Here is a 96,796-nt window from a genome sequence, read left to right on the forward strand (position 1 = left end):
GGCGTCTTCTCCTACGGCGGCAGCTGGGAACTGGTCTCCTCCGCCTTCAGCCCCGACGAGAAGAAGTTCCAGGAAGTCATGTCGCGGCGCAAGGAACTCCCCGTCGACCCGGCCCACCCGCTCCAGTCCGTGGAGCAGGAACAGGCCACCCTCTGGGACACACCCCTCAAGGACCACGTCCGGCAGAACACCCTCCGGTTCATCCTCGGCAAGCGCCCCGTGTCGGAGTGGGACGCCTATCTGACCGAGCTGAAGGCCAAGAACATGGACCGGCTGGTCGACGTCCACAACAAGGCACACGAGCGGTTCAGGAAGGAGCAGGGGTGACCGCTCGCGTCCACGTTCCGGCCGACCCGGCCGGCGCCTTCCCCGACGCCTGGCGCACCTGCGTCGGCACCGGCCGCCTCGACCTCGCCCTGCGCCGCGACCACCAGGACTCCCTCGCCCTGCTCCAGCGCGAGATCGGCTTCCGGTTCATCCGCGGCCACGGCCTGTTCAGCGACGGCATGGCCGTCCACCGCCCCTACACCCACCGGGGCACCCGGTACGTCCACCACTCCTTCACCCACGTAGACCAGGTCGTCGACGCCTGGCTGGCGGCGGGCGTCCGCCCCTTCCTCGAACTCGGCTTCATGCCCGGCGGCCTGGCGAGCGGCGAGCAGACGGTCTTCTGGTGGCGCGGCAACGTCACCCCGCCCCGCGACCTCGCCGAGTGGACCGCTCTCGTCCAGGCGACGCTCGCCCACCTCGTCGACCGCTACGGTCTCGACGAGGTCCGCACCTGGCCCGTCGAGGTCTGGAACGAACCCGACCTGCCCGACTTCTGGCAGCACGCGGACCAGGACGCCTACCACCGCCTGTACGAGGCCACCGCGCACGCCGTGAAGGAGGTGGACGCGGGACTCCAGGTGGGCGGCCCGGCGGTGTCGCCCGGGGCCGGGCCCGACTGGCTGGCGCGGTTCGCCGCGTTCACCGAACGCCGCGACGTCCCCGTCGACTTCGTCTCCCGCCACGCCTACAGCTCCGGGCCCGCCCAGCACGTCCCCTTCGGCGTGCACCAGACGCTCGCCCCGGCCGGCCGGCTGCTCGACCAGTTCGCCGAGCCCCGCCGCACCCTCAAGGGCACCCGGCTCGCGGACACGCCCGTGCACATCAGCGAGTTCAACTCCTCCTACCGGCCCGACAACCACGTCCACGACACCGCCTTCCACGCCGCCTACCTCGCCCCGGTCCTGGCGGGGGGCGGCGACCTCGTCGACTCCTTCTCGTACTGGACGTTCAGCGACGTCTTCGAGGAGACCGGCGTCCCCACAGCCCTGTTCCACGGCGGCTTCGGGCTGCTCACCCTCCGGCAGGTCAAAAAGCCCGCCTTCCACCTGTACGCCTTCCTCGCCCGGATGGGCCCCGACCTGCTGACCCGCGGCGACGACCACCTCGTCACCCGGCACCCGGACGGCCGGGTCACCGTCCTGGCCTGGGCGCCCGTCGACCCGACGGGCGCCACAGCCGGGCCGGAGGCACACGCACTGCGGCTGTCCCTGCCGGTCGGCGCACAGGACGCGATCGCCGGCCGGGGCGAGGCGTTCGTCCGGCGGCTCACCGTCGACGAGGAGCACGGCAACGCGTACACCGCCTGGCGTCGCATGGGCAGCCCCCGCTCGCCCCGCCCCCACCAGCTCGACGTCCTCCACGAGGCCGCCGAACCCGCCCGCACCCATCGGAGCCTGCCGGTCGAGGACGGCCGCGTGGACCTGCCCCTCACCCTCGCCCGGCACGAGGTCGCCTTCGTCGAGCTGAGCCCCGTCGAGGACGAGACCCCCACCTGGTGGGACGAGCGCCGCCTGCTCGGCCGGGCCCCGGAGCATGGCCGGGACCCGGAGAGCGGCCGGGACCCGGAGTGAGCACCGCGCGCACCGCCGGTTTCGGCACCGGCGTCCTCTCCCGCGCCGCCGCCCTGATCCACACCCTGCTCACCGTCGAGGCCCTGCTGCTCCTCGCCTCGGCACCCGGCTTCGCCGGTCTCTTCCTGCTCGCCCCCGACCCCGCCAACCTCCCCCTCGCCGCCCTGTGCCTGCTGCCGCTCGGGCCCGCCCTGTCCGCCGCCGTGTACGCCCTGCACCACCGCAGCGCCGACCTCACCGAACTCCACCCGGCCCGCGCCTACGCACGCGGTTGGCGGCTGGGCGCCCTCCCGGCGCTCCGGCTGTGGGCGCCCCTGCTGGCCTGGCTCACCGTCATCGCCTTCACGCTCACCCACTTCGGCGCCACCGGCCTGCCCGGCTGGTGGGCGGCGCTGCTCGCGCTGGTGGGCGCCGGCTCCCTGGTGTGGGGCGCGCACGCCCTCGTCCTGACCTCCCTGTTCACCTTCCGCACCCGCGACACCGCCCGCCTCGCCGCGTACTTCCTGCTCCGGCACGGCCGCGCCACCCTCGGCGCCGCCTCGCTGCTGCTTCTGACCGCCGCCCTGACCGCCCTGCTGACCGAGGCGCTGCCCGCCCTGCTGGCCGCACCCCTGCTGCTCTCCCTGCTGCACAGCAGCCGACCGGTGATCGAGGAAACGCGGGAGGAGTTCACGGCATGACCGCCAGCTGAGACGGGGAACGAGTGCCGCCGCCGCGCTCCGGCGAGGTCAACTCGTCGTATGAGAACACTCGTGCAGCCTGGTGAGGGAGCATCACCGGCATCGGCCGCTCATGGCCCCACGCCCTCAGTGGATGGTCCGTCCCCGCTCGTCCGGCACCCCCGACTTGCGCAGGAAGTAGCTGTTGACCTGGTCGCGCCACTCGCGGGCGGACCGCACCTGCTCCTCGTACCGCTCCGCCACCCGGGCGTGCCGGGCGGGCTCGACCAGGTCCGCGAGGGACGTCCACACCCGGCGGGCCTCCTCGGCCTCCTCGACGCCCTCGAAGTGGGTGTCGTAGATGTGCTGGATCACGGTCTTCCCGCTGTGCAGCACATGGCCGTAGGGCACGTGGTGGAAGAACAGCAGCAGTTCGTCGGGGCAGGTCCTGGGCGACTCGAACAGCTCCGCCCAGGGACCGGCGTACTGCGCCGCGTACCCGGTGCCGGTTCCCGCGCTGCGGTCCACGCCGACGCCGTCGCGGTCGGCGAAGTGGTAGGTGCCCCACGGGCTGTACTCGTAGCCGTCCACGCTCGGCCCGTAGTGGTGCCCGGGCTGCACCATGAAGCCGACGCCGAGCGGGGCGGTGTACTTCTCGTACGTCGCCCAGGAGTCGTCGAGGACGGCGTGCAGGCCCTCGGACAGGCGTCGCCCGGCTCCCGGATGGGTCAGCGCGATCCACTCGTCGAGGACCGCGCGCGGGTCCGCCGCCGGGTCCCAGGCGAGCCGCCCGAAGGTGTACAGGTTGGCCTGGGCGAGCGGGTGGCCGGTCCAGAACGGGTCGTCGCCCACGTTGGACACCGCCACCAGCCCGTCCGCCAGCCGCCCCACGCCCACCTCGCCGTCCGGCCGGAAGCGGAGCGCCTCGCTCCACATCGGGCCCAGCCAGCACACGTGCCGCTGCTGCCCGGTGTACTCCTGCGTGGCCTGCACCTCCACCGCGAGCCGGGTGCCCGGCATCGTGCCGATCAGCGGCGACACCGGCTCGCGCACCTGGAAGTCCATCGGGCCGTGCTTGACCTGGAGCACCGCGTTCGCGGCGAAGTCGCCGTCCAGCGGCACGAAGTGGTCGTACGCGGCCCGGGCGCGGTCCGTCGACCGGTCCCGCCAGTCCTGGCGGTGGTCGTAGACGAAGGCCCGCCAGTGCACGGTGCCGCCGTACGGGACGAGTGCGGCGGCCAGCAGGTTGGCGCCGTCCGCGTGCGTGCGGCCGTACGCGAACGGGCCGGGCTGCCCCTCCGAGTCGGCCTTCACCACGTACCCGCCGAAGTCCGGGACCGCCTCGTACACCCGCTCCGTCGTCCCGGCCCACCAGTCCCGCACCCGGGCGTCCAGCGGGTCGGCGGTGGACAGCGGGCCGAGGACGACCGGTGCGGCGAAGCTCACCGACAGGTGCGTGCGCACGCCGTAGGGCCTGAGCGCGCCGGCGATCGCGGCGACCTCGCCGATCCGGTCGGTGAGCAGGTGCGCCTCGGTCTCGTGGACGTTGACGTTGTTGACGCAGACCGCGTTGATGCCGCAGGCCGCCAGCAGCCTGCCGTACGCCCGCACCCGGTCCAGGCCGTCGCGGGCCCGCCCGGCGGCCCAGAACAGCGAACCGCCCGCGTAACCCCGCTCGACCTGGCCCATCACCGGGTGCACGGCCACGTTGTCCCAGTGGTCCAGCATCCGCAGCGTGAGGGCCGGGCGGTGCTCCTCGTGGACCGGGTCGCCCAGGAACGCCGCCTCGCCGAGCCGCACGACGTGGAACAGGCCGTACAGCAGCCCGCGCCCGGCGGACGCCGTGACGGTGGTCCGGCCGTCCTCGCGGACGTACCCGAAGCCCTCGTCCCCGAAGTCCCCGGCGCCGTCGGTTCCCCCGTCGGTCAGCTCCAGCACGAGATCGGCGGCGGAGTCCTCGCGCACGAGCGCGCCCCCGAACCGCGCGCAGGCCGCCGCCGTCTCGCCGCGCACGGTGTCCACGAGCGGCCCGGCTCCGCGCACGAGCACGCGCCGGGTGCCGACCGCACTGAAGGCGGAGTCCGGCAGCCAGGCCGGGTCGATGGGGGCGTCCATGCCGTCAGGCGACCGCCCCGCCGGTGCCGCGCGCCGCGGCGATGTAGTCGGACCGGCCCGAGCCGTCGTAGACCGTGATGTCCACGTACGCGCCGTCCGGGATGTCGAAGTTCTTGACCGTCTTGTCCACGGTGGCGGAGGTGCCCGGCGCCGAGAAGGTGCCCAGGTCGTGGTAGGAACCGCCGGACGAGTAGCCGACGGCCACGTAGAACCCGTCGCCGTCGTTCTTGGTGTCGTACACCCAGAGCTTCTCGCCGTCGGGGTGGAACTCGACCTTGCCGATGAACCAGCCCGCGTCGTTCAGCTCCATCTTGACGGCCGTGCCGCCCGCGTCGTGCGCGAAGTAGGTGCCGTCGAACGGGTCGCCGAGCGTGCCGCCGCTGCACGGGCAGCTGTCGGTGTCGCGGTAGTACGTGGAGACGCTGGGGTCCGGGTCGTAGGCCTGGGCCGGGGCGGCGGTCGCGAACAGGGCCCCCGCCGTGAGCAGTGCGCCCGCGACCAGCCCGGTGACCCGTTTGCCGATGGAAGTCCGCATGTGTTCCCCCTGACGATGCGTGACGCGCCCCGGCGGCCGCCGACGGCGCCCGATCATTTTGGTGCATGCGCCGGCGCAGGGGAATGGGGCGGCACAAGACAACGGCGGGTTCCGGCCGAAGCCGGAACCCGCCGCCCGTCCGTCAGCGGTGCGGGTCGCCTACGCCAGCAGTTCCACCTCCGCCAGCGTGTGCGCGCCGTCCAGGACCAGCCGGTACTTGGTGTACGAGCCCGGCGACTTCACCGAGAACGCGCGCGTCTGCCGGTCCCAGGCGAAGGATTCGCCGGAGCGCTCGTCCAGCGTCCGCCAGGTGGTGCCGTCGGCCGAGCCCTGGAGCTTCCAGCCGGTCGGGGCCTTGGTGCGGTCCGCCGAGGAGGTGAGCGTGTACTGGACCGCCTTGGCGCCCTCGCCGGACACGGGCAGGTCCACCGAGGTCACGCTCGCGTCGGTCGCCGAGGTGTTGTCGAACAGCGCGCCCTGACCCGTGATGGCGTCGGTGCGCGGGGTCGGCACCTCGTCGTCCTTGGTGATCGACGGCGGCGCCGCGTTCTCACCCGTGCCCCACGAGGAGGGCTTCGCGCCCATGTCGAACTCCAGGACGCCGCCCTTGGCGATCAGCGAGTGGGGGAGCGAAGTGGAGTTCCAGCGCTTGCCGTTGACCTTCAGGCCCTGCACGTAGACGTTCTTCGTGCTGTTCTTCGGGGCCTTGACGACCAGCTCGCGGCCGTTCTCCAGGTGCACCGTCGCCTTCTTGAACAGCGGGGACCCGATGGCGTACTCGCCGCTGCCCATCACCAGGGGGTAGAAGCCGAGCGAGGAGAAGAGGAACCAGGCCGACTGCTCGCCGTTGTCCTCGTCGCCGTGGTAGCCCTGGCCGATGTCGCTGCCGGTGTACAGCCGCTGGAGCACCTCGCGGATGTTCTTCTGCGTCTTGTACGGCTGCCCGGCCGCGTCGTACATGTACAGGGCGTGGTGGGCGACCTGGTTGGAGTGCCCGTACATGCCCATGCGGACGTCCCGCGCCTCGACCATCTCGTGGATGACCCCGCCGTAGGAGCCCTTGAGGTCCGGGGAGGCCGTCTCGGGGGTGGACAGGTACTCGTCGAGCTTGTCGCCGAGGGCGTCCCGGCCGCCGTACAGGTTGGCCAGGCCCCGGCTGTCCTGCGGGGCGGTGAAGGCGTAGCCCCAGCCGTTGGTCTCCGTGTAGTCGTAGCCCCACACGCGCGGGTCGTACTTCTCGGAGTCGACGCGCCAGTCGCCCTTGTTGTCCTTGCCCTGGAAGAAGCCGGCCTTCGCGTCGAAGAGGTTGACGTAGTCCTGGGCGCGGTTGAGGAAGTACGCGGACTCGTCCTTGTACCGCTTCTCGCCGGTCTCCTTGTAGAGCTTCTCGCCCATCTTCGCGATGCCGTAGTCGTTGAGGTAGCCCTCCAGCGACCACGACAGGCCCTCGTGCGTCTCGGTACCGGCGTAGCCGAGGAACGGCGAGGTCTCCATGCCCTTGCGGCCCACGCCCGAGGACGGCGGCACGACGGTGGCGTTCTTCACCGCCGCGTCGTACGCCGCCTTCGCGTCGAAGTCGACGCCCTTGACGTAGGCGTCGGCGAAGGCCACGTCGGAGGAGGTGCCGGTCATCAGGTCCGCGTAGCCGGGGGAGGACCAGCGCGAGGTCCAGCCGCCGTCCTTGTACTGCTGCACGAAGCCGTCGACCAGCTCACCGGCCTGGGACGGGGTGAGGAACGAGTACGCGGGCCAGGCGGTCCGGTACGTGTCCCAGAAGCCGTTGTTGACGTAGACCTTGCCGTCCACGATCTTGGCGCCGGTCTCGGTCGGCGTGTTCTCCTTGACCGCCTTGGAGAACGGGGAGGCGTACTTGTACTTTCCGTCGACCTTCTCGTGGCCCGCGTTCGGGTACAGGTACAGCCGGTAGAGGCCGGAGTACAGCGTGGTCAGCTGGTCCTGTGTGGCGCCCTCGACCTCGACCTTGCCGAGGATCTTGTCCCACTGCTTCTGGGCGTCGCGCTTGACCTTGTCGAAGGAGGCGCGCTTCGGGATCTCCTGGCGCAGGTTGTCCTTCGCCTGGTCCACGCTGATCAGCGAGGTGGCGATGCGCATCGTCACGGCGTGGTCCCGGCCGGCGTCGAAGCGCAGGTGGCCCTTGACGCCGCTGGAGTCGCCGCCGGTGACCTTGCTGTCGAACTCGCCGTAGACGAAGAGGCGGGTGGCACCGGCGGAGCCGCCGGACTTGACGTCCGAGTAGCCGGTGAAGGTGCCGTTCTCCTTGTCCAGGGTCAGGCCGGCGTTGTCCTCGACGTTGTCGAAGATGACGCTGGCGTCGTCACCGGGGTAGGTGAAGCGCATCATCGCCGCGTGGTCGGTCGGCGTCATCTCGGCCTTGACGCCGTTCTCGAACCGCACCCCGTAGTAGTACGGCCTGGCCGTCTCGTTCTCGTGCCGGAAGGCCAGCTCGCGGGCGTCCCGGCCGGTGTCCGGGGTGCCGGAGGCGGCCGACGGCATCACCTGGAAGGTCTGCCGGTCGCCCATCCAGGGGCTCGGCTCGTGGCTCGCGGAGAACGCCTGCACGGTGGGCAGGTTGTCGTCGTTGTTGCCGCTGGCGTACTCGTAGATCCAGCTGAGCGAACCGGCGTTGGTCACCGGCGTCCAGAAGTTGAAGCCGTGCGGCACGGCGGTCGCGGGGAAGTTGTTGCCGCGCGAGAAGCTGCCGCTGGAGTTGGTGCCGCGGGTGGTGAGCGCGTAGTCGGACAGGTGGGCCTTGGGACGCTCGGGCCCGGCCCGCTCGATCTCCACGTCGTCCAGCCAGCCGCGGAACTTCGCCGGGCCCTTGGGGGAGTCGTACGCGATCAGGATCCGGTCGACGGTCTTGCCGGCCGCGACCGAACCGATCCCGGACTGCACGCTGTTCCACTGGTTCACGTAGAGGATCTTGGCGTCGCCCTGACCGCGCGGCGTCAGCGGGAACCCGTGCTGGTCGGTGGCCTTGAGGTCGCTCAGGTAGGTGCCGTCGGTGAAGGCGAGATCGACGGAGACGTTCGTGGCGTCGTAGTCGAGGTCGCCGTCGGCCATCGACGGGAAGATCTTGTACGACAGCTCGCTGCGCCGGTCGACCTTGACGTTCACGTCGAAGACCTTGTTGTACGAGTAGCCCCGGCCGTCCGCCGTGTGCCGGCCCGCGTAGCGCAGCGCGTGCTTGCCGGTGAACCCGGCGTTCGCCTTCGCGGTCGGCGAGCCCACCGGGCCCTCGTCGACGAAGGAGAGCATGTCCTCGGGAGTGGGGACCTCCGTGTCGCTGGTGGCCAGCTGCACGTCGGCGAGCTGGAGCGCGTCACCCGCCCCGTTGTTCTTGGTGATCTCCAGCCGGAAGTGCTGGAACTCGGCGGTCTCGGCGAGTTCGTAGGTCTTGGTCTGGAACCGCTCGCCGAAGTGCTCCCCGGATCGGGTGTCCAGCGTCTGCCAGGTCTCGCCGTCCGCCGAGCCCTTCAGCGTCCAGTCCAGCGGGTCGCGTTCGTCGTGGTCGTTGGCCGAGGTGAGCGCGTACTTGGCGATCTTCGTCGGTGCGTCGAGGTCGAACTCGACCCAGCCGGTCGGCGCGAAGGTGAGCCACTTGGTGGCCGGCTCGTTGTCGACGAGGTTCTCCTTCACCTCCCGGCCGCCCGTGTTCTCGGCGCTGGCGCGCACGGCGGTGACGTTCTCGGTGACATTGCCGGGTATGCCGGTGCTGTACCCGCCGTCCACACCGGAGGCCCGCTTGCCGCCGTCCGCGCCGGTCTCCACGGTGTCGGTCCAGTCCGGAGCCGGGTCGTCCGCCTCGAAGGACGACGCGAACTCCCGGTCGGCCTTGGCGGGCGCGTCCGGCAGTGCGACCGCCGCCCCCTGGGAACCCACCGCCAAAGCGAAGGCGGTCGTCATGACGACCGCCGGACCCCATCTGTGCCGAACTCTGTACTGCATGTCCTGGCCACCCTCCCTGCGCGTGGGACAACGTTGTCAAATCAACTGCGCAAGGACCAGTAGGGGTCAAGTGGCATGTGATGTCAAGGGTGTTGATGTGGCGTTCGGGGCTTATGGCAGGGATTCCTCCGGCATGCGGTGCACAGGCCACTCATATTTCCGGGAGGTCTCAACTCGGAAAAGACGTACCGTGAACCTTGCATTCGATCTTGCTCCGCCAAGTGAAAGTGGACTATACCTGTCGGCACTCCGGGGCATCTTCACCGCACCCGACCTTGTACGGCCGCATTTCCTGCACGACCCAGCTTGACCCGAACGCGGTGCCGGGGAGGATCCGGTTCACCGCCTGAGTCCTGGAGAAGGCGAGGACTTGAGCATGGGATCCACCACCGGCGTGGGCCATCACGATCTGATCAGGCGGAGCGCGACCGCCGCTCCGGCCCCGGCGACTGTTGTGCCGGCATCGCTCAGCTGATCATCGGCGCCGCACCGCGGCTCCGAGACGACGGCGACAACGCCGCACACGCAGCACACCCGGACAGAACCAACCGATCAGTGAGGATGCAAAGATGACCATTCGTGCCGGCTCTCTTGACAGGCGGACACTCCTGCGCGGGGCCATCGCCACCGCGGCGATGGGCTCGTTCGCGGTCGCGTGCAGCTCTCCCTCCAGCGAGGACAAGGACAGCGGCGGCGGCCCGAAGGGCGAGAAGAGCGCCAACAACCCGTTCGGTGTCGCCGCGAACTCCGCGGTCGAAGCGGCCATCTTCGACGGCGGCTACGGCACCGACTACGTCGACTACACCAACCAGGTGCTCGCCAGCCAGGTCAAGGGACTCAAGGTCCAGGTCAAGCCGGTCGTCGACATCGCCCCCCAGCTCCAGCCCCGCTTCGTCGGCGGCAACCCGCCGGACCTGATCGACAACTCCGGTGAGGACCAGATCGGCTTCCTCGGCATCCTCGACCAGCTGGAGGAGCTCGACGACCTCTTCGAGGCCAACACCTACGAAGGCAAGAAGATCGCCGACATCGTCTACCCCGGCGTCAAGGACCCCGGAACGTACAACGGCAAGTTCGTCGCGCTCCGGTACGTGATGACGGTGTACGGCGTCTGGTACTCGAAGACGCTCTTCGACGAGAACAACTGGACCCCGCCGAAGACCTGGAACGAGGCGCTCGACCTCGGCCAGAAGGCGAAGAAGAAGGGCAAGTACCTCTTCGTCCACGGCAAGGAAGCCGCGACCTACTACCAGACGATGCTGTTCGCCTCAGCGATCAAGGAGGGCGGTGACGAGGTCCGGCTCGCCCTCGGCAATCTCGAGAAGGACGCCTGGTCGCATCCGGCCATCCAGGGCGTCCTCAAGGTCATGGAGACCATGATCAAGGAGAAGATGTTCGTTCCCGGCGGCTCCGGCACCCAGTTCCAGAAGGCGCAGGCGATCTGGAGCAACGACCAGAAGGCGCTGCTCTACCCGTCCGGTGGCTGGATCGAGAACGAGATGGCGAAGGCCACCAAGAAGGACTTCCAGATGACCGGGTTCCCGGAGATGACGCTCACGGACAAGCCGAAGCTGCCCTACGAGTCGCTCCACGCCGCAGCGGGCGAGCCGTTCATCGTGCCCAAGCAGGGCAAGAACCCGGCCGGTGGCAAGGAAGTGCTGCGGGCGATGCTGTCCGAGAAGGCGGCCGCCAACTTCTCCAAGACAAAGCTGGCCCCGACGGTGGTCAAGGGCACCGTGCCCGCCGACGGCTTCGGATCGGCCGCCCTCGTCTCCCAGACGACGATGCTCGAGGCCGCGGGCGACAACATCTACGACATGAGGAGGTTCGTCGAAGCCTACGGCATGAACACCGACCAGTTGGTGCCGTGGAACTCGTTCCTCTCCGGTGACCTCGACCGCAAGGGCCTCACCGCGGCCCTGCAGAAGATCTCCGACAAGGTCCGGGACGACGACTCCATCGACAAGATCAAGATCAGCTAGTACAGGGATGAAAGACAACACCACCACCTCCGACGCCGCGAGCCGCCGGCCCGAGCCGGCCGCTCGCGGCGGGCGGCCACGGCGCCGCAGGCTCACCTTCGACCGGGTGACGTTCTTCCTCGCGTTCCTCGGTGTCCCGCTGGCCATCTTCGTGATCTTCGTTCTGATCCCGTTCGGCCAGGCGATCTTCTGGGGGATGACCGACTGGCGCGGCTTCAGCCCGGACTACAACTTCGTCGGCTTCGACAACTTCACGAAGATGTTCCAGGACGACATCTTCCTGAAGGCGTTGCGCAACGTCGCACTCCTCGCGGCCTTCGTGCCGCTGGTGACGCTGACGCTGGCCCTCGGGGTCGCCGTCGCCATCACCCTGGGCGGGCCCAGCAAGGGCCCCGTCCGAGGGATCCGGGGAGCGTCGTTCTACCGGATCATCTCGTTCTTCCCCTACGTCGTGCCGGCGATCATCGTCGGTCTGATCTGGGCGCAGATGTACGACCCGAACGCCGGCCTGCTCAACGGCGTCCTCACCGGCCTCGGCCTCGACCAGTTCGAGGCGTTCGCGTGGCTGGGCGAGAAGGCGGCCGCGATGCCGGCCGTGATGTTCGTCATCATCTGGGGGCTCGTCGGGTTCTACGCGGTGCTCTTCATCGCCGCGATCAAGGGCGTTCCCGGCGAGCTGTACGAGGCGGCGAAGATCGACGGGGCCGGCCGGTTCCGCACCACGATCTCGATCACCCTGCCGGCGATCCGGGACAGCGTGCAGACCGCGTACATCTACCTGGGCATCGCCGCCCTCGACGCGTTCGTCTACGTCCAGGCGATGGTGCCGAACGGCGGCCCGGACAACTCGACCCTGACGATCAGCCAGCGTCTGTTCAACGTCGCTTTCGCCAAGCAGCAGTTCGGCTACGCCACCGCGATGGGCGTCGTCCTCGCCGCCGTCACCCTGGTGTTCGCGGCGCTGGTGTTCCTCGTCAACCGCCTCACGGGCGGCGGCGAGGGCGAGAGCAAGAGGAAAGCACCTGGGTCCAGGGCTCGGCGTGCCGCTGCCAAGGGAGGTGCCAGGTGAGCGTCATCACCGCCGACCGGAAGCCGGCCAGCGACCCGAAACCGGCGAGCGACCGCAAGCTGACGAGGGCCGCCGCGAGCAGCGACCGCAGATTCGCGGCGATCTCGCACGCCCTGCTGATCCTGTGGTCCGTGATCGTGATCGTGCCCATGCTGTGGGTGCTGATGTCGTCGTTCAAATCGACCGGCGAGATCCTTTCGTCGCCGTTCTCGCTGCCGGATCACTGGCGCTTCGAGAACTACGCGAACGCGTGGACCGACGCGAACATCGGGAAGTACTTCCTGAATTCCGTGATCGTCGTGGTCTCGGCACTGATCCTGGTGATGCTGCTCGGCGCGATGTGCGCCTACGTTCTCGCCCGGTTCGAGTTCCCCGGACGCCGGCTGATCTACTACGTGATGCTCGCCGGCCTGACTTTCCCGGTTTTTCTGGCGATCGTTCCGCTCTTCTTCCAGTTGCAGAACTTCGGGCTGCTGAACACACGTCCCGGACTGATCCTCACCTACGTCGCATTCGCGCTGCCGTTCACGATGTTCTTCCTCTATTCGTTCTTCCGGTCGCTGCCGCACGACGTGTACGAGGCCGCGCTGATCGACGGTGCCGGGGACTGGCGGGCGTTCTTCCAGGTGATGCTGCCGATGGCCCGTCCGGGCATGGCGGCGGTGGCGATCTTCAACTTCTTGGGCCTGTGGAACCAGTTCCTGCTGCCGGTGGCGCTCAACACCGACCAGGACAAGTGGGTCCTCACTCAAGGCATGGCCGCCTACGCGTCCTCGCAGGTCTACGACATCGACTACGGTGCGCTGTTCGCGGCGATCGTGATCACGGTGGTGCCCGTACTGCTCGTGTACTGCGTCTTCCAGCGGCGGATCGCCGGTTCGGTGTCGCAGGGCACCTTCCGCTGACGCCCACCGCCGCCTCACCGTCGTACGCAGGGGTCCGTCCCCGGAGAGACAGCTCTCCGGGGACGGACCCCTGCGGCGTACCACCGGCAGCCGACCGTGGACACGGCCTGGAACCGATTTCTTTCAAGGGCTTGACGCCACTGGGCGATCCAGCGGAGTTTGGGGTTCATAACTTGTACAAGGTCCGCATCGCACCGGGCGACGCGGACCCAGGGGATGAGGGTGAGAGTCAATGGAGACTCCCGGGTCGCAGTCGTCGCTGCACCGCGCCAACCTGGAACGCGTCGTACGGGCGGTACGGCTCGCCGGTTCGCTCACGCAGGCGGAGATCGCGAGGACGACGGGGCTGTCCGCGGCCACGGTCTCGAACATCGTCCGGGAACTGAAGGACGGCGGGACCGTCGAGGTCACGCCCACCTCGGCGGGCGGCCGCCGGGCCCGCAGCGTCTCGCTGAGCGGGGACGCCGGCATCGTCATCGGCGTGGACTTCGGCCACACCCACCTGCGCGTCGCCATCGGCAACCTCGCCCACCAGGTGCTCGCCGAGGAGTCCGAGCCGCTGGACGTCGACGCCTCCTCGGACCAGGGCTTCGACCGGGCGGAACAGCTGGTCAGCCGGCTGATCGCGGCCACCGGCGTGGACCGGGCCAAGATCGCCGGGGTGGGCCTGGGCGTGCCGGGCCCGATCGACGTGGAGTCCGGGACGCTGGGCTCGACCGCCATCCTGCCCGGCTGGGGCGGCACCCGGCCCGCCGAGGAGCTGCGGGGGCGGCTCGGCGTCCCGGTGCACGTGGACAACGACGCCAACCTCGGCGCCCTGGGCGAGCTGGTCTGGGGCAGCGGCCGGGGGGTGCGGGACCTGGCGTACATCAAGGTCGCCAGCGGTGTCGGCGCCGGGCTGGTGATCAACGGGAAAATCTATCGAGGGCCCGGCGGCACAGCGGGTGAAATCGGGCATATCACCCTGGATGAGGCCGGTCCCGTCTGCCGGTGCGGAAACCGGGGTTGCCTGGAGACCTTCGCCGCAGCACGCTATGTGCTTCCGCTCCTCCAGCCCAGCCACGGCACCGATCTGACGATGGAGGGCGTCGTGCGGCTGGCGCGGGACGGTGACCCTGGCTGCCGTCGGGTGATCGCCGACGTCGGCCGCCACATCGGCAGTGGAGTCGCCAACCTCTGCAACCTGCTCAACCCGAGCCGCGTCGTCCTCGGCGGCGATCTCGCCGAGGCCGGCGAGCTGGTGCTCGGGCCGATAAGAGAGTCCGTCGGGCGTTACGCCATCCCCAGCGCGGCGCGGCAACTCTCCGTGCTCCCCGGGGCCCTTGGCGGCCGTGCGGAGGTGCTCGGAGCCCTCGCCCTCGCCCTCAGCGAGATGGGTGATTCGACGCTCTTGGACGGGTCTGCGACCGGCGCTCTGCCGGCGGCCACGCCTGCCTTCACTTAGAGCACGGATGGCACCGTTGTCATCTCGTTAAGGATTTACTTCTTGACGTCGCACGTGCGGCCGAGTTGACTTCCAGCCACCTCGGCCGCAACGACGCGGCCTCGTCAGGGAGGTTTGTGAAGTGAACACGCGTATGCGTCGTGCCGCCGTTGCCGTTGCCACCACCGCGATGGCCGTCTCGCTCGCCGCCTGTGGCAGCGCCAAGGAGTCCGACGGCGGCAGCGACTCGTCCGACTCGGCGGCGAAGAAGGGCGACGACATCAAGGTCGGTCTGCTCCTTCCCGAGAACCAGACCGCGCGGTACGAGAAGTTCGACAAGCCCATGATCGAGAAGAAGGTCAAGGAGCTCACGAACAACAAGGGCGAGGTCGTCTACGCCAACGCCAAGCAGGACGCCAGCCTGCAGAACCAGCAGGTCGACACGATGGTCACCAACAAGGTCGACGTGATGATCATCGACGCGGTGGACTACAAGGCCATCGCGGGCTCGGTGAAGAAGGCCCACGACGCCGGGATCAAGGTCGTCGCCTTCGACCGCCTGGCCGAGGGTCCGATCGACGCCTACACCTCGTTCGACAACGTCACCGTCGGCAAGACGCAGGGCGAGGCGCTCCTGAAGGCGCTGGGCGACAAGGCCAAGGACAGCCAGATCGTCATGATGAACGGGTCCTCCACCGACCCGAACGCCGCCCAGTTCAAGGAGGGCGCCCACTCCGTCCTCGACGGCAAGGTGAAGATCGGCCGCGAGTACGACACCAAGGAGTGGAAGCCGGAGAACGCCAACGCCAACATGGAAGCGGCGATCTCCGCGCTCGGCAAGGACAAGATCGACGGCGTCTACTCCGCCAACGACGGCATGGCGGGCGGTTCCATCACCGCCCTGAAGAGGGCCGGCATCGCGGACATCCCGGTCACCGGCCAGGACGCCGAACTCGCGGGTGTGCAGCGCATCGTCACCGGTGAGCAGTACATGAGCGTCTTCAAGTCCTACCCGAAGGAGGCCGAGACCGCGGCCGAGATGGCCGTCGCGCTGGCGAAGGGCGAGTCGCTCGACTCCATCGCCAACGACAAGGTCGACAGCGCCACCACCAAGGGCGTCCCCGCGGTCATCGTCCCGGTCGTCTCGCTGACCAAGGACAACATCAAGGAGACCGTCATCAAGGACGGCTTCTACACGATCGACGAGATCTGCACGGACAAGTACAAGGCCGCCTGCGACAAGATCGGCCTCAAGTAAGCGGACCCGCGTCCCGAGCCGGCTGAGCCGCCCGGGACCGGCCGCCCCAGCTCCTCCGGCGCCCCGCACTCATCAGCCCCGCAAGCTACGCGGGGCGCCGGACGGAACACCCCCCAATCACTTCTGCACAACCTCCCGCCGGGTCAGGCGGCGAAGGAGATGGTTCACGTGTCCGCTACGCCCGTGCTGGCGTTGCGCGGGGTCTCCAAGCGATTCGGTGCCGTCCAGGCGCTCACCGACGTAGAGCTTGAGGTCCACGCCGGTGAGGTGGTCGCCCTGGTGGGCGACAACGGCGCCGGAAAGTCCACGCTGGTCAAGACGATCGCCGGCGTGCACCCCATCGATGAGGGCGCCATCGAGTGGGACGGCAGGTCCGTCTCGATCAACAGGCCGCACGACGCCCAGAGCCTCGGCATCGCGACCGTCTACCAGGACCTCGCGCTGTGCGACAACATCGACGTCGTCGGCAACCTCTACCTGGGCCGGGAGATCCGCAGGCGCGGCGTCCTGGACGAGGTGGAGATGGAGCGCCGCTCCCGCGAGCTCCTCGACACGCTGTCCATCCGCATACCGAGCGTCCGCATCCCGATCGCCTCGCTCTCCGGCGGTCAGCGCCAGGTGGTGGCGATCGCCCGGTCCATGCTCGGCGAGCCCAAGCTGGTCATCCTCGACGAGCCCACCGCCGCCCTCGGCGTCGAGCAGACCGCGCAGGTCCTCGACCTCGTGGAGCGGCTGCGCGAGCGCGGTCACGCCGTCATCCTCATCAGCCACAACATGGCTGACGTCAAGGCGGTCGCCGACAAGGTCGCCGTCCTGCGCCTCGGGCGCAACAACGGCGTCTTCGAGGTCAAGTCGACCTCGCAGGAAGAGATCATCTCCGCCATCACGGGCGCCACGGAGAACGCCGTGACCCGTCGTGCGGCGCGCACCAATGGGGAGATCAAGAAGTGAGCATCGACAAGACCTCCACCCCCGCCGAGGACCACGCGGTGGAGAACCCCGCCGCGGCCGCCGGCGCCGCCGCCGCGGTCGACCCGCGGCTGCTGGTGCGCGAGCAGGGCTTCGCGGGCTACCTGAGCGAGTTCAAGCGGAAGATGAAGGCCGGTGACCTCGGGTCCATCCCGGTCGTCGTCGGACTGCTGATCATCTGGGCCATCTTCACCAGCCTGAACTCCAACTTCCTCACCGCCGGCAACTTCTCCGACATGTCGGTCGCCATGGTCGGCACCGGCATGATCGCCGTCGGTATCGTCTTCGTCCTGCTGCTCGGCGAGATCGACCTGTCGGTCGGCTCGGTCAGCGGTGTCGCGGGCGCCACCTTCGCGGTGCTGAGCGTCACGCACGGGATGAACGAGTGGCTCGCCCTGCTGCTGTCCGTCCTCACCGGCACCGTGGCCGGTGCCATCCACGGCTTCGTCTTCGCCCGCATCGGCGTGCCGGCCTTCGCCGTGACGCTGGCCGGACTGCTGTTCTGGCAGGGCTTCATGCTGCAGATCCTGGGCAGCAACGGCACGATCAACCTCGACTCCGAGGGCATCGTGGTCAAGATGACCAGCTACTACTTCAGCGACGTGGCCGCCGCCTACGGCCTGGCGGTCGTGGTGACCGCGGGGTACTTCCTCAGCGCGTTCTTCGACAGCCGGCGCCGCGAGGCCGCCGGGGTGCCCTCCCGGCCGCTGAACGAGATCATCGTGCGCACGGTGCTGCTGGCGATCCTGGCGTTCGTCGTGGCGATCGTCTTCAACCAGTACAAGGGCCTGCCGCTGGCCGTGGTGATCTTCCTGGCGTTCCTGCTGCTCACGGACTTCGTCCTGCGCCGCACCGCCTACGGTCGCAAGATCTTCGCCCTCGGTGGCAGCGTCGAGGCGTCCCGCCGCGCCGGCATCAACGTGGAGCTGATCCGGATCTCGGTCTTCGCGATCGCCGGCGGCTTCGCGGCGATCGGCGGCCTCTTCGTGGCCTCGAAGATCGCCGCCGCCAACCAGGGCGCGGGCACCGGTGAGTTCCTGATGAACGTCATCGCCGCGGCCGTGATCGGCGGCACGTCCCTCTTCGGCGGCCGCGGCCGCACCTGGGACGCGCTGCTCGGTGTGATGGTCATCGTCTCGATCCAGTACGGCCTCGCCCTGGAGGGCATCGCCTCGCCGGTCCAGTACATGATCACCGGTGGCGTGCTGCTGGCGACCGTCGTCATCGACGCGATCACCCGCAAGACGCAGAAGACGGCCGGCCGCGCGTAGCAAGCCGCCGCACGGCCGACGACGGTCCGCCCGCCCGCCCAGCTGAGCCCTGGGCCGGCGGGCGGACCGCTGTGTCGTGTCAGTACGCCCCGCTCACGTCAGCAGGCGCCGAGGTCCTGCCAGACGCCCCACTGGCCGGTGGTCCCGGGCTCCTCGCCGGTCGTCCACCACTTGGCCTTCCAGGTGTGCCCCTCGTGGGAGACCTGCTGCCCGCCGGTGTAGACCGCGCCCGAGCTCCACGGGGCGGCCGTGCACTGGCTGCCGTTGCCGCCGGTGACGGTCAGCGCGTACGTGGTGCTGTGGCTGCCGGACGGGCTGGTGCCCGTGACCGTGACGGAGTACGTGCCCGAGACGGCCCGGTCGGTGGTGGCGAGGGTGAGCGTCGACTGTCCGCCCGCCGTGACCGAGGCGGGGCTGAAGGACGCGGTGACGCCCGCCGGTACCCCGCTCGCCCTGAGCTGCACCGTCTCCGCCTGGCCCGACTTCACCGCGGTCTTCACGGTGGTGGTGGCCGAGGCGCCCGCGGTCACCGTGCCGGAGGCCGGGCCGGCGGAGAGGGAGAAGTCGTTCTCCGGGGCGGTGCTGCCGCTGGTGAAGGGCGCGAAGATGTGCGAGAAGTCCCAGGTGTTCTGCTGGATGCCGGAGCAGTTGTCGGCCGCGCCGCCGCCGGCGCAGCTCCCGTTGTCCCGCTGGAGCGCCCAGAAGGAGAGCGTGTTGATGCCCTGGTCCAGGGCCCAGTCGTAGACGGTGCGGGCGTTGTCCAGGGTGAAGGTCTCCGCCGGTCCGAAGTCGTCGACGCCGATCATCTCGATGACGCCGATCATGTGCCACAGCTCGGCGGAGGACTTGTCCGGGTGGAGCCGGGCCAGCACGTCGTGCAGGCCCTGGGTCGCCGTCCGGGTGTCCTGGGCCATGTCGTGGGGCTGGTTGTCGTAGTAGTCGAACGTCATGAGGTTCACGACGTCGACCTCGGTGCCGTTCGCCACGGCGTTCTCGAGCAGGGCGACGCCGTTGCTCGCCAGGCCGCGGGTGGTGGTGGGCAGGGTGTAGGAGATCTCGATGTCGCGGCCGTTGTCGGCGGCCCAGTCCTGGACCAGCTTGATGGCCTTGTTGCGGCGGTCGATGCCCGCGGTGTTGTCCAGCGCGTCGATCTCGATGTCCATGTCGAGCCGGGAGACGTCGTAGGTCGTGATGACCTTCTCGTAGGCCGCGGCGATCTGCTGGACGTCGGTGCAGCTGTCGGCGATCTCGGTGCCGGTGGTGTCGGCCGTGTAGCCGCCGAACGAGGGGATGACGTCGCCCCCGTTCGCCTGGATGGTGTCGAAGTCGGCGCCGAAGGTCGACTGCGCGATCGGCATCGACGTGTCGCCGTTCCAGTACGGCGTGCAGGAACCCGGGGTCGCCGTCTGGAGGAAGGCCATGGTGAGGTGCTTGGCACCCGACTGGGCGGCCAGCGCGGCCGGGCTCTCCCCGGTCCAGGCCTCGAAGTACGGCGCGAAGACCCGGTCCGGCAGCGGGGTCGCCGCCTGGGCCGCGCCGGTGCCGGACAGGGCGAGGCCCACCGCGGCCACGGTGGTGGCGGCCGCGGTGAGCGCCGCCCGGATGGAACGCATGCGTCTCATGTCAGTCCCGGTGTGTGTGGGGTGGAACGTCGATTCCCGTGCTGTGCTGGGGTGTTGCCGGGTACGGGGATATCGCCGGAGCGACGGGGGACGCAATGGTCTGGACCAGAATGGGACTAGACCAATTCGCCGGGCCTGACGTCCCCCGGCCTGCACACCGTGCGCCCCGCGGACTGGACCACCCGGGTAAAGGTGTCCCCAAGGCGGGTCCCGCCGCCCGCAAGGACGCCGGGCCGACGGGGAAACGCGGAGCGCCGGCCGGGAAGACGTAGAACGGCCCGCCCGTGGGTAAGGCCGAACGCGTGACGTACGACGCACCGCCCGGACACGTTCCGCCGGAGCGGAACATTAGACTCGACGAGCCCGGCAACAGCTCTACTGCAAGGAGGCACGGGTGCCGCTGCTGACCCGCATCACGGGACCGCGCGATCTGGACCGGCTCAGCCTGGAAGAGCTGACTCAGCTGGCCGAGGAGATCCGTACCTTCCTCGTCGACGCCGTCTCCAAGACCGGCGGCCACCTCGGCCCCAACCTCGGCGTGGTGGAACTCACCCTCGCCCTGCACCGGGTCTTCGAATCGCCGAAGGACAAGGTGCTCTGGGACACGGGCCACCAGTCCTACGTGCACAAGCTGCTCACCGGCCGCCAGGACTTCTCGAAGCTGAAGATGAAGGGCGGCCTGTCCGGCTACCCCTCGCAGGGCGAGTCCGAGCACGACGTCATCGAGAACAGCCACGCCTCCACGGTGCTCGGCTGGGCCGACGGCATCGCCAAGGCCAACCAGGTCCTTCAGCGCGACGACCACGTCGTCGCCGTCATCGGCGACGGAGCCCTGACCGGCGGCATGGCCTGGGAGGCGCTGAACAACATCGCCGCCGCCAAGGACCGCCCGCTCGTCATCGTCGTCAACGACAACGAGCGCTCCTACGCGCCCACCATCGGCGGCCTCGCCAACCACCTGGCGACCCTGCGCACCACCGACGGCTACGAGCGCTTCCTGGCCCGCACCAAGGAGGTCCTGGAGCGCACCCCGGTCGTCGGCCGCCCGCTCTACGACACCCTGCACGGCGCCAAGAAGGGCCTGAAGGACTTCATCGCCCCGCAGGGCATGTTCGAGGACCTCGGCCTCAAGTACGTCGGCCCCATCGACGGCCACGACCTCGAGGCCCTGGAGTCCGCCCTCACCCGCGCCAAGCGCTTCGGCGGCCCGGTGATCGTGCACTGCCTCACCGAGAAGGGCCGCGGCTACCAGCCCGCCCTCCAGGACGAGGCCGACCGCTTCCACGCCGTCGGTAAGATCCACCCCGACACCGGCCTGCCCATCTCCACCTCCGGCGCCGACTGGACCAGCGTCTTCGGCGACGAGATGCTCGAGCTCGGCAAGGAGCGCGAGGACGTCGTCGCCATCACCGCGGCCATGCTCCAGCCGGTCGGCCTCGACAAGTTCGCCAAGGCCTTCCCCGACCGCGTCTACGACGTCGGCATCGCCGAGCAGCACGGCGCGGTCTCCGCGGCCGGCCTCGCCCACGGCGGCGTCCACCCGGTCTTCGCCGTGTACGCCACCTTCCTCAACCGCGCCTTCGACCAGGTCCTGATGGACGTCGCCCTGCACAAGTGCGGCGTGACCTTCGTGCTGGACCGCGCCGGTGTCACCGGCACCGACGGCGCCTCCCACAACGGCATGTGGGACATGTCGATCCTCCAGGTCGTTCCCGGCCTCAGGCTCGCCGCCCCGCGCGACGCCGACCAGGTCCGCGCCCAGCTGCGCGAGGCCGTCGCGGTGGACGACGCGCCGACCGTGGTCCGCTTCTCCAAGGGCGCCGTCGGCCCCGCCGTCCCCGCCGTCGGCCGGGTCGGCGGCATGGACGTGCTGCGCGCCCCCGGCACCGACACGCCCGACGTGCTCCTGGTCTCGGTCGGCGCCCTCGCGCCGATGTGCCTGGAGATCGCCGACCTGCTGAACAAGCAGGGGATCTCCACCACCGTGGTCGACCCGCGCTGGGTCAAGCCCGTCGACGAGGCCATGGCGCCGCTCGCCGAGCGGCACCGCGTCGTCGTCACCGTCGAGGACAACTCCCGCGTCGGCGGTGTCGGCTCCGCCGTCGCCCAGGCCCTGCGCGACGCCGGCGTCGACGTACCGCTGCGCGACTTCGGCATCCCGCCGCGCTTCCTCGACCACGCCTCCCGCGCCGAGGTGCTGGCCGAGATCGGGCTCACCGCGCCCGACATCGCGCGCCAGGTCACCGGCCTGGTCGCCAAGCTGGACGGCAAGTACGACCGCGCGGGCGCCGAGGTGGACCAGGTGGAGGCCGCGCGCGACTGACACCGCGCACGCGGGAGCTCCGCAACTCCGCACTGGGCCGGATGGGCCGGTGCCGCCACTCGTTGCAGTGGTGGAACCGGCCCATCCGCGTGAAATCGCCCACGCCGGGGCATACGCAGTACGCCCCCTCTCGATCATGTCGAGGACGACAAGCGTGGGAGGTCCCCGTGAGCAACACCCTGTTCAGGACGAAGAAGATCGAGCAGTCCATCCGTGACACGGAGGAACCGGAGCACGCGCTCAGGAAATCCCTGTCGGCGCTGGACCTGACCGTCTTCGGTATCGGCGTCGTCATCGGCACCGGCATCTTCGTACTGACCGGCACCGTCGCCAAGGACAACGCCGGGCCCGCCACGGCCCTGGCGTTCGTCGTCGCCGGCGTCGTCTGCGCGCTCGCCGCGCTGTGCTACGCCGAGTTCGCCTCCACCGTCCCGGTGGCCGGCTCCGCGTACACCTTCTCCTACGCCTCGCTGGGCGAACTGCCCGCCTGGATCATCGGCTGGGACCTGGTCCTGGAGTTCGCGCTCGGCACGGCGGTGGTGGCCGTCGGCTGGTCGGGCTACATCCGCTCACTGATGGACAACGCGGGCTGGCACATGCCGGCGGAGCTGGGCGGGCGGGACGGCGCGGAGGGCTTCGGCTTCGACATCCTCGCCGCGGCCCTGGTGCTGGTGCTCACCGCCATCCTCGTCCTCGGCATGAAGCTGTCGGCGCGGATCACCTCGGTCGTCGTCGCCATCAAGGTGGCGGTCGTCCTCATCGTGATCATCGCGGGCGCCTTCTTCGTCAAGAGCGCCAACTACGACCCCTTCATCCCGAAGTCGCAGCCCGTCGAGGCGGGCGGGGGACTGCACTCGCCGCTGATCCAGCTGATGTTCGGCTGGGCGCCGTCCAACTTCGGGGTGATGGGCATCTTCACGGCCGCCTCGGTCGTCTTCTTCGCCTTCATCGGCTTCGACATCGTCGCCACCGCCGCCGAGGAGACCAGGAACCCGCAGCGCGACATGCCCCGCGGCATCCTCGGCTCCCTGGTCATCTGCACCCTGCTGTACGTCGGAGTCTCGATCGTCGTCACCGGCATGCAGCACTACACCAAGCTCTCCGTGGACGCCCCGCTCGCCGACGCGTTCAAGGCCACGGGCCATCCCTTCTTCTCCGGAGTGATCAGCTTCGGCGCGGCCGTCGGCCTGACCACGGTCTGCATGATCCTGCTCCTCGGCCAGACCCGCGTGTTCTTCGCGATGAGCCGCGACGGACTGCTGCCGCGCTTCTTCTCCCACGTCCACCCGAAGTTCCGCACCCCCTACCGGCCGACCATCCTGCTCGGCGTGATCATCGCGATCGTCGCCGGCTTCACCAGCCTCAGCGAGCTGGCCGAGCTGGTGAACATCGGCACGCTCTTCGCCTTCGTCATCGTCGCGATCAGCGTGATCATCCTGCGCCGGACCCGGCCCGACCTGCCCCGCGCCTTCCGCACCCCGCTGGTCCCGTTGCTGCCCATCGTGTCCGTGGCCGCCTCGCTGTGGCTGATGCTGAACCTGCCCGCGGAGACCTGGGTCCGCTTCGCCGTCTGGATGGCGATCGGCTTCGTCGTGTACTTCCTCTACGGCCGCACCCACAGCCGCCTGGCCCGCGGCGAGGAGTCACCGGCCGACCCGTCCGGCACATAGCCCCACCGCTCCGTCGCGCCGGGGCCCCGCACCGGCTCGGGTGCGGGGCCCCGGCCCGGTACGCGACCGCGTCTCACCCGGGCCGCACCGTCCGGGGCCCCGCCACCTGCGCGCCCAGCGCGGTGACCCGGCGGCGCAGTTCGCGGTCGGCCGTCACGACCAGGACGGGGCGGTCACCCGCCCGCGCCACCAGCTCGACCATGAGGTCGTCCCCGCTGCCGGGCGCGGACTCCACCCGTACGCCGGTCACGGACTCCACCCCGCGGGCCGCGCCCTCGACGACGAGCACGATGTCCAGCGGCCCGGCCCGCCCCGGCACCCCGTCCACCGCCAGCCGGTCCCGCAACCGCTCCGCAGCCCCGCGCCGGTCCCGCCACCAGCCGTCGGGCACCGAGCCGACGACGTTGGCGGCGTCTACGACGACGAGCAGGGGCGCGTGGTCTTCCATGCCGTCAGACTCCCACGCCCGCCCTCGCTCCGCCCTCGCCTCGCCTCCCCTCGCCGTCGACGGCCGTACCCGCTCGCCAAGGAACCGGCGCACCCGCTTAGAGTGAACCGGTGAACGGCGACTGGCTTCTCCTCGGCCGCGACGGCCGCCTCAGTGTGTACTTCCAGGCGGACGACGCCGCCCTGTGGCGTGCCGAGAGCGCACCCGGCGGGCGCTGGGAGACCCCGCGCCGGGCCGGCGGCGACAAGCCCCTGCGTCCGGGCGGCCTCGCGGTCGGGCAGGGCGCGGACGGTTACGCCCACCTGGTCGCCTGGCAGCCCACCGGTGCCGACCGCTCCGTCCTCGTGCACGCCACGCACTACCGGCCGCTGCTCGCACCCCTGGACTGGCAGCCGACCGGCCACCCCAACAAGCAGGGCGACCGCACCGGATCTCCCACCGTCGCGGTCGACGCGCAGGGACGCGCCCACGTCTTCGTCCGCAACGGTGGCGGCGGCATGAGCATGGTGGCCCAGCGGGAGAAGGGCGGCTGGGCTCCGTGGCGGGACCTGACGGGCAGCCGGGTCCAGGAGTCGCCCGTGGCCGTGACGACGCAGACCGGCCTGGTCGAGCTGTACGCGCCCGTGGAGAGCGGCATCCTGCACTGGAGTCAGGAGGGGCCGGGCACCCGTATGGAGCTGGGGGAGCGCCTCCACGCCGCGGTCCGCCCGGGCACCCTGCGCGCCCTGGCGACCTCCGCCGAGCACACCACGGTCTTCTTCACCGACGACGACACCGGTGAGCTGTGCACCTGGCGCCCCGGCGGGAAACCGGCCCCCCTGATGCCCGCCGCCGGCCCCGGCCCCGTGTCCGTCATCCGCACCGTCATAGACGGCTACGACTGCACGGTGGTCGCCCAGGGTGCGGCGGGCAGCGGCCGCGTCGCCTTCGCCGCGTACCCCTCGGAGACGGAAGAGGCCGGCGCGGCCTGGACCGAGTCGGGCCCCGCGCTGCCGGCCGACGCGACCGTGGCCCTGGCCCTGGACGCCGACGGCCGGCTGGTGGCGGCGACCCTGTCCCCGTCGACGGGACAGCTGCTGCTGACCCGGCGGAAGGACGAGGCGGGGCTGGCGCTGGAGGCGTGGGGGGCGTTCTGAGCGGACCGGCGGAACCGACGGGCGGAACCGAGGGACCAGAGCCACCCTCGGTGCGTCAGGAAGTCTTGCCGCCGGCGGGCGCATCCTCCTGACGTCACACGCTGCCGAGCGTCCTGCGCGGGCCCCCGCGGAAAGGCCGGTGCCCGCCACACCCAGAGGCGTAACGGGCACCGGAAGACTTGTTCGCGTTACGCCGGAACCGACGCCACCCCCGCCTCCAGGAACCGCTTCCCATTCACCCGTTCCGAGACGCCCTCGCGGTCCAGGTACGGCGTGATGCCGCCCAGGTGGAAGGGCCAGCCGGCGCCGGTGATCAGGCAGAGGTCGATGTCCTGGGCCTCGGCGACGACGCCCTCGTCGAGCATCAGGCCGATCTCCTGGGCCACCGCGTCGAGCACCCGGGCCCGCACCTGCTCCTCGGACAGGACGGTGTCGCCCTGCTTGAGGAGGGCGGCGACCTCCGGGTCCAGCTCCGGCTTCCCGCTGTCGTAGACGTAGAAGCCGCGCTTGCCCGCCTCGACGACCGCCTTGAGGTTCGGGGAGACCGTGAAGCGCTCGGGGAAGGCCCGGTTGAGGGTCTGAGAGACGTGCAGGCCGATGGCCGGGCCGACCAGTTCCAGGAGGACCAGCGGGGACATCGGCAGGCCGAGGGGCTCCACCGCCTTCTCCGCCACCGGGACCGGCGTGCCCTCGTCGATGACGTTCTGGATCTCGCCCATGAAGCGGGTCAGGATGCGGTTGACCACGAACGCCGGGGCGTCCTTGACCAGGACCGCGGTCTTCTTCAGCTTCTTGGCGACGCCGAACGCCGTGGCCAGCGAGGCCTCGTCGGTCTGCTCGCCGCGGACGATCTCCAGGAGGGGGAGGATCGCGACCGGGTTGAAGAAGTGGAAGCCGACGACCCGCTCGGGGTGCTTCAGCTTCGACGCCATCTCCGAGACGGAGAGCGAGGAGGTGTTCGTGGCCAGGATCGCGTGCGCCGGGGCGACCGCCTCGACCTCCGCGAACACCTTCTGCTTGACGCCCATCTCCTCGAAGACGGCCTCGATGACGAAGTCGGCGTCCGCGAAGCCCTCGGCCTTGTCCAGGACGCCGGTCACCAGGGCCTTGAGGCGGTTCGCCTTGTCCTGGTTGACCCGGCCCTTGCCGAGCAGCTTGTCGATCTCGGCGTGGACGTAGCCCACGCCCTTGTCGACGCGCTCCTGGTCGATGTCGGTGAGGACGACCGGGACCTCCAGGCGGCGCAGGAAGAGCAGCGCGAGCTGGGAGGCCATCAGGCCGGCGCCGACGACGCCCACCTTGGTGACCGGGCGGGCCAGCGACTTGTCCGGGGCACCCGCGGGGCGCTTGCCGCGCTTTTGGACCAGGTTGAAGGCGTAGATGCCGGAGCGCAGTTCGCCGCCCATGATGAGGTCGGCGAGGGCCTGGTCCTCGGCGTCGTAGCCCTGCTGGAGGTCGCCGTTCTTGGCGGCGGCGATGATGTCCAGGGCGCGGTAGGCGGCCGGGGCGGCGCCGTGCACCTTGCCGTCGGCGATGAACCGGCCGCGCGCGACCGCCTGGTCCCAGGCCTCGCCGCGGTCGATCAGCGGACGCTCGACGGTGATCTCGCCCTTGAGGACGGACGCCGTCCACAGCAGCGACTGCTCCAGGAAGTCCGCGCCCTCGAAGATCGCGTCCGCGATGCCGAGTTCGTGGACCTGCGCGCCCTTGAGCTGCTTGTTCTGGTTGAGGCTGTTCTCGATGATCACCGAGACGGCCTTGTCGGCGCCGATCAGGTTCGGCAGCAGCGTGCAGCCGCCCCAGCCGGGGACCAGGCCGAGGAAGACCTCGGGGAGCGAGAAGGCCGGGAGGGCCGCCGACACCGTGCGGTAGGTGCAGTGCAGGCCGATCTCCACGCCGCCGCCCATGGCCGCGCCGTTGTAGTACGCGAACGACGGCACCGCGAGGCTCGCCAGGCGCTTGAGGACGTCGTGGCCGCCCTTGCCGATGGCCAGCGCGTCCTCGTGCCGCTTGAGCAGCTCGACGCCCTTGAGGTCGGCGCCGACCGCGAAGATGAACGGCTTGCCGGTGACGCCGACGCCGACGATGTCGCCGTCCGCGGCCTCCTTCTCGACCTGGTCGAGCGCGGCGTCGATGTTCGCCAGCGACTGCGGGCCGAGCGTGGTCGGCTTGGTGTGGTCGTGGCCGTTGTCCAGGGTGATCAGGGCGAAGCGCCCGGCGCCCAGGGGCAGGTCGAAGTGGCGCACGTGCGCCTGCGTGACGACCTCGCCGGGGAACAGCTCGGCCGCACCCTTCAGCAGCTCTGCGGTGGTGCTCACTTGTCCCCCTCGAAGTGCGGGTTCTCCCAGATGACCGTCGCGCCCATGCCGAAGCCGACGCACATGGTGGTCAGGCCGTAGCGGACGTGCGGCTGCTCCTCGAACTGCCGGGCCAGCTGCGTCATCAGCCGGACGCCGGAGGAGGCCAGCGGGTGACCGAAGGCGATGGCGCCGCCGTACTGGTTGACGCGGGCGTCGTCGTCGGCGATGCCGTAGTGCTCCAGGAAGGCGAGGACCTGGACGGCGAAGGCCTCGTTGATCTCGAACAGGCCGATGTCGGAGATCGACAGGCCCGCCTGCGCGAGTGCCTTCTCCGTGGCCGGGATCGGTCCGTAGCCCATGACCTCCGGCTCGACGCCCGCGAACGAGTACGCGACCAGGCGCATCTTGACCGGCAGGTTGTTCTCGCGGGCGAAGTCCTCGCTCGCGATGAGGGAGGCGGTCGCGCCGTCGTTCAGACCGGCCGCGTTGCCCGCGGTGACCCGGCCGTGCACGCGGAACGGCGTCTTCAGGCCCGCCAGGTTCTCCAGCGTGGTGCCCGGACGCATCGGCTCGTCGGCGGTGACCAGGCCCCAGCCCGTCTCGCCCGCCTCTTCGTTGGTGCGGCGCACCGAGACCGGTACCAGGTCGGCCTGGATCTGGCCGTTGGCGTACGCCTTGGCGGCCTTCTCCTGCGAGCGCACCGCGTACTCGTCGGCGCGCTGCTTGGTGATGCCCGGGTAGCGGTCGTGCAGGTTCTCCGCGGTCATGCCCATGAACAGGGCGGACTCGTCGACCAGCTTCTCGCTGACGAACCGCGGGTTCGGGTCGACGCCCTCGCCCATCGGGTGGCGGCCCATGTGCTCGACGCCGCCCGCGATCGCGACGTCGTACGCGCCGAAGGCGACCGAGCCGGCCACCGAGGTGACGGCGGTCAGGGCGCCCGCGCACATGCGGTCGATCGAGTAGCCCGGGACCGAGGTGGGCAGGCCCGCCAGGATGCCGGCGGTGCGGCCGATGGTGAGGCCCTGGTCACCGATCTGCGTGGTCGCGGCGACGGCGACCTCGTCGATCTTCTTGGGGTCGAGACCCGGGTTGCGGCGCAGCAGCTCCCGGATCGCCTTCACGACCAGGTCGTCGGCGCGGGTCTCGTGGTAGACGCCCTTCGGGCCCGCCTTGCCGAACGGGGTGCGGACGCCGTCGACGAAGACGACGTCCCTGATGGTACGAGGCACGATGGCTCTCCTCCAGGGTGCGGGATGGCACTGCTGCGGCACGCATGCACTGAGCGCGCGCTCAGCCCCCATGCTACTTATGAGTAACGTAGCTGCCCAGTCCCCCCGGCCGGAGCGGCGAAGGTCACACCGCTCGTCACACCGCCGGAGCACCGACCGACCGGTTTGCGTGCCCGGTCACTCATCCCGGGATCTGGCCAAAACCCGCCGTCGACCCGCCGTCGATGAGCCGTCGTCCCCGCTACGCCGCCTCCCGGCCCAGCGCCGCCACCAGCACCGGTGTCACCTGCTCCACCTGCCAGGGCCGGGCCCCGTGTCCGGCCAGCGCCGCGCCCACGGACTCGGCGTCGACGGTCGCGGGCGGCTCCCAGCAGACCCGGCGCACCGTGTCGGGCGTGATCAGGTTCTCCTGGGGCATGCTCAGCCGCTCGGCCAGCGCCGTCACCGCCGCGCGTGCCGCGGTCAGCCGGGCCGCGGCGGCCGGGTCCTTGTCGGCCCAGGCCCGCGGCGGCGGGGGGCCGGTCACCGGCTGGCCGGGCTGCGGCAGCTGCGACTCGGACAGCGCCCTGGCCCGGTCGACCGACAGCTGCCACTGCTCCAGCTGCCGGCGGTTCACCCTGCCGAACCCGTTCAGCGCGGCCAGCGCGTGCGCGTTGGGCGGCAGCGCGAGGGCGGCCTCGACGATGGCCGCGTCCCCGAGCACCTTGCCGGGGGAGACGTCCCGGCGCTGCGCGATCCGGTCCCGGGCCTGCCACAGCTCCCGCACCACGGCGAGCTGGCGGCGCCTGCGTACCTTGTGCATGCCGGACGTACGGCGCCACGGGTCCTTGCGCGGCTCGGGCGGCGGGGCCGACGCGATCGCGTCGAACTCCTGCCGGGCCCACTCCAGCTTGCCCTGGCGGTCCAGTTCCTTCTCCAGGGCGTCCCGCAGGTCGACCAGCAGCTCGACGTCGAGCGCGGCGTAGCGCAGCCAGGGCTCGGGCAGCGGGCGCGTGGACCAGTCGACGGCCGAGTGGCCCTTCTCCAGGACGAAGCCCAGGACGTTCTCCACCATCGCGCCGAGGCCGACGCGCGGGAAGCCGGCGAGCCGTCCGGCCAGCTCGGTGTCGAAGATGCGGGTGGGCACCATCCCTATTTCGCGCAGGCACGGCAGGTCCTGGGTGGCCGCGTGCAGCACCCACTCCGCGTCGGTGATCGCCGTACCGAGACCGGAGAGGTCGGGACAGGCCACCGGGTCGATCAGCGCCGTCCCCGCGCCCGCACGGCGCAGCTGCACCAGGTACGCGCGCTGGCCGTAGCGGTAGCCGGAGGCGCGCTCGGCGTCGACGGCGACGGGGCCGCTCCCGGCGGCGAAGGCGGCGGTCACCTCGGCGAGGGCGTCCGCGTCGGCGATCACCGGCGGAATGCCCTCGCGTGGTTCCAGCAAAGGGATCGGCGCCTGACTCACAGAAGATCCGGCGTCGTCCGGAGGGGCGCCTCCGGTGGTTCGCAGTGGACGGTCTGCTGCGGTTTCGTGGGCGTCGGTCACCTGTCAAGGGTATCGGTGGATCGACGGAGCCCGCCGACGGAACGTTCCGTCGGCGGGCTCCGGGGGGTCGTAAACCAGTCAGGTCAGTGAAAGACGGGCGAAGAACGGGGATCGGGGATCGGGGATCGCAGGGGTCAGTGGATGATGCCCGTGCGCAGGGCCACCGCGACCATCCCGGCGCGGTCGCCCGTGCCGAGCTTGCGGGCGATGCGGGCCAGGTGGCTCTTGACGGTCAGGGCGGACAGGCCCATCGAGACGCCGATCGCCTTGTTCGACTGGCCCTCCGCGACCAGCCGCAGAACCTCGACCTCGCGGCCGGAGAGCTCGCGGTAGCCGCCCGGGTGGCTCGGGGCGCCCGGGGGGCGGCGGTGCAGACGGGCGGCGGCGGAGCCGATGGGGGCGGCACCCGGCCGGGTGGGGAGCCCGACGTTGGTACGGGTGCCGGTGACGACGTAGCCCTTGACGCCGCCGGCGAGGGCGTTGCGCACGGCGCCGATGTCGTCGGCGGCGGACAGGGCGAGCCCGTTGGGCCAGCCCGCGGCGCGGGTCTCCGACAGCAGGGTCAGGCCGGAGCCGTCGGGGAGGTGGACGTCCGCGACGCAGATGTCGCGGGGGTTGCCGATGCGGGGACGAGCCTCCGCGACGGACGAGGCCTCGATGACGTCGCGCACACCGAGCGCCCACAGGTGACGGGTGACGGTGGAACGGACGCGCGGGTCGGCCACGACCACCATGGCGGTCGGCTTGTTCGGGCGGTAGGCGACCAGGCTTGCAGGCTGCTCGAGGAGAACGGACACCAGGCCTCCTGGGGTGCGGGGACGGAGCCGGCTCATGGGGTTTAAGCCGGGACGAACCGTGCTTTCAAGGTCACAGTCGTCTTCGGCACCGAACGCGTCCGCCTTTAGAGAATGATCACGATCTGGTGAGTAACAATCCGAGCAATTCGGACACGCTGTCGATCATTCGAAGATCGAACGGTTTCGCACTTTGTCGATACGAGGCCGAAAGTGGCCGTGTCGACAAAGTGACGGAACCTCCTCCGGACATGCGGACCCCCCGCCCGAAACGATGAACGACGGCTGGTGAAGGGTCAGCGCGACTGCGGGCCGCGCCGCTGCGGCAGCGTCACGACCGAGGCGTCGCCCGGTGCCGCCGGCGGCAGACCCGCGACCTGGGCCAGCAGATCGCACCACGACGAGAGGTGCGCAGCGGTGTCCGGGACGCCGCCGAGACCCTCGCGCGGCGTCCAGGAGGCCCGGATCTCGATCTGCGAGGCGGACGGGCGCGCCGAGAGCCCTCCGAAATAGTGGGAACTCGCACGCGTGACCGTGCCGCTGGACTCCCCGTACGTCAGCCCGCGGGCCTGGAGCGCGCCGGTCAGCCAGGACCAGCACACCTCCGGCAGCAGCGGATCCGCCGCCATCTCCGGTTCGAGTTCCGCCCGCACCAGCGTCACCAGCCGGAAGGTCCCGTGCCAGGCGTCGTGCCCGGCCGGGTCGTGCAGCAGCACCAGCCGCCCGTCGGCCAGGTCCTCGTCGCCGTCCACGACCGCGGCCTCGAGGGCATAGGCGTACGGGGCGAGCCGCTTCGGGGCGGGGGTCGCCTCTACTTCGATCTGCGGCCGCAGCCGCGCGGCGCGCAGCGCCTCCACGGCGGCCGTGAAGGCCGGCGGCGCCGTACTCCCGTTGCCCCCGTTGCCCGCGCCGCTTCCGTTGCTTCCGTGGTGACTCCCCTTGTGCCGGGCCTCTTCCTCGGTCCCCTTCGCCTCGTCCATTCCGCCAGCGCCGTCCGACAGTCGTCCCTGAGCCGCAGCCATGCGGGGAACATTAAGCGGAACGGCGGCCCGGCGCAGGGAGGGACACCCGCGTGCGGACGCGATGTCCGGATCACGCGGCCTTGCGGGGGCGCGCGGAAGGCGTTCCACCCGTGGTCCGGTGCCGTCCGGGGGGCATGCGAGACTTGCCGGTGTGAGTGCCAACCAGAGCCCCGCGGGCCAGCAGCCGACCGCCACGTACGACTCCGCGTTCCTCAAGGCGTGCAGGCGTGAGCCGGTGCCGCACACCCCGGTGTGGTTCATGCGGCAGGCCGGGCGCTCACTGCCGGAGTACCTGAAGGTGCGCGAGGGCATCCCGATGCTCGAGTCCTGCACGCGGCCGGAACTGGTCGCCGAGATCACCCTCCAGCCGGTGCGCCGGCACGGGGTGGACGCGGCGGTCTACTACAGCGACATCGTGGTCCCGCTCAAGGCCATCGGTATCGACCTCGACATCAAGCCAGGTGTCGGTCCGGTCATCGCGAACCCCATCCGCACCCGTGCCGACCTGGCGCAGCTGCGCGACCTCACCCCTGAGGACGTCACCTACGTCACCGAGGCCTTCGGCCTGCTCACCCGCGAGCTGGGCGCCACCCCGCTGATCGGCTTCGCGGGCGCGCCGTTCACCCTCGCGAGCTACCTCGTGGAGGGCGGCCCGTCCCGCAACCACGAGCACACCAAGGCCCTCATGTACGGCGACCCGCAGCTGTGGGCCGACCTCCTGGACCGCCTGGCCGGCATCACGGCCGCCTTCCTGAAGGTGCAGATCGACGCGGGCGCGAGCGCCGTCCAGCTCTTCGACTCCTGGGTCGGCGCGCTGTCCCCCGCGGACTACCGCCGTTCGGTGCTGCCCGCCTCCCGCAAGGTCTTCGAGGCCGTCGCCGGGTACGGCGTGCCGCGCATCCACTTCGGCGTCGGCACCGGCGAGCTGCTGGGCCTGCTCGGCGAGGCCGGTGCGGACGTCGTCGGCGTCGACTGGCGCGTCCCGCTGGACGAGGCGGCCCGCCGCGTCGGCCCCGGCAAGGCGCTCCAGGGCAACCTGGACCCGGCCGTCCTCTTCGCCGGACGGGAGGCGGTCGAGACCAAGACCCGCGAGGTCCTGGACGCGGCGGCGGGCCTGGAGGGGCACGTCTTCAACCTCGGCCACGGCGTCCTGCCGACCACCGACCCGGACGCGCTGACCCGCCTCGTGGAGTACGTCCACACGCAGACCGCCCGCTGAGGCACTCCCGGGACGGTGCCGGCTCGCCCGCGTCGCGCCCGGGCCTGCGGGCGGGCGGTCCGACACCACGGGTGACCGCGAGCCCGTCGGGTGGGGCGAGCGACCGAGGGGCGTGATCTCGCCCTCGGTCTCTTCGCCTCGACGGAATTCCCGGTCGCCCCGGACAGACTCCTGGGCGCGATCCCCGCTCAGCCCGCCGACGTCGTCGTCAGGATCTCCGCCGCGGCCACCCCCGAGGCCGCGCTCGCGCCGTGGGTGAAGATCTGGGCCGCCGCGGCGGTGCCCGCGCCCGGCAGGCCCATCTCCACCACGATCGCGTCCGGGCGGGCCGCGGTCAGGCCGGTCACGGCGCGGCTCATCCACGCGTGCCGGGCCGCGTCGCGGGCGACGATCACCAGCGGGCGGCCCACGGCCGGTTCGAGGGCGCAGCTCTCCAGCGCCACCGTCCCCTCCTCCAGCTCCTGCCCGCGCACCCGCACGGAGGTCGTACCCGGCAGGCGCTCCCGCAGCGGTTCGGCCACGCCCCACGGGGTCTCCTTGCCGATGGCCATGTTGGTCACCGGGGCCAGCTCGACCACGTGCGGCGCGGCGGTCAGCGGCAGGGCGGCCCGCGCGGCGCCGGTGAGCCGCACGGCCCGGCGGGCGGCGACGTGGCCGATGCCGACCCCGGCCGCCTCCCCGGCGGCTCCGGACGCCCGCAGCCCGGCCGACCAGCGGGCGAACTCCCTTACCCGGCCCGCCGCCTCGGCCAGCCGCTCCTCGGCCAGCTCCCCGCCCGTCACCGCGGCGGTCAGTGCCTTGACCAGGAGCGCGACGGTGGCCTCCTCGGCGCTCTCGCCGCCCACGCAGATGGCGTCCACCCCGGCGCCGACGGCCTTGACCGTGGCGCCGTCGATGCCGTAACGGCGGGTGACGGCGCCCATCTCGATGGCGTCGCTGACGACCAGGCCGTCGAAGCCCAACTCCTCGCGGAGCAGGTCGTGCAGGATCCGCCGGCTCAGCGTGGCCGGCAGGTCGGGGTCGTAGGCGGGCACCAGCAGGTGGCCGCTCATGACCGCGCGCACGCCGGCCGCGACGGCGGCCCGGAACGGGGGCAGCGCCTGGGCCGCGATCTCGTCCCGGCCGGCCGGGTACGCGGGCAGGTCGTGGTGGGAGTCGACGGCGACGTCCCCGTGGCCGGGGAAGTGCTTGGCGCAGGCGGCGACGCCGGACGACTGGAGCCCGCGGATCCACGCGGTGGTGTGCCGGGAGACCACCTCGGGGTCCGAGCCGAAGGAGCGCACGCCGATGATCGGGTTGTCCGGGTTGGAGTTGACGTCCGCGCTCGGCGCGTAGTCGAGGCTCACCCCGGCGGTGCGCAACTGCCGGCCGAGGTCGGCGGCGACGGCCTCGGTCAGCTGCGCGTCGTCGACGGTGCCGAGGGCGAAGTTGCCCGGCCGGGACGACCCGGTGGCGGACTCGATGCGGGTGACGTCGCCCGCCTCCTCGTCGATCGCGACGATCAGGTCGGGGTTCTCGGCGCGCAGCCTGGCGGTCAGCCGGGCGACCTGCTCGGTGGAGACGATGTTGCGGGAGAAGAGCACGACGGAGGCCAGTCCGTCGCCGATGTCGCGCAGGATCCAGTCGGGGGCCTCGGTGCCCACGAAACCCGGCTGCAGAACGGAGAGCGCGAGCCGACGCAACTCGCTGCTGTGCTTGCTGGAGGACATCGGCCGCGCCTTTCGGGTGGATTCTTGGTATAGACCAAGGAGGTGCGCGTTCAGGTTAACCAGGCGTGTCAAGGGCGCCGCCGCTGAACCCGGAAGTAACAACTCGACTGGTCGGGAGGGGTGTTGACACCCTGCCTTGGTCTAGTCCATTGTGAGGCGCAAGTTCGGCGAGGGACGGATGTGACACCAGTTTCCGCGCCGGGCGCCTGCCGCGGCCGGACTGCGCAGTCCGCCGTCGCGGCGACGACTTCCGTACGACGACTTCCGTGACGACCACCCCGGACCTCGCCCCGCTCCCGCCCCGTGCCGCGAGCGGGCCCGCTGCCACCACCGACCTCATGTGCGACGGCCGACCACCGTCGCACACACCGCCGTTGCCCGCACGGGGCGACGGCGAGGATCTGGAGCACCACATGGCGACGCCCGATTCCTACCTCCACCGAGCCCCGTCGGACCTGCCCTACTTCAGTGCGGACGCCGACACCTACCTGGCCCGCACCCAGCTGCGCGACCTCGACAAGACACGTCCGCTGCGGGTGCTGTCCGAGGAGGACTTCGCCCACTGGCAGACGTACGGCTACGTCGTCGTGAAGGAGGCGATACCCGCCGACTCCGCGCGCCGACTGCTCGACTTCGCCTGGGAGTTCCAGGGGCTGGACCCCGAACGACCCGACACCTGGTACCAGGACCGCGAGTACCGCTCCGACCTCGACCGGGAGCTGCACATCTACGGCTTCGTCGAGGCGTACCACCACCAGCTCATCTGGGACAGCCGCCAGGCGCAGCGCGTCTACGACGCCTTCGTCGACGTGTGGGACTGCGAGGAGCTCTGGGTCACCCTGGACCGCCTCAACCTCAACCCGCCCAACACCGGCAACCGCGACCGCGCCCTGATCGACAAGCCGGACCGCGGCTTCGACATCGACCTGCACTGGGACGTGGACACCACGCTCGGCGTCCTGCCGCAGCGCGTCCAGGGCATCATCGCGCTCAACGACACCAAGCCCGACCACGGCGGCTTCCAGTGCTGCCCCGAGCTGTTCCGCCGCTTCGACCGCTGGAAGGCCCTCCAGCCCGACGGCCGCGACCCGATCAGGCCCGCGATCGACCGCGAGGACATGCCCGTCGTACGGCCCGACCTGGAGGCCGGCGACCTGCTCATCTGGAACGGCCTGCTGGCCCACGGCGTCGCCCCGAACGTCTCCGGCGAGGGCGTGCGCTCGGTGCAGTACCTGTCGATGATGCCCGCGCTGGAGACCCACCGCACCCTGCGCGACTCCCGCGTCGACTCCTGGCGCACCCTCGCCACCCCCGACTGGAACGTCACCCTCCTCGGCGACGCCCATCGGCACGAGTCCGAGCGCTACGGCCCCGCCGAACTGACCGAACTGGGCGCCAGGCTGCTGGGCCTCAAGTCCTGGCACACCGGCACCGACGGCAGTGACGAGCACGAGGCCACCGGGGACGGCGCATGCGCAGCATCTGCCTGACCCTGCCCACCAACCGGCACTGCCCGGACACCGTCGCGGCCCTGGGCGAGGAAGCCGCCTACGCCGCCGACCACTTCGACATCGATGTCCACCTGCTCGTCCTCGACTCCTGCCCGCCCGAGGAACACGCCGCCCACGCCGCCGCGTTACGGCGCCTGCCGGCCCACCCCCGGATCACGGCGCACCACCTCGACGAGGCCGCCCAGCGCGACTTCCTGACCCGGGTGGCGGCCCGCTCCGGCAGCGCCAAGCCCGAACTGCTCCTCGACCTGATGCTCCCCGACGGGCTGTCCTACGGCGCCTGCACCAACCGCGCCTTCCTGATCGCGGCCGCGCTCGGCTGCGAGTCCGTCCACCGCAGGGACTCCGACAGCCGCTACCAGAGCGTGGCCGGCCGTACCGTCTTCCCCGTCCACCACGAGCTGCTCTCCCTCGGCGAGCGCGCCGCCGACGCCGCGGCAGGCGTCACCGAGCCGGTCGCCCTCCCGGACGGCCTCCGTGAGCGGCGGGTCGCCATGGTCGGCAGCTCCTTCGTGGGCGAACCGTCCGTCGACATCGCGCAGATACGGGACGCCGACCCCGCCGTCTACCACGACGTCGTCTCCCTGTGGGCCCCCGAGGACTGGTCCGCCGAGCAGAAGCGCGCCCTGGTCGAGGAGTCCTTCACCGGCGCGGGCACCGAACCCTTCACGGCGGACCACTCGCTGCTGACGGTGGTCGACCCGATGCGCGTGGACATGTGCAACATCGCCTTCCACGGCCCGACGGTCAGCGAACGCGTGCCGCTGCCGCCCGCCCGGGACACCATCGGCAGCGACTACTTCCTCATCCACCTCGTGCACGACGCCCGGCTGCCGGGCGTGCTGCACAACCGGAACATCGTCAACTACTACACCGGCGAACGCCGGACCGGACCCGGCTTCCTCGCCTACCAGACGCGCTTCGCCAAGTTCCTGCTGTCGATGCTCTACTTCCACCACGTCTACGACCGCATGGCCGAGGCGGGCGACGCCCTCCTGGACGAGCACGGCCGGGTCCGCCCCGACACCGTCGCCGCCCTGGCCCGCGAGAGCACCGGCCTCGACACCGCGGAGAACGTCCGCCGGCTCGACGCCCTGGACGCCGCCTACCGAAGGCTCGGCGGCAGATACGCCGACTTCGCCGACCTGCTGGCCGGGCGCCGCGCCCGCCTCCTGGACGAGGCACGCGGCGACATGGCCGACTTCGCGCTGCTGACGGAGGCGTGGGAGTCCATGGTGGCCGCGGCCAGGACCACCCGCCTCCGCCTGCCCGAGGGGCAGCCGCGGTGAGCGCCGTGACGCCCGCCGACCTCGGCGAACCCCTGGCCGCCGCCCTCGCCGCCGCCACCGAGGACCGGCTCGTGTACGACCTGGCCGGCATCGAGCGGCGCCACGACACGCTGCGGGACGAACTGCCAGGCGTACAGGTGCGGTTCGCGATGAAGGCCTGCCCGGTCGACGAGGTACTCGCCGCCCTGGCCGGCCGGGGCGCCGGTGCCGACGCGGCCAGCCCCGGCGAGGTCGAGCAGGCGCTGCGGGCCGGGGTACCGGCCGACCGCGTGCACTACGGCAACACCGTCAAGTCCGACCGGAACATCGCCGAGGCCCACCGGCTCGGCGTGCGCACCTTCGCCACCGACAGCCTCCAGGACGTCGCCGCCCTCGCCCGACACGCCCCCGGCGCCCGCGTGTTCTGCCGGGTGGCGACCGGCGGGTCGGGCGCGCTGTGGGGGCTGAGCAACAAGTTCGGCTGCCCGCCCGGCGACGCCGTCCGGGTGCTGGCGGCGGCCCGGGACGCCGGGCTGGTGCCGGCCGGCCTGTCCGTGCACGTCGGCTCCCAGCAGATGACCAGCGAGGCCTGGCACGGCGCCGTCGACGACCTGGGCGAGGTGCTGCGCGCACTCGCCCGGCGCGACATCCGCGTCGACCACGTCAACCTCGGCGGCGGTCTGCCCGCGCTCGGCTACCGCGACCGGCACGGCACCCCCCTCGACCCGCCGCTGGACAAGATCTTCGCGGTGATCCGGGAGGGCATGGACGAGCTGCGCCGGATCCACGGCGGCCACCTGGACTTCGTCGTCGAACCCGGGCGGCACCTCGTCGCCGACCACGGCGCGATCCGCGCCCACGTCGCCCGCCTCACCGAGCGCCGGGCGGCCGACGGCGAGCGCCAGCACTGGCTCTACCTGAGCTGCGGCAAGTTCAACGGCCTGTACGAGATGGACGCCCTGCAGTACCGGCTGGTCTTCCCGGGCCACCCCGAAGGGCCGTACGTCCCGGCCGTGGTCGCCGGACCCACCTGCGACAGCGACGACGCCTACTCCCACGAGGAGGGGCTGGTCCAAGTGCCCGCGGCGCTGGCCTCGGGCGACCCGGTCTGGGTGCTGTCCTGCGGCGCCTACGCGACCAGCTACACGACCCGGGGCTTCAACGGCTTCGCCCCGCTCCCGTACGCCTTCGCGGGCCGCCCGGAGGGGAGCGGCGCCGATGACTGAGACCGTGCGCGTACGCCCCCTCGCCGACGGGGACTGGGACGCGGTCGTGACGCTGGAGCGGGACGCCTACACCGGCCTCGGCCTCTCGGAGGGCCGGGCCGCGCTCCAGTCCAGGGCGGCGGCGTCGCCGGACACCTGCTTCGTCGTGGACCTCGGCGCCCGTACGGCGGGCTACGTGCTCGCGCTGCCCTATCCGCCGCACCGCTACCCGGACCTGACGCGGACGGAGGCGGCCCGGGGCGCGGTCGAGCCCGGGAACCTCCACCTCCACGACATCGTCGTCGCCCCGGGGCTGCGCCGCAGGGGGCTCGGGCGGCACCTCCTGCACCACCTCACGGCCACCGCCCGGGCCCGCGGGGACGAGCGGATCTCCCTGGTCGCCGTGGGCGGCACCGAGCGGTTCTGGTCGGCGCGCGGCTTCGTGGCCGAGCCGGGGGTGGTGCCGGCCGGCGAATACGGCGGCGACGCCGTCTACATGTCCAAGCCGGTGGCGGCCGTCCGGCAGCCCCGGGCCCGCCCGTCCCTCTCCCCGCCCGCCCCCACCCTGCGCGAAGTGAGCTGATTGCGCGTGACCCGTCTCCACGACCCCTTCCGGCGCGGCCAGTTGGCGATCGCCGCGCTGTTCCTGTCCCTCGGCTTCCAGTACGCCACCTGGGCAGCGCGGATCCCGGCCGTCAAGACCGACCTCGACCTGAGCGCGGCCGAGGTGGGGGTGCTCCTGATGGCCGCGGGGGTCGGGGCGGCGGTGTCCTTCCCGGCGGTGGCGTGGCTGATGCGCCGGATGGGCTCGCGGCGTCTCGCCCTGCTGTCCCAGCTGGGCCTGGCGCTGCTGCTGCTCGCCCTGGCGGCGGCGCCGAACTACCCGGTGGCCCTGCTGGTGATGTGCGCCGACGGCGTCCTCGTCGGCTGCCTGAACGTGGCCATGAACGCGCAGGGCGCGGCCCTGGAGACACGGTACGAACGCAACACGATGGCGAGGCTGCACGCCGTCTTCAGCGCCGGATCGCTGCTCGCGGCCCTGCTCGCCTCCGGCATGACCGCCGCCACCGGATCGGTCCCGGCGCACTTCGGTGTCGCTGTCGTCCTCCTCGCCGCACTGGGCGTGACGGCGCGCACCGGACTGCTCGACGAGGACGCCCCGGCCGACGCGGGAACCACCGCCGACGCGGCAGCCCCGGCCGACGCACCGGCGCCCGCCGCGCCGGAGCCGGTCCGCCGCCGCTGGACCGTCCCCTCGCGCCTGACCCTGTGGATGTGCTGCGCCATGGTCTTCGGCACGGTCGCCGAGGGCGCCATGAACGACTGGTCCGCCCTCTACCTGAAGGACATCGCCGAGGCATCGGCGGAACTGGCCCCGCTCGGCATCGCCGTGGTGTCCGGGATGATGGTCGTCGCCCGTCTCTTCGCCGACGGCTGGCGCGGCCGCTGGGGCGACGGACGGGTCGTCCTGCTGGGCAGCACCGTGGCCGGTGCCGGTCTCGCCGTCGCCCTGCTCAGCGGCGGCATCGCCCCGGCGCTTGCGGGCTTCGCCTGCATGGGCCTGGGCATCGCGGCCGTGACCCCCTGCGTCTACGCCGCCGCCGCCCGGCAGGGCTCGGACGCGCTGACCCTGGTCGCCGCCATGGGCACCACGGGGCTGCTGGCCGGCCCGCCGCTCATCGGCTTCATCGCCGGAGCGAGCAACCTGGCGTGGGGCATGGGCGCCGTGGCCGCCTCGGCGGGCGCCGTCGCGCTGTGCAGCACCCGCATCAGCTGGACCGCCCCGGCCCCGGTGGCGCAGAGCGAGGCGAGCCCCGCCTGAGCACACCCCGCCCGCCGCTCACCACCCCGGCCGCGCCCGCCGCCCGAACAGCAGCCCGGGCGGCTCCGGCGGGCGCGGGGTGCCCCGCCGCAGTGGCCAGGCGATCAGCATGCCGACGACGAAGCCCACGAGGTGGGCCACGTACGCCACCGTGCCCGCATCGGACACGGCGCCGCCGAGCACCCCGGCGATCGCGCCCGACGCGCCGATCAGCGGAGCCCCCGAGCCGGCGTTGAGGAGCGCGAAGCCGTAGGTCGCCGCGTAGCCGCAGACGCCGTAGAAGAGCAGGAAGGGGACGTGGCCCATCCGGTCCTCGACGTTGTTGCCGAAGATCCACAGGAAGAGCATGTTGGCCAGCAGGTGCAGCCGGCTGCCGTGCAGGAACATCGCCGTCAGGACACTCAGCTCCGGCGACACTTTGCCGTACCGAACCGGGCTGGTTTCAACCCGGCTGGTGTTGATCGTGTAAGAGCTGCTGTTCGCTGAGCCGCAGCCGACGTGAGCCAGGAATCCCGCTGCTTCAGCAGGGGGAGGATTCAAGTCATGGACGGGGATGACCACGAGCCAGTACTGCCTGCCCCGTTGAACGCCCCCGTCCGTGTGTACGTATGCCCTCTCAACCGCCCGCGGCCCGGGGAAGGCGGGACGCGGGGACGACGTGAGGAACAGGCGATGAACGAACGGGTCACACCGGCACCGGCGATGCACGCCCTGCCCGACGGCGAGGCCGAGGTCGCCCTCGTCCTCCGCCTTCCCTGGGAGGACGTCGCCCGCCTCGGTCAGGAGGCGGGGCGGCTGGCGGCGCAGATGCAGCGGCCGGTGACACTGGACGAGGCGGTGAGCCACCGGCTCCGCTCCACGCGCGGCGCGTCCCACGCCAAGCCGGCCGGTGAGCAGCCACCCGCGGTACGCACCCCGGTACCGGCGACCGCCCCGGCCTCGATGGGCGCCCCGGCGTCGGTGTCCTCCCTGCCGGCGCGGCCCCCCGCCGAGCAGGCACGGCAGGCCATCGACCGGATCAACGGCACGGCCTGACCGGCGGGCGCCCTCAGCGCTGCCGCTCGACCGCCCTCGCCGCCTTGCGGGCGGCCACCAGCACCGGGTCCCACACCGGCGAGAAGGGCGGCGCGTAACCGAGGTCCAGGGCGGTCATCTGCTCGACCGTCATCCCGGCCGTGAGGGCCACCGCGGCGATGTCGACCCGCTTGCCCGCGCCCTCACGGCCGACGATCTGCACGCCGAGCAGCCGCCCGGTGCGCCGCTCGGCGAGCATCTTCACCGTCATGGGGGAGGCGTTCGGGTAGTAGCCCGCGCGGCTGGTGGACTCGATGGTCGCCGTCACGAACCGCAGCCCCGCCCGCAGCGCGTCCTTCTCCCGCAGGCCGGTCCGCGCGATCTCCAGGTCGCAGACCTTGCTGACCGCCGTGCCGACCACGCCCGGGAAGGTGGCGTACCCGCCGCCCACGTTGGTGCCGACGACCTGCCCGTGCTTGTTGGCGTGCGTGCCCAGCGGAATGTACCGCTCCTGGCCGGAGACCAGATCGAGCACCTCCACGCAGTCGCCGCCCGCCCAGATGTTCTCGTGCCCGCGCACCCGCATCCCCAGGTCGGTGAGCAGCCCGCCGTGGGCGCCGAGCGGCAGCCCGGCCGCCGCCGCGAGCCCCGTCTCGGGGCGCACGCCGATGCCGAGCACCACCACGTCCGCCGGGAACTCGGCGTCCCTTGTCGCCACCGCACGGACCCGGCCGTCGTCCCCGGTCAGCACCCCGGTGACCTCGGCGTCGTCGACCATGGTGATGCCGAGACCCTCCATCGCCGCGTGCACCAGGCGGCCCATGTCCGGATCCAGCGTCGACATCGGCTCCCGGCCGCGGTTGACGACCGTCACCTCGTAGCCGCGGTTGATCAGCGCCTCGGCCATCTCCACGCCGATGTACCCGGCGCCGACGACCACCGCGCGACGGCCACGCGTGCGTGCCAGCGTGTCCAGCAGCGCCTGCCCGTCGTCCAGCGTCTGCACCCCGTGCACGCCGGGCGCGTCGATGCCCGGCAGCTCCGGCCGGACCGGCCGCGCCCCGGTCCCGATCACGAGCTTGTCGTACGACGTCCAGGACTGAGTCCCGGAATCGACGTCACGCGCGCGTACCCGACCGCCGGCCACGTCGATCTCCGTGACCTCGGTGCGCATCCGGAGGTCGATGTCCCGGGCGCGGTGCTCCTCGGGCGTGCGCGCGATCAGCGCGTCCCGATCGGTCACGTCGCCGCCGACCCAGTACGGGATGCCGCACGCCGAGAACGAGCTGAAGTGACCGCGCTCGAACGCCACGATCTCCAGCTCGTCCGGGCCCTTCAGCCGACGCGCCTGCGACGCCGCGGACATGCCCGCGGCGTCGCCGCCGATCACGACCAGCCGCTCGCTCTTCCGGTCCCCAGCGCTCATGTTCATGCGAACACGCTACGTGGGCGGGATCTTTCAGTCCCGCGCCCCGGACTCTCCGCCGCGCGGCGCCTTCGGACGGCGGGGCAGCCGGGGGCGTACGACCCGCAGCCACAGCAGCACGAGCAGCGCCGCCACCGCGGCGAACGGCGCCACCGCGCCGAGCACCACCGCCACCCAGCGCAGCATCGTCACGAAGGCGTCCCAGCCGCCGGCCAGCGCGTCCGTGAACCCCGGGTCCTCGTCCTCCTCCTTCTTCTCCTCGTGCTGCACCGGCGTCTCCGAGAGGGAGAGGGTGATGGTGGCCAGGCTCGTGCGGTCCTTCAGGGCCGCCTGCCGGGCGAGCAGCGCCTCCAGCTCCGCCTGCCGGGTGCTCAGCTCGCCCTCCAGGCTCACCACGTCGCTCAGCTGCGTCGCCCGGTCCATCAGCTCGCGGACGCGGGCCACGCTGGCGCGCTGCGACTTGACGCGGCTGTCCACGTCCACCACCTGGTCGGTGACGTCCTCGGCCTTCGCGTCGCGCCGCAGCAGCTTCCCGGCGCCCTCCAGATCGTCGAGCACGTCCTCGTAGCGCTCCACGGGCACGCGCAGCGTCACCTCGGTCCGCTCGTGGCCCTCCGCGTCGCGGGTGGTGGACTCGTCGCCGACGTAGCCGCCGGCGGTCTCGGTCGCGGTGCGGGCCGCGTCGAGCGCCTTGGGCGTGTCCTTGACCTGAACGCTCAGGGAGACGGTGCGGATGAGATGGGCCGGGGCGAGCTTCGGCGGCGCGCTCGCCCCGGCGCCGTCGGCCCCGGCCTCACCGGCCGCGCCTGCCTTGCCGTCGGCCTGCGAGCCCGCCGCCTGCGAGCCCTGCTGCGGCGCGGCCGCCTTGGCGTTGCCGCCCGCGTCGGAGCCGGAGTCCGAGGCGCTGCAGCCGGTGAGGGCGAGCGCCGTGACCAGCAGCAGGCCGGCCAGGGCACGGGCGGGTGGCAGGGACCTTCTCGTCGTTGCTCGTCGTGCCTGCATCGTGGGTACCCCCCGGGGTCGTGGCGGCTGATGTCTCTACGACGCACGCGGGGGCCCGTACGACGGCGCGGAACGGTCCCGAAGAGATCACGGTCCGGACTCGCGGGACCTGTCGGTGGCGTCTGAGACGCTGGGGACATGAGCGCAAGCGAGACCTCAGCGGGTGAGTTCCCCCCGGAACAGGGACCCGGACACGTAGTCGTCGTCGGAGCCGGCATCGCCGGACTGGCCGCCGCCCACCGCCTCCTGGAGGGCGGCGCCCGGGTGACCGTCCTGGAGGCGTCCGGCCGCGTCGGCGGCAAGCTGCTGCCCGGCGAGATCGCCGGCGTACGCGTCGACCTCGGCGCCGAGTCGATGCTGGCCCGCCGCCCCGAGGCCGTCGGCCTGGCCCGCGCGGCCGGACTCGCCGACCGCCTCCAGCCGCCGTCCACCGCGACGGCCTCCCTGTGGACCCGCGGCGCTTTGCGCCCCATGCCCAAGGGCCACGTCATGGGCGTCCCCGGCACCGCCGCCGCCCTGTCCGGCGTGCTCTCCGAGGAGGGTCTCGCCCGCATCGAGCGCGACGCCGAGCTGCCCCGCACCGAGGTGGGCGACGACGTGGCCGTGGGGGAGTACGTCGCCGCGCGCCTGGGCCGCGAGGTCGTCGACCGCCTCGTCGAGCCGCTCCTGGGCGGGGTCTACGCGGGCGACGCCTACCGCATCTCGCTGCGCTCGGCCGTGCCGCAGCTCTTCGAGGCCGCCCGCACCCACGCCTCGCTCACCGAGGCGGTCCGCGCCCTCCAGGGGCGTACGGCCACCTCACCGGCGAGCGGCCCGGTCTTCATGGGCATCGAGGGCGGCATCGGCACCCTCCCGGCCGCCGTAGCCGAGTCGGTCCGCGCCCGCGGCGGCGAGATCCTCACCCACGCACCCGTCACGGAGCTGCGCCGCACCGCGTCCCACGGCTGGCGGATCGTCGCCGCCGACCGGGAGCTGCACGCCGGCGCGGTCGTCGTCGCCGTCCCGGCCGGGCCCGCCGCCGAGCTGCTGCGGGCCGAGGCGCCCGCCGCCGCGGCCGAGCTGTCCGCGGTGGAGTACGCCTCGATGGCCCTGATCACCCTCGCCTACCGCCGCTCGGAGGCCGCCGCGCTCCCCGAGGGCAGCGGCTTCCTCGTGCCGCCGGTCGACGGACGGACCATCAAGGCGTCCACCTTCGCCTCCCGCAAGTGGGGCTGGATCGCCGACGAGGACCCGGACCTGGTCGTCCTGCGCGCCTCGGTGGGCCGGTACGGCGACACGGAGATCCTCGCCCGCGACGACGAGGGCCTCGTCGCCGTCTCCCGGCACGACCTCGCGGAGGCCACCGGGCTGACCGCCGAGCCGGTCGCCACCCGCGTCACCCGCTGGCAGGACGGCCTGCCGCAGTACCCCGTCGGCCACCACGCGCGCGTGGCCCGCGTCCGCGAGCACGTCGCGAAACTCCCCGGTCTCGCGGTGTGCGGCGCGGCGTACGACGGCGTCGGCATCCCGGCGAGCATCGCGAGCGCGTACGCGGCCGTCGACCAGATCCGGGGCGACCTGCGGGGTGTGGAGGAGCTCACGGCCCACCCGGTGCAGAGTCTGCACGGCGGAGCGGGAGAATAGGGCCATGAGTGACGACGCCTCCACCCCCGCCGCCGCGCGGATCCCGAACAAGGGCAAGCTGGCCAAGGACCTCAACGAGGTCATCCGCTACACCCTCTGGTCCGTCTTCAAGCTCAAGGACACCCTCCCCGAGGACCGCGCCGGGTACGCCGACGAGGTCCAGGAGCTGTTCGACCAGCTCGCCGCGAAGGACGTGACGATCCGCGGTACCTACGACCTGTCCGGGCTGCGCGCGGACGCCGACCTGATGATCTGGTGGCACGCCGAGACCGCCGACCAGCTCCAGGAGGCGTACAACCTCTTCCGCCGCACCAAGCTCGGCCGTGCGCTGGAGCCGGTCTGGTCGAACATGGCGCTGCACCGCCCCGCCGAGTTCAACCGCGCGCACATCCCGGCCTTCCTGGCCGACGAGACGCCGCGGAACTACATCAGCGTCTACCCGTTCGTGCGCTCCTACGACTGGTACCTGCTGCCCGACGAGGACCGCCGCCGCATGCTCGCCGACCACGGCAAGATGGCCCGCGGCTACCCGGACGTGCGCGCCAACACGGTCGCCTCCTTCTCGCTGGGCGACTACGAGTGGATCCTCGCCTTCGAGGCCGACGAGCTGCACCGCATCGTCGACCTCATGCGCCACCTGCGCGGCTCCGAGGCGCGTCGCCACGTCCGTGAGGAGATCCCGTTCTACACGGGGCGCCGCAAGGACATCGGCGAGCTGGTCGCCGGGCTGGCCTGATCGACGGCCTGGTCGTCGGGTCGGCCGGGGGTCCGGGGGTTGTCCCCCGGGAGATGCAGCACGGGGCGCCGCAAGGACATCGGCGAGCTGCTGGCCGGGCTCGCCTGATCAGGCCCTCGGCTGCGGCTCCGGGCGCGGGGCGCACGACGTGTCCCGCGCCGGGAGGCGGCCGTCCAGCAAGTACGCCTCCAGGTGGCCGTTGACGCAGTCGTTCGGCCCGCCCGCGATGCCGTGCGTGCCCGCGTCCCGCTCGGTCACCAGCACCGAGCCCGCCAGCCGCCGCCGCAGCTCCAGCGCTCCCTCGTACGGGGTCGCCGCGTCCCGTTCGGCGGCCAGGACCAGCGTCGGCGGCAGCTCACCCGGCGCGGTGCGCACATCGAGCGGCTGCTGCCGGGGCGCCCGCCAGTAGGCGCACGGCAGGTTCGTCCACACGTTGTCCCAGGTCTCGAACGGCGCCCGGCGGGCCAGCCGCGTGTTGTCCCGGTCCCAGACCTCGAAGTCGGTCGGCCAGGGCGCGTCGTTGCACTCGACGGCCGTGTACACGGCGTTGGAGTTCTCCGACTGGACCGCGCCCTGCGCGGTCCGCGTGCCCGCCTGGTCGACCAGCGGCTGCGGGTCGCCCTTCAGGTAGGCCGACAGCGCCTCGGCGCGGTGCGGCCAGTAGTCGTCGTAGTACCCGGCCTTCAGGAACGCCCCCTGCAACTGCGCGGGGCCCACCGTCCCGCCCGCCGGCTCCGCCGCCAGCCGCGCGCTCGCCTCCTCGTAGGCGTCCTGCACCTGCCTCGCCGTGTCCCCGAGCCCGTACACGGCGTCGTGCTCGGCGACCCACTTCTTGAAGTCGTCCCAGCGGTCCTCGAACGCCTCCGACTGGTCGAGGTTGTTGCGGTACCAGACCTGCCCGGGGTCCGGGTTCACCACCGCGTCGAACACCATCCGCCGCACGTGCGAGGGGAACAGCTCGGCGTACAGCGCGCCGAGGTAGGTGCCGTACGACGCGCCCATGAAGGTGAGCCGCCGCTCGCCCAGCGCGGCGCGGACGACCTCCAGGTCCCGGGCGTTGTTGAGCGAGTGGTAGTGCCGCAGCGCGTCCCCGCCCCGCTCCGCGCAGTCGCGCGCGTACGCCTCGGCCTCGGCGGCGCGCTGCTCCTTGTACGCGTCCGAGGGCCGCGTCGGGGCGGGCCGGGGCCCCTTGAAGAAGTCCCCGGGGTCCTGGCAGGACAGCGGCGCGGAGGGCGCGACCCCGCGCGGGGCGTACCCGACGAGGTCGTAGGCGGCGGCGATGCGCTTCCACTCGGGCACCATGCCCACCAGCGGGAAGTACAGCCCGGAGGCGCCGGGGCCGCCCGGGTTGTAGAGGAGGGCGCCCTGTCCGGGGACCGTGCGTCCGGCGTCGTCCGGGTCCTTGTGGGTGGCCCGCACCCGGCTCACCGTCAGCTCGATGCGCCTCCCGTCGGGGTGGGCGTAGTCCAGAGGCACGGTGACCGTGCCGCAGCGCATGCTGTCCGGCAGCTCCTCGGCCCTCGGACACGCCCCGAACCGGATCCCGGCCGCCGCCGCGCGCCGGGCGGCCACGGCGGTACCGCGCGCCTCGGCGGATCCGGGCACGGCCGCGGGCTCCGCCTGGGCAGGGGCGGCGGTGAGGGTGGTCAGCAGCAAGGACCCGGCGGCCGAGTAGAGGGCGGCAGCTCGCATTGCGTATCCCTTCGGTGCACGGTGTGACACAAGGGATGTTTGGTGCGGCGGGCGGGCGGGGCAAGCACCGCCCGCGGGTGTCGGCGCCGAGTGCCCCCGTACGCCCCCGGAGCGTCAGGCCTGGCGCTCCCAGTGGTCCCCGGCGTACTTCTCGCGGTGGGCGAAGGCCGCACGCAGGTCCGGTTCGCCGATCGCGTGCACGCCGCGCACGGCGACCGAGGTGAGGAAGGTCCGGTCGTCCGCCGTGCCGTCGGCCCGCTGGACGAGGGCGCCGACCAGCCGTTGCCCGGCGGGGGAGGCCCAGCGTGAGTACGGGTGGATCTCCATCCGCGTGATGGCCAGGCACCCCAGGGTCAGGGCGAGCGGCAGCGCGAACCAGAGGGCGATCAGGAGACGCGGCTCGGTGGCGGGCAGCGGCAGTGCCAGGGCGACCAGGCCGAGCGCGCACACCGTCACCGCGGCGACCCGCACCCGGCGCACCCCGGCCGCGATCCCCCGGGCGCCGCCGTCGGGCACGGCGAGGCCCGCGCCGACCAGCCGGTCGGCCAGGCCCCGTACCGAGTCGGCGGCGGCCGCGGCGGCCCGTACCGGCGCTATCCGCGACTGTCCCCCCGGGCCTATCGCCCCGATCACCGACCGCTCCATGTCGTCCCGCCCGCGCGGGTCCACGACGGTCGCCCATCCGGTGTGCGCGAGCAGCAGCCGCCGCTGGCGCGCCATCGAGACCAGCGTCAGGTCGGCCACCCGCCGCGGGCCGCCGGACAGGAACGCCGCCTCGTACAACGTCAGCGTGTGCGCAGGAGCCGTGGCGTGCGGGTCGACGGCCGCCGCGCGCACGGCCGCCAGGCACAGCCGCAGGCACGCGAGGCCCGCGACGGCCCAGGCCGACAGGAGGAAAAGGACCCAGAACATGCCGTACTTCTATGCCAAAGGCTTTCGCCGGCGCCATGCCCTGTTCACATTCCGGGACGCAGTGTTGTGGGTATGTGACGTTCCGTTTGGTGATGTCCCCCGACGGCGTCCCCCGGTTCAGCGCCGCAGCAGAACGCGCCTGGTCGCACGGGCCAGCCGGACCCCGGGACGGGCCGGCCGCGGCACCGGCCCCGACCGTTCCAGCCACCACTCCCGCAACTCCCGCCGCACCCCCGGGTCCTCGCCTTCCCCCGGTGCCGTCCGCAGCACGTGCTCGACGAAGCCGAGGGCGTCCCGCCGGTAGCCGCCGGTCATCGGACACCCCTGTGCGTAGGCGAGGAAGGCGGGGCGGTACCGCGCGCCCAGGAGCACCGGCAGTTCGGGCGCGACCTTCGCGACCACGTCGGCCCGCTTCCCGGCGAGCGCCCGCGCCTGCACCCCCAGCCGCACCCGGTCGAACCCCTCGGGCGCCGGCGTCCCCGCGACCAGCGCGGACAGCAGTGCGGCCTGCGCCAGCCCGAGCCGCTGCCGTACGGCGTCGTCGGCGCCAGGGCCCGCATCGGTACCGGTTCGCGAGGTGCGGGCGGCCGCTCCGGTCCCGTTGGCCGCCGCCCGGCCCTGCTCCACGGCGGCGCGGATCGCCTCCACCTCACCCCGCAACCCGTCGCCGTCGGGGAAGTTCTCGTCCCGCTCCAGCAGCACGCCCGGCGGTGCGACGCGCGAGGCGAGGTCGGTCAGGATGTCCAGCACCGGCCGCGCGACGGGGTGGGCGTGGCTGTCGTGCCAGACGCCGTCCCGCTCGAAGCCGCCCGCGACATGGACGTAGGCGATGGCCTCCAGGGGCAGCTCGGCGAGCGCCTCGGCCGGGTCCTCACCCAGGTTCACGTGGTTGGTGTGCAGGTTCGCCACGTCGATCAGCAGCCGCACGCCGGTCCGGTCGGCCAGCTCGTACAGGAACTGCCCCTCCGTCAGCTCCTCGTCCGGCCACGAGACGAGCGCGGCGATGTTCTCCACGGCCAGCGGCACGGGCAGTGCGGCCTGCGCGATGCGCACGTTCTCGCACAGCACGTCGAGGGCGTCGCGCGTACGCGGCACGGGCAGCAGGTGCCCCGCCTCCAGCGAAGGCGACGCGGTCAGCGCCCCGCCCGCCCGCACGAACGCGATGTGCTCGGTGACCAGCGGCGACCCGAGTACCTCGGCCCGCTCGGCCAGCGCCGCCAGCCGTCCGGCGTCCGGCCGGTCCGCGCCGCCGAGCCCGAGCGAGACGCCGTGCGGCACGACGGTCACCCCGCGCTCGCGAAGTCGCAGCAGCGAGTCGGGCAGATGCCCGGGACACAGGTTCTCGGACACGGCCTCGACCCACTCGATGCCGGGCATCTCCTCGACGGCGTCCGCGATCTCCGGCCGCCATCCGATGCCGGTGCCCAGTCGTCGCATGGCCGATCCCTCCCTCCGCGTCGTCATGACCGGGGTATCGCCCGTGCGGCCGGGCCCGAACCCCGCGGAGGACGCCTTCAGAGGAACATTTGAGGTTCGCGGGCCGCCCCGGGCACCGGCTGGTGCGCCTGCGCCGCCTACGGGCGCGCCCGCCGCAGCGCCGGATGGTCCGCCACCACCGTGCACGAACCCGGCGCGATCTCCGTGAACCCGGCGTCGCGCACCACCGGCAGGCCGCCGGTGGTGAGGCCGGTCCAGCGGGCCGGGTCCGCGGTGCGCACCGCCAGCGGGAAGCCCGCGTCGCGCCACGCCGTCCGCTCGCCGTCGGACAGCTCCCACCAGGCGAGCTGCGCACCGTGGCCCGCCTGGGCCATCGCCTTGCCCGCCGACATGTCCAGGTCGGGGTTGAGCCAGAGCACCGGCGCGGTGGGATCGGCGCCGACCGGCGGCTCGGGGTCGTCGAGGTCGGTGCCGGAGACCTGGAGCCGGGCCAGGTCCTTGGGCCAGCCGTCCAACGGGACCGGCGGGAAGACCCGCACCTCGGCGTTCTTGCCGGTGACCGTGATGCCCGGCAGCGCCTCGGCCCGCCGCCACTCCGCGCCGCGGGCCCGGCGCACGACCTTGCGGATGCGCGCGTCCTGCCAGTCCCGCATCGCCCGCGCCCACGCGCCGTCACCGGTCGACCGCTCGTCGCCGAGCATCACCAGCACCGCCCGGGCCGCGGTCTCCAGCGCGTCGGTACGGGACGGCGGGGCCGCCCGCTCGATGCGCACGACGAGCGGCAGCACGAACTGCGGCGCGAGGTCGCGGTCCCCGGGCTCGGGACGGAAGGGGCTGTCGGGGACGGGAATGGGGGCGGGGGCGGGTGCGGGTGTCGTCGGGTCGTTGCTCACGTCCTACAGTCTGCCAAGCCGCGCGCCTGGGAGAGTATGGCCCCATGCGACGCGAGCTACGGCTGGACGGTGTGGGCCGCCGCTACGGTCTGCGCGGCCCCTGGGTGCTGCGCGGGGTCGAGCTGGGCGTGGAGCCGGGCGCCCTCGTCCGCGTCGAGGGCGCCAACGGCACCGGCAAGTCGACCCTGCTCCGCCTGCTCGCCGGGATCGACGCCCCCACCGAGGGCCGGGTCACCGGCCGCCCGTGTACGGCCTACGTCCCCGAACGCTTCCCGCCCGCCCTGCCCTTCACCGCCGCGCGGTACCTCACCCACCTCGGCACCGTCCACGGGCTGTCCCGCCGGGCGGCGGCCCGCGCCGCCGGGCAGTGGCTGGAGCGGCTGGGGGCCGCCGGGTACGCCGACACGCAGCTCTCCCGGCTCTCCAAGGGCAGCAGCCAGAAGGTGGCGGTGGCGCAGGCGCTGCTCGCCGAGCCGGAGCTGCTCGTCCTCGACGAGGCGTGGACGGGGCTCGACGCCGACGCGCGGGGGGAGTTGGAGCGGGCGGTGGCTGAACGGACCGCGGCCGGCGGTGCCGTGGTCTTCGTCGACCACGATCCGCGCCGCCTGGCCGACGCGCCGGACGCCGTGTATGCCGTGCGCGAGGGCGCCCTGCACCGCCGTACCGGACCCGCTCCGGTGCCGGCCGGGCCGCGGGTCGTGGTCCGGGTGCAGGGGCCGCCCGGTGCCGCCCTCCCCGCCGACGTGCACCGCATGGCCGCCTCGGCCGAGGAGACCATCCCCGGATCCCACGCGCTCACCGTTCCCGCCTCGCACTCCGACGTCGTGCTGCGCACGCTCCTGACGGCCCGGCCGCCCTGGCACGTGGTGGGCGTGCACGCCCCGGAGGACCACCGATGACCGCTCTCCTGCGCTACCAGACGGCCCTCCTGCTGCGCTCCCAGCGCTGGCTGCCGCCCGTCGTCCTGTACGCCGCCGCGCTCGGCATCGGGGTGCAGGGCGGGCAGCCGGTGCTCGACTCGCTGGGCTGGGCGGCGGCCGTGCTGCTGCCGGTCGCGGCCTGGCTGGTGCGAATCTGTGTCACGTCCGAGCCGCCCGCCGCGCGGGGCTGCGTGTCGGCGGCGCGCGGTCCCGCGCGGGCCCACCTGGCCCCCGTGCTCGTGGCACTGGCCGCCGCGGTCGTCCTGGGCGCGGTGGCGACCGTCGTCGTATCACTGATCAGTGACCCGGTCAGCACCGGTCGCGGCACGCGCGTACCCCCGCTCCCGGCGGCCGGTGCCGGACTGCTCGCCGCGCTGGTGTGCGCCCTGCTCGGCACCGCCGTCGGCGCGCTCACCGCCTGGCCGGTGCTGCGCTCGCCCGGCCGTGCGGTCCCTGCCCTGCTGCTGGCGGCCCTGCTGGCGCTGGTGGCGTCGGGGTCCCCGGCGCGGGCGGCGGTCAGCGGCCTGGTCACCGGGTCGAGGTCGGGCGCGGTCCCGCTGCCGCTGCTGCCGCTGGCCGGGGCGGCGGTCATCGCCGCGGGCGCGATCGCCGTGGCCTGTGCGCTCAGCTCGCGCAGGTCGTCAGCCTGAGCAGGCGGTGCGCTGGGCCTCCTGCCACTCGCAGACGGGGCAGAGCGTGATGCCCTTGTACGCCTCCGGATACTCCGTCGGCTCCCGGCACTGCACGCACTCCGCGTACGGCGGGCCGTCGGCCCGGGGCGGCCGGGGCGCCGTGTCGATCAGGCAGTAGCCGCCGGGCTCGCAGCCGGCGCCGTCCGGGTCCTGTTCGTGGTCCTGGTCGCTGCTCATGTTCTCCAGCGTAGGACGTCAGGCGTGCCCGTTCGCGGCGCCGATCAGTTCCGAGACCTTCACGAAGCGGTAGCCCTGGCGGCGCAGCTCCGGCACCACCGCCCGCACCACCTCCTCGGTCACCGGGGCGGCGCTGCGCGTGCAGTGCATGACGACGACCGAACCCGGCCGCACCCCGTCGAGCACCTGCCGGGTCACCGCGTCGGCGTCCGTCGCGAAGGCGTCCCCGCTCACCACGTCCCACTGCACGGCGGTGACCCCGGTGGCCGACAGCTCCTTGAGGGCCGCCTTGTCGTAGCAGCCGCCGGGGAAGCGGAAGTACGGCATCGGGTTCGGCACCCCGGCCTTCTCGAACGCCGTGTACGCCCGCTCCAGGTCCGAGCGCATGCGGTCCTCGGAGACGGTGGGCAGGCCGTAGCAGTCGTCGGTGTAGGCGTAGTGGCTGTAGGAGTGGTTGGCGATCTCGAACCGCGGGTCCCGGCCGATGGAGCGGGCCTCGTCCGGGTACTCCTCGGCCCAGCGGCCGGTCATGAACACCGTGGCCGGCACCTTCAGCTCCCGCAGCGCCGCGATCAGCCCCGGGTTGTCGAACCGCTCGCCCGACGCCGCCCGCGGCCCCTGGTCGGCGGTCATGTCGGCGTCGAAGGTGAGGGCTACCTGCTTGCCGTCCCGTCCGGCGTCCTTCGTGCCCTCCGTGCGCGGGCCGTGCTCGAAGACGGGGGTCAGGCCCGCGGGACCGGGGGCGAGGGTGGGGTTGGGCGTCCGGGAGGGGGACGGGGACGGGGCGGGGGCCGAGGGCGCCGGACGGGGGGCCTGCTCGGCCCCGGTGGTTCCGCAGGCGGCGAGGGCGGCGCCCAGGACACAGAGCGCGGTGGCGCGTCGTACGAGAGTGATCACCGTACGAACGTAGGAGTGGGATGTTCTGTTTGTATGACTACGTCCGTCGACGTGCCGCCGCTCTCACCCACCCGGTCCAGCCGGTGTCAGATGTCCCGCCGCACCAGCGGCTTGGTCGCCGGGCCCTCCAGCACCCTGCCGTCCGTGCCGAAGCGGGAGCCGTGGCAGGGGCACTCCCAGGCGCGCTCGGCCGCGTTGAAGTCGACCAGGCAGCCGAGGTGGGTGCAGCGCGGCGAGACGGCGTGCAGGGCGCCCTCCTCGTCCCGGTAGACCGCCAGCCGGTCGCCGCCCGCCCGGACCACCGCGCCCTCGCCCGGCGGCAGGGCCTCCACCGGCGGGGTGGGCCGCAGCCGGTCGCCGACGAAGTGCCGGGCCACCTCGGCCTGCGTCTTGAGCAGCGCGGGTGCCTCACGCACCGCCGTGCGCAGCCGACGCGGGTCGTACAGCCCGCTCCACGCGCACTCCTCGCCGGTGATCTGCGCGGTGAGCAGCCGGCCCGCCATCATGCCGCCGCTCAGCCCCCAGCCGCCGAAGCCGGTGGCGACGTAGGTGTGGTGCGCACCCGGGTGCAGCGGGCCCACCATCGGCACGGTGTCGGTGGGGTCGATGTCCTGCGTGGCCCAGGCGTGGGTGCGCTCGACGCCGGGGAAGTGCTCGTCCGCCCAGGCGGCCAGGGTCGCGAAGCGCTCGCGGGTGTCGCCCGTGCCGGGGGTGAAGTGCTCCCCGGTGACGACGAGCAGCCGGCGGCCCGCCTCGGCCAGGGGTGCCGTGCGCACCGAGCGGGTGTTCTCCTCCGGCGTGATGTACATGCCGTCGACGTCGCGGTCCGCCTCGACGGTCCCGGCGACGACCAGTTCGCGGCGCGGGGAGAGGCGGGCGAAGAGCAGCGCCCGGTCGAAGATCGGGTAGTGCGTGGCGACCACCACGTCGCGGGCGGTGACCGTCGACCCGGCCTCGGTCTTCACCCGGCACGGCTCGCCCTCGTCCAGACCCCGGACGGTGGTGTCCTCGAAGATCAGCCCCCCGCGCGCCTCCAGGTCCGCGGCGAGGGCCCGCAGGTACTTGAGGGGATGGAACTGGGCCTGTCCGGTCATCCGCACGGCACCCGCCACCGGGAACGGCAGGCCGGTCTCCGTCACGAACGACGCGGGCAGCCCCGCCTCCTTCGCCGCGGCCGCCTCGGCGCGCAGCTCGTCCACGCGGCCCGGGTCGCGCACGTACGTGTAGGCGTCGCGGGCCTCCCAGTCGCAGTCGATGCCCAGCTCGGCGACGATCCCGGCGGCGTGCTCGATCGCCTCGGACTGCGAGCGGGCGTACAGCCGGGCGCCCTCGGGGCCGCGGGTGCGGCGCAGCCTGTCGTAGACCAGGGTGTGCAGGGCGGTCAGCTTGGCGCTGGTGTACCCGGTGACCCCGGCGCCGGCCCGCCCGGCCTCCAGCACCGCCACGCTCCGTCCGGCCCGGGTCAGCTCCCAGGCCGCGCTGAGCCCGGCGACACCGGCGCCGATCACGGCGACGTCCACGTCGAGATCTTCGGCGAGTGCGGGGCGGGGCACGCCGCCCGGTGCCGTCTGAAGCCAGTACGAGCCGTTGACCTGCACGTTCTGCGTCATGCGGCCCGGGTACCCCGTGGCTGCGGCTTCAGTGACCGGACGGCGCGCCCCGCCTGCGTCCCCGGGCCGCTACCTGCGCCAGGGCCCGGTCACCGCGAAGGTGGTGCCGGGCGTGTAGCAGTTGACGAACATCGTGTCGCCGTCGGGGGAGAAGGTGACACCGGCGAACTCACCCCACTCCGGCTCCTCCTCCGTCCCGATGTTCTGGGCGCCGCGGGCCATCGCGTACACCTCGCCGCGCCGGGTCACGCCGAAGACGTGCTGGGCGCCGTTGCCGTCCTCGCAGACCATCAGGCCGCCGCTGGGGGCCAGGCAGATGTTGTCGGGGGACTCGCCCGGCAGCTGGACGTCGGTGTCCGGACCGAAGACGATCACCAGGGTGAGGCGCCGCCGCTCGGGGTCGTAGCGCCAGATCTGGCCGTAGTGGTCGGCCGCCGAGCCCTCGTCGCTGTGGGCGAAGGACGACACGAAGTACACGCTCCGCCCGCCCCAGTAGCAGCCCTCCAGCTTCTGCGCGTGGGTGATGCCGCCCCGGCCGAAGTCCTGGAAGCGGATGGGCGTCCCGTCCGCCAGCGGGTCGGGCACGTCCACCCACTCGATGCGGTCGAAGGTCGCACCCGTCTCCTGGATCGAGGACAGGTCGGGCACGCCGGGCACGCGCATCGCCTGAAGCCTGCCGCCCGCCCGCAGCGAGCCCCGGCCGCCCAGCGGCTTCTCGGGCAGGAACCGGTAGAACAGGCCGAAGGGCCGCTCGAACGCGTCCTCCGTCTCGTACACGACACCGCGCCGCGGGTCCACGGCGATCGCCTCGTGCTGGAAGCGGCCCATCGCGGTCAGCGGCGCCGCCCCGGTGCGGTGCGGGTCGACCGGGTCGACCTCGAAGATGAAGCCGTGGTCCTTGGTGTAGCCGTTGGTTCCGGCCTTGTCCTCGGTCTCCTCGCAGGTCAGCCAGGTGTGCCAGGGGGTGGGGCCGCCCGCGCAGTTGACGGCCGTACCGGCGATCGCGACCCGCTCGGACAGGACGTGGTTGCGGGAGTCCAGCGCCAGCGCCGTACAGCCGCCCTTGCCCTCCGGGTCGTACGTGAGGCCCACGACCCTGGGGACGGGGACGCGGCCGTCCTCGCGGTTCTCGTGGTTGCGGACGAGGTGGGTGGTGCGGCCGTGTCTGCCGGAGGAACGCCCCGGGAAGGCGGACATGCCGTCGTGGTTGGAGGGCACCGGGCCCTCCCCGGAGCGCAGCCGGTCGCCCTCGCGGGACAGCACCCGGTAGCGGAAGCCCTTGGGCAGGTCCAGCAGTCCGTCGGGGTCGGGGACCAGGGGGCCGTAGCCGGTGTGGCCGAGGGACTGCGCGGCGGCGGTGCCGGTGAAGAGTTCGGAGAGGGCGCCGGTGAAGGCGATGCCTGCGCCCAGGGCTCCGGTACGGGCGAGCACCTGGCGGCGGGTCGCCGCGTTGCGGGACGTGGACATGGGGAAACCTTCCTGCTGGCGGACAGGACTGTGACCCGCTGTGTCTATCACCTGCCAGGAGTCCCGGGAACCACGCGCGTAGCTCGTGTCACCGCTCGACCGGGTGATCGACCGGGTGCTCCTGCGCCTTCTCCAGGAACCGCAGCAGCTCCACGGGGAAGGGCAGCACCAGGGTGGAGTTCTTCTCGGCGGCCACCGCCACGACCGTCTGGAGCAACCGCAGTTGCAGGGCCGCGGGCGTCTCGGACATCTCCCGGGCCGCCTCCGCGAGCACCTTCGAGGCCTGCAGTTCGGCGTCGGCGTTGATCACCCGGGCGCGCCGCTCACGGTCCGCCTCGGCCTGGCGGGCCATCGAGCGCTTCATCGTGTCCGGCAGGGACACGTCCTTGATCTCGACCCGGTCGATCTGCACGCCCCAGCCGACCGCGGGACTGTCGATCATCAGCTCCAGCCCCTGGTTCAGCTTCTCGCGGTCGGACAGCAGATCGTCCAGATCGCTCTTGCCGATGATGGAGCGCAGCGAGGTCTGGGCCATCTGCGAGACGGCGAACCGGTAGTCCTCGACCCGGACCAGCGCGTTGGCCGCGTCGACCACCTTGAAGTACACGACCGCGTCCACCCGCACCGTGACGTTGTCGCGGGTGATGCCTTCCTGCGCGGGCACGGGCAGCGTGATGATCTGCATGTTCACCTTGTGCAGCCGGTCCACGAACGGCACGATCATCGTGAACCCGGGACCGCGTGCCTGCCCCGCGAGCCGTCCGAGCCGGAAGACCACCCCGCGCTCGTACTGCTTGACGACCCGTGCCGCCGAGGCGACGTACAGGACGCCCGCGCTGCCGACGGCGGCGGCCGCGGTCAGAAGCTCCTGGACCATGACGACCTCCTCGCTCGGAGGACGGTTTTCACCCTTACTGTCACGATAGGCCCGCCGCCGGGCCGGGGGCCATGCCCCGGGGCCCGGCGGCGGACCCCCGCTACACCCCGGCCTTCTCCGGCTCCGTGACCTTCACCGGATCCGTGCCGGTGGCGCTGTGCCGTTCGGCCCAGTTCTCCAGGGCCGTGCGGCAGGCGTGGTCCAGGTGGTGCAGCCCGGACAGGTCGTCCTGCCGCCAGTGCGGGAACCGGCGGCTCCGGTCGGCTATGGGGCTCGTGCCGGCGTTCACAGGGCCTCGAAGGTGTCGGTGTCCGCCCGGTGGCGGCGCACGAGACCGGTGTGGACCTCGTAGTACCAGCCGTGCAGCCGCAGCCGGCCGTCCGCCAGCCGCTGCTCGACGCAGGGGTAGGAGCGAAGGCGCAGCAGTTGCGCCAGTACGTGGTGCTGCACGGCCCCGGCGGCCGTCGGATCGGCGGGGCCGCAGGGCTTCGGCTCGTCGGCCGCGTGCGCCGGCCAGTCCCGTACGGCGGGCACGGCGGTCAGGTCGTCGCCGCGCACCAGCGCGCCGACGGCGCCGCAGTGCGAGTGGCCGCAGACCACGATGTCGCCGACACCGAGGACCTGGACGGCGTACTCGACGGTGGCCGCCTCGCCGGAGGGGTGCTCGGTTCCGTAGGGCGGGACGATGTTGCCCGCGGTGCGCAGTTCGAAGAGCTGGCCGGGCCGGGCGCCCGTGATCAGGGCGGGCACCACCCGGGAGTCGGAGCAGGTGATGAACAGGACGTCGGGCGACTGGCCTTCGGCATGCCCGGTGAACTCCTCAGGGCGCTGTCCGAACGTACGGGCGTTGTCGATGAGGGGTTGCATGATGCGGTTTCCTCCTGGCGCGCCGTGGGGGCGCGTCGGACGGGTGTGACAGAGGTGGGGGATGCGCCGGTGGTCCGGTCCGGTCCGGTCCGTCAGCAGCGGAAGACCTGGAGCGCCGCGGGGGCGTGGTCCGTCGTGGGTCTCGGCCGGTGCTCGGTGGCACGGCGGGACATGCCGGCGTCGGGCGCCTGCGGGGTGGTCTGCCGCGCCAGTGGGTGGCGAGGGGTGCCGGACTGCGGTGCGGCGGTGGTGCGGTGGCGGTCGCGGACGCGCGGCTCGGTGGTCGGCTCGCCCGGGTGGCTGCCCTCGCGGCAGGTGACGGTCTCGTCGTGCGGCACCGTGCCGGAGGGGATGGTTCCGGGACGGGCATGGGCCACGGCATCACCGGTTGTATGCGCGGATGCGAAGGACGCCGTGGGAGCGAAGAACTGGAGCGCGAACAGGACGGGGGCGAGGATCGCGACCACGGTGCGGGCCGCCGTACGTCGGTGCACGCGGCCCCCTCCAGGCAGTTCCTGCCGCTGGTGCATGCCGGGGGCAGGTCAATGCCCGGCAAAAGCATGGTCAATGCGCGGTCAAGAAACACGTTAACCCTGCAAAGGACTTTGCAGGGTTAACGGGGCGTTACGTGCCGGAGAGAGCCTCAAAATGGCGGCTGGGTTGGCGGGAACCGACCGTTCCTCAGGGCGTGTCCACCAGCCGCGCCGCGTCCCGGGCCAGCGCGGTGAGCCGGGAGATCGCCCGGAAGTACTTCTTGCGGTACCCGCCCTTCAGCATCTCCTCGCCGAACAGCCGGTCGAAGGGCAGCCCGGAGGCCAGGACGGGCACCTCGCGGTCGTAGAGCCGGTCCGCGAGCACCACGAGCCGCAGCGCCGTCGACTGGTCCGGTACCGGGTGCACGCCGGTGAGGCACACCGCCGTCAGACCGTCGGTCAGGGCGCCGTAGCGGCTGGGGTGGACGCGGGCGAGATGGTCGAGGAGGGCGGCGAAGTCGTCCAGGGAGGCGCCCTCGGTGGCCTGCGCCGCCCGGGTCACCTGCTCGTCGGAGTACGGCGCGGGGGCCTCGGGCAGACCGCGGTGGCGGTAGTCCTCGCCGTCGATGCGCAGGGCGCGGAAGTGGGCGGACAGGCCCTGGATCTCGCGCAGGAAGTCGGCCGCCGCGAACCGGCCCTCGCCGAGCTTGCCCGGCAGCGTGTTGGAGGTGGCGGCGAGCGCCACGCCGGCCTCCACGAGCCGGGCGAGCAGGCTGGAGACGAGGACGGTGTCGCCGGGGTCGTCCAGCTCGAACTCGTCGATGCACAGCAGACGGTGCCCGGACAGGGTCTGCACGGTCTGCTGGAAGCCGAGGGCGCCGACGAGGTTGGTCAGCTCCACGAAGGTGCCGAAGGCCTTGCGGGAGGGCTCGGCGGGGGTGGCGTGCCACAGGGAGGCCAGCAGGTGGGTCTTGCCGACGCCGTAACCGCCGTCGAGGTAGACGCCGCGCGGTCCGGCCGGGGTCTTCGGCGCCTTGCCGCGGCCCAGCCCGAAGAAGCCGCGCCTGCCGCCTCCCGTGCCGGGCGCCTCGCCCAGTCCGCCCGCGAAGTCCTCCAGGACCCGGACGGCCTCGCTCTGGCTGGGCTGGTTCGGATCCGGGATGTACGTGCCGAAGCGGACCGAGTCGAAACGGGGCGGGGGCACCATCTCGGCGACCAGGCGGTCCGCGGGGACACGGGGCTCGCGGGCGCACAGGGAGACCGTGGCCGGAGCCGTCCCGGTTATCGGAGCGGGGACGGAGGCGGGAGAGGAGGACGACACGGTACTCAATGGTAGGGCCTGCGCGGAGGGCCTCGTCGTCGGCCGGGGGCGGCGCGGACGGGGCGGGGCGCGGGAGGCGGGCGAGGCGCGGGAGGCGGGCGGGCGCGGTGCCGGGTGCCCGTGCGGCGGGACGCTGCGGTGGTGGGTCCCGGGGGACGCCGGGCGGCGCGGTGGCCGGCGCGGTTCGGCGCCGTGGGTGCGGTGTGCATGTGGGGGTGGGCAGGGCTCCGGCCTGCGCGGTTGGGGCGGCGGGTGCGTGGAACACTGCACCCCATGCGACGCCTGTTCCCCGTGTCCCCCGTGACCGATCCGACCGCCGGCCCGGGCGGCGGCTCCGAGACCGACCGGGAGTGGAGCCTGGCCGAGCTGGCCGCCGCCTACGCGTACCCCGAGCCGGACGGGCACCGGCGGACGTGGCTGCGGGCCAACATGGTCTCCACCCTGGACGGCGCCGCCCAGCACGACGGCCGCTCCCAGCCCCTCTCCAGCGCGGCCGACATGCGGGTCTTCGGCACCCTGCGGGCACTGGCGGACGTGGTGATCGCCGGCGCCGAGACCGTACGGCAGGAGGGGTACCGCCCGGCACGCGCGCGGGCGGATTTCGCCGAGGCACGGCGGGCGGCCGGTCAGGCGCCGGTGCCGGTGATCGCGGTGGTCAGCGCGAGCCTGGAGCTGGACTTCTCCCTGCCGCTGTTCACCTCCCCGGCCGTACCCACCCTGGTCCTGACCGGCGCCGCCGCGGCCCCGGACCGGATCGCCGCCGCGGAGCGGGCCGGGGCCCGGGTGGTGATCGCGGGGGACGGCGTCGGTGTGGACCCGGCCCGTGCCCTCGGGGCGCTCGCGGAGCTGGGGCACACCCGGCTGCTGACCGAGGGCGGCCCCCGGCTGCTGGGGCAGTTCGTCACGGCCGGTGTGCTCGACGAACTGTGCCTGACCGTCTCCCCGATGCTGACCGCGGGGGACGCACAGCGGATCGCGGGCGGACCGGCCGTCGAGATGCCGCGCCGATTCGCACTGGTGTCCCTCCTGGAGGAGGAAGGTTTCCTCTTCGGCCGGTACCGGTGCGACTAGGAGATCCCCGGCCCGGGCGGTCGGCGGCGACCGGACACGCGTGCGGTCGTTACCGCGCATCCGGGAATCGGCGGAATCTCCCGTTCCGTTTAGTCCGCGCCGGGCACACTGATTCCGGCAGTACCCGTGCGATCACGGGGCAGGATGGTTTCCGCAGGGTCTGGTACGGCCTACGGAGGGTGGGCCCACGGGCCCTCGAAGGAGAAGGGGCGCCTGGTGTTCACAAGCGTTTTGATGATCGAGAAGGCCCTGACGTCCGCCGACGTGGAGTTCGTCACCACCTTGCACGGGGACGAGCAGGTCGGCTTCCACGTGCTGCTCCAGCCGCGCGGCGATCAGGCGGACCGCCTGCTGCGCGCCATCGACGACGTCGCGCTCGGCGAGCTGGACGACGCCGTACGCGAGGGGGAGACCCCGGAGGGCCGGGAGGCGCAGAGCGTCGGGGAGCGGGCCCTGGAGGTGTCCCTCACCGCCCTGCGCGCCTCCGGTGCGCAGGCCGACGGGCGACTGATCGAGGACCACCCGCTGGACGAGCTGAAGGCCCTGGCCATGGAGATCGGAGCCGACGAGGTGATCGTCCTGACCGACCCCCACTACGTGGAGGAGTTCTTCCACCGGGACTGGGCCTCCCGGGCCCGGCACAGGGTCGGCGTACCGGTCCTGAAACTCTTCTCCCACAGCAAGGCATAGGCTGGTGCCGCGCCCCCGCCGAGGGGGCGCGGCCTCAACGGATCACCAACGGACCACTCTGGGAGAACAGCGCATGGCATCCGGCCTTCCCACCGCCATGGACCGACCGCACTTCATCGGCATCGGCGGCGCCGGAATGTCGGGCATCGCCAAGATCCTCTCCCAGCGCGGCGCCGCCGTGGCGGGCAGCGACGCCAAGGACTCCGCGACCGCCGAGGCGCTGCGCGCGCTGGGCGCCACCGTGCACATCGGGCACGCGGCGGAGCACCTCGCCGACGACGCGAGCTGCGTGATCGTGTCCTCGGCCATCCGCGAGGACAATCCGGAGCTGGTCCGCGCCGCCGAGCTGGGCATCCCGGTCGTGCACCGCTCCGACGCCCTCGCCGCCCTGATGAACGGCCTGCGCCCCATCGCGGTGGCCGGCACCCACGGCAAGACCACCACCACCTCGATGCTGGCGGTCTCCCTGTCCGAGCTGGGCCGGAACCCGTCGTACGCGATCGGCGGCGACCTGGACGCGCCCGGCTCCAATGCCCTGCACGGCGACGGCGAGATCTTCGTCGCCGAGGCGGACGAAAGCGACCGCAGCTTCCACAAGTACGCCCCCGAGGTCGCCATCGTCCTCAACGTCGAGCTGGACCACCACGCCAACTACGCCTCGATGGACGAGATCCACGAGTCCTTCGAGACCTTCGCCGGCAAGATCGTCCCCGGCGGCACCCTGGTGATCGCCGCCGACCACGAGGGGGCCCGGGAGCTGACCCGACGGCTGGCCGGCCAGGTGCGGACGGTGACGTACGGAGAGTCCGAGGACGCCGACGTGCGCATCCTCTCCGTCGTCCCGCAGGGCCTCAAGAGCGAGGTCACCGTCGTCATCGACGGCGCCGAGCTGACCTTCGCCGTCTCCGTCCCGGGCCGCCACTACGCCCACAACGCCGTCGCCGCCCTCGCCGCGGGCGCCGCCCTCGGCATCCCCGCCGCCGAGCTGGCTCCCGCCCTGGCCGCCTACACGGGCGTCAAGCGGCGCCTCCAGCTCAAGGGCGAGGCGGCCGGCGTCCAGGTCGTCGACTCCTACGCGCACCACCCCACCGAGATGACCGCCGACCTGGAGGCCATGCGTGCCGCGGTCGGCGACGCCCGCATCCTGGTCCTCTTCCAGCCGCACCTCTTCTCCCGCACCCAGGAGCTGGGCAAGGAGATGGGCCAGGCGCTGGCCCTCGCGGACGCCTCGGTCGTCCTCGACATCTACCCGGCCCGCGAGGACCCGATCCCGGGCATCACCAGCGAGCTGATCGTCGAGGCGGCCCGCGCCGCCGGCGCGGACGTCACGCCGGTCCACGACAAGGAGGCGTCGCCCGCGCTGGTCGCGGGAATGGCGAAGGCCGGTGATCTCGTTCTCACCATGGGCGCGGGTGACGTCACGGACCTCGGACCGCGCATCCTGGACGAGCTGTCGAAGTGAAGTACCTGAAGTGAGGGGCTGAGACTCATGTCGTACGACGTCGAGAAGCCGGACGAGCAGTGGCGGGCCGAGCTGGCCCCGGCCGAGTACGCCGTGCTGCGCGAGGCCGGCACGGAGCCGGCCTTCACGGGTGAGTACACCGACACCAAGACCGAGGGCGTCTACTCCTGCCGCGCCTGCGGTGCGGAGCTGTTCACCTCCACGACCAAGTTCGAGTCGCACTGCGGCTGGCCGTCCTTCTACGACCCGAGGGACACCGACGCGGTCGAGCTGATCGAGGACCGCTCCCACGGGATGGTCCGCACCGAGGTGCGCTGCGCCCGCTGCGGATCCCACCTCGGCCACGTCTTCAAGGGCGAGGGCTACCCGACCCCGACCGACCAGCGGTACTGCATCAACAGCATCTCGCTGCGGCTGACACCCGCGGGCGGCTGATCCCTCCTGGCTCCTCAAGCGGTGCCGCGCGCTCCGGGGCGTCGACGGAGTTCTGTGTCAGGCCGTTCTTTCCTGACGGTAGCGGCGAATCGCACGGGATCGCCGGTATTGATCGACGACGAGGGCGGCGACCGGGGCGAGTGGTCGTCTCGAACGGCCGCGGCTGAGGTCATGCAGTCGCGAGGTGATGCTTGCCTGTACGGCCGCCGCGCGCAGGGACTTGGAGCGGAACGCCGAGCGGGGGGCCGCGACCTCGCCGTCCTCGCCCGCGAGCCAGCCGAGCGGGGCGTCGGGCCGTTGCGCGAGTGCGGTTGCGACGCCGACGAGCGAGAACCCGCGTGCCATCACGTCTTCCGCGACCTTTGCCCGGCGGATGCCACCGGTGAGCATGAGAGGAACCGTGGCGGCCTCGACGAGCTCTCCGGCGAGTTCGAGGAAGTAGGCCTCGCGCTCCAGGGTGCGGTCGTCCGCCGTATGACCGGCCGTGGCGAGGGACTCGACGCTCCCTCCTGACAGCTCGACGAAGTCGACGCTGTCGCTGAGCCACTCGATGACGTGGTGTGCGTCATCGAGGTCGAAGCCGCCACGCTGGAAGTCTGCGGAGTTGAGCTTGACGGCGATGCCGAAACCCGGTGACACGCGCTCACGGACGGCTGTTACGACGTCGAGGAGCAGCCTGGCACGGTTGCGGAGGGAGCCTCCCCACCGGTCGGTCCGCTTGTTGACCAGTGGAGAGAGGAACTGGGCCAGCAGATACCCGTGTGCGGCGTGGATCTCGACACCGGCGAACCCCGCCTGCTCCGCGAGCTCCGCCGTGACCGCGAACCGTGCCACGGTGTCCTGGATCTCGCTCGCCGTCATCGGCGTCGGCATCAAAAAGAGCTTCGAGAGCGAGCCGATGTTCACGGGGACCGCGGAGGGCGCCAGCGCTCGCGAGCCGGTGTCCCGCTGGACGACTCGTCCCGGGTGGTTGATCTGCATCCAGAACGAGCTCGTTTCCGCGGCCGCCGCCCACCTCCGGAACGGCGCGAGGTCGCTGGCGGCGTCCAGGATGATGTCGGCCGGCTGCGCGACGGCCGAACGGTCGACCATGACGTGGCCCGTCAGCATCATGCCCACACCGCCCCTGTCCCAGCTGCGGTAGAGCGTCACGAGCCGGTCGTCGGGATGGCCGCCCCCGCCTGCGAGCTGCTCCTCCATCGCGGCCTTCACCAGGCGATTGGGAAGAGCGGTGCCGCGGGGCAGTCGGAGGGGGGAAGCGAACGCCGGAGCAGTGGCTCGCTCGTGGTTCCGGAACTCGGACGTCATCGCTCAAGCACCAGCTTTCCGGTGGTCCGTCCCGCGCGGCTCTCGTCGATGGCCGTCTTCACGCCCTCCAGCGTCAGCGGGAAGGAACGGGCGAGGTGAGCGCGGACCTGGCCGCCCTCGACCAGCTCGTCCACACGCCGCAGAAGGACCCCGGAAGCCTTGAGGAAGACGGGGATGTACTTGGTTCCTCGGGCCCCCGCGCCGCGCAGCCTCCGAGCGGTGATCGTCGAGAGGAGCCGGGCTGCGGAGGCGGGTGTGACGACACCGTCCTCGTCGCGTGCGATCGTCACGAATCGTCCTCCCGGGCGCAGGACATGCTGCGCCCGGTCCCACTGCGCGCGACCGCCGACGCAGTCGATCACCACGTCGAACGAGCCCGCACCGAAGCTCGACGACAGGTCCGTCTCCTTCCGGTCGATCACCTCGTCCGCCCCCATGGAACGGACGAACTCCCGGTTTCGCGCACCGGCCACGCCCACCACGAAAGCTCCGGCCGCACGTGCCATCTGGACGGCGAAGTGACCGACTCCTCCCGACGCCCCGATCACTGCGACACGGGTTCCAGCCTCGACCCGACCACGGTCCAGACAGGTCAACGCGGTCTGCGCGGCCAGGGGGATCGCGGCGGACTCGGCGAAGTTCAGCCCGGCCGGTACGGGGGCGAGCAGTCCTTCGCGCACGTTGACGTACTCCGAGGCGCCGCCTCCGTCGATCTCGTTGTCGGCGTGCACCCGGTCGCCCACACGGAACGAGGCGACCCCCTGTCCGACCGCGGTGACGACGCCGGCGAGGTCGAACAGCGGCGTGAAGGGGAAGCGGCGGCGGGTGATGAGGCGTCGATTCCCCTCGATCATCTGCCAGTCGATGGGATTGATCGCTGTCGCCTCGACGTGAACCTGCACCTCCTGATCTCCAGGGGCGCGGACGGGGAAGTCCTCCGACAACCCGAGCACGTCGCGAGCCGCGCCGTAGCGGCTCTGCACGATCGCCCGCTGAGTACGCGGCACTGCATGGGAAAATGAACTCATGGGGAAGTACTGTACTCGATGTTCAGTAGTAGATTGCTGGGTCGAGATGGGTTATTCTTGAGAAATGGCAAAGGTGTCCAGTGATCCCGTGGATCCACGCGTGGCGCGGACGCGGCGCGACGTGATCAGAGCGAGCGCCTCATCGCTGCTGGAAGAGGGCTGGGGGGCGATGACCCACGCCGAGGTCGCTCGGAGAGCGGGGTACTCGAAGGCGACCATCTACGCGCACTGGCCCACCACTGTCGATCTCATGCGGGATGCGATTGCCCAGATCTGCGAGGACGCCACCCATCCGCCGGCCGGCGGGAACCTCCGCGAAGACCTCCACGCCTCCCTGAGCGCACTGGCGCTGACCCTGTCGGAAGGCCGGTACGACCGACTGATGGCCGGCGTCATCGAGCGCGCGGCCCAGGACGAAAGTGCGCGAGACCTCCGCAATCGCCTGTACGAGACCGCCACGACCGGAGTCCGCGGCGTCCTCGTCGCGAACCTCCAGCCCGACGACGTCGAGCCCTGCCTCGCCATGCTCGTTGGCGCGATCCTCGTCCGGGCGACCTACGAAGGCGAAGCGGTGACCCCAGCGTTTGTCGCGGACGTCATCGATCGCGCTCTCGGCCCCGTCGAGCAAACGGCCGATCGCTGAACCGCCCGGGTCCGCGCGGGCCGGCCGACCGCGGTGGAGCCGGTGAAGGAGACCTTGCGCAGCCGCGGATCCTTCATCAGTGCCTCGGACACCGCAGCAGCGTCGGTGGTGGGAAGCAGGTTCAGGACGCCGGCGGGCAGGCCGGCCTCGATCAGGACTGTGGCCAGCGGATGCTGGTGAGCGGGGTCTGCGGGGCGGGCTTGAGGACCATCGTGCAGCCGGCGGCCACGGCGGGGGCGATCTTACGGGCCGGCATCGCCGGCGGCGCGTTCCAGGGCGTGATCAGCAGGCACGGTCCGACGGGTTGCCGCATGACCAGAACCCTTGCCGTTGCGTCCTCGCTGACCTTCCACGTCCCGTCGACGCGGACGGCCTCCTCGGCGAACCAGCGCAAGTATCCGGCCGCGTAATCGACTTCCGCACGGGCCTCGGCGAGAGACTTGCCCATCTCCAGAGTGATGAGCCGTGCGAAGTCCTCACGGCGCTCCAGCAGCAGGTCGTGGGCGCGGCGCAGAATGCGGCTGCGCTGTCCCGGCGATGTCGCGGCCCACTGCGACTGCGCCCCGGCAGCCGCGCCGAGGGCGGACGAACGGGCCTGGGTCTCTCCGTCGGGTACGTCGGGGAACTGCGGCATCGCGAGTTTTCGCAGGTGGAGCACGGTGGCCAGGACCCGGTCGGCCGGGGTGAGCCTGGGTTTGGCTCCTGTGCCAGGGGCCACCAGGCGTTCGTGGCCCCTGCGGGTGCGGAGCACTTGCTCGCGTTGAGCCTCCATTGCTGGAGTCGGCACGTCGATGAGTTCGTTGAGCTGCCGACGGGGCATCTCGGTCAGTTCCGGGTCCTGGAGCGAACACCACGTGAGGTGGGTCGGCCTGTCTGTCATGGCCTCGTCCTGTGTGCTGGTGTCGCCGCGTCCGTCGGAGGCTGGAGGTGGAGGATGTAGTTCCAGTCGCCGTGGAAACGGTGGCGGGTGATGGGCAGGGCCGCGATCTCGTCGTCGCTGACGCGGATGCCGGTGGGGTACTCACCGTGGTCGAGTTCGGCATGGACGGTGAGGCCGTTGCGGCTGGTGGTCGCGGCGATGGTCTGGAGCATGACTTCGTGGCTGGTCAGGGGTCTGCCTCGCCAGTTCATGGTGATGTGAGCCCCCGCCGTCGGCAGTGATCAGCAGCCGGCGGGCGCCAGGGTAGTCGTGCCGGCCGACCGCCTGCCACCAGCGGCGGATCGAGGCAACGGCGAACGCCGCGGTGTCGTGATCGGTGCCGATGCTGACCCAGCCGGTGTTCGCCGCCGTGTCGTAGATTCCGTACGGAATCGCCTTCTCGGCCTGGCCAGGGAAGTCGTGCGTCTTGACCCTCACGGGCTGTCCTGCAGGCTGCCATTCGTGCCCGGCGTTCCTGTAGTCGCCGATCAGTTCCTTCTTCTTGCTGGCCACGCTGATCACCGGGCCACCTGCGTCCCTGTGGTCTCGTGCCTGCTCGTTGAGGTAGTGGAACTGAGTGTCTCGGTCGGGGTGCTGAGCACCTTCGACGGTCTTGGCGTTGGCCTGCAAGCTGAAGCCTTCCTCCCGCAGCAGGCCGGCGACCGTGTCGGCGGAGACCCGTTGGCCCTGCCGGGGCAGCGCCGCTACCAGCTCCCGGGTTGACTTCGTCGTCCACCGTAGCGGCGACATCGGATCGCCGCGCTCGTCGGGCTTGACCAGCGCCAGCAGTGCCGGCCGCAGCCCCGGGTCCAGTTCGGCCGCCTTCTTCCGGCCTCCACCAGGATGGCGGATCCGCCCCAACGGGGCCTGGCCAGACTCCAGTTCAGCGACTCCGCACGAGACCGTGCCCTCCCTGACCCTGGCCGCGGCGGCGCCGAGCCGGATCCCGCCATGCCCCAGCGACCGAGGCTCCGCCCCTATGGCCAGCCGGCGCTGACGCTCGTCCAGGTGCGGCAACAGCGCCTGAGACTTCGCGGCCAGGACGGCCTCGATCCCCTCCGGTCTCCCCATACCAGAACAACGAGCCCTGCAGCCGGAAGCCACGACTTGATTCCCGGCAAGCCCTTACAGCGGCTAACAAAATGAGCGTTGAGGCCTGCGCTTACAGGTATCCAGGATCACCGTCGGCGTTGAACTTTGTCAGGGAGCGCTCCAGTAGCTCCAGAAACTGTCGGAGGTCATCGGCCACCTTGTCGAACTCTGGTTCGTCCAGCGACGCCGTCCGCGTCCGGTGGACGGCCCCATCGGGCCCCGCGACGTAGATCAGGCCGCCGCCATTCGAGCCCATGACCAGGCCACGAGCCTTTTGGTCCGTGCCGACGTCGACAATGCCGTGCTCCTGGAGCCGCAGCAGGAGGTCACCGGCCGGATCGAGGAAGAGGCCGTTGCCGACGTCCTCCCAGGTGACATCGCCGATGCTTTCGTAGAAGGTGGCCAGGTCAGCTGGTATAGGGGTGATTTGGGCGAGCGTGCGAGCCGCGGCTTGATCGTCGTGGTCGGCCGGCCGGACCTGGTTGGTCCCAGGGGGGAAGCCGTGCCGATGTTCGAACTCGCCTGTCATGGCCGTGAGAGTCCCGGAAACTCTGTCTGTCCACGAGGCCAGCCAGGCAGGCGAAAGCGATCGGTCACTCATGAGGCCGGATCATGGCATGAGCCACGGACATCCATGGAGTGCCTAGCGGTTCCAGTGTCAGCGCAATGTCCCGAGCTGCCGGTGGGTGATGAGGCAGCAGGCGAGTTTGAGTAACGCTTCGTGGATGTCGGCTCGCCGTTCCCAGTTCCCAGCGGATTCGCAGGCGACGGAAGCCGTGCAGCCAGGCAAAGCTCCTCTCCACGACCCAGCGGTAGGTGCCCAGTCCGGTGCCGTGCAGGGTGCCGCGGCGGGCGATCGCGGGCACGATGCCGCGGGCGCGGACCTGGTCCCGGTAGATGTCGTGGTCGTACCCGCGGTCGGCGAACAGCGAGTCCGGCTTCCGGCGAGGATGACCGACCCGGCCGCGGACCGGCGGGATTGCGTCGAGCAGGGGCAGGAGCTGGGTGACGTCGTTGCGGTTGCCGCCGGTCAGCAGCACCGCGAGAGGGGTGCCGTGTCCGTCGGTGATCAAGTGATGCTTGGAGCCGGCTCGTCCCCGGTCGACCGGCGATGGGCCCGTGTGCTGCCCCCTTTTAGCGCCCTGACGTGCGAGGAGGCGACCACACAGCGGGACCAGTCCACACGTGCGGCCGCGTTCAGTTCGGCCAGCAGGATCTCGTGTAACCGCTGCCAGACGCCGGCCTCGTTCCAGTCCCGCAGCCTGCGCCAGCACGTCATGCCCGACCCGAAGCCGAAGTCCTTGGGCAGATACTCCCACTGGATCCCGGTGTGCAGCACGTACAAGATCCCGCACAGCACCGCCCGGTCCGGCAACGGTTTGCGACCCGGATACCGGAACCTGCGCTCACGCTGCGGCAGCAGCGGCTCCACACGGTCCCACAGCTCATCCGACACGATCCACGGCGACGTCCCCACACCGAACCGAACGCTCAACTCCCGTGCCGGACACGGCAACCAGGACTGATCCACCTCATTGTGTTATCCGCTGTTAGCGAGTAGTCCGCCCCAGGCTCACCAAACGGCGCCGCCCTTTCGGGGCAATAGGTGCTCGTAGTCACATGCTGCGACTGCGCGAATTCCTGCTCTCCAGAGTACTTCGAGTATTTTCGATACCACATTAACGACTTCTTCGAGTGTGGCCGAATTGGTTGGCTGACAGTCCATCATGCAGGGCCAGCCGATAAAGTCATCTTCCGATTTTACCGTTCCTTCAAAATCGTTGCGCTCCCACTTAACCACCAGTGAGGAGAAGTGGACTGAATCACTTTCGAGGGAAGCCTCGGGGATATCGCGAAGCAGCCGGTGGCTTACAATTTCCCAGTTTGAAGTGGCGACGTAGATCGCGCATTCGAGCTCCACTTTCACCTCATTTGACTCGGACGAACGGACCCTCATCAAATGGGCCTCCTATTTTAATAACCGAAACGTCAACGTGGTCGATATCGTCTCCTATCGTCTTAGTGATCTGTTCTCTTATGCCACTTAGCTTCGGCCTTGCGTCGCCGGCGGTTATTTTACCAGTGGCAATAGAATGATGCCGCGTTCGCGCCTTGCTGGAGCCGGGATTAACAGAGGGCCAGCGCTTGGTGACCAGTGCGTCGAACGTTTCTGGTGACACGCGGACCGCTATGTCCACGTCGGACCGGCCGCCCGTATTACCCGATGCGCGACTTCCTTGGATTGAAACTTCAGCTGGAAATCCTAGATTTTTATCAAATGCCTTCCTGATGGATGCGAGCTGCGACAAGTTGAGCCCCTCGGGGACGCCGGTAACGCGTACCCAACTGCCACGTGGGCGAAGCGCGAAGAATCCGACGGAACCTCCCGTCATACCAGTCTGTATGCCCAGATTAAGCAATTCTTGACGCAATTTGCACGTTGTATCACTGGATTGACAGTTGAGATCAGCCATCTGTGGAGGAGAGCCTGCCGTAGAGCCTGTTCCGCAACTACTGGCTACTGCCCAAACACAGACGCCGTTCACTTCATAGCGATTACGCGCGGGCGTCTTGACATCTTCCGGCCCTTCGACGATGAAGTTGTAGGAATATACTTCCTCTGTTTCATTGTAGCCGCCACAAGAGGCACCGTTGCACGGATGGGGAGGGGCTGGTTTCGAATAGTCGACAGCTTCGTTGGGACTTCCATTTCCTCGCGACCCATCGGGGCGCTTCGGGCATGCCTCAGCCGATCCTCCGGCTCCGCCACAGGCAAGCCCCATGCCAGTGGGATCAGAGAAAAGAAGTGGATTTTGTGACCCATAGCTATAGCCGTTCAGTGTTTGAGCGCTGATTGACTCGAGTAGTGGGTCGACGCTGATGAATTGTCCGATTCTGGGGTCGTATTCGCGGGCGCCAATGTGGGTCAGACCGGTGGTGGTGTCGCGGGTTTTGCCGAGGAAGCCCTTGTCGTCGGGCCAGGGGCCGTAGAGGGGTGTGCCGCGGTCTTCGCCGAAGGGGGTGGTGTAGCGCTTGGTGAAGGCCTGGGCGCTGTCGCGGTCGATGGCCAGGCTGGAGGTGCCGTGGTGGTCGCTGACGAAGTAGGTGTTCTCGATGGTGCCGGTCTGGTTGGAGCGCATCGCGGCGGTGATGCCGCCGGCGGTGTAGTAGCGCTGGGCCCAGGTGGTGCCGTCGGCGCGGAGGTGGAGTTCGGTGGCGCCGGCGTAGAGGACGCGTTCGCCGTTCTCGGTGGTGCGGATGAGGAGGGTGCCGTCGGCACCGTAGAGGTAGTCGGTGGACTGGTCGTCCTGGATGAGGCGAGCGAGCTTGCCTTCTTCGGACCAGGTGAGGTTCTGGGTGGCGTTGGTCTTGGTACCGGGGCGTTGGGTCGTGTTGCCGGTGGTGTCGTAGGTGTAGGTGCGCTCAGGGTTGGCGCAGTCGGTGCCGGTGGTGGTGCCGGTGAGGGTGTGCGGCTGGTCGGTGTTGGTGTAGCAGTAGGTGGTTTTGGTGGTGGCGGTGCTGGTGTGTTCGGTTTCGGTGGTGCGCTGGCCTGCGCTGTTGTAGGTGTAGCCGGTCCAGTACGGTGCCGGGCCCGCCAGTGCGGTGGTGCTGGGGGTGTCGGTGCAGTTCTCGGAGGCGGGGGTCCAGGCTTCGGTGAGGCGCTGGTGGGCGTCGTGGGTGAAGCACTGGGTGTCGGGCGTGCTGGTGCCGCCGAGGGTGGTGTTGTCCCGGAGCTGGGTGATGTTGCCGGCCTGGTCGTAGGTGTAGGTGAGGTCCTGTGGCCGGTAGGAGTGTGTCTGGTCCTGGGTGTAGCTCTGGGTCAGACGACCGGTGCCCGCCTCATAGGTGTTGGCGATGTAGACGTGGCTGTCGCCGTTGCCCAGGATCAGTGTCTGCGGCTGGGTCAGGGCCGAGTAGTCGACGTCGGTGAGGTAGCTGCCGATCGCCGTCAGGTTGCCCAGGCGGTCGTGCTTGTAGTCGGTGTTTTCGTCGGGGAGGCCGCCGAGTTCGGGTTCCTTGGTCCGCTGGAGCTGGCCGGGGATGTTGTAGTCCGCCTCGAACTTCAGCGTGGCGGGCTGTCCGGCCTGGACGAAGGGATCGCTGTCCGGCAGGCGCAGCTCCGTGTTGATGGCGCGGCCCATGGTGTCGTAGGCCGTGATCGCCTGGGTGTAGGCGGCGCCGGTCTTGCCACCGACGTAGCGGGTGGACGAGGTCGGGCTGCCTTTGAGGAGGGTGTCGTAGGTGTAGCCGGTGAGCTGGTTGGCGTCGGTCTTCGAGCCGGCCCAGGTTCCGGTGGGGCGGCCGAGTTCGTCGTAGGCGCTCAGGACGGACTTGCCGCGGGAGTCGGTGGCCTTGATGGCCTGGTCGAGGGCGTTGTACTGAGTGGTGGCCTTGCCCTTGTCGGGGTCATCGGTGCTGGTCTGGCGGCCGAACAGGTCGTAGCCGTAGGACCAGGTGGCCTTGTCCGGGCCCGTGATGGTCTTCTGCCGGCCGTCCAGGGCGTAAGTGAACGTGGTGGACGTGTAGCCAGCGCCCGGGCCGGTGCCGAAGTCGGCGTCGGCGGGGCCTTCGCCGGCGTAGGTGCGGGTTTCGGTGGTGCGGCCGCGGATGTCGGTGATGGTGCGCTGGGCGGAGCCGCCGTCGAGGGCGGTGGTGGCGGTGGAGTCGCCCGTGTAGCTGGTGGTGGTGGCCCACTTCTTCACACCGTTGACGTACAGGGTGCTCGTGGTGGCCCGGCCGGCGCCGTCGAAGACGGTCTCGGTCTGCTGGGGTGCGCGGCCGTACTCGGCGCGCGTGTAGGTGCTGTCGGGTGTGCTGGTGGTGTCGAAGATGTCCGCGTACGTCTCGTAGGCCAGGCCGCGGGTGTCGTAGCGGGTGTCGGTCAGCAGCCGCCCGCCCTCGGGGGTCGGACTCTGGGTCTGCAGGGGCCGCAGGAGCGAGTCGTAGAGCGAGTAGCTCGTGTTGTAGGTGTCGAGGGCGTTGGTCAGTGTTGATGTTGACACCCAGGACGGCTTGCTGTTGTCGAGGTGGTAGGTGAACTTGGCACTCGGGCTCTGACTGCCGCTGGACCGGTTGGGCAGCCATACGTCGGTGACGCGGCCGAGTGCGTCGTACTTCTGCTCGGTCTTCTTCAAGTTGATGTCGTAGCTGCGCAATGCCTGGCCGCGACGCGGGTCGAGGTAGGCCACCGAGCGGTAGCCCTTGGGGTCGGTCGACAGGGTTCTGGTCAGGGGCCCGGCATCGGCGGGTGTGTAGGCGGTGGAAGTGACCTGGCCCGCGGTGTTGGTGACGGCGAGTGGCCGTCCGAGGGTGTCGTAGGTGGTGGTGGCGGTGGTCTGCCAGCCGGACGGCAGGCGCTGGCCGTCGCTTGCGGCGGTGGTCGTGTAGCCGGTGGCGCGGCCGGTCCAGGTGACCTGCCCCCTGGTCGGCTTCTGGTCGGCCAGCCACGTTGTGGCGTCGGCCTTGTCGTAGACGGACGCCGTGTCGACGAGGACGTCGCCGGATGCGGTGCTGGTGGCGGGCAGGTCCAGGCTGGCGTCAGTGACCGAGCAGGACCTGGCGACGGTGCGGGTGCGGGAGACCAGGCTGGTGATGCCTACGTCGGGGTTGCGGGCGTACCAGGTGCGGGTACAGGTTTCGTCACCGCCCAGGCCGGCCTGGCCCCAGTCGTCAGCGGCGTACACCATCCCGAGGTCGTCGTACTTCTGGCCGGTGGTGTGGGTGCGCCAGGTCTTGGAGCCGGTGAGGTAGGTGCTGGTGTAGGTCGAGGAGTTGCGTACCCACAGGGCCGTGTGGTCTGCGGCGTCCGGGACCGTCTGGGTGGCGGTGTTCTTGAACGAGTAGTTCTTGAAGACGCTGCTGATGGGCTGGCTGCCGTTGTAGGTGACCTGCTGGCGCAGCACACCCGCGTAGCGGTCACTGTCCGTCGCGGCCGAGAAATCGACGTCCGTGTCGAGCAGCGGGGGCACGGTGACGGACTTGGACGTGCCGTCCTTCTTCTTGTCGCCGTGCATGCCCTGCATGTAGAGCGAGACGGTCTTCGAACGGGTGGTTCCGGCCGCGCCGGTGTAGGCGGTGACCTGGCGGTAGCCGCGCCAGTCCGACCAGGTCCGCTCGTCCGCCGGGACGAACGGGTCGTCGTTGTAGTGCCAGGCAGCGCCGCTGTAGGAGTACGCGTACTCCACCGCTGGGTTGGCAGCCGCGGCGTCATGCTTGCCGACGGCGGCGACGCGGTACTTGTGGAACCAGTCGATCGACGCGTCTTCGGACCCGTTGATGTGCCAGAACTGCGGGTAGCAGGACCGGGTGTTGGTGTCCGGCGCCGCGTTCAGGACCTCGCTGCGCACGCACTCCGGTGACGTCAGGGTCACTTCGGTGATCGCGCCCGTCTCGGAGGTGATGGTGGAGATGCGCGGGCGGGTCAGCGGCAGGATGTCGTCGGTGGCGTCGACCCGGTTGGGCCGCATCTGGTAGGTGAAGACGATCGGGTCGACCTTGATGGACGCGTCGCCGGCCTTCGCGGTCCGCCGCAGCTCTGTCAAGGTGAGGACCTGGTCGGAGCTGTCGCCGATGTCACCGCCGTCCAGGTACTTCTCGGTCAGAGCCCAGGAGTCCACCGGGTCGTAGGCGCTGCTGGTGGCGTTGTAGGAGGAGGTGTCGATGCTGGTCAGGCGCTTGCGGGTGAAGAAGGACGGGCCTGCCGCGTCGCACTCGTCGTCGTCCTTGGAGCAGATCGCGTCGAACGGCACGTCCGGCCAGTTCTCCGCGGTGTCCTTGGTCAGGCTGTCGCAGTCGGAGACGGTGCAGCGTTCTGCGTAGGAGAAGGTGACCTTGGCGTCGGCCTTGTCGGTGAACAGGGCGTCCTTGCGCAGCCCGTATTCGATGCGGTCGAGATGGCCGCCGCGGGTGTAGGAGGTGTCGGCCTTGGTCGCCTTGTTCTTCTTGTAGTAGTTCGACTCCTTGGCGTACCAGTACGTGGACGCGTTGCCGCGGGTGTCCTCGACGTAGTCGAGGTTCCAGCGCCAGGCCTGGGTCAGTGACCGGTCGGCGAAGGCGTCGCCGCCGTTGTAGCCGGGTTCGCCGGAGTCGTCGCCGAAGACCGGCACCGTCCAGGTCGAGTTCGTGCGCTGGCTGTCGGCGCCGTCGAGCTTGTTCTTGCCGAAGACGTACTTGGTGCCGTCGCCGGTGATGACGGTCCAGTACTCCCCGTTGTCGTCGCCGTTGTCGGCGCCGGTGGAGCGGGTCACCGTGGAGGCGTCGTCATCTTGCAGGTGCCACTTTCCGGTGCCGTCGTCCTTGACCAGGCGGGTCGACTTGCCGTTCAGGACCAGGCTCGCGTTGTCGTACTTCCAGCACTGGTCGTAGACGTCGTCGTGGCCGTCGTCGTCACAGGAGCCGTAGGTGCGGGTGATGTAGGACTCGGTGAGGGTGAAGCCCTCTCCGACCGACGTGGTCTGGTTGTTGGTCGTGGCGGTGCGGCCGTCGACGCTGCCGGAGTCGTAGGACAGGGACAGCGGCGGCACCGGCCCTGCCGCGGCGGGCGGCATGGTGAAGTCGTGGGACCAGGTGAAGGAGCCGGAACTGCCGCCCGCCTGCCAGGACGAGGACTCCGCCAGCTTCGTCGCCGAGTAGTCACCCGCACCCTTGGGGGACTGGCCCGAACCGGCGGAGGCGGCGGTGACCGCTAGCACAGTCGCGCCTGCCCTGGAGCTGTCCGCCTGCCTCAGGAGCTGGGTGGCCGGCCCGTCCGCCGCTGCCTCGGCGAGCAGCGTCTTCGCTGAGACGGTCCGGTTCTTGAGGTTGTTGTCCGACGGCAGAGGAGTCTGCTTGCGGCACTCCGCCTTGTCCGGGGTCGTCAGCGCGCAAGCCGGCAGCCGCACGATCCGCAGCCGCTGGGACCAGCCGCCGCCGATCGCCGAGGCAAAACCGGAGTAGTCGACGCTCACGTTCGCCGCGCCCGGGCTCTGAGCCTCGGCCGTCAGGAGGACTCCGGTGACACCTGCCTTACGGGCTGCCGTCTGATCCAGCACAGTGATCTGTGCATGGCCGCCCGCGGCCGCAGGAGCCATCGAGGCACGTTGCGGGGTGGCCGGGGCAGCCGGCGCCAGCGTGACGGGGACGCCGGCCGGTGCGGCCGCGCGTTGTGCGCCGGACTCGAGTGTGAGGGATGCGGCCCCGTGGCCCGGCCATTCGGCCCTTCGTTCGCTGGTGGCTTGTTCGGCCTGTGCGGCGTTGGCCTTGCGCTCCTTGGCCACCTTCGCGCGCGCCTTGTCCGCACCGGGCCCGTCGAATGCCTTCACCTTGATCGACGGTGTCCCGGCCGTGTCGGGACGCCCCAGGCCGTCTGCCTCCACGGCCTGGGCCACCTGCGCCAGTCCGGTGGGCACGAGGAGCGCCAGGGCCAGCGACTGCGCGAGCAGCCGGCCTGTGCGGCGGGATGCTCTCTTCCCGCGCTTTCTTGAGGTGCCTATGCCAAAGACCATCGTTGTCCGCCCCACCCAGTTCCAGAAGTCCAAGGAGTCCCGCACGCCACTCGCAGCCCGCCGTCGGACCCGCCACGTCTTCGCCCTGGTGGGGGACAGCCGCTGTCGCGGCGGCCCCCACCGGATGCCTCGTCAGTCGCCCACGGTCTCGTCAACCTGCTCCGAGGAAGTCATCGCGCCCGCCCACACACGGGCCTCAGCGACACTGGCGGGCAGGAAGTGCTGCCAGGTGCCCTTGCTGAAGCCCTTGCCGAAGGCGAAGTCCCCCGAGCCGGCCTTCGCCGTGAAGGCCTGCGGGGCCCCGTCGAGACTGTGGCTCAGGAAGAGGCTGACCGTCCCGGCCTGGGCGTCGAAGATGCCAGTCAGGCGGACCATGCTGTCCATCGCCGCTGCCTCGCTGGAAGCGACCGCGGTGAACGTGCCGTCCGCGTTCAGCCGACCGAAGCGCCAGAAACCCTCAGGAACGGTCTTCTCCTCGAGAGTCTCCTCGTCGAACACGGTCGTGCTGCCGGTCCGCTCGTACCAGATGCCCCATGCCGAGCCGTCCGCGGTGCGCTGCCCGAGGACCTGGCCGGTGTAGCCGACCGGCTTGGCGAGGAGCTTGTCCGAGTTCAGGGCCACCAGCGTGGTGACTGTGAAGGAGCCGGTGTCGTCGATCACCGGTCCCGGGGTGGTCGCGGCGTCGTCCACGCCGTCGAAGACGAGCGCCTGGCCGTCCAGCGTTGCCCCGCCGGTCAGCGTGAGGGCTCTGCCGTAGCCGGACGTGGTGTCCGGGAGCGTGCTGCCACCGCTGCTCTGGTCGGCCGACCAGTCGGCGACCAGTTCCACCGCGGCGTGACTGGGCGAGTTACTCAGGGCCGCCTCGTCCGCGATCTCCTCCGGGCTCAGAGCTCGCTGCCAGACCGCGGTCTCGTCGATGCTGCCGGCGAAGTAGTCGGTGTACGTGTCGGACCACTGGGTGCGGCCGAACTGCAGAGGCCCGGTCGCCGCCCACGCCGTCGTGTACGGGGCACGGCCCTGGAGGACGCCGTTGACGTACAGGCGAATCTCCTGCGCCTGTGCGTCGTACACCCCGGTCAGGTGGGTCCAGGCACCCACGGCCGGCGGTACGGACGCCGACGCCTGCTGGTAGGTCCAGCTACCGCCGACCGGGGCGTCCTGACTGACCGCTCGCAATGCCCAGGCGTTGGCCCCATGTTCGTAGCCGAGGTAGAAGGGGCTGCGATGCGCGCCGTTCTGGGACAGGACGGTGAGGTTGCGCGTGGGGGCCTTCGACAGGCGTACCCATGTGGACAGCGTGTAGGAGGCCCGGGTCTCCAGGACCTGCCCTGCGGTGCTCGCGTAGCCCGTGCTGCCGTTCACGGACAGGCCCCGGTCCGTGACCGGTGTGTCCAGCGGACGGTCCGCGCTGTCGTGCGTGATCACGCCGCGGCGACCGCGGTCGTCCCGTACCGCCTGCCCGTAGAGGGCCGCGTCGTCACGGCCGTCCACGGTGGCGGAATCGACAGCTGCTCCCGATGCCTCGTCGAAGTGGTACCGGCCGACCGGGGCGTCACCCGAGTCCACGAGGAAGTCCGTCACAGACTGACCGCCCCAGCCGAGGGTGTCCTTGGCCCGCACGTACACGCGGTGCAGACCGGCTCGGCCGGGCGTGACCGTGGTCGTGACCGTCGCGCCCTTGAGCTCGGCCGACCACGCGGCATCGGAGGACAGCTTGTACTGATAGGCACTGTTGGCGTCCCCCGACGCCGGTTTGAACGTGAGCGACGCCGCCACCCCCGGCCCGCCCCCGGCCACACAGGCAACGCTGGTGCAGGCGCTGTACGGCGCGGAGATCGTGACCTGCGGCGGCTTCGGCGGCAGGGAGTCGACACGGAAGTAGCAGTATCCGTCGGAGGCGGCGCTGCTGAGGTGGCTGGACCCGTAGTAGGACCAGGTCCAGCCGTGATACCGGTACAGCTTGCCGTCCGCCAGCTTCGACCACGTCAGTGACACGGCGCGTCCGTCGCCGACGTAGCCGGCGGAGGGACTCAGCGAGCCGTTGCCCGGCGTGACGTCGGTCCAGGTCTTGTCGGCGTTCTGCACGTCGACGTCGAAGTAGACCCGCAACTGGGCGTCCTTCTCCCCACCCGACTTCGTTTGCGCAGTCGCCTTCAGCAGCGGTGTCGGGTCGGACATGATGGCCGGGTCGCTCGCATTGCGCTCACAGACCGGGGCCGTGCTCGTCCCGCCGCCCTGCAGACCGGTGCTCGTCGGCTTGTCCGGCAAACCGACGAAGTCCACCGCCAGCACGGCGTCGTTCTTGAACCGCTTCCACGCCGAGGTGTCGCCCTCGTCGTGCGCCCGCAGCTCCAGCGTCAGCCGGGAGAACTTGCCGGCCGCGAAGTTCTTCATGGTCGGGGTCAGGTTCTCGTTGGATTCCTCCGGGTTGTCGTGGAACTCGATCGGGGCGTCTGGCGAGTTGGGGTCACAGGCCGAGCCGCGGCCGGCGGACACATACCGGTCGCTCATCCAGTCCAGTTCCTTCGGCCGGGAGGACCAGGTGGTCGCCGAGGAGATGTTGTTCGTACGGACCAGATCCACCCAGCGCGGATCGCACTGGAATGCCCACGGCTCCGTCACCCGGAACGTCGCATCCAGGACCTGCTTGCCCTTCAGGCTGGCCGGCGAGAACTCGAAGTAGAGGCGCTGTACATAGCCCGGGCCGCAGTAGTAGCCGCTCCAGGACCGGCACTTGCCCACGCCCTTGCCACGGCCGTCGTCGCCGTTGCCCCACCCGTAGGACTCGTAGCCGTCACTGCGCAGCAGCGTGCGCTCCGACTCGTCCCACGTCACGGTCGGGTCGATGAACAGCGGGAACGCCGATTCCTCCGTCGTCGCCAGCATGTCCGGGTCGGGAGTGACCGACAGCGAACCGTCGCCGACCTCGACGTCCATCCGGGCCACGGTGTCACCCTGGCCCGGCTCCAGACCGGATCCGGACGGAGCCGCCTCCGACGGGTCCGCAGGCTCGCCGGCCGGAGTGTCGTCCGCGGTCATCAGCTGGGGCTGCGTACCGCCATCGGCGGTGTCCTGACCTGCCGAGTCCCACATCCTCGCCGGCGGCGCCTTGAACACGGTGGTGCCGTTGCCGTCGACCGCGGCCAGGTTGCCGGCCGCGCCCTCACGAACCGTGACGTTACTCGTCGTCAGGCCGAAGGTGAGCCGTTCCAGTTCATCGCTGGCTGCCGCCTCGGGGGTCTTCACCACGAAGATGGGCTGGAAGCTCTCCGGAGTCACGGTGACCTGAAGGTCGACGCCCGGCAGCACCTCCGCGTACACGGCACGGGAGCCGTCCAGACTGGGAGCGGGCAACTGGCCCGGCCAGTCAAGGGCCAGGGACCGGCCCTCGTCCTCGATCCGTGCGAGCGGGCCGGCCTCGCCGCCGCCGGAGAACGCCATGTCGACGGCGGCGCCCTTCGGGCCCACCGTCCCGTCCGGTCGCTTCTCCAGTGTCGCGTCCGGTGCCTTCCAGCCACCGTCCGAGGCGGCCACCCGCACCGGGATCGCCGACTCCTCCAGCGTGAACGTCGAGCCGTCCGGATTGGCGAACACCGTCGTCCGCTCCGTACGCTCCCCGGTCACCTCAACCCGCTGACCGGACTCCTGCGCTGCGGCGAGGGCCTTCTGCCCCTCCGACAACGGCACGTCAACCGCATCGTCACCGGCCGCCGACGCCATCGGGCCGGGCACGAGGGCCGCGATCACTGCAGCGCACACGACCGCGGTCATGCCCGCAACGGCCCTGCGACCACGTCTTCCGCCGGGTCTCCCCGCACGGTCCTCCGGTGTGGGCAGTCCATCTCGCCCACCACGCAACCGAGTCCACATCCCCGCCACACCCCGCCCACAAGATTCACAAAGTAGCCAGGAGTAACTAACGCCTCACCAGAACCCCAGGTCAACGGCAGGAAACGGACAACAACATTCCAAGTTCCGGAAGGCCATGTGGGGAAGCCGACGTTTAGGCAGGGTTGTACGCCACGAGATCACGCTTGCGTATCTGTACCGGCAAGTGCAGGTCAACAGATGGTTCGGCCGAAGCCGCCTTCATGGCGAACTGAAGAGGGCTGTGGTCTCGGCGCGCTGCGCCCGGGCCGATGGAACTCCGTCGCCGCCGACGCCAGGCAGTCGTTTACCGAGCCGCACCATGACACCTCTGATCATCGGCGGCAGTGGCCTTCTCGACTCGGAGCTGGTCCGACAGGTGACGAAGGCCGGCCGCGCTACCGCCCTGAAATGCCCCTCGACAGCCGCGCGACCCAGCGGAAGCTGTGCACCACGCTCCGGGGTGCACGGCAGTGCTGCACTGAGTCGGCGTGACTACGGCGTCCGGTGCGCGGGGGAGTGGCAGCCGCCGAGACCACCACTCGGGTACGGACCCGGGCCAGGGTCCGCATTGCACCTTGGAAGGCCACGGCGCATGAAGGACGACGGGCCCGCGCATGGAAGCCATCTGCCGCGACGCGTAGGCCTGGTGGTGGCTTCGGTCGTTGTTGCAGTTCCAGGGAGCGCACGTTCTGACGTCGACGTTCCTCAACCGCCTACTCCTGGCAGTCGGCGGCCGAGGCCAGTACGTCACTCGTCAGGGACGGCACCCGGCGGCCCACGTTGCCGTGCCTGCCGGGCTCCGGCTCCCGCACCCGGTGGAGGGGCGGACCGACCTCGCCCCACTCCACGGCGTACACAACGGCAGGGAGGCCGTCACCGAGGCGGACCCGGGCGCCGGGTGCGTGGTCGCTGCACCACCTCAGGCGCCGGTGCACTTCCAGGAGATGGCGGCGATAATAGACCCCTCGTTCGGGGCATAGGCCTCTCGCATCTCGGAGGGCATCGGTGCCGAGCCCAGGCTGATCTCCCACTCGCCGGATTGGAGTCTGAGGTAACCCATCTTCCCGTAGGTCTCATCGTCGGAGTAGTCAAGCGGACCCAGGGGCGACCACCCACGCTTCTGCAAGCGCCCGACGATCGCCTCGAATTCGGCTTTGCCGAGCACCCTCCGCGTGGGCGCCACGCCGTGCACGATGCAGGATCCGCTCTGTGGGGGCTGCATCTGGGGCTTGTGGGGCGCCACGGCGAACCTCAGGTCCCTCTCGACTTGCTGCAGGCTCCGCTCAGGGGCTTTGCTCTTCTGCGTTGCCGGGGATGCAGACGCCGCCTTGCTCTTGGCAGGCTTGGCCGCGGCGGCGTCTCCGTCCTGGCTTCCGCCGCACCCAGTGACAGCCAGGATGGAGATCATCACCGCGGACAGGCCGAGTCTTCGCACCGTTCCCCCTTCGAACGTTTGGCCGATCATGGCTGACGGCAGGCGCAGTGTGTCACGAGGGTCGATGACCTGTACATCCAGATCCGGGCGACGGTAGGCGTCTCAGCCGTCCACTCTGCTCCCTCCCTTATGGAGAAGGAGCGCAGCGATGGCGTGGGACGGTGTTCCCCGGTTCGTAGAAGGCACTCGTCGGCCGAGGCGCCCGCCTCGCGCCCACTGCTGGAACCAGCCGCCTGCCGACCGGCGTTGCTACGCCACACCGGTACGTGCTCCAGAAGCCTCAGCTCCGGCATCCCTCGATCCCGGCGAGTCCGAAAGGTTCCAGATGCGCGAACTTTACGCATGCCAGCTCCTGCTCACCGACCCGCAGGCCTCGCGGTCGACGGCGTCGTCGGCCCGGCGACCTGGCACCGGATCGTCGCCGGCACCACCCACGCCATCCCCGCGTCGGGCCGCGACGTCCGTCTGGACCACCGGCTGGCCCTCCAGCAGCGTGCCGCCGCCGGCATCAAGGCCCCGTCGGCCGTACCTCCCTCGACGGCGTCCGCGCCCGCACCGTCCAGGGCGTCATCGCCCTGAAGAAGGCCAGCCGCTGCACCATCACCATCACCATCACCGGCGGCACCGAGTCCGGCCACAGCAACGGCGCGTACTCCCATGCCAAGGGCTACAAGCTCGACCTGCGCACCCGCGACGAGGGCCGCTGCGTCACGGCCCTGTTCTCGTATAGCTGCCGCCAGGTGGCGTGTAGCGCTGAGTAACTACTCGGATGGTCCCGACGGTCTCGCCGCGAGTCGAGCGGTCCGGGTAGGGCCCCGGCCCTACGGTTCAACCCATGATGGCCGCGGCCCTACGGTTCAACCCATGAGTACTTCTTACTGACCCACGCTCCTAGCCGAGGTGCTCGCTGGAGGACTCCACCGTCTGCTTGAGGAGGTTCAGGCCGCGGTCCATTGCGGCGCCCATCGGGCTGGTGAGCTCGTCCGGTCGCACGTCGTGGATCCATACGAAACGGCTGCGGCCGTCCCCGTGCGGGACGACTTGCATGGACGCGTTGTCGTGCGCCGGCTGCATGGTGCCGTCGATGACCGAGAAGACGAGCCGGCGCAGCTCGTCGTCGTACGCGATGAGCCGCTCCCGCACCACGGTTCCGTCGGCGAACGTGACAGCCCTGACGTCCGGTTCGTCGAGTCGGCTGTCAGTGACGAAGCCCGGCGCCATCCGGATGGGCCCGTCGGTGAAGTCACTGATGATCGCCCACACGGCCGCGGGGTCGGCATCGATGATGATCTCTTTGTGCACGGAGGCCATATCTGTCTCTTTTCGTAGTGGTGGGAACCGGTCTCGCGCGGTGGCGAGCGCGTCTACGCGGCGACGACGCAGAACTGGTTGCCCTCGGGGTCGGCCAGCACGACCCAGCCGTCGAAACGCCGCACTTCGCTCGCGCCAACGGCCCGGATGCGGTCGACCTCGGCTGCCAGGTCGTCGGTGAACAGGTCCAGGTGGAGCCGGTTCTTGCCGTCCCGGCGTTCGGGGACGGCCTGCAGGGACAGGCCGGCGCCGCTCTTGACCGCGTCCTCCAGGTAGGTGGTGCCTTCGTCCGAGGACGCGACCTGGTAGCCCGTGACTGCCTGCCAGAAGGCGGTGCTACCGGCCAGGTCGTTGGTGTCGATGCAGATGTTGCCGATGCTGATGCTCACCAGCGAGCCCCCTATTAACCGACGTATCGGTTGCGTCGGTTAGGTAACCTACTATATTCGATAGCCGGGTAGACTGCGAGGCATGATGGACGATCCTGCTGTCGAGCCCGTGCCGGACAACCTCACAACCGGGACCGCGCCGCAGCCACTGCGTGTGATCGAGGAGTTCGTCAACACCCGCCGCCGGGACGGCGACGACATCGCGACTCCGCGACAACTGGCGACGTGGTTGCACGCCTGCGGCCTCCTGCCTGCCGGTACGGCGGTCAACGCCGAGCAGCGCGACCGCGCCGAACGCATCCGCGAGGGGCTGCGCGCGCTGATCGCCGAGAACAACGCCGAGCCGGTCGCCAGCCCACGCCCGGACGGCCTCAACCCCGCCGCCCGCGCCGAACTCGCCGACCTCACACGCGACTTCCCACTGATGCTCGACGTGACCGTCTCCCCGCCCCGGTTGGTCGCCCGCACCCCGGCGCCGGTGGAGGCGGCGCTGACCCGACTGCTCGCCGTTGTGGCCGAGGCCGCGGCGGACGGCACGTGGACGCGGCTCAAGGCCTGCCGGGAACCGAGCTGCCGATGGGCCTACTACGACCACTCCCGCAACCGGCGGCGGACTTGGTGCTCCATGGACATCTGCGGCAACCGCGCCAAAGCCCGCGCCTCCCACCACCGCAAGTCCGCTGCGCCCTTGACCGGGAGCCGGTCGGTGAACCGATGACGCCGGGCCGTCGTGCCGGGCGGAGCACGAAACACCACGATCACCGGCGCCAACGGCCGTCCCCGCGCGGAAGCAAGGCCGAAGCCGCTTCCGAACACGTGGCCCCGTTGAGAGCTCGGGGCAGGTGAGCGCAGGGGGTTGCGCGGCCGGCCCGCGGGGGCGTCGAGCGTCCTCGGTGTTCTCCGTCAGCCCGGCAGCCGGACCGGTGCGCTGCTCCGGCCCCGGACCCGGCCGCTGAGTTCGGCGTCCAAGGTCTCCTGGGCGACGCGCATGCCCGCCGCGAAGCCGGGCTCTTGCAGACGCTTCCACATCTCTTGTTCAGGGACGTCCTCGACGTGGGAGACCACCCACCAGATGTTGCCGAAGGGGTCCTTGATCCGGCCGCCCCGCTGCCCGAAGGCGTCGGAGGCGACAGGGGTGACGACGGTGCCGCCCACCTCGACGGCGCGGGCGAACGCCGCGTCGGCGTCGTGCACGAACACGCGCAGCAGGCTCGGCATGACGGGCCAGTCCGGACGCCGGTCGAAGGCGAGAACGACGGTGTCGCCCACGCGGATCTCGCCGTGGCCGATCAGCCCGTCCCCGGTGGCCACCCGGCCGAGTTCGGTGCCGTCGAATGCCTGGGAGACGTAGTCGAGGAAGGCTCCGGTGTCGTTGGTGACGACCCACGGCGCGACGCTGGTGTAGCCCTCGGGGGCGGCGCTGATCTGCTCGGACATCGTGATCCCGTTCCCTGGTCGCTCGGCTGTCGAAGACGAACCTAGGCAGGATCTAGGCTTGTTTCGGTCCTAGATGGCGTACATCCTCTGCATCATGTCCGGACCCACTTCGCGGTTGCTCTCGCTGCTCTCACTTCTGCAGACACCACGCACCTGGCCCGGGAGCGAACTGGCCGAACGGCTCGGCGTCACCCATCGCACGGTCCGGCGGGACGTCGAGCGGCTCCGCGAGATGGGCTATCCGGTCGAGGCCGACCTCGGCGCGCACGGCGGCTACCGGCTCGTCGCGGGCTCCGCACTGCCGCCACTGCTGCTGGAGGACGACGAGGCGGTCGCCGTCGCGCTGGGCCTGCGCACCGTCGCCGCGCAAGGACTGCCCGAACTGGAGGAGGCCGGGACCCGGGCCCTGGCGAAGCTGAGCACTTCCCTGCCCAGCCGCCTGCGCCACCGCGTCCGCGCCCTAGGCGGCTCAGTCTCGGGCTGGATGCCTCCCGGCCGCACCGCCGACCCCGACGTCCTCACCGCTCTCGCCACCGCCGTCGCGGGCGGGGAGCGGCTGCGGATGCGCTACCGGGACCGGGAAGGCGAGATGACCACCCGGCACGTCGAACCGCAGCGGCTGGTCAGCGCTCACCGCCACTGGTACCTGTTCGCCTTCGACATCAACCGCCAAGCCTGGCACACCTTCCGAGCCGATCGCATCCAGACTCCGCGCGGCACGGGCGCCCGCACCTCCCGGCGCCTGTCCGAGGAAGACCTGCAAACCCACCTCGCGCGGGCCGCCCTGGCCATGGCGCCGGTCCACCGTGCCGACGCGACCCTTCAGCTTTCCCTCGCCACAGCGACGACCCGGCTCCAGGACCACCTCGGCGACGGCACGCTCACCCCCGAAGGCGACCGGACACGATGGCGCAGCGCCTACGACACCGTCGAATGGCTCGCGCTCCGCCTCCTGTCCCTCGACTGCCCCTTCGAGGTCCATAGCCCGCCGGCCCTACGCGCCCACCTCGACCGCATCCACGACCACACCCGCAACACCGCGGCCAGAAAGGAAACCCTGTCAGAGCAAGAGCCCGACAAAGAGGCTTGACGACGCAGGGGAGGCCGCCCCGGGCATCCTGGAGCGCGGCCCCGTAGGCACCGCCCCGGCGCTCCTCATACCGGGGCGACTGCCCCCTCGTCCTGCGGACCGCGCTGACCGGGCAGCGTCGCCCGTACGGACAGGTCCAGATCGAGGCGGCTGTTCATGTCCAGCTCGAACCGGCCGTACGGATTCACATGGGTCCAGAAGAGCGGGGACAGAGCCCGGCGGTCCGCGTCGGTGAGCTTGTCCGCCCACTTCGGATCGGCCAGGACCTCCTGCATCAGCAGCGTGTTGACGTGTCCCAAAGCGGACTGGAGCAGGTGCAGCGCGAGCATGCTGACTTCCTGGGACTCCTTGTCCACACCGGCCAGGTCACCGTCCTTGCCGTAGAAGAGGTCCTTGTTCGCGGAGTTCCAGTTCTCCACCACCTGCAACCCCTCGTGGATCTCCTGGCGCATCTCGACGTCGGCGAGGTAGTCGCAGACGAACGAGGCCCGTACCGCCCGCCCGAGTTCCTCGATCGCCCGGTACGTCGGATGCTTGGGCCCGCCCCGGGTGAAGCGCCGCAGGACCTGCTCGGCCTCGGCGGTGCCCAGGCGCAGGGCGGTGGTGTACTTCACGATCTGGTCGTACTGCTGGGCGATCAGGTCCCAGTCGATCGTCTTGGTGGAGAGCACCGGGCCCAGGTTCGGCCACGTCTCGTCCTGACCGGCTGCCGGCCGGTACAGCTTCGCCGAGCCGATGTTCTTCAGCCTCGGCATCAGCTTGAAGTCGAGCATGTGGGCGAACGCGAACCCGACGATGGAGGCGCCGTGCGTATCGGTGTACTGCCGGTCGACCTCCATGTCGGTGCAGTGCCTCAGGACGCCCTCGATCATCGAGGCGACCTCAGAGGCCGAACAAGACTTGAGCTGGGAGTAGATGCAGACGGACTTCCGCTCCACGTGCCAAAAGATCATCACCCCGGGGCCCCGGTAGCGCCGGTGCCACTCGGTCATCAGGTTCGAGGACCAGGCGCCGAACTTGCGACTGTCAGAGGCGCACGCCGTGCCGGTGCCCCACCACATCTCATCGCGGACGGCGAACGTGGAGTTCACCAGCTTCCGCAGCGCCGCCCTCATGTTGTCCCGGTTGACGAACAGGTGCCGCACCCTGCGCAGCGTCGCCTCGCTCTCGCCGTGCTTGCCGGTCACCGCGACCCGCTTGATCCCCATGTTCGTGCCCAGTCCGAACAGGACCAGCAGCAGCCGACGCCGCAGCACATCCCTCGACAGCATCTCCCTGGTGGCCACCGAGGTGAACTCGGCGATGAAGTCCGTGTCGAACTCGGCGTACTTCAGGATGTCCAGCAGGTCGATGGTGCCCCAGCGCCGCTCGATCTCGCCCTTGACCGCCACCAGCGACTGGGGTTCCTTCTGCTTGCCGCGCGGGGAGACCCTGATCCACGGCTCGCCGTGCTTCCTGACGATCGCGACCCCGCCCGTCGTGCCCTCCGCCAACGCCTGCTCGAAGCGGTCCAGCGAGGTGCGGAGCTTGCTTTGGAGGGTGGCGATAAGCTCCCCGGCGTCCTGCGGCTGGCCCAGCGCGGCGTAGTGCACGTCCCGGTTGTCCTCGAAGTCCGCGGGCAGCTCATCTTCCGGGTCACGCCACCGGTTCGCCCCCACCACCCAGATCTCCCGCCGGCGCACCGCGTCCCGCAAAGCGACCAGCACGCACAGCTCGTACGGGATGCGCTCGATGCGGCCCTTGTCGTCCACCGCCGCCGCCCGCCACTGCTCAGGCACCACCCCCGCCAGCGGCACGCTCTCCGCCGGGTCGAAGAACGCGCCCTCCTTCAGCGGCTGGTCCAGGTAGCGCTGGAGCAGATCGATCGCGTCCATCACCGGCCGGTAGGAGGTGTTGTTGCACTTCAGCTCCAGCACGCCCAGCAAAGGGGAGAGCATCCGGCGCCAGTGCGCCGAGTACGACGACCGCAACACCGTACGCACCCTCGCCTTGTAGCGGGCCTCGTTGGCCGCGGCCTCCGCCGCCAGGGCCTTGAGCGTCTTCTCCCCGCCGACGTCCGGATAGATCACCCGCCGTACCGTGCCCGACGGCTCCGACAGCGCCGCCTCCGCGACCCGCAGCAGCATGCCCCCCCTTGCCCCGGATCTTCTTCAGCTCGGCGTTCAGCTCCTTGTCGACCTTCCGCTCCGCCCGCGTGTTGATCTTCAAAACAAGCTGGATGAACAGGTCCACCAGCGAATCGGTGATCTCCGTCTGCCGCACATGACACAGCGCGGCCAGCAGCGTCAGCCGCCGCGGCGGCTTCATCCGCTCCAGGTTCGCCGGGTACTCCTTCGACGCCCGCGCCCGCCACGCGTCCACCAGCTTCTCCGACACGTCCGCGACAAGTCCGCCGGCAGCTCCAGCCGCTGCACCCGCTTCAGCTTGTTCACCTCCGCCAGCAGGCTCTCCAGCCCCGGTGCCCCGGGTCGGCCTTCAGCTCGGCGAAGTGCGACCGCCCGCCACCCGACACCGCGCCTTCTCCGGCCGCTCCCTCGTCCGTCTCGTCCTCGCTGCCGGCGACCAGGTCCTCCAGACGCGAGCGCGTCGTGTGCGAGATCCGCTCCACCCTGCTGCGACAGAACCGGGCCTCGAAGTCCTTGACCGTCTTGCCCACCAGCCGCCCGACCCGCCCCGGCGCCGGCGGCTCGATGTGCTCGTTACGACACCGGGCCACCACCGCCGCCGCCAACCGCTCTCGCGACAGCTCCACCGGACGCAGCTCAGTGGCCAGCCACTCGGCCAGCCGCTCCTGGTCCTCCTCGGTGTTCGCCCGGAACCCGTACGCCTCCCGGATCTCCTTGCGGTGCCGCTTGATCCGATCGCCCTGCCAGTCGTAGTCCGCCCACGCACCAGCAGGAACCTTCACCTGCTGGGCCACGTACTCCACCGCCGCCGCGGGCATCTCCTTGGCGGCCTCCGGGAACCGGGCCTCCACCTCGAAAAACTTGAGCAACAACGCGAACCCAAGCCGGGTCGCCCCGGACTTGTTCCTGATCTTCTTCCTGTCGTCTTCGAGCAGCGTCCAGACCTCAATCAGGACTTCCGGCTCCCAGTCCTGCCGCATCCGCCCCACCCCTTCCCCGTCACTCGTTCAGCTCAACGAGACGGCCAGAGCCGGGAAACGAGGTCCACGGCGGCTACTCAGAGCTACACACCACCTGGCGGCAGCTATACGAGAACAGGGCCGTCAGCTTCGTCACCACCGACGAACGCGGACGCAGGCCCATCTCGCCCACCATGGCCGAGCGGTACGTGGACGCGCTCACCGTCGTCCAGGAACTGGCCGACGGCAACACCCCGGACGGCGCCCGGGCCCGGCTGTCCGAACTCAAGGGCATGGCCAACCGCTGCCTGCGCCTGGACCAGCACGACTGGCTGGACGTCTGGCGCGTCCTCGGCTCCCCGGACCGGGACCGCCTCGCCCTGTTGCGCGACCTCGCCGCGAACACCAACCGCACGCTCGCCTCCAATACCCCCGACCTGGACCGGCTCCGGGCGGAGCTGCAGCGCAGCGGCTGGGCCGACGCCCTGGCCCAGGCACGCCGGACGCTGGAGCAACGCCTCGCGTCCACAGCAGCCGGCCGCCCGGTGGAGGAAGCCCGGGACACGGAGCCCACTGCTGCGTCGGCCCCCGACCCCACACCGCCCGCACCGCCACAGCAGCTCGAGCAGCCCGAACCGGAGGAGAACCGCCCCATGCCCAGCACCGCCACCGGCATCGCCGCACCGACGCCCGAACCGATGGCCGGCCCCGGCACGGACCTGCTCCGGTTCCTGGAGAACGCGGCCGCGGCCGACCGCGTCTGCAAGACCCACGAGGCGGTGCGCTTCGAGCTGCTGGCGGTACTGTTCCGGGCCGACCGCCAGCCGAAGGCCGACTCACCGGTCGTCGACGCCGGCTGCACCACCGAGCACGGCCACTTCCTCTACGAGGTCCTGGGCGCGGGTCTCTCCACGTGCGCCGACCTCCGCTCGGGAGCCGCCCGCCTCCACGAGATCAACCACACCCTGCAGCCGACCGCCGACCGCCTCTACCTGGTGCTGTCCCAGCCGCCCGCCGAGGACTGGTCGGCCGCCGCCGTTCACGACGTCTTCGGCGTCCACGTCCTGTGGCGCACCCCGCAGGGCTGGGGCGGCCAGGACACCGCAACCGCTCTCGGCCTCGATCGCGGACCGGCCTGAACTCGCCGGTCGGCGCGCCCCCTGAGCGGTGTTCCGCCGGGACGGGGCGCGCCGACCGTATCCGGAGTCCCTGCCGTGGTTGTGCGCCCGAAACCTCGGGCAGCGTAGAACGTGGTCCGACCCGGGGCCTGCCGCCCCGCCGAGCCCGCCGGGAGTGCTGGTACGCAGAGACCTACGGACGTGGAAGGTCGCCGTTGCCGAGGAAATCCGCCACGCGCCCCGCCCTGCGGCCGGCCTCTTCGAGCGCCTGCCCGAGGACGAACGGCCAGCCGCCTGGCGTCGCCATCCTGGACGACCACCCCACCCGCACGGATCTGGACGAGGCGGAGCGCCGGGCGGACCACGCCGGGCCCAAAGGGCTCCGTACTGGTCGCCGCTCGCGGCCGACGGCTTCCTGTACCGGCACATCGCCCGTGCGTTCCGGGTTTCCCCGTCGACCGCATGGGCGTGGGCGCAACGGGACACGGAGCAAATGGCACCAGGGCTGCAGCTCGGAGGCCCTGGCGGCCACCCGCGCGCTCCCGCCCCTGGAAGACCGCAAGGCCCCCCCGGCCGCCCCTACGGCGCGACAGGAGACATCCGTAGACCCGACGAGGAGTTCGCCGTCTGGGCACAGGCCTGCTTCGGCTCGACCAGGAGGGCTTGGCGGAGCTGCTGGATGCCGCCGACAGCCTCGACTGGACCGAGCTGGACGTGTCCGCTGACGTTGACCAAGTCGCCGCGCTACTGGACGACCTCCCCGACGAGGTCCCCGGCGCCTGACCCGCCGTGAAGGGCGGCCCGCGCGTTCGGTGAGGTGACCGCCTTGATGCGGGCACGACCTAGAACCCTGAAAACAGATGGGCCCAAGATTTTTGCCGGTTGATGCCCCTGCCGAGGCCGAGAAAGAGAAGGCGCAAACCACGAGTTTGAGGAGCAGCCCCGTGACTGGCACCCACCGACCCCCCTTCCCAGCGTCGCCTACCGATCGAACTGAGCCCGTACCCGTGCTCCCCAGGCAGCCCGACACCCTGCCGGGCCTGTTGGTCATTAGCTCCGACGGGAGTGCCCGCCTGGAGGCCGAGGACTACGCCAGCGAGAGCTTCACTCGAAGTTGCCCCGTTATGGGAAGAGACAGGTTCGTCCAAGAAGGCGAGACCGCCGTGGCAACCCCCGTCTACTGGGCCCTTCAAGCTCGGGACTGGGCCAAAGGCACTGGCTGCGGGTGCAGCGGCGCGGAGAACTTCGCCCGCCGTGAGCTGATCCTGCCGAGCGGGCCGCAGTGGGACCAGGCGGTCAGCACAGCGTTGCTCGGCGACTGGATTGAACCTCTGCTCGCTGGCGAACGCCTCGACAAGACCGTCTACAGTCGCATCAAGACCGAGGCTCACACGGTCCATCGGCAACTGGTCCCGCTGTGGCGCCGTCGCGTTCGCAGCACCCGTATCGCGCTGCTGGAAACCCCCATCGGGGAGAACCTCACCCTTCTCGATCTGGTGGTCGGCGACCTCCGGATGGACGACCTGGTTTTCGAGTCAGCCTTCGACGACGAGCGCATCAACGCAGTGTTGGCCCAACTCTCCCTGACCGAGCGGCGTGTGGCGATGGCCTGGGCCCACCCGTCCATCGCCACGTGGACCGAGGCAGCCCGTTACGTCGGCACAGCGGACCCTGAGGCCTTTGGTGACCGGGTGCGGCGCAAACTTAAGCGGCTGGGAACGCGCTACACCACCCGCACTCACGCCGCTGCCACGACCCGGGACGGTGCCTGGTGAGGCGCTGCGGCCACCAGCGCCCCGTCTACCTGAGAATGCCTGGCGGTCCCGCCATAACGGCCCTGCTGGGCACCGGATCGGCGGGCGCTTCGCTCGCGAGCGGTGCACTCCCGGCCAGCTCCCCCCTGGCGTGGCCCCTGGTGGCACTCGCCCTCGGCTCCATGGCCTATGACCTCGGCGTCCGAGTGCTGGCACGCTGGCAGTAGTGACCTGTCTGGGGACCTGGAGGCGCTCCGGGTCCCCGGCCGGGAGTCGGAGGCGATCGATGCCGCCACCCGGGCGGAGGACGCGGCCACGGACGACGCCGACGGTCAGGCATCCGCAGCGCCGGCCCTCGTGCTGGCCCTTGGCCGGTCCAGGCGGCGCGGCCGCGCGGAACGAGCGGCACATCGATCCCTGCAGGCCGTCAGGCGCACCCACAGGCGGTCCTGTACCGCGCCATACGCAACAGACTCAGGAGCGAGGATTTGGCGTAGCGCCCGCAGGGTCACACCGACACCTGAGCACTCCGAGGGAGCCGCCGCCGGCGCGGGCGCGGGTTGGTTACTTCGGGTGAGGAGTGCAGTGTCCAGGGTCCGGCCCGGAGTACGTATGTTCGTCCCGGGGCGCGCGCAGCGCCTCGGGACAGGAGAATGCCGGTGGACGTCGTCGCGGTCATGGAAGCGCTGGCTGGACAGGGAGTAACGGTGTTGGTCAAGGCCGACGCCGAGCGGATGGCGGAGAGGCGGAAGCCTTGGACCTTCGTCGCCAGTGGAACCCCGTTGCGCGAGGACATCCTTGTGCGAACTGATGCCGTGTCGATGGAGCAATGCCTCGCAGCGTGCTTGCCGCGTCTCCGGGAGCTGGGCTTTTTGATCCCTGAGTGAGGAAGCGCCGCTGCGGTTCACCGTGTGTGGTCGCCGGGGAGTATCGGCTCCGAGTTCCTGCGGCTTCGGTGACTAGGCGGGTGGCGGTTTCTTGTCGTCGTAGCCGATTCCGTTCGGATACGACGCGAGGGACAAAGACGTGCCGTCGCGACGCCGGTGACGGTGGGCACGGCCTGGAGCGGCGGTCCGATGCCGTTGTCCGCGAGCAGTTCGTCCAAGAGCCTCCCGCGCTCGGCGTACGGAGGTCCGCAGCTGTCTGCGACGGGGTGGTCGACGAGGCCGAAGAGGGAAGCGCGCAGGTTCGCGGAATCTCGGTCCCTCGGAAAGGGGAACTCGCGCGTTGGCCTGTTTCCCGGCGGTATTGCTCACGGGTTAGAGGCACGCACCGTCTACGGCTCCAGGTTCCGCCGGCCTGCTTCATCGATCGTGGCCCGGGGGCTCCCTTCGAGACCGCTGATAGATTCCCGCGGTGAGCGAGCAACTGCCCAGCGGCGGCATGGAACTGTCACCCGGCGAGATCGAGGCCCTCGACGCCAGGTGGTCTTCATGCTGGACCCCGAGTGAGGTCGCGCAGCGGCTGGCCGGGATCGAGACACCCTGGTACGTGGCCGCGGGCTGGGCGCTGGACCTGTTCCGCGGCAGGCAGACGCGCGCTCATGGGGACATCGAGATCGCGATTCCAGCCGCGAGCTTTCCCGAGGTACGCCACCGTTTTCCGGGATACGTCTTCGACGCAGTCGGCAGGGGCCGGATCTGGGAGGACGCCACACCGGAGGTACTGGGCGCAGTGCACCAGACATGGGTCCGCGATCCGGGCACCGGAAACTACCTGCTCGATGTCTTCCGCGAACCACACGACGGCGACACCTGGATCTGCCGCCGCGATGACAAGGTCCGGCTTCCTTACAACGACATCATCCACCACACCCGAGACGGCATCCCGTATCTGGCTCCCGAGCTGGTCCTGCTGTTCAAGGCCAAACACGCCCGCCGAAAAGATCAATCAGACTTCGAAGCGGCTCTCCCTCACATGTCCCCAGCTCAGCGCGAGGCCCTGGTGGAGCTACTCGACCGCGTACACCCGGAGCATCCCTGGATTGCGGATCTCTAGCCGGCTCCTGTTGCGCTCGCTCAACTTCGCTGGTTCGCCGAACAAGCCGGCCTGCGCGCACGGCCATGTGAAAGCCGATCAGAGCGGGGCTGCGACGAGCTGGGCAGCGCCGCCCGGCTGTGGACATTGCTGTGACTCATCTGCCGGTCATGAGCCAAGTAGGGCGTCGAGTGCGTCCGCGGTGCCGGCATCGGCGACCCGGGCCACCGGTTCGCCCGTCGCGGGGTTCTCCACGGGGAACGTGGCGCCGCCGGCTGCGGGCAGCCACCTTCCGCCGATCAGTAGCCCCTGCGGCAGAGCATCAACGCCACAGGGGCGTGGCGTGCGGTTCGTCATGGTGGTCTTTCACCCGTCGTCGAAGGAGGAAAAGCACGAGGTGCGGTCCGGGCCGCCGCTGCCTGGAGGAGCGGGCGGCAGCGGCCCGGGGCGAGGGGTCAGCCCGCTGCCAGCGCGGTGTTGATCGCGTCGGCCATCGGCGTGCTGGAAGCCGGGTTCTGGCCGGTGAAGAGGTTGGCGTCCTGGATGGTGAATGCCTGGTAGGGCTCACCCTGCTCGTGCCGGGCGCCCATCTCGCGCAGACGGCTCGCCAGCAGCCACGGAGCGTTGTCGGCGGTGCCGAACAGGCGCTCCTCCTCGTCGGTGAACGCGGCCATCCGCCGACCGGAGAAGATCCACTTGCCCTGCTCGTCGACCGCGGACAGCAAGGCGGCCGGACCGTGGCACACCGCGCCGACGATCTTGCCGGCGCGATCGGCATCGATCAGCAGCCGGCCCAGGTTCGCGTCCTGGAAGAGGTCGACCACGGGGCCGTGCCCGCCCGGCAGCACCACGGCGTCGTAATCGGAGGCCGAGACCTCCTCCAGCTTCAGCAGCGGCCCGAAGTCGCTGAGCGCCTTCTGAGCGTGGGCCACGTGCCGGGCACAGTCCTCACCGGCGATCGCCGGGTCGGCGCTGTGCTTGTCCAGCGGCTGCAGCACACCTCCGGGGGAGGCGAAGCCGACAGTGTGGCCGGCACCGACGAATGCCTCGTGCGGCGCGGCGAGCTCCTCCGCCCAGTAGCCCGTGGGGTACCGCGAGCCGTCGGTGCGCTCCCACACGGCGGCTGCGGACATGACGATCAGAATGCGGCTCATGACTTTTCCTCGGCTTCTCGCTGTCAGCCGGTCACACCACCTGCGGGACCGGGGCGGGCGGGGCGGGTGGTTCTGGCGCCCCCCCCCAGCCGCCCACCCCGGCCCCCCCGAAGTGGCTCCCCCGGGTACTGGCCCTTCTTCGTTCCC

The 96,796-nt window shown here is 71.0% G+C and carries 77 protein-coding genes and 3 pseudogenes (1 of these 80 cut by a window edge); 36 read left to right on the plus strand and 44 right to left on the minus strand.

Annotation, left to right across the window (positions count from 1 at the left end; all coding sequences use genetic code 11):
• The 3 genes in view from ACZ7MF_RS30750 to ACZ7MF_RS30760 are tightly spaced (each overlapping or abutting the next) and all read left to right on the plus strand, a layout consistent with a single transcriptional unit that may run on beyond the window.
• Positions 1 to 327 carry the 3' portion of an ABC transporter substrate-binding protein gene (locus ACZ7MF_RS30750; protein ID WP_471481537.1) on the plus strand. The gene continues 1,323 nt to the left of window position 1, outside the view, so the window shows 327 of its 1,650 coding nt (coding positions 1,324-1,650); the start codon falls outside the window, past its left edge; it ends in the stop codon at positions 325 to 327.
• Complete coding sequence (locus ACZ7MF_RS30755; protein ID WP_471481538.1) at positions 324 to 1,901, plus strand: GH39 family glycosyl hydrolase; 1,578 nt, start codon at positions 324 to 326, stop codon at positions 1,899 to 1,901. The genes ACZ7MF_RS30750 and ACZ7MF_RS30755 overlap by 4 nt, the downstream gene beginning before the upstream one ends.
• Positions 1,898 to 2,581 (plus strand): hypothetical protein, encoded by a 684-nt coding sequence (locus ACZ7MF_RS30760; protein WP_471481539.1) that lies wholly within the window; start codon positions 1,898 to 1,900, stop codon positions 2,579 to 2,581. The genes ACZ7MF_RS30755 and ACZ7MF_RS30760 overlap by 4 nt, the downstream gene beginning before the upstream one ends.
• Before the next feature lie 126 nt (positions 2,582 to 2,707).
• Here the strand turns inward: ACZ7MF_RS30760 and ACZ7MF_RS30765 are convergent, their stop codons facing one another.
• The 3 genes from ACZ7MF_RS30765 to ACZ7MF_RS30775 form a co-directional block, all read right to left on the minus strand.
• Positions 2,708 to 4,675 (minus strand): alpha-glucuronidase, encoded by a 1,968-nt coding sequence (locus ACZ7MF_RS30765; RefSeq protein ID WP_471481540.1) that lies wholly within the window; start codon positions 4,673 to 4,675, stop codon positions 2,708 to 2,710.
• Between the two features lie 4 nt (positions 4,676 to 4,679).
• Positions 4,680 to 5,210, minus strand: a complete 531-nt coding sequence (locus ACZ7MF_RS30770; RefSeq protein WP_356857151.1) for a hypothetical protein — start codon at positions 5,208 to 5,210, stop codon at positions 4,680 to 4,682.
• A 159-nt stretch (positions 5,211 to 5,369) separates the two neighbouring features.
• Positions 5,370 to 9,176, minus strand: coding sequence for a GH92 family glycosyl hydrolase (locus ACZ7MF_RS30775; RefSeq protein WP_471481541.1), 3,807 nt, complete (start codon positions 9,174 to 9,176; stop codon positions 5,370 to 5,372).
• 569 nt (positions 9,177 to 9,745) lie between these two features.
• Here ACZ7MF_RS30775 and ngcE point away from each other — a divergent pair.
• From ngcE to ACZ7MF_RS30810, 7 genes are all read left to right on the plus strand, one after another.
• Positions 9,746 to 11,158 (plus strand): N-acetylglucosamine/diacetylchitobiose ABC transporter substrate-binding protein, encoded by a 1,413-nt coding sequence (ngcE, locus tag ACZ7MF_RS30780; protein ID WP_471481542.1) that lies wholly within the window; start codon positions 9,746 to 9,748, stop codon positions 11,156 to 11,158.
• A gap of 7 nt (positions 11,159 to 11,165) precedes the next feature.
• Entirely contained in the window at positions 11,166 to 12,227 is a 1,062-nt protein-coding gene (locus ACZ7MF_RS30785; protein WP_471481543.1) for a carbohydrate ABC transporter permease, read from the plus strand.
• Positions 12,224 to 13,132, plus strand: coding sequence for a carbohydrate ABC transporter permease (locus tag ACZ7MF_RS30790; RefSeq protein ID WP_471481544.1), 909 nt, complete (start codon positions 12,224 to 12,226; stop codon positions 13,130 to 13,132). The genes ACZ7MF_RS30785 and ACZ7MF_RS30790 overlap by 4 nt, the downstream gene beginning before the upstream one ends.
• 232 nt (positions 13,133 to 13,364) lie before the next feature.
• On the plus strand, positions 13,365 to 14,576 hold the full coding sequence (locus tag ACZ7MF_RS30795) for an ROK family transcriptional regulator (RefSeq protein WP_127892578.1): 1,212 nt from the start codon (positions 13,365 to 13,367) through the stop codon (positions 14,574 to 14,576).
• Positions 14,577 to 14,709: 133 nt separating this feature from the next.
• Positions 14,710 to 15,813 carry an ABC transporter substrate-binding protein gene (locus ACZ7MF_RS30800; protein WP_003972913.1) on the plus strand — a complete coding sequence of 368 codons (1,104 nt, stop codon included), beginning with the start codon at positions 14,710 to 14,712 and terminating at the stop codon, positions 15,811 to 15,813.
• Between the two features lie 159 nt (positions 15,814 to 15,972).
• Positions 15,973 to 16,764 carry an ATP-binding cassette domain-containing protein gene (locus ACZ7MF_RS30805; RefSeq protein ID WP_003972912.1) on the plus strand — a complete coding sequence of 264 codons (792 nt, stop codon included), beginning with the start codon at positions 15,973 to 15,975 and terminating at the stop codon, positions 16,762 to 16,764.
• The gene (locus ACZ7MF_RS30810; protein WP_003972911.1) at positions 16,761 to 18,053 is read left to right on the plus strand and encodes a sugar ABC transporter permease; all 1,293 of its coding nucleotides are present in this window, start codon (positions 16,761 to 16,763) and stop codon (positions 18,051 to 18,053) included. Before ACZ7MF_RS30805 ends, ACZ7MF_RS30810 begins: the two co-directional genes overlap by 4 nt.
• A gap of 98 nt (positions 18,054 to 18,151) precedes the next feature.
• Here the strand turns inward: ACZ7MF_RS30810 and ACZ7MF_RS30815 are convergent, their stop codons facing one another.
• Positions 18,152 to 19,675, minus strand: coding sequence for a glycosyl hydrolase family 18 protein (locus ACZ7MF_RS30815; protein WP_471481545.1), 1,524 nt, complete (start codon positions 19,673 to 19,675; stop codon positions 18,152 to 18,154).
• A 394-nt stretch (positions 19,676 to 20,069) separates the two neighbouring features.
• Between ACZ7MF_RS30815 and dxs the strand changes: the two genes are divergently transcribed.
• The gene (gene dxs / locus ACZ7MF_RS30820; RefSeq protein ID WP_471481546.1) at positions 20,070 to 21,998 is read left to right on the plus strand and encodes a 1-deoxy-D-xylulose-5-phosphate synthase; all 1,929 of its coding nucleotides are present in this window, start codon (positions 20,070 to 20,072) and stop codon (positions 21,996 to 21,998) included.
• A gap of 167 nt (positions 21,999 to 22,165) precedes the next feature.
• Positions 22,166 to 23,668: an amino acid permease gene (locus ACZ7MF_RS30825; protein ID WP_471481547.1), complete on the plus strand. Its 1,503-nt coding sequence runs from the start codon at positions 22,166 to 22,168 to the stop codon at positions 23,666 to 23,668.
• Positions 23,669 to 23,741: 73 nt separating this feature from the next.
• On the opposite strand, the gene ACZ7MF_RS30830 is transcribed toward ACZ7MF_RS30825, so the two are convergent.
• Positions 23,742 to 24,116 carry a PIN domain-containing protein gene (locus tag ACZ7MF_RS30830; RefSeq protein ID WP_471481548.1) on the minus strand — a complete coding sequence of 125 codons (375 nt, stop codon included), beginning with the start codon at positions 24,114 to 24,116 and terminating at the stop codon, positions 23,742 to 23,744.
• A 110-nt stretch (positions 24,117 to 24,226) separates the two neighbouring features.
• On the opposite strand from ACZ7MF_RS30830, the gene ACZ7MF_RS30835 reads away from it, so the two are divergent.
• Positions 24,227 to 25,252 carry a DUF8189 domain-containing protein gene (locus ACZ7MF_RS30835; protein WP_471481549.1) on the plus strand — a complete coding sequence of 342 codons (1,026 nt, stop codon included), beginning with the start codon at positions 24,227 to 24,229 and terminating at the stop codon, positions 25,250 to 25,252.
• Positions 25,253 to 25,440: 188 nt separating this feature from the next.
• Here the strand turns inward: ACZ7MF_RS30835 and ACZ7MF_RS30840 are convergent, their stop codons facing one another.
• The 5 genes from ACZ7MF_RS30840 to ACZ7MF_RS30860 all read right to left on the minus strand — a co-directional run bounded on the left by ACZ7MF_RS30840 (position 25,441) and on the right by ACZ7MF_RS30860 (position 32,128).
• On the minus strand, positions 25,441 to 27,570 hold the full coding sequence (locus ACZ7MF_RS30840) for a 3-hydroxyacyl-CoA dehydrogenase NAD-binding domain-containing protein (RefSeq protein WP_471481550.1): 2,130 nt from the start codon (positions 27,568 to 27,570) through the stop codon (positions 25,441 to 25,443).
• Complete coding sequence (locus ACZ7MF_RS30845; protein WP_471481551.1) at positions 27,567 to 28,784, minus strand: thiolase family protein; 1,218 nt, start codon at positions 28,782 to 28,784, stop codon at positions 27,567 to 27,569. Before ACZ7MF_RS30845 ends, ACZ7MF_RS30840 begins: the two co-directional genes overlap by 4 nt.
• Before the next feature lie 241 nt (positions 28,785 to 29,025).
• Entirely contained in the window at positions 29,026 to 30,312 is a 1,287-nt protein-coding gene (locus tag ACZ7MF_RS30850) for an HRDC domain-containing protein (protein WP_471481552.1), read from the minus strand.
• Positions 30,313 to 30,446: 134 nt separating this feature from the next.
• Positions 30,447 to 31,109 (minus strand): response regulator transcription factor, encoded by a 663-nt coding sequence (locus ACZ7MF_RS30855; protein WP_073493321.1) that lies wholly within the window; start codon positions 31,107 to 31,109, stop codon positions 30,447 to 30,449.
• A gap of 293 nt (positions 31,110 to 31,402) precedes the next feature.
• Entirely contained in the window at positions 31,403 to 32,128 is a 726-nt protein-coding gene (locus ACZ7MF_RS30860) for a DUF3000 domain-containing protein (protein ID WP_471481553.1), read from the minus strand.
• Positions 32,129 to 32,279: 151 nt separating this feature from the next.
• Between ACZ7MF_RS30860 and hemE the strand changes: the two genes are divergently transcribed.
• Complete coding sequence (hemE, locus tag ACZ7MF_RS30865; protein ID WP_471481554.1) at positions 32,280 to 33,347, plus strand: uroporphyrinogen decarboxylase; 1,068 nt, start codon at positions 32,280 to 32,282, stop codon at positions 33,345 to 33,347.
• Positions 33,348 to 33,535: 188 nt separating this feature from the next.
• Here hemE and ACZ7MF_RS30870 read toward each other — a convergent pair whose 3' ends face one another.
• A complete protein-coding gene (locus ACZ7MF_RS30870; RefSeq protein ID WP_471481555.1) occupies positions 33,536 to 35,056 on the minus strand; it encodes a glycoside hydrolase family 3 protein in 1,521 nt (506 codons plus the stop codon).
• 413 nt (positions 35,057 to 35,469) lie between these two features.
• Between ACZ7MF_RS30870 and ACZ7MF_RS30875 the strand changes: the two genes are divergently transcribed.
• Genes ACZ7MF_RS30875 through ACZ7MF_RS30895 form a run of 5 tightly spaced genes read left to right on the plus strand, consistent with a single transcriptional unit; the run spans position 35,470 to position 40,862 of the window.
• Entirely contained in the window at positions 35,470 to 36,546 is a 1,077-nt protein-coding gene (locus tag ACZ7MF_RS30875; protein ID WP_471481856.1) for a phytanoyl-CoA dioxygenase family protein, read from the plus strand.
• Positions 36,528 to 37,856: a DUF6271 family protein gene (locus tag ACZ7MF_RS30880; RefSeq protein ID WP_471481556.1), complete on the plus strand. Its 1,329-nt coding sequence runs from the start codon at positions 36,528 to 36,530 to the stop codon at positions 37,854 to 37,856. The genes ACZ7MF_RS30875 and ACZ7MF_RS30880 overlap by 19 nt, the downstream gene beginning before the upstream one ends.
• Complete coding sequence (locus ACZ7MF_RS30885) at positions 37,853 to 39,061, plus strand: type III PLP-dependent enzyme (protein WP_471481557.1); 1,209 nt, start codon at positions 37,853 to 37,855, stop codon at positions 39,059 to 39,061. The genes ACZ7MF_RS30880 and ACZ7MF_RS30885 overlap by 4 nt, the downstream gene beginning before the upstream one ends.
• Positions 39,054 to 39,623, plus strand: coding sequence for a GNAT family N-acetyltransferase (locus ACZ7MF_RS30890; RefSeq protein WP_471481558.1), 570 nt, complete (start codon positions 39,054 to 39,056; stop codon positions 39,621 to 39,623). The genes ACZ7MF_RS30885 and ACZ7MF_RS30890 overlap by 8 nt, the downstream gene beginning before the upstream one ends.
• Before the next feature lie 6 nt (positions 39,624 to 39,629).
• Positions 39,630 to 40,862: an MFS transporter gene (locus ACZ7MF_RS30895; protein ID WP_471481559.1), complete on the plus strand. Its 1,233-nt coding sequence runs from the start codon at positions 39,630 to 39,632 to the stop codon at positions 40,860 to 40,862.
• 18 nt (positions 40,863 to 40,880) lie between these two features.
• Here ACZ7MF_RS30895 and ACZ7MF_RS30900 read toward each other — a convergent pair whose 3' ends face one another.
• Positions 40,881 to 41,531 (minus strand): rhomboid family intramembrane serine protease, encoded by a 651-nt coding sequence (locus ACZ7MF_RS30900; RefSeq protein WP_471481857.1) that lies wholly within the window; start codon positions 41,529 to 41,531, stop codon positions 40,881 to 40,883.
• A gap of 3 nt (positions 41,532 to 41,534) precedes the next feature.
• Between ACZ7MF_RS30900 and ACZ7MF_RS30905 the strand changes: the two genes are divergently transcribed.
• Positions 41,535 to 41,897 carry a hypothetical protein gene (locus ACZ7MF_RS30905; protein WP_356857108.1) on the plus strand — a complete coding sequence of 121 codons (363 nt, stop codon included), beginning with the start codon at positions 41,535 to 41,537 and terminating at the stop codon, positions 41,895 to 41,897.
• A gap of 13 nt (positions 41,898 to 41,910) precedes the next feature.
• On the opposite strand, the gene ACZ7MF_RS30910 is transcribed toward ACZ7MF_RS30905, so the two are convergent.
• Positions 41,911 to 43,308, minus strand: coding sequence for an FAD-dependent oxidoreductase (locus ACZ7MF_RS30910; protein WP_471481560.1), 1,398 nt, complete (start codon positions 43,306 to 43,308; stop codon positions 41,911 to 41,913).
• A gap of 27 nt (positions 43,309 to 43,335) precedes the next feature.
• A complete protein-coding gene (locus tag ACZ7MF_RS30915; RefSeq protein ID WP_471481561.1) occupies positions 43,336 to 44,304 on the minus strand; it encodes a DUF4349 domain-containing protein in 969 nt (322 codons plus the stop codon).
• 138 nt (positions 44,305 to 44,442) lie between these two features.
• On the opposite strand from ACZ7MF_RS30915, the gene hemG reads away from it, so the two are divergent.
• Both hemG and hemQ read left to right on the plus strand, forming a co-directional pair.
• A complete protein-coding gene (hemG, locus tag ACZ7MF_RS30920; RefSeq protein WP_471481562.1) occupies positions 44,443 to 45,927 on the plus strand; it encodes a protoporphyrinogen oxidase in 1,485 nt (494 codons plus the stop codon).
• 4 nt (positions 45,928 to 45,931) lie between these two features.
• Entirely contained in the window at positions 45,932 to 46,663 is a 732-nt protein-coding gene (gene hemQ / locus ACZ7MF_RS30925; RefSeq protein WP_471481563.1) for a hydrogen peroxide-dependent heme synthase, read from the plus strand.
• A 108-nt stretch (positions 46,664 to 46,771) separates the two neighbouring features.
• On the opposite strand, the gene ACZ7MF_RS30930 is transcribed toward hemQ, so the two are convergent.
• From ACZ7MF_RS30930 to ACZ7MF_RS30945, 4 genes are all read right to left on the minus strand, one after another.
• Positions 46,772 to 48,355, minus strand: coding sequence for an alpha/beta hydrolase (locus ACZ7MF_RS30930; RefSeq protein WP_471481564.1), 1,584 nt, complete (start codon positions 48,353 to 48,355; stop codon positions 46,772 to 46,774).
• Between the two features lie 114 nt (positions 48,356 to 48,469).
• Positions 48,470 to 49,267, minus strand: a complete 798-nt coding sequence (locus ACZ7MF_RS30935) for a TIGR04222 domain-containing membrane protein (protein ID WP_471481565.1) — start codon at positions 49,265 to 49,267, stop codon at positions 48,470 to 48,472.
• A 117-nt stretch (positions 49,268 to 49,384) separates the two neighbouring features.
• Entirely contained in the window at positions 49,385 to 50,704 is a 1,320-nt protein-coding gene (locus tag ACZ7MF_RS30940; protein ID WP_471481566.1) for an MbnB/TglH/ChrH family RiPP precursor modification enzyme, read from the minus strand.
• Between the two features lie 137 nt (positions 50,705 to 50,841).
• Complete coding sequence (locus ACZ7MF_RS30945) at positions 50,842 to 51,597, minus strand: peptidyl-tRNA hydrolase (protein ID WP_471481567.1); 756 nt, start codon at positions 51,595 to 51,597, stop codon at positions 50,842 to 50,844.
• Between the two features lie 44 nt (positions 51,598 to 51,641).
• Here ACZ7MF_RS30945 and ACZ7MF_RS30950 point away from each other — a divergent pair, with 44 nt between their 5' ends.
• Together ACZ7MF_RS30950 and ACZ7MF_RS30955 are read left to right on the plus strand one after the other, a co-directional pair.
• Positions 51,642 to 52,496: an ATP-binding cassette domain-containing protein gene (locus ACZ7MF_RS30950; RefSeq protein WP_471481568.1), complete on the plus strand. Its 855-nt coding sequence runs from the start codon at positions 51,642 to 51,644 to the stop codon at positions 52,494 to 52,496.
• Positions 52,493 to 53,167, plus strand: coding sequence for an ABC transporter (locus ACZ7MF_RS30955; RefSeq protein ID WP_471481569.1), 675 nt, complete (start codon positions 52,493 to 52,495; stop codon positions 53,165 to 53,167). The genes ACZ7MF_RS30950 and ACZ7MF_RS30955 overlap by 4 nt, the downstream gene beginning before the upstream one ends.
• On the opposite strand, the gene ACZ7MF_RS30960 is transcribed toward ACZ7MF_RS30955, so the two are convergent.
• The 9 genes from ACZ7MF_RS30960 to zapE form a co-directional block, all read right to left on the minus strand.
• Positions 53,159 to 53,386 (minus strand): hypothetical protein, encoded by a 228-nt coding sequence (locus tag ACZ7MF_RS30960; protein ID WP_471481570.1) that lies wholly within the window; start codon positions 53,384 to 53,386, stop codon positions 53,159 to 53,161. The genes ACZ7MF_RS30955 and ACZ7MF_RS30960 overlap by 9 nt on opposite strands.
• 18 nt (positions 53,387 to 53,404) lie before the next feature.
• On the minus strand, positions 53,405 to 54,283 hold the full coding sequence (locus tag ACZ7MF_RS30965; protein ID WP_471481571.1) for a polysaccharide deacetylase family protein: 879 nt from the start codon (positions 54,281 to 54,283) through the stop codon (positions 53,405 to 53,407).
• Positions 54,284 to 54,369: 86 nt separating this feature from the next.
• Positions 54,370 to 55,893, minus strand: a complete 1,524-nt coding sequence (locus tag ACZ7MF_RS30970; RefSeq protein ID WP_471481572.1) for an FAD-dependent oxidoreductase — start codon at positions 55,891 to 55,893, stop codon at positions 54,370 to 54,372.
• A 69-nt stretch (positions 55,894 to 55,962) separates the two neighbouring features.
• Complete coding sequence (locus ACZ7MF_RS30975; RefSeq protein WP_471481573.1) at positions 55,963 to 57,360, minus strand: PhoX family protein; 1,398 nt, start codon at positions 57,358 to 57,360, stop codon at positions 55,963 to 55,965.
• An 88-nt stretch (positions 57,361 to 57,448) separates the two neighbouring features.
• Entirely contained in the window at positions 57,449 to 58,237 is a 789-nt protein-coding gene (locus ACZ7MF_RS30980; RefSeq protein ID WP_109029724.1) for a slipin family protein, read from the minus strand.
• Between the two features lie 100 nt (positions 58,238 to 58,337).
• Positions 58,338 to 58,526, minus strand: coding sequence for a hypothetical protein (locus ACZ7MF_RS30985; protein ID WP_471481868.1), 189 nt, complete (start codon positions 58,524 to 58,526; stop codon positions 58,338 to 58,340).
• Positions 58,523 to 59,104, minus strand: coding sequence for a carbonic anhydrase (locus ACZ7MF_RS30990; protein ID WP_471481574.1), 582 nt, complete (start codon positions 59,102 to 59,104; stop codon positions 58,523 to 58,525). Before ACZ7MF_RS30990 ends, ACZ7MF_RS30985 begins: the two co-directional genes overlap by 4 nt.
• A gap of 92 nt (positions 59,105 to 59,196) precedes the next feature.
• Positions 59,197 to 59,598, minus strand: coding sequence for a hypothetical protein (locus tag ACZ7MF_RS30995; protein WP_471481575.1), 402 nt, complete (start codon positions 59,596 to 59,598; stop codon positions 59,197 to 59,199).
• Between the two features lie 187 nt (positions 59,599 to 59,785).
• Complete coding sequence (gene zapE / locus ACZ7MF_RS31000; protein WP_471481576.1) at positions 59,786 to 60,898, minus strand: cell division protein ZapE; 1,113 nt, start codon at positions 60,896 to 60,898, stop codon at positions 59,786 to 59,788.
• 273 nt (positions 60,899 to 61,171) lie between these two features.
• Between zapE and ACZ7MF_RS31005 the strand changes: the two genes are divergently transcribed.
• The 4 genes from ACZ7MF_RS31005 (at position 61,172) to msrB (ending at position 64,556) form a co-directional block, all read left to right on the plus strand.
• Positions 61,172 to 61,969, plus strand: coding sequence for a pyrimidine reductase family protein (locus ACZ7MF_RS31005; RefSeq protein WP_471481577.1), 798 nt, complete (start codon positions 61,172 to 61,174; stop codon positions 61,967 to 61,969).
• Positions 61,970 to 62,185: 216 nt separating this feature from the next.
• Entirely contained in the window at positions 62,186 to 62,659 is a 474-nt protein-coding gene (locus ACZ7MF_RS31010) for an indole-3-glycerol phosphate synthase (RefSeq protein ID WP_471481578.1), read from the plus strand.
• A gap of 73 nt (positions 62,660 to 62,732) precedes the next feature.
• Positions 62,733 to 64,121 (plus strand): UDP-N-acetylmuramate--L-alanine ligase, encoded by a 1,389-nt coding sequence (murC, locus tag ACZ7MF_RS31015; RefSeq protein ID WP_471481579.1) that lies wholly within the window; start codon positions 62,733 to 62,735, stop codon positions 64,119 to 64,121.
• A 27-nt stretch (positions 64,122 to 64,148) separates the two neighbouring features.
• Entirely contained in the window at positions 64,149 to 64,556 is a 408-nt protein-coding gene (gene msrB, locus ACZ7MF_RS31020; protein WP_356857064.1) for a peptide-methionine (R)-S-oxide reductase MsrB, read from the plus strand.
• A gap of 57 nt (positions 64,557 to 64,613) precedes the next feature.
• Here msrB and ACZ7MF_RS31025 read toward each other — a convergent pair whose 3' ends face one another.
• On the minus strand, positions 64,614 to 65,864 hold the full coding sequence (locus tag ACZ7MF_RS31025; protein WP_471481580.1) for an NADH:flavin oxidoreductase/NADH oxidase family protein: 1,251 nt from the start codon (positions 65,862 to 65,864) through the stop codon (positions 64,614 to 64,616).
• Positions 65,861 to 66,892 (minus strand): NAD(P)-dependent alcohol dehydrogenase, encoded by a 1,032-nt coding sequence (locus ACZ7MF_RS31030; RefSeq protein WP_471481581.1) that lies wholly within the window; start codon positions 66,890 to 66,892, stop codon positions 65,861 to 65,863. Before ACZ7MF_RS31030 ends, ACZ7MF_RS31025 begins: the two co-directional genes overlap by 4 nt.
• Before the next feature lie 64 nt (positions 66,893 to 66,956).
• Here ACZ7MF_RS31030 and ACZ7MF_RS31035 point away from each other — a divergent pair, with 64 nt between their 5' ends.
• Positions 66,957 to 67,535: a TetR/AcrR family transcriptional regulator gene (locus ACZ7MF_RS31035; protein ID WP_471481582.1), complete on the plus strand. Its 579-nt coding sequence runs from the start codon at positions 66,957 to 66,959 to the stop codon at positions 67,533 to 67,535.
• 20 nt (positions 67,536 to 67,555) lie between these two features.
• Here the strand turns inward: ACZ7MF_RS31035 and ACZ7MF_RS31040 are convergent.
• The 9 genes and pseudogenes from ACZ7MF_RS31040 to ACZ7MF_RS31080 all read right to left on the minus strand — a co-directional run.
• A pseudogene (locus tag ACZ7MF_RS31040) lies at positions 67,556 to 68,169 on the minus strand (aldehyde dehydrogenase family protein); the annotation flags it as partial.
• 254 nt (positions 68,170 to 68,423) lie between these two features.
• A pseudogene (locus ACZ7MF_RS31045) lies at positions 68,424 to 69,525 on the minus strand (ISAzo13 family transposase); the annotation flags it as partial.
• 91 nt (positions 69,526 to 69,616) lie between these two features.
• Complete coding sequence (locus ACZ7MF_RS31050) at positions 69,617 to 70,075, minus strand: SMI1/KNR4 family protein (RefSeq protein ID WP_471481583.1); 459 nt, start codon at positions 70,073 to 70,075, stop codon at positions 69,617 to 69,619.
• Positions 70,076 to 70,204: 129 nt separating this feature from the next.
• Positions 70,205 to 71,062, minus strand: a pseudogene (locus tag ACZ7MF_RS31055) (IS5 family transposase).
• 57 nt (positions 71,063 to 71,119) lie between these two features.
• Positions 71,120 to 71,467: a hypothetical protein gene (locus ACZ7MF_RS31060; RefSeq protein ID WP_471481584.1), complete on the minus strand. Its 348-nt coding sequence runs from the start codon at positions 71,465 to 71,467 to the stop codon at positions 71,120 to 71,122.
• 7 nt (positions 71,468 to 71,474) lie between these two features.
• Positions 71,475 to 78,029, minus strand: a complete 6,555-nt coding sequence (locus tag ACZ7MF_RS31065) for an RHS repeat-associated core domain-containing protein (protein ID WP_471481585.1) — start codon at positions 78,027 to 78,029, stop codon at positions 71,475 to 71,477.
• A gap of 132 nt (positions 78,030 to 78,161) precedes the next feature.
• Positions 78,162 to 81,800 (minus strand): LamG-like jellyroll fold domain-containing protein, encoded by a 3,639-nt coding sequence (locus tag ACZ7MF_RS31070; RefSeq protein WP_471481586.1) that lies wholly within the window; start codon positions 81,798 to 81,800, stop codon positions 78,162 to 78,164.
• Positions 81,801 to 82,612: 812 nt separating this feature from the next.
• Positions 82,613 to 82,756, minus strand: a complete 144-nt coding sequence (locus ACZ7MF_RS31075) for a hypothetical protein (RefSeq protein ID WP_471481587.1) — start codon at positions 82,754 to 82,756, stop codon at positions 82,613 to 82,615.
• 62 nt (positions 82,757 to 82,818) lie between these two features.
• Positions 82,819 to 83,307, minus strand: a complete 489-nt coding sequence (locus ACZ7MF_RS31080) for a hypothetical protein (RefSeq protein WP_471481858.1) — start codon at positions 83,305 to 83,307, stop codon at positions 82,819 to 82,821.
• A 369-nt stretch (positions 83,308 to 83,676) separates the two neighbouring features.
• Between ACZ7MF_RS31080 and ACZ7MF_RS31085 the strand changes: the two genes are divergently transcribed.
• Positions 83,677 to 83,913, plus strand: a complete 237-nt coding sequence (locus ACZ7MF_RS31085; protein WP_471481588.1) for a peptidoglycan-binding domain-containing protein — start codon at positions 83,677 to 83,679, stop codon at positions 83,911 to 83,913.
• Between the two features lie 312 nt (positions 83,914 to 84,225).
• Here ACZ7MF_RS31085 and ACZ7MF_RS31090 read toward each other — a convergent pair whose 3' ends face one another.
• Together ACZ7MF_RS31090 and ACZ7MF_RS31095 are read right to left on the minus strand one after the other, a co-directional pair.
• Complete coding sequence (locus ACZ7MF_RS31090; RefSeq protein WP_471481589.1) at positions 84,226 to 84,645, minus strand: SRPBCC family protein; 420 nt, start codon at positions 84,643 to 84,645, stop codon at positions 84,226 to 84,228.
• Between the two features lie 53 nt (positions 84,646 to 84,698).
• A complete protein-coding gene (locus tag ACZ7MF_RS31095) occupies positions 84,699 to 85,034 on the minus strand; it encodes a VOC family protein (RefSeq protein WP_471481590.1) in 336 nt (111 codons plus the stop codon).
• Positions 85,035 to 85,116: 82 nt separating this feature from the next.
• Here ACZ7MF_RS31095 and ACZ7MF_RS31100 point away from each other — a divergent pair, with 82 nt between their 5' ends.
• Positions 85,117 to 85,752, plus strand: a complete 636-nt coding sequence (locus ACZ7MF_RS31100) for a CGNR zinc finger domain-containing protein (protein WP_471481591.1) — start codon at positions 85,117 to 85,119, stop codon at positions 85,750 to 85,752.
• 185 nt (positions 85,753 to 85,937) lie between these two features.
• On the opposite strand, the gene ACZ7MF_RS31105 is transcribed toward ACZ7MF_RS31100, so the two are convergent.
• The gene (locus tag ACZ7MF_RS31105; protein WP_471481592.1) at positions 85,938 to 86,471 is read right to left on the minus strand and encodes a VOC family protein; all 534 of its coding nucleotides are present in this window, start codon (positions 86,469 to 86,471) and stop codon (positions 85,938 to 85,940) included.
• Between the two features lie 94 nt (positions 86,472 to 86,565).
• Between ACZ7MF_RS31105 and ACZ7MF_RS31110 the strand changes: the two genes are divergently transcribed.
• On the plus strand, positions 86,566 to 87,561 hold the full coding sequence (locus tag ACZ7MF_RS31110; RefSeq protein WP_471481593.1) for a helix-turn-helix transcriptional regulator: 996 nt from the start codon (positions 86,566 to 86,568) through the stop codon (positions 87,559 to 87,561).
• Between the two features lie 65 nt (positions 87,562 to 87,626).
• On the opposite strand, the gene ACZ7MF_RS31115 is transcribed toward ACZ7MF_RS31110, so the two are convergent.
• Both ACZ7MF_RS31115 and ACZ7MF_RS31120 read right to left on the minus strand, forming a co-directional pair.
• The gene (locus ACZ7MF_RS31115; RefSeq protein WP_471481594.1) at positions 87,627 to 89,687 is read right to left on the minus strand and encodes a Tn3 family transposase; all 2,061 of its coding nucleotides are present in this window, start codon (positions 89,685 to 89,687) and stop codon (positions 87,627 to 87,629) included.
• A gap of 302 nt (positions 89,688 to 89,989) precedes the next feature.
• Positions 89,990 to 90,667 carry a DUF4158 domain-containing protein gene (locus tag ACZ7MF_RS31120; protein WP_471481595.1) on the minus strand — a complete coding sequence of 226 codons (678 nt, stop codon included), beginning with the start codon at positions 90,665 to 90,667 and terminating at the stop codon, positions 89,990 to 89,992.
• A 173-nt stretch (positions 90,668 to 90,840) separates the two neighbouring features.
• On the opposite strand from ACZ7MF_RS31120, the gene ACZ7MF_RS31125 reads away from it, so the two are divergent.
• The 4 genes from ACZ7MF_RS31125 to ACZ7MF_RS31140 all read left to right on the plus strand — a co-directional run bounded on the left by ACZ7MF_RS31125 (position 90,841) and on the right by ACZ7MF_RS31140 (position 95,516).
• On the plus strand, positions 90,841 to 91,785 hold the full coding sequence (locus ACZ7MF_RS31125) for a hypothetical protein (protein ID WP_471481596.1): 945 nt from the start codon (positions 90,841 to 90,843) through the stop codon (positions 91,783 to 91,785).
• 1,142 nt (positions 91,786 to 92,927) lie between these two features.
• Complete coding sequence (locus ACZ7MF_RS31130; RefSeq protein WP_471481597.1) at positions 92,928 to 93,539, plus strand: hypothetical protein; 612 nt, start codon at positions 92,928 to 92,930, stop codon at positions 93,537 to 93,539.
• Between the two features lie 632 nt (positions 93,540 to 94,171).
• Entirely contained in the window at positions 94,172 to 94,405 is a 234-nt protein-coding gene (locus ACZ7MF_RS31135) for a hypothetical protein (protein ID WP_471481598.1), read from the plus strand.
• 469 nt (positions 94,406 to 94,874) lie between these two features.
• Entirely contained in the window at positions 94,875 to 95,516 is a 642-nt protein-coding gene (locus ACZ7MF_RS31140) for a nucleotidyltransferase domain-containing protein (RefSeq protein WP_471481599.1), read from the plus strand.
• Positions 95,517 to 95,950: 434 nt separating this feature from the next.
• Here the strand turns inward: ACZ7MF_RS31140 and ACZ7MF_RS31145 are convergent, their stop codons facing one another.
• Positions 95,951 to 96,649, minus strand: coding sequence for a type 1 glutamine amidotransferase domain-containing protein (locus ACZ7MF_RS31145; protein WP_471481600.1), 699 nt, complete (start codon positions 96,647 to 96,649; stop codon positions 95,951 to 95,953).
• Positions 96,650 to 96,796: the final 147 nt, after the last annotated feature.

The organism is Streptomyces sp. NPDC111628 (genome assembly GCF_055635195.1).

Bases quoted from the DNA above. Each gene is read 5' to 3' on its own strand.
- msrB (WP_356857064.1), top strand. From the start codon at position 64,149: ATGTCGTACGACGTCGAGAAGCCGGACGAGCAGTGGCGGGCCGAGCTG.
- ACZ7MF_RS30910 (WP_471481560.1), bottom strand. From the start codon at position 43,308: ATGAACATGAGCGCTGGGGACCGGAAGAGCGAGCGGCTGGTCGTGATC.
- ACZ7MF_RS31025 (WP_471481580.1), bottom strand. From the start codon at position 65,864: ATGACGTCCGAGTTCCGGAACCACGAGCGAGCCACTGCTCCGGCGTTC.
- ACZ7MF_RS30930 (WP_471481564.1), bottom strand. From the start codon at position 48,355: ATGCGAGCTGCCGCCCTCTACTCGGCCGCCGGGTCCTTGCTGCTGACC.
- ACZ7MF_RS30990 (WP_471481574.1), bottom strand. From the start codon at position 59,104: ATGCAACCCCTCATCGACAACGCCCGTACGTTCGGACAGCGCCCTGAG.
- ACZ7MF_RS31110 (WP_471481593.1), top strand. From the start codon at position 86,566: ATGTCCGGACCCACTTCGCGGTTGCTCTCGCTGCTCTCACTTCTGCAG.
- ACZ7MF_RS30795 (WP_127892578.1), top strand. From the start codon at position 13,365: ATGGAGACTCCCGGGTCGCAGTCGTCGCTGCACCGCGCCAACCTGGAA.
- ACZ7MF_RS30915 (WP_471481561.1), bottom strand. From the start codon at position 44,304: ATGCAGGCACGACGAGCAACGACGAGAAGGTCCCTGCCACCCGCCCGT.
- ACZ7MF_RS30940 (WP_471481566.1), bottom strand. From the start codon at position 50,704: ATGCGACGACTGGGCACCGGCATCGGATGGCGGCCGGAGATCGCGGAC.
- ACZ7MF_RS30970 (WP_471481572.1), bottom strand. From the start codon at position 55,893: ATGACGCAGAACGTGCAGGTCAACGGCTCGTACTGGCTTCAGACGGCA.
- hemG (WP_471481562.1), top strand. From the start codon at position 44,443: ATGAGCGCAAGCGAGACCTCAGCGGGTGAGTTCCCCCCGGAACAGGGA.
- ACZ7MF_RS31120 (WP_471481595.1), bottom strand. From the start codon at position 90,667: ATGCGGCAGGACTGGGAGCCGGAAGTCCTGATTGAGGTCTGGACGCTG.
- ACZ7MF_RS30975 (WP_471481573.1), bottom strand. From the start codon at position 57,360: ATGTCCACGTCCCGCAACGCGGCGACCCGCCGCCAGGTGCTCGCCCGT.
- ACZ7MF_RS30870 (WP_471481555.1), bottom strand. From the start codon at position 35,056: ATGTCCTCCAGCAAGCACAGCAGCGAGTTGCGTCGGCTCGCGCTCTCC.
- ACZ7MF_RS31105 (WP_471481592.1), bottom strand. From the start codon at position 86,471: ATGTCCGAGCAGATCAGCGCCGCCCCCGAGGGCTACACCAGCGTCGCG.
- hemQ (WP_471481563.1), top strand. From the start codon at position 45,932: ATGAGTGACGACGCCTCCACCCCCGCCGCCGCGCGGATCCCGAACAAG.
- ACZ7MF_RS31065 (WP_471481585.1), bottom strand. From the start codon at position 78,029: ATGGTCTTTGGCATAGGCACCTCAAGAAAGCGCGGGAAGAGAGCATCC.
- ACZ7MF_RS30905 (WP_356857108.1), top strand. From the start codon at position 41,535: ATGAACGAACGGGTCACACCGGCACCGGCGATGCACGCCCTGCCCGAC.
- ACZ7MF_RS31080 (WP_471481858.1), bottom strand. From the start codon at position 83,307: ATGATCTCCATCCTGGCTGTCACTGGGTGCGGCGGAAGCCAGGACGGA.
- ACZ7MF_RS31070 (WP_471481586.1), bottom strand. From the start codon at position 81,800: ATGACCGCGGTCGTGTGCGCTGCAGTGATCGCGGCCCTCGTGCCCGGC.
- ACZ7MF_RS31090 (WP_471481589.1), bottom strand. From the start codon at position 84,645: ATGGCCTCCGTGCACAAAGAGATCATCATCGATGCCGACCCCGCGGCC.
- ACZ7MF_RS31115 (WP_471481594.1), bottom strand. From the start codon at position 89,687: ATGCTGCTGCGGGTCGCGGAGGCGGCGCTGTCGGAGCCGTCGGGCACG.
- ngcE (WP_471481542.1), top strand. From the start codon at position 9,746: ATGACCATTCGTGCCGGCTCTCTTGACAGGCGGACACTCCTGCGCGGG.
- ACZ7MF_RS30765 (WP_471481540.1), bottom strand. From the start codon at position 4,675: ATGGACGCCCCCATCGACCCGGCCTGGCTGCCGGACTCCGCCTTCAGT.
- ACZ7MF_RS30775 (WP_471481541.1), bottom strand. From the start codon at position 9,176: ATGCAGTACAGAGTTCGGCACAGATGGGGTCCGGCGGTCGTCATGACG.
- ACZ7MF_RS30960 (WP_471481570.1), bottom strand. From the start codon at position 53,386: ATGAGCAGCGACCAGGACCACGAACAGGACCCGGACGGCGCCGGCTGC.
- ACZ7MF_RS30830 (WP_471481548.1), bottom strand. From the start codon at position 24,116: ATGGAAGACCACGCGCCCCTGCTCGTCGTCGTAGACGCCGCCAACGTC.
- ACZ7MF_RS30875 (WP_471481856.1), top strand. From the start codon at position 35,470: ATGGCGACGCCCGATTCCTACCTCCACCGAGCCCCGTCGGACCTGCCC.
- ACZ7MF_RS30950 (WP_471481568.1), top strand. From the start codon at position 51,642: ATGCGACGCGAGCTACGGCTGGACGGTGTGGGCCGCCGCTACGGTCTG.
- ACZ7MF_RS30785 (WP_471481543.1), top strand. From the start codon at position 11,166: ATGAAAGACAACACCACCACCTCCGACGCCGCGAGCCGCCGGCCCGAG.
- ACZ7MF_RS31035 (WP_471481582.1), top strand. From the start codon at position 66,957: ATGGCAAAGGTGTCCAGTGATCCCGTGGATCCACGCGTGGCGCGGACG.
- ACZ7MF_RS30800 (WP_003972913.1), top strand. From the start codon at position 14,710: ATGCGTCGTGCCGCCGTTGCCGTTGCCACCACCGCGATGGCCGTCTCG.
- ACZ7MF_RS30935 (WP_471481565.1), bottom strand. From the start codon at position 49,267: ATGTTCTGGGTCCTTTTCCTCCTGTCGGCCTGGGCCGTCGCGGGCCTC.
- ACZ7MF_RS31125 (WP_471481596.1), top strand. From the start codon at position 90,841: ATGGCCGAGCGGTACGTGGACGCGCTCACCGTCGTCCAGGAACTGGCC.
- ACZ7MF_RS31050 (WP_471481583.1), bottom strand. From the start codon at position 70,075: ATGACAGGCGAGTTCGAACATCGGCACGGCTTCCCCCCTGGGACCAAC.
- ACZ7MF_RS30815 (WP_471481545.1), bottom strand. From the start codon at position 19,675: ATGAGACGCATGCGTTCCATCCGGGCGGCGCTCACCGCGGCCGCCACC.
- ACZ7MF_RS30980 (WP_109029724.1), bottom strand. From the start codon at position 58,237: ATGGTCCAGGAGCTTCTGACCGCGGCCGCCGCCGTCGGCAGCGCGGGC.
- ACZ7MF_RS31135 (WP_471481598.1), top strand. From the start codon at position 94,172: ATGCCGGTGGACGTCGTCGCGGTCATGGAAGCGCTGGCTGGACAGGGA.
- murC (WP_471481579.1), top strand. From the start codon at position 62,733: ATGGCATCCGGCCTTCCCACCGCCATGGACCGACCGCACTTCATCGGC.
- ACZ7MF_RS30770 (WP_356857151.1), bottom strand. From the start codon at position 5,210: ATGCGGACTTCCATCGGCAAACGGGTCACCGGGCTGGTCGCGGGCGCA.
- ACZ7MF_RS30880 (WP_471481556.1), top strand. From the start codon at position 36,528: ATGCGCAGCATCTGCCTGACCCTGCCCACCAACCGGCACTGCCCGGAC.
- ACZ7MF_RS31005 (WP_471481577.1), top strand. From the start codon at position 61,172: ATGCGACGCCTGTTCCCCGTGTCCCCCGTGACCGATCCGACCGCCGGC.
- ACZ7MF_RS31030 (WP_471481581.1), bottom strand. From the start codon at position 66,892: ATGAGTTCATTTTCCCATGCAGTGCCGCGTACTCAGCGGGCGATCGTG.
- ACZ7MF_RS30805 (WP_003972912.1), top strand. From the start codon at position 15,973: ATGGTTCACGTGTCCGCTACGCCCGTGCTGGCGTTGCGCGGGGTCTCC.
- ACZ7MF_RS30955 (WP_471481569.1), top strand. From the start codon at position 52,493: ATGACCGCTCTCCTGCGCTACCAGACGGCCCTCCTGCTGCGCTCCCAG.
- ACZ7MF_RS31100 (WP_471481591.1), top strand. From the start codon at position 85,117: ATGATGGACGATCCTGCTGTCGAGCCCGTGCCGGACAACCTCACAACC.
- ACZ7MF_RS31145 (WP_471481600.1), bottom strand. From the start codon at position 96,649: ATGAGCCGCATTCTGATCGTCATGTCCGCAGCCGCCGTGTGGGAGCGC.
- ACZ7MF_RS31085 (WP_471481588.1), top strand. From the start codon at position 83,677: ATGCCAGCTCCTGCTCACCGACCCGCAGGCCTCGCGGTCGACGGCGTC.
- ACZ7MF_RS30890 (WP_471481558.1), top strand. From the start codon at position 39,054: ATGACTGAGACCGTGCGCGTACGCCCCCTCGCCGACGGGGACTGGGAC.
- ACZ7MF_RS30860 (WP_471481553.1), bottom strand. From the start codon at position 32,128: ATGGCTGCGGCTCAGGGACGACTGTCGGACGGCGCTGGCGGAATGGAC.